The sequence below is a fragment of the Wielerella bovis genome (assembly GCF_022354465.1).
Taxonomy (GTDB): Bacteria; Pseudomonadota; Gammaproteobacteria; order Burkholderiales; family Neisseriaceae; genus Wielerella; species Wielerella bovis.
On the sequence record NZ_CP092361.1, the window covers coordinates 2075316 to 2190658 of the forward strand.

105 protein-coding genes, 6 tRNA genes, 3 rRNA genes and 3 pseudogenes (2 of these 117 cut by a window edge) are annotated in these 115343 nt (G+C 43.6%); 60 read left to right on the plus strand and 57 right to left on the minus strand.

Annotation, left to right across the window (positions count from 1 at the left end; genetic code table 11):
- Positions 1 to 1017, minus strand: the 5' portion of a protein-coding gene (locus tag MIS45_RS10115; protein WP_249450448.1) for a BCCT family transporter. Its footprint begins 999 nt before the window's first position; 1017 of the gene's 2016 nt are visible here — the first part of the coding sequence; its start codon is at positions 1015 to 1017; its stop codon lies off the left edge, out of view.
- A gap of 289 nt (positions 1018 to 1306) precedes the next feature.
- Between MIS45_RS10115 and rsfS the strand changes: the two genes are divergently transcribed.
- The 4 genes from rsfS to MIS45_RS10135 all read left to right on the plus strand — a co-directional run bounded on the left by rsfS (position 1307) and on the right by MIS45_RS10135 (position 4298).
- Positions 1307 to 1702 (plus strand): ribosome silencing factor, encoded by a 396-nt coding sequence (gene rsfS, locus MIS45_RS10120; RefSeq protein WP_249443851.1) that lies wholly within the window; start codon positions 1307 to 1309, stop codon positions 1700 to 1702.
- 85 nt (positions 1703 to 1787) lie between these two features.
- Positions 1788 to 2366 (plus strand): hypothetical protein, encoded by a 579-nt coding sequence (locus MIS45_RS10125; protein WP_249450449.1) that lies wholly within the window; start codon positions 1788 to 1790, stop codon positions 2364 to 2366.
- 266 nt (positions 2367 to 2632) lie between these two features.
- Entirely contained in the window at positions 2633 to 3472 is an 840-nt protein-coding gene (locus MIS45_RS10130; RefSeq protein ID WP_249450450.1) for a segregation and condensation protein A, read from the plus strand.
- Positions 3456 to 4298, plus strand: a complete 843-nt coding sequence (locus MIS45_RS10135; RefSeq protein ID WP_249450451.1) for a DUF1853 family protein — start codon at positions 3456 to 3458, stop codon at positions 4296 to 4298. Before MIS45_RS10130 ends, MIS45_RS10135 begins: the two co-directional genes overlap by 17 nt.
- 58 nt (positions 4299 to 4356) lie before the next feature.
- Here MIS45_RS10135 and dapD read toward each other — a convergent pair whose 3' ends face one another.
- Entirely contained in the window at positions 4357 to 5178 is an 822-nt protein-coding gene (gene dapD / locus MIS45_RS10140; RefSeq protein ID WP_249450452.1) for a 2,3,4,5-tetrahydropyridine-2,6-dicarboxylate N-succinyltransferase, read from the minus strand.
- A gap of 116 nt (positions 5179 to 5294) precedes the next feature.
- Positions 5295 to 6641 carry a glutamate--cysteine ligase gene (gene gshA / locus MIS45_RS10145; RefSeq protein WP_249450453.1) on the minus strand — a complete coding sequence of 449 codons (1347 nt, stop codon included), beginning with the start codon at positions 6639 to 6641 and terminating at the stop codon, positions 5295 to 5297.
- A 180-nt stretch (positions 6642 to 6821) separates the two neighbouring features.
- On the opposite strand from gshA, the gene mltB reads away from it, so the two are divergent.
- Positions 6822 to 7940 carry a lytic murein transglycosylase B gene (gene mltB, locus MIS45_RS10150; RefSeq protein WP_249450454.1) on the plus strand — a complete coding sequence of 373 codons (1119 nt, stop codon included), beginning with the start codon at positions 6822 to 6824 and terminating at the stop codon, positions 7938 to 7940.
- A gap of 180 nt (positions 7941 to 8120) precedes the next feature.
- Here the strand turns inward: mltB and MIS45_RS10155 are convergent, their stop codons facing one another.
- The 3 genes from MIS45_RS10155 to asd all read right to left on the minus strand — a co-directional run bounded on the left by MIS45_RS10155 (position 8121) and on the right by asd (position 10452).
- Complete coding sequence (locus MIS45_RS10155; RefSeq protein WP_430472148.1) at positions 8121 to 8618, minus strand: YchJ family protein; 498 nt, start codon at positions 8616 to 8618, stop codon at positions 8121 to 8123.
- The gene (locus tag MIS45_RS10160) at positions 8594 to 9079 is read right to left on the minus strand and encodes a YbaK/prolyl-tRNA synthetase associated domain-containing protein (protein ID WP_249450455.1); all 486 of its coding nucleotides are present in this window, start codon (positions 9077 to 9079) and stop codon (positions 8594 to 8596) included. The genes MIS45_RS10155 and MIS45_RS10160 overlap by 25 nt, the downstream gene beginning before the upstream one ends.
- A gap of 260 nt (positions 9080 to 9339) precedes the next feature.
- Positions 9340 to 10452: an aspartate-semialdehyde dehydrogenase gene (gene asd / locus MIS45_RS10165; RefSeq protein WP_249450456.1), complete on the minus strand. Its 1113-nt coding sequence runs from the start codon at positions 10450 to 10452 to the stop codon at positions 9340 to 9342.
- A gap of 857 nt (positions 10453 to 11309) precedes the next feature.
- Here asd and MIS45_RS10170 point away from each other — a divergent pair.
- The 3 genes from MIS45_RS10170 (at position 11310) to MIS45_RS10180 (ending at position 13380) form a co-directional block, all read left to right on the plus strand.
- Positions 11310 to 11651, plus strand: coding sequence for a hypothetical protein (locus MIS45_RS10170; RefSeq protein ID WP_249442513.1), 342 nt, complete (start codon positions 11310 to 11312; stop codon positions 11649 to 11651).
- An 84-nt stretch (positions 11652 to 11735) separates the two neighbouring features.
- Positions 11736 to 12998, plus strand: a complete 1263-nt coding sequence (gene murA / locus MIS45_RS10175) for a UDP-N-acetylglucosamine 1-carboxyvinyltransferase (protein ID WP_249450457.1) — start codon at positions 11736 to 11738, stop codon at positions 12996 to 12998.
- Between the two features lie 190 nt (positions 12999 to 13188).
- Positions 13189 to 13380, plus strand: coding sequence for a hypothetical protein (locus MIS45_RS10180; RefSeq protein ID WP_249442515.1), 192 nt, complete (start codon positions 13189 to 13191; stop codon positions 13378 to 13380).
- A gap of 41 nt (positions 13381 to 13421) precedes the next feature.
- Here the strand turns inward: MIS45_RS10180 and leuS are convergent, their stop codons facing one another.
- Together leuS and MIS45_RS10190 are read right to left on the minus strand one after the other, a co-directional pair.
- A complete protein-coding gene (leuS, locus tag MIS45_RS10185; RefSeq protein ID WP_249450458.1) occupies positions 13422 to 16055 on the minus strand; it encodes a leucine--tRNA ligase in 2634 nt (877 codons plus the stop codon).
- Positions 16056 to 16344: 289 nt separating this feature from the next.
- On the minus strand, positions 16345 to 16803 hold the full coding sequence (locus MIS45_RS10190) for a c-type cytochrome (protein WP_249446840.1): 459 nt from the start codon (positions 16801 to 16803) through the stop codon (positions 16345 to 16347).
- Between the two features lie 79 nt (positions 16804 to 16882).
- Here MIS45_RS10190 and MIS45_RS10195 point away from each other — a divergent pair, with 79 nt between their 5' ends.
- The 3 genes from MIS45_RS10195 (at position 16883) to yiaA (ending at position 19035) form a co-directional block, all read left to right on the plus strand.
- Positions 16883 to 17731, plus strand: coding sequence for an SDR family oxidoreductase (locus MIS45_RS10195; protein ID WP_249450459.1), 849 nt, complete (start codon positions 16883 to 16885; stop codon positions 17729 to 17731).
- Between the two features lie 70 nt (positions 17732 to 17801).
- Positions 17802 to 18515 (plus strand): bifunctional 2-polyprenyl-6-hydroxyphenol methylase/3-demethylubiquinol 3-O-methyltransferase UbiG, encoded by a 714-nt coding sequence (ubiG, locus tag MIS45_RS10200; RefSeq protein ID WP_249450460.1) that lies wholly within the window; start codon positions 17802 to 17804, stop codon positions 18513 to 18515.
- A 31-nt stretch (positions 18516 to 18546) separates the two neighbouring features.
- Positions 18547 to 19035: an inner membrane protein YiaA gene (gene yiaA, locus MIS45_RS10205; RefSeq protein WP_249450461.1), complete on the plus strand. Its 489-nt coding sequence runs from the start codon at positions 18547 to 18549 to the stop codon at positions 19033 to 19035.
- Positions 19036 to 19101: 66 nt separating this feature from the next.
- Here yiaA and ccsB read toward each other — a convergent pair whose 3' ends face one another.
- The 3 genes from ccsB to MIS45_RS10220 form a co-directional block, all read right to left on the minus strand.
- Positions 19102 to 20358, minus strand: coding sequence for a c-type cytochrome biogenesis protein CcsB (ccsB, locus tag MIS45_RS10210; protein WP_249450462.1), 1257 nt, complete (start codon positions 20356 to 20358; stop codon positions 19102 to 19104).
- A gap of 137 nt (positions 20359 to 20495) precedes the next feature.
- Positions 20496 to 20969 (minus strand): hypothetical protein, encoded by a 474-nt coding sequence (locus MIS45_RS10215; protein WP_249450463.1) that lies wholly within the window; start codon positions 20967 to 20969, stop codon positions 20496 to 20498.
- Between the two features lie 27 nt (positions 20970 to 20996).
- Positions 20997 to 21854, minus strand: a complete 858-nt coding sequence (locus MIS45_RS10220; protein WP_249450464.1) for an ankyrin repeat domain-containing protein — start codon at positions 21852 to 21854, stop codon at positions 20997 to 20999.
- Positions 21855 to 22283: 429 nt separating this feature from the next.
- Between MIS45_RS10220 and MIS45_RS10225 the strand changes: the two genes are divergently transcribed.
- The 4 genes from MIS45_RS10225 to MIS45_RS10240 all read left to right on the plus strand — a co-directional run bounded on the left by MIS45_RS10225 (position 22284) and on the right by MIS45_RS10240 (position 26076).
- The gene (locus MIS45_RS10225) at positions 22284 to 23021 is read left to right on the plus strand and encodes a methionine ABC transporter ATP-binding protein (RefSeq protein WP_249442536.1); all 738 of its coding nucleotides are present in this window, start codon (positions 22284 to 22286) and stop codon (positions 23019 to 23021) included.
- Positions 23022 to 23094: 73 nt separating this feature from the next.
- The gene (locus tag MIS45_RS10230; protein WP_249442537.1) at positions 23095 to 23778 is read left to right on the plus strand and encodes a methionine ABC transporter permease; all 684 of its coding nucleotides are present in this window, start codon (positions 23095 to 23097) and stop codon (positions 23776 to 23778) included.
- Positions 23779 to 23874: 96 nt separating this feature from the next.
- Positions 23875 to 24840: a MetQ/NlpA family ABC transporter substrate-binding protein gene (locus MIS45_RS10235; protein WP_249450465.1), complete on the plus strand. Its 966-nt coding sequence runs from the start codon at positions 23875 to 23877 to the stop codon at positions 24838 to 24840.
- A gap of 363 nt (positions 24841 to 25203) precedes the next feature.
- Entirely contained in the window at positions 25204 to 26076 is an 873-nt protein-coding gene (locus MIS45_RS10240) for a pirin family protein (protein WP_249450466.1), read from the plus strand.
- A gap of 327 nt (positions 26077 to 26403) precedes the next feature.
- Here the strand turns inward: MIS45_RS10240 and lnt are convergent, their stop codons facing one another.
- Positions 26404 to 27960: an apolipoprotein N-acyltransferase gene (lnt, locus tag MIS45_RS10245; protein WP_249450467.1), complete on the minus strand. Its 1557-nt coding sequence runs from the start codon at positions 27958 to 27960 to the stop codon at positions 26404 to 26406.
- 189 nt (positions 27961 to 28149) lie between these two features.
- Between lnt and nadE the strand changes: the two genes are divergently transcribed.
- Entirely contained in the window at positions 28150 to 28944 is a 795-nt protein-coding gene (gene nadE, locus MIS45_RS10250) for an NAD(+) synthase (protein WP_249451382.1), read from the plus strand.
- Positions 28941 to 29753, plus strand: a complete 813-nt coding sequence (locus MIS45_RS10255) for a Cof-type HAD-IIB family hydrolase (RefSeq protein ID WP_249450468.1) — start codon at positions 28941 to 28943, stop codon at positions 29751 to 29753. The genes nadE and MIS45_RS10255 overlap by 4 nt, the downstream gene beginning before the upstream one ends.
- A gap of 73 nt (positions 29754 to 29826) precedes the next feature.
- Here the strand turns inward: MIS45_RS10255 and fusA are convergent, their stop codons facing one another.
- From fusA to MIS45_RS10280, 5 genes are all read right to left on the minus strand, one after another.
- Positions 29827 to 31932 carry an elongation factor G gene (fusA, locus tag MIS45_RS10260; protein ID WP_249450469.1) on the minus strand — a complete coding sequence of 702 codons (2106 nt, stop codon included), beginning with the start codon at positions 31930 to 31932 and terminating at the stop codon, positions 29827 to 29829.
- An 18-nt stretch (positions 31933 to 31950) separates the two neighbouring features.
- Positions 31951 to 32424, minus strand: coding sequence for a 30S ribosomal protein S7 (gene rpsG, locus MIS45_RS10265; protein WP_249443853.1), 474 nt, complete (start codon positions 32422 to 32424; stop codon positions 31951 to 31953).
- Between the two features lie 146 nt (positions 32425 to 32570).
- The gene (gene rpsL, locus MIS45_RS10270) at positions 32571 to 32942 is read right to left on the minus strand and encodes a 30S ribosomal protein S12 (protein WP_002218431.1); all 372 of its coding nucleotides are present in this window, start codon (positions 32940 to 32942) and stop codon (positions 32571 to 32573) included.
- Positions 32943 to 33295: 353 nt separating this feature from the next.
- Positions 33296 to 34285, minus strand: a complete 990-nt coding sequence (locus MIS45_RS10275) for a DUF4349 domain-containing protein (RefSeq protein WP_249450470.1) — start codon at positions 34283 to 34285, stop codon at positions 33296 to 33298.
- Positions 34286 to 34470: 185 nt separating this feature from the next.
- On the minus strand, positions 34471 to 36690 hold the full coding sequence (locus tag MIS45_RS10280; protein ID WP_249450471.1) for a 3'-5' exonuclease: 2220 nt from the start codon (positions 36688 to 36690) through the stop codon (positions 34471 to 34473).
- Positions 36691 to 37062: 372 nt separating this feature from the next.
- On the opposite strand from MIS45_RS10280, the gene MIS45_RS10285 reads away from it, so the two are divergent.
- Together MIS45_RS10285 and MIS45_RS10290 are read left to right on the plus strand one after the other, a co-directional pair.
- Entirely contained in the window at positions 37063 to 37269 is a 207-nt protein-coding gene (locus MIS45_RS10285) for a (2Fe-2S)-binding protein (protein ID WP_249446851.1), read from the plus strand.
- Positions 37270 to 37445: 176 nt separating this feature from the next.
- Positions 37446 to 38249: a DUF4198 domain-containing protein gene (locus MIS45_RS10290; protein ID WP_430472172.1), complete on the plus strand. Its 804-nt coding sequence runs from the start codon at positions 37446 to 37448 to the stop codon at positions 38247 to 38249.
- Between the two features lie 161 nt (positions 38250 to 38410).
- Here the strand turns inward: MIS45_RS10290 and uppS are convergent, their stop codons facing one another.
- Positions 38411 to 39157: an undecaprenyl pyrophosphate synthase gene (gene uppS, locus MIS45_RS10295; protein ID WP_249446853.1), complete on the minus strand. Its 747-nt coding sequence runs from the start codon at positions 39155 to 39157 to the stop codon at positions 38411 to 38413.
- A gap of 241 nt (positions 39158 to 39398) precedes the next feature.
- Here uppS and MIS45_RS10300 point away from each other — a divergent pair, with 241 nt between their 5' ends.
- Positions 39399 to 39614 (plus strand): membrane lipoprotein lipid attachment site-containing protein, encoded by a 216-nt coding sequence (locus tag MIS45_RS10300; protein WP_249442548.1) that lies wholly within the window; start codon positions 39399 to 39401, stop codon positions 39612 to 39614.
- Between the two features lie 51 nt (positions 39615 to 39665).
- On the opposite strand, the gene MIS45_RS10305 is transcribed toward MIS45_RS10300, so the two are convergent.
- The gene (locus tag MIS45_RS10305) at positions 39666 to 40304 is read right to left on the minus strand and encodes a DedA family protein (protein WP_249450473.1); all 639 of its coding nucleotides are present in this window, start codon (positions 40302 to 40304) and stop codon (positions 39666 to 39668) included.
- A 321-nt stretch (positions 40305 to 40625) separates the two neighbouring features.
- Here MIS45_RS10305 and MIS45_RS10310 point away from each other — a divergent pair, with 321 nt between their 5' ends.
- The 5 genes from MIS45_RS10310 (at position 40626) to MIS45_RS10330 (ending at position 48092) form a co-directional block, all read left to right on the plus strand.
- Positions 40626 to 41981: a M16 family metallopeptidase gene (locus MIS45_RS10310; protein ID WP_346766861.1), complete on the plus strand. Its 1356-nt coding sequence runs from the start codon at positions 40626 to 40628 to the stop codon at positions 41979 to 41981.
- 603 nt (positions 41982 to 42584) lie between these two features.
- Positions 42585 to 43370 (plus strand): transporter substrate-binding domain-containing protein, encoded by a 786-nt coding sequence (locus MIS45_RS10315; RefSeq protein WP_249446856.1) that lies wholly within the window; start codon positions 42585 to 42587, stop codon positions 43368 to 43370.
- Between the two features lie 1490 nt (positions 43371 to 44860).
- Positions 44861 to 45652 (plus strand): transporter substrate-binding domain-containing protein, encoded by a 792-nt coding sequence (locus tag MIS45_RS10320; protein ID WP_249450474.1) that lies wholly within the window; start codon positions 44861 to 44863, stop codon positions 45650 to 45652.
- 199 nt (positions 45653 to 45851) lie between these two features.
- Positions 45852 to 47384: a catalase gene (locus MIS45_RS10325; RefSeq protein WP_249450475.1), complete on the plus strand. Its 1533-nt coding sequence runs from the start codon at positions 45852 to 45854 to the stop codon at positions 47382 to 47384.
- A 108-nt stretch (positions 47385 to 47492) separates the two neighbouring features.
- Positions 47493 to 48092: a CDP-alcohol phosphatidyltransferase family protein gene (locus tag MIS45_RS10330; protein ID WP_249450476.1), complete on the plus strand. Its 600-nt coding sequence runs from the start codon at positions 47493 to 47495 to the stop codon at positions 48090 to 48092.
- Positions 48093 to 48372: 280 nt separating this feature from the next.
- Here the strand turns inward: MIS45_RS10330 and ubiE are convergent, their stop codons facing one another.
- From ubiE to MIS45_RS10365, 7 genes are all read right to left on the minus strand, one after another.
- Positions 48373 to 49122 (minus strand): bifunctional demethylmenaquinone methyltransferase/2-methoxy-6-polyprenyl-1,4-benzoquinol methylase UbiE, encoded by a 750-nt coding sequence (gene ubiE, locus MIS45_RS10335; protein WP_249442554.1) that lies wholly within the window; start codon positions 49120 to 49122, stop codon positions 48373 to 48375.
- Positions 49123 to 49201: 79 nt separating this feature from the next.
- Positions 49202 to 49654, minus strand: a complete 453-nt coding sequence (locus MIS45_RS10340) for a hypothetical protein (protein ID WP_249442555.1) — start codon at positions 49652 to 49654, stop codon at positions 49202 to 49204.
- 2 nt (positions 49655 to 49656) lie between these two features.
- Positions 49657 to 50319: a rhomboid family intramembrane serine protease gene (locus MIS45_RS10345; protein WP_249442556.1), complete on the minus strand. Its 663-nt coding sequence runs from the start codon at positions 50317 to 50319 to the stop codon at positions 49657 to 49659.
- 203 nt (positions 50320 to 50522) lie between these two features.
- The gene (locus MIS45_RS10350) at positions 50523 to 50747 is read right to left on the minus strand and encodes a hypothetical protein (protein WP_249445891.1); all 225 of its coding nucleotides are present in this window, start codon (positions 50745 to 50747) and stop codon (positions 50523 to 50525) included.
- 182 nt (positions 50748 to 50929) lie between these two features.
- Positions 50930 to 51352: a gamma-butyrobetaine hydroxylase family protein gene (locus MIS45_RS10355; protein ID WP_249451384.1), complete on the minus strand. Its 423-nt coding sequence runs from the start codon at positions 51350 to 51352 to the stop codon at positions 50930 to 50932.
- 149 nt (positions 51353 to 51501) lie between these two features.
- A complete protein-coding gene (locus MIS45_RS10360) occupies positions 51502 to 52137 on the minus strand; it encodes an HAD family hydrolase (RefSeq protein ID WP_249445892.1) in 636 nt (211 codons plus the stop codon).
- A 5-nt stretch (positions 52138 to 52142) separates the two neighbouring features.
- Positions 52143 to 53174, minus strand: a complete 1032-nt coding sequence (locus MIS45_RS10365; protein WP_430472149.1) for a S49 family peptidase — start codon at positions 53172 to 53174, stop codon at positions 52143 to 52145.
- Positions 53175 to 53284: 110 nt separating this feature from the next.
- Between MIS45_RS10365 and MIS45_RS10370 the strand changes: the two genes are divergently transcribed.
- Entirely contained in the window at positions 53285 to 53833 is a 549-nt protein-coding gene (locus MIS45_RS10370) for a hypothetical protein (protein WP_249445893.1), read from the plus strand.
- A 152-nt stretch (positions 53834 to 53985) separates the two neighbouring features.
- Positions 53986 to 54792 (plus strand): DNA ligase, encoded by an 807-nt coding sequence (locus MIS45_RS10375; protein ID WP_430472150.1) that lies wholly within the window; start codon positions 53986 to 53988, stop codon positions 54790 to 54792.
- 75 nt (positions 54793 to 54867) lie between these two features.
- Here MIS45_RS10375 and MIS45_RS10380 read toward each other — a convergent pair whose 3' ends face one another.
- Positions 54868 to 55794 (minus strand): LysR family transcriptional regulator, encoded by a 927-nt coding sequence (locus MIS45_RS10380; RefSeq protein ID WP_249450477.1) that lies wholly within the window; start codon positions 55792 to 55794, stop codon positions 54868 to 54870.
- 131 nt (positions 55795 to 55925) lie between these two features.
- Positions 55926 to 56057, minus strand: a complete 132-nt coding sequence (locus MIS45_RS11430; protein ID WP_283397422.1) for a hypothetical protein — start codon at positions 56055 to 56057, stop codon at positions 55926 to 55928.
- An 81-nt stretch (positions 56058 to 56138) separates the two neighbouring features.
- Here MIS45_RS11430 and murJ point away from each other — a divergent pair, with 81 nt between their 5' ends.
- Both murJ and MIS45_RS10390 read left to right on the plus strand, forming a co-directional pair.
- The gene (gene murJ / locus MIS45_RS10385) at positions 56139 to 57680 is read left to right on the plus strand and encodes a murein biosynthesis integral membrane protein MurJ (protein WP_249450478.1); all 1542 of its coding nucleotides are present in this window, start codon (positions 56139 to 56141) and stop codon (positions 57678 to 57680) included.
- 70 nt (positions 57681 to 57750) lie between these two features.
- A complete protein-coding gene (locus tag MIS45_RS10390; RefSeq protein WP_249450479.1) occupies positions 57751 to 58209 on the plus strand; it encodes a Smg family protein in 459 nt (152 codons plus the stop codon).
- A 2-nt stretch (positions 58210 to 58211) separates the two neighbouring features.
- Here the strand turns inward: MIS45_RS10390 and MIS45_RS10395 are convergent, their stop codons facing one another.
- Positions 58212 to 58376, minus strand: coding sequence for a hypothetical protein (locus tag MIS45_RS10395; RefSeq protein ID WP_249448623.1), 165 nt, complete (start codon positions 58374 to 58376; stop codon positions 58212 to 58214).
- A gap of 11 nt (positions 58377 to 58387) precedes the next feature.
- On the opposite strand from MIS45_RS10395, the gene MIS45_RS10400 reads away from it, so the two are divergent.
- The 5 genes from MIS45_RS10400 to MIS45_RS10420 all read left to right on the plus strand — a co-directional run bounded on the left by MIS45_RS10400 (position 58388) and on the right by MIS45_RS10420 (position 63953).
- Positions 58388 to 59380, plus strand: coding sequence for a PDDEXK nuclease domain-containing protein (locus MIS45_RS10400; RefSeq protein ID WP_249450480.1), 993 nt, complete (start codon positions 58388 to 58390; stop codon positions 59378 to 59380).
- A gap of 46 nt (positions 59381 to 59426) precedes the next feature.
- Entirely contained in the window at positions 59427 to 61766 is a 2340-nt protein-coding gene (gene topA / locus MIS45_RS10405) for a type I DNA topoisomerase (protein WP_249450481.1), read from the plus strand.
- Between the two features lie 295 nt (positions 61767 to 62061).
- Positions 62062 to 62652 carry a hypothetical protein gene (locus tag MIS45_RS10410; RefSeq protein WP_249450482.1) on the plus strand — a complete coding sequence of 197 codons (591 nt, stop codon included), beginning with the start codon at positions 62062 to 62064 and terminating at the stop codon, positions 62650 to 62652.
- Between the two features lie 55 nt (positions 62653 to 62707).
- Positions 62708 to 63628 (plus strand): DUF2272 domain-containing protein, encoded by a 921-nt coding sequence (locus MIS45_RS10415; protein ID WP_249450483.1) that lies wholly within the window; start codon positions 62708 to 62710, stop codon positions 63626 to 63628.
- 249 nt (positions 63629 to 63877) lie between these two features.
- A tRNA-Glu gene (locus tag MIS45_RS10420) sits at positions 63878 to 63953 on the plus strand.
- A gap of 52 nt (positions 63954 to 64005) precedes the next feature.
- Here the strand turns inward: MIS45_RS10420 and MIS45_RS10425 are convergent.
- Positions 64006 to 64980: a putative transporter gene (locus MIS45_RS10425; RefSeq protein WP_249448629.1), complete on the minus strand. Its 975-nt coding sequence runs from the start codon at positions 64978 to 64980 to the stop codon at positions 64006 to 64008.
- Between the two features lie 302 nt (positions 64981 to 65282).
- Between MIS45_RS10425 and MIS45_RS10430 the strand changes: the two genes are divergently transcribed.
- The 9 genes from MIS45_RS10430 to MIS45_RS10470 all read left to right on the plus strand — a co-directional run bounded on the left by MIS45_RS10430 (position 65283) and on the right by MIS45_RS10470 (position 72504).
- The gene (locus MIS45_RS10430; protein WP_249450484.1) at positions 65283 to 65696 is read left to right on the plus strand and encodes a hypothetical protein; all 414 of its coding nucleotides are present in this window, start codon (positions 65283 to 65285) and stop codon (positions 65694 to 65696) included.
- Between the two features lie 43 nt (positions 65697 to 65739).
- Positions 65740 to 66291, plus strand: a complete 552-nt coding sequence (locus MIS45_RS10435) for a hypothetical protein (RefSeq protein WP_249450485.1) — start codon at positions 65740 to 65742, stop codon at positions 66289 to 66291.
- Positions 66288 to 67763 (plus strand): anthranilate synthase component I, encoded by a 1476-nt coding sequence (gene trpE, locus MIS45_RS10440; RefSeq protein WP_249450486.1) that lies wholly within the window; start codon positions 66288 to 66290, stop codon positions 67761 to 67763. The genes MIS45_RS10435 and trpE overlap by 4 nt, the downstream gene beginning before the upstream one ends.
- 75 nt (positions 67764 to 67838) lie before the next feature.
- Positions 67839 to 68291 carry a hypothetical protein gene (locus MIS45_RS10445; protein WP_249450487.1) on the plus strand — a complete coding sequence of 151 codons (453 nt, stop codon included), beginning with the start codon at positions 67839 to 67841 and terminating at the stop codon, positions 68289 to 68291.
- On the plus strand, positions 68288 to 68578 hold the full coding sequence (locus tag MIS45_RS10450) for a nucleotidyltransferase family protein (RefSeq protein ID WP_249450488.1): 291 nt from the start codon (positions 68288 to 68290) through the stop codon (positions 68576 to 68578). The genes MIS45_RS10445 and MIS45_RS10450 overlap by 4 nt, the downstream gene beginning before the upstream one ends.
- A gap of 57 nt (positions 68579 to 68635) precedes the next feature.
- Positions 68636 to 68878 carry a hypothetical protein gene (locus MIS45_RS10455; protein ID WP_249450489.1) on the plus strand — a complete coding sequence of 81 codons (243 nt, stop codon included), beginning with the start codon at positions 68636 to 68638 and terminating at the stop codon, positions 68876 to 68878.
- Between the two features lie 263 nt (positions 68879 to 69141).
- The gene (yczE, locus tag MIS45_RS10460; RefSeq protein WP_249450490.1) at positions 69142 to 69789 is read left to right on the plus strand and encodes a membrane protein YczE; all 648 of its coding nucleotides are present in this window, start codon (positions 69142 to 69144) and stop codon (positions 69787 to 69789) included.
- Positions 69790 to 70049: 260 nt separating this feature from the next.
- Positions 70050 to 71282, plus strand: coding sequence for a DUF711 family protein (locus MIS45_RS10465; RefSeq protein ID WP_249450491.1), 1233 nt, complete (start codon positions 70050 to 70052; stop codon positions 71280 to 71282).
- A 271-nt stretch (positions 71283 to 71553) separates the two neighbouring features.
- The gene (locus MIS45_RS10470) at positions 71554 to 72504 is read left to right on the plus strand and encodes a hypothetical protein (protein WP_249450492.1); all 951 of its coding nucleotides are present in this window, start codon (positions 71554 to 71556) and stop codon (positions 72502 to 72504) included.
- Positions 72505 to 72572: 68 nt separating this feature from the next.
- On the opposite strand, the gene MIS45_RS10475 is transcribed toward MIS45_RS10470, so the two are convergent.
- From MIS45_RS10475 to tig, 3 genes are all read right to left on the minus strand, one after another.
- Complete coding sequence (locus MIS45_RS10475) at positions 72573 to 73037, minus strand: chorismate--pyruvate lyase family protein (protein WP_249450493.1); 465 nt, start codon at positions 73035 to 73037, stop codon at positions 72573 to 72575.
- A 35-nt stretch (positions 73038 to 73072) separates the two neighbouring features.
- Positions 73073 to 73693 carry an ATP-dependent Clp endopeptidase proteolytic subunit ClpP gene (gene clpP / locus MIS45_RS10480; protein WP_249442578.1) on the minus strand — a complete coding sequence of 207 codons (621 nt, stop codon included), beginning with the start codon at positions 73691 to 73693 and terminating at the stop codon, positions 73073 to 73075.
- Between the two features lie 239 nt (positions 73694 to 73932).
- A complete protein-coding gene (gene tig, locus MIS45_RS10485; protein ID WP_249445911.1) occupies positions 73933 to 75237 on the minus strand; it encodes a trigger factor in 1305 nt (434 codons plus the stop codon).
- A gap of 147 nt (positions 75238 to 75384) precedes the next feature.
- Here tig and MIS45_RS10490 point away from each other — a divergent pair, with 147 nt between their 5' ends.
- Positions 75385 to 76230, plus strand: a complete 846-nt coding sequence (locus MIS45_RS10490; RefSeq protein WP_249450494.1) for a 23S rRNA (adenine(2030)-N(6))-methyltransferase RlmJ — start codon at positions 75385 to 75387, stop codon at positions 76228 to 76230.
- Between the two features lie 196 nt (positions 76231 to 76426).
- On the opposite strand, the gene MIS45_RS10495 is transcribed toward MIS45_RS10490, so the two are convergent.
- Positions 76427 to 77563, minus strand: a complete 1137-nt coding sequence (locus tag MIS45_RS10495; RefSeq protein ID WP_249450495.1) for a M14 family metallopeptidase — start codon at positions 77561 to 77563, stop codon at positions 76427 to 76429.
- 214 nt (positions 77564 to 77777) lie between these two features.
- On the opposite strand from MIS45_RS10495, the gene MIS45_RS10500 reads away from it, so the two are divergent.
- From MIS45_RS10500 to secB, 6 genes are all read left to right on the plus strand, one after another.
- Positions 77778 to 78833, plus strand: coding sequence for an HlyD family secretion protein (locus MIS45_RS10500; RefSeq protein ID WP_249450496.1), 1056 nt, complete (start codon positions 77778 to 77780; stop codon positions 78831 to 78833).
- Between the two features lie 212 nt (positions 78834 to 79045).
- Positions 79046 to 80107, plus strand: coding sequence for an alcohol dehydrogenase AdhP (gene adhP / locus MIS45_RS10505; RefSeq protein WP_249450497.1), 1062 nt, complete (start codon positions 79046 to 79048; stop codon positions 80105 to 80107).
- A 376-nt stretch (positions 80108 to 80483) separates the two neighbouring features.
- Entirely contained in the window at positions 80484 to 80954 is a 471-nt protein-coding gene (gene rlmH, locus MIS45_RS10510; protein ID WP_249442584.1) for a 23S rRNA (pseudouridine(1915)-N(3))-methyltransferase RlmH, read from the plus strand.
- A 302-nt stretch (positions 80955 to 81256) separates the two neighbouring features.
- Positions 81257 to 81949, plus strand: a complete 693-nt coding sequence (locus MIS45_RS10515; protein ID WP_249450498.1) for an OmpA family protein — start codon at positions 81257 to 81259, stop codon at positions 81947 to 81949.
- A 112-nt stretch (positions 81950 to 82061) separates the two neighbouring features.
- Positions 82062 to 82319 carry a glutaredoxin 3 gene (grxC, locus tag MIS45_RS10520; protein ID WP_249442586.1) on the plus strand — a complete coding sequence of 86 codons (258 nt, stop codon included), beginning with the start codon at positions 82062 to 82064 and terminating at the stop codon, positions 82317 to 82319.
- A gap of 30 nt (positions 82320 to 82349) precedes the next feature.
- Positions 82350 to 82793 (plus strand): protein-export chaperone SecB, encoded by a 444-nt coding sequence (gene secB, locus MIS45_RS10525; protein ID WP_249442587.1) that lies wholly within the window; start codon positions 82350 to 82352, stop codon positions 82791 to 82793.
- A gap of 46 nt (positions 82794 to 82839) precedes the next feature.
- On the opposite strand, the gene aroA is transcribed toward secB, so the two are convergent.
- Entirely contained in the window at positions 82840 to 84135 is a 1296-nt protein-coding gene (aroA, locus tag MIS45_RS10530) for a 3-phosphoshikimate 1-carboxyvinyltransferase (RefSeq protein ID WP_249450499.1), read from the minus strand.
- Positions 84136 to 84502: 367 nt separating this feature from the next.
- Between aroA and orn the strand changes: the two genes are divergently transcribed.
- Positions 84503 to 85051 carry an oligoribonuclease gene (orn, locus tag MIS45_RS10535; protein WP_249445920.1) on the plus strand — a complete coding sequence of 183 codons (549 nt, stop codon included), beginning with the start codon at positions 84503 to 84505 and terminating at the stop codon, positions 85049 to 85051.
- 108 nt (positions 85052 to 85159) lie between these two features.
- On the opposite strand, the gene MIS45_RS10540 is transcribed toward orn, so the two are convergent.
- The 3 genes from MIS45_RS10540 to MIS45_RS10550 form a co-directional block, all read right to left on the minus strand.
- Positions 85160 to 85966 (minus strand): integrase core domain-containing protein, encoded by an 807-nt coding sequence (locus tag MIS45_RS10540; protein WP_249445581.1) that lies wholly within the window; start codon positions 85964 to 85966, stop codon positions 85160 to 85162.
- A gap of 114 nt (positions 85967 to 86080) precedes the next feature.
- Positions 86081 to 86329: a nucleotidyltransferase family protein gene (locus MIS45_RS10545; RefSeq protein ID WP_249442592.1), complete on the minus strand. Its 249-nt coding sequence runs from the start codon at positions 86327 to 86329 to the stop codon at positions 86081 to 86083.
- A 229-nt stretch (positions 86330 to 86558) separates the two neighbouring features.
- Positions 86559 to 86649 (minus strand) — tRNA-Ser (locus tag MIS45_RS10550).
- Between the two features lie 194 nt (positions 86650 to 86843).
- Here MIS45_RS10550 and clpB point away from each other — a divergent pair.
- Positions 86844 to 89420 (plus strand): ATP-dependent chaperone ClpB, encoded by a 2577-nt coding sequence (clpB, locus tag MIS45_RS10555; protein WP_249450500.1) that lies wholly within the window; start codon positions 86844 to 86846, stop codon positions 89418 to 89420.
- A gap of 171 nt (positions 89421 to 89591) precedes the next feature.
- Here the strand turns inward: clpB and frr are convergent, their stop codons facing one another.
- Positions 89592 to 90149 (minus strand): ribosome recycling factor, encoded by a 558-nt coding sequence (gene frr / locus MIS45_RS10560; RefSeq protein WP_249445922.1) that lies wholly within the window; start codon positions 90147 to 90149, stop codon positions 89592 to 89594.
- A 186-nt stretch (positions 90150 to 90335) separates the two neighbouring features.
- Positions 90336 to 91619: a valine--pyruvate transaminase gene (locus MIS45_RS10565; RefSeq protein ID WP_249450501.1), complete on the minus strand. Its 1284-nt coding sequence runs from the start codon at positions 91617 to 91619 to the stop codon at positions 90336 to 90338.
- 177 nt (positions 91620 to 91796) lie between these two features.
- Here MIS45_RS10565 and MIS45_RS10570 point away from each other — a divergent pair.
- Positions 91797 to 91956 (plus strand): annotated as a pseudogene (locus tag MIS45_RS10570) (IS630 family transposase); the annotation flags it as partial.
- An 83-nt stretch (positions 91957 to 92039) separates the two neighbouring features.
- Here MIS45_RS10570 and MIS45_RS10575 read toward each other — a convergent pair.
- The 3 genes from MIS45_RS10575 to MIS45_RS10585 all read right to left on the minus strand — a co-directional run bounded on the left by MIS45_RS10575 (position 92040) and on the right by MIS45_RS10585 (position 93616).
- Positions 92040 to 92115, minus strand: a tRNA-Ala gene (locus MIS45_RS10575).
- Between the two features lie 5 nt (positions 92116 to 92120).
- Positions 92121 to 92197 (minus strand) — tRNA-Met (locus tag MIS45_RS10580).
- 42 nt (positions 92198 to 92239) lie between these two features.
- Positions 92240 to 93616 (minus strand): FAD-binding oxidoreductase, encoded by a 1377-nt coding sequence (locus tag MIS45_RS10585; protein WP_249450502.1) that lies wholly within the window; start codon positions 93614 to 93616, stop codon positions 92240 to 92242.
- 811 nt (positions 93617 to 94427) lie between these two features.
- On the opposite strand from MIS45_RS10585, the pseudogene MIS45_RS11450 reads away from it, so the two are divergent.
- From MIS45_RS11450 to dnaQ, 3 genes and pseudogenes are all read left to right on the plus strand, one after another.
- Positions 94428 to 94835 (plus strand): annotated as a pseudogene (locus tag MIS45_RS11450) (C40 family peptidase); the annotation flags it as partial.
- A gap of 72 nt (positions 94836 to 94907) precedes the next feature.
- Positions 94908 to 95120: a hypothetical protein gene (locus tag MIS45_RS10595; RefSeq protein ID WP_249442597.1), complete on the plus strand. Its 213-nt coding sequence runs from the start codon at positions 94908 to 94910 to the stop codon at positions 95118 to 95120.
- Between the two features lie 58 nt (positions 95121 to 95178).
- Positions 95179 to 95904 carry a DNA polymerase III subunit epsilon gene (gene dnaQ, locus MIS45_RS10600; protein ID WP_249442598.1) on the plus strand — a complete coding sequence of 242 codons (726 nt, stop codon included), beginning with the start codon at positions 95179 to 95181 and terminating at the stop codon, positions 95902 to 95904.
- 45 nt (positions 95905 to 95949) lie between these two features.
- On the opposite strand, the gene nadD is transcribed toward dnaQ, so the two are convergent.
- Positions 95950 to 96552: a nicotinate-nucleotide adenylyltransferase gene (gene nadD, locus MIS45_RS10605; protein WP_249450504.1), complete on the minus strand. Its 603-nt coding sequence runs from the start codon at positions 96550 to 96552 to the stop codon at positions 95950 to 95952.
- On the minus strand, positions 96549 to 97130 hold the full coding sequence (locus tag MIS45_RS10610) for a beta-class carbonic anhydrase (protein ID WP_249448653.1): 582 nt from the start codon (positions 97128 to 97130) through the stop codon (positions 96549 to 96551). The genes nadD and MIS45_RS10610 overlap by 4 nt, the downstream gene beginning before the upstream one ends.
- A 438-nt stretch (positions 97131 to 97568) precedes the next feature.
- On the opposite strand from MIS45_RS10610, the gene MIS45_RS10615 reads away from it, so the two are divergent.
- The 4 genes and pseudogenes from MIS45_RS10615 (at position 97569) to MIS45_RS10630 (ending at position 104108) form a co-directional block, all read left to right on the plus strand.
- On the plus strand, positions 97569 to 98489 hold the full coding sequence (locus MIS45_RS10615) for a metal ABC transporter solute-binding protein, Zn/Mn family (protein WP_249450505.1): 921 nt from the start codon (positions 97569 to 97571) through the stop codon (positions 98487 to 98489).
- Between the two features lie 351 nt (positions 98490 to 98840).
- Positions 98841 to 101870, plus strand: coding sequence for an ABC transporter ATP-binding protein/permease (locus MIS45_RS10620; RefSeq protein WP_249450506.1), 3030 nt, complete (start codon positions 98841 to 98843; stop codon positions 101868 to 101870).
- Positions 101871 to 102036: 166 nt separating this feature from the next.
- Complete coding sequence (locus tag MIS45_RS10625; RefSeq protein ID WP_249450507.1) at positions 102037 to 103167, plus strand: ABC transporter permease; 1131 nt, start codon at positions 102037 to 102039, stop codon at positions 103165 to 103167.
- Positions 103168 to 103503: 336 nt separating this feature from the next.
- A pseudogene (locus tag MIS45_RS10630) lies at positions 103504 to 104108 on the plus strand (IS1595 family transposase).
- Positions 104109 to 104191: 83 nt separating this feature from the next.
- Here MIS45_RS10630 and MIS45_RS10635 read toward each other — a convergent pair.
- From MIS45_RS10635 to ptsP, 12 genes are all read right to left on the minus strand, one after another.
- On the minus strand, positions 104192 to 104647 hold the full coding sequence (locus MIS45_RS10635) for a ComEA family DNA-binding protein (protein ID WP_249450508.1): 456 nt from the start codon (positions 104645 to 104647) through the stop codon (positions 104192 to 104194).
- A gap of 416 nt (positions 104648 to 105063) precedes the next feature.
- Positions 105064 to 105456 carry a 30S ribosomal protein S9 gene (rpsI, locus tag MIS45_RS10640; RefSeq protein WP_249442606.1) on the minus strand — a complete coding sequence of 131 codons (393 nt, stop codon included), beginning with the start codon at positions 105454 to 105456 and terminating at the stop codon, positions 105064 to 105066.
- A 17-nt stretch (positions 105457 to 105473) separates the two neighbouring features.
- Entirely contained in the window at positions 105474 to 105902 is a 429-nt protein-coding gene (gene rplM / locus MIS45_RS10645) for a 50S ribosomal protein L13 (protein ID WP_249442607.1), read from the minus strand.
- A gap of 202 nt (positions 105903 to 106104) precedes the next feature.
- Complete coding sequence (locus MIS45_RS10650; protein WP_249450509.1) at positions 106105 to 107445, minus strand: NCS2 family permease; 1341 nt, start codon at positions 107443 to 107445, stop codon at positions 106105 to 106107.
- A gap of 152 nt (positions 107446 to 107597) precedes the next feature.
- A complete protein-coding gene (locus MIS45_RS10655) occupies positions 107598 to 108752 on the minus strand; it encodes a 5-(carboxyamino)imidazole ribonucleotide synthase (protein ID WP_249451386.1) in 1155 nt (384 codons plus the stop codon).
- Between the two features lie 163 nt (positions 108753 to 108915).
- Positions 108916 to 109027: ribosomal RNA gene (gene rrf, locus MIS45_RS10660) — 5S ribosomal RNA — on the minus strand.
- Between the two features lie 133 nt (positions 109028 to 109160).
- A 23S ribosomal RNA gene (locus tag MIS45_RS10665) occupies positions 109161 to 112046 on the minus strand.
- Positions 112047 to 112381: 335 nt separating this feature from the next.
- Positions 112382 to 112457, minus strand: a tRNA-Ala gene (locus tag MIS45_RS10670).
- A gap of 19 nt (positions 112458 to 112476) precedes the next feature.
- Positions 112477 to 112553 (minus strand) — tRNA-Ile (locus tag MIS45_RS10675).
- 94 nt (positions 112554 to 112647) lie between these two features.
- Positions 112648 to 114184: ribosomal RNA gene (locus tag MIS45_RS10680) — 16S ribosomal RNA — on the minus strand.
- Together the 16S, 23S and 5S rRNA genes with 2 tRNA genes alongside form the textbook arrangement of a ribosomal RNA operon.
- A gap of 292 nt (positions 114185 to 114476) precedes the next feature.
- Positions 114477 to 115007, minus strand: coding sequence for a hypothetical protein (locus MIS45_RS10685; protein WP_249450510.1), 531 nt, complete (start codon positions 115005 to 115007; stop codon positions 114477 to 114479).
- A 220-nt stretch (positions 115008 to 115227) separates the two neighbouring features.
- Positions 115228 to 115343: the final stretch of a phosphoenolpyruvate--protein phosphotransferase gene (gene ptsP, locus MIS45_RS10690; RefSeq protein ID WP_249442610.1), read on the minus strand. Its footprint extends 1624 nt past the window's final position; the window shows 116 of its 1740 coding nt (coding positions 1625–1740); its start codon lies off the right edge, out of view — the gene reads right to left on this strand; its stop codon occupies positions 115228 to 115230.

A 115343-nucleotide genomic window follows, 5' to 3' on the forward strand; every position in this document is an offset into this window, starting at 1 on the left:
AGAAATACGAGCAATAAATAAACCAACAAATGGCGACCATGAACACCACCATGCCCAATACAAAACCGTCCAACCTGTAAACCATGAGGTATTTTCTGGCTCATAGGCATATGTTTTAAAACTTAATGACACTAAATTCCCAAAATAAGTACCCAAATTATCGCTAAATGCATTCAATAAATGCAACGTAGGTCCAGAAAATAAAACAAACAACATCAATGAAATAGCTAAAACCAGATTGGTTTCACTTAATATTTTTACACCTTTACCTACACCTGAAATGGCTGACAATACAGCCAAACTCATCACAATAATAATGACTACAAACTGTAAACCAAAACTGTTTTCCGTTATCCACCCAATTTGCTGCAAACCTGAACCCATTTGTGCTGCACCAAACCCCAATGTGGTAATAATACCAAACAGGGTTGAAATTAACGCCATAATATCAATGGCATCTCCTATTTTTCCGTTAATTTTTTCTTTTAATAATGGATAAAAACATGAGCGCAATGCCAATGGTAATTTGTAACGAAAACCAAAATATGCCAATGCCAGCGCAATAATGCCGTAAATAGCCCATGCATGAATACCCCAGTGAAATACGGTATGCAAGATGGCTTTTTGCGCATTATCTTTGGCAATCGGTGTAGCAAAATGTGCGAGCGGTTCAGCAACTCCAAAAAACATCAAACCCACACCCATACCTGCGGCAAATAACATGGCTAACCATGAAATAAAACCAAATTCAGGTTCTTCTTCATTGCTCCCCAATTTGATGCCACCAAATGCGCTGAGTGAAAGCAAGATTAAAAATAACAAAAAAGTAGAAAAAGTAATGATATAAAACCAACTAGCATATTGAAAAATTGCATTTTTTACCCCATTCAAAACGGCTTGCGTATCTTGCGGTAAAAACAATACAGCGATTAATAACGTACTGACTAATCCTAATGTAGTGCTAATAACGGTAAAATTAAATGATGATTTTTGCTGGATAAATGTCCGAATATTCATAAATTACCTTTTGTTTTTGATTCAAAAAAAGAGTTAAAAATTCAAAAATCATTTTCAGGCTGCCTGAAAACAAAATTAGAAAATTCAATCCATATTAACCGTATTTTTACAATTATATCATAAAATCAATATGTTACAAAATTCATTTATTTTCAATTAGTTAGACTATTTTCATTCTAATATATTGTTTTATAAGCTACATCTTATGACCAAAATACACCAACATAATCCGTGTAAACGCGGTATAATCGCGCCCAATTTTTCTAAACAGTCAAACCGAGTAACACAAATGAATGAACAAGAATTCCAACAATATTTACAAAAAATGGTAGATACCGCCGTTAATGCGCTAGAAGATGTGAAAGCCAAAGACATTGTAGTGTTGGATACCAGCACCAAAACATCGCTGTTTCAACGCATGATTATTGCCAGCGGCGACAGCACGCGCCAAGTGAAAGCATTAGCTAACAATGTGGCGGTGGATTTGAAAGAAGCAGGTTTCACCATTTTGAGTAGCGAAGGTCAAGATAGTGGCGAATGGGCATTGGTGGATGCCGATGATTTGGTGGTGCATGTGATGCTACCAGCAGTACGCGATTTTTACGATATTGAAGCCTTGTGGGGCGGTGAAAAACCTTCCTTTCACGCAGGGGCAAACAAACCTTGGCATGCCGCAGATAATTGATTTTAAACCATAAACACCTGTTGATTATTTTTCAGGCTGCCTTTGTTATAATCAACATTATTCATACAATCAACAAGGAAACATTATGTCATACAAAATAACCGCATTATTGATTGCCGCCACATTAGGTATCAGCGCGTGCAATAACGGTACACCTGAACAAACAAGCGTTGTTCCTGCAACCGATTCTGCGACAGCTTCTACGCCCACCGTTGCCAGCACGCCTGTTGTAGCTGAAATCAAAAGCAGCGATGGCGCAGTTAGTTTCACACCCAATGGCGATTTTGCCGACAAATTAAGCGATGCCGCTTTTGGTGCAGACAAAAACACCACTTTGTTGCAATACGATGAAAGCCGCAATTTGACCCTTTCAGTCGTGGCATCGGGCAAAGTTAAAGGCACGGCGGAAGACTTTTTCGGCAGCCTGAAAAAAAACATTGAAGCGGATAAAACAGTCAGCAACGCACAAATTGACAAAGCAGCAAACAATCAAATCGCGTATCGCTTTACCCACCCAGAAGCAGACGGCAAACCCGCTGCCAACGAAAGCTGCATCACAGCGGTTTCGGCTGATGGCGTTATCCACACAGCTTGCGCAACCAGCACCGATTTGTCTGCTGATGAATTGAAAGATGTGGTAGCCAATAGTTTGAAATTTAACTAAATTTGCATCAAAATAGGCAGCCTGAAAATAAAAATAGTTTTTTCAGGCTGCCTTTATTTTATATTTGTTTAATATGCAGCCTGAAACCTTTGCAAAACATTTAGAACACCTACCACGCCGTCATTCCCGCGTAGGCGGGAATCCAACTTTAATTTTAAGAAACAAAAGTTTGTGAAGCTCAACGATGGATTCCCGCCTACGCGGGAATGACGACATAGTGAAAGTTGCCGGAGTTTCGCAAAGGTTGCAGCCTGAAAATGAAAAATATGAATGAAAACAAAACCATCGCCTATATTTTCGGGCAAGCCGTAACCGATATTCCGCCAGATTTGTTTATCCCACCCGATGCGCTTCAAGTGGTGTTATCCAGTTTTGAAGGTCCATTGGATTTGCTTTTGTATTTGATTCGTAAGCAAAATATTGATGTACTGGATATTCCGATGGTCAAAATTACCGAGCAATATTTAAGCTACATCGCGCAAATGGAAGCACAACAATTTGATTTGGCAGCAGAATATTTGCTGATGGCGGCGGTATTGATTGAAATTAAATCGCGCTTATTGTTACCGCAGCCTGAAAATGTGGTGTTGGAAGAAGAACTTGACCCGCGTGCGGAATTGGTGCGCCGTTTGTTGGCGTATGAACAAATGAAATTGGCGGCGCAGGGTTTGGACGCTTTGCCGCGTGCAGGGCGTGATTTTGCGTGGGTGTATTTGCCGCTGGAAATGGCGGTGGAAGAGCGTTTGCCCGAAGTGCAAGTGGCTGATTTAACACAGGCTTGGTTGGCGATTTTGTCGCGCGTGAAACATCATCAACATCACGAAGTGGTGCAAGAAGCGGTGTCGGTGCGCGAGCGTATGTCGGCGATTTTACGCCAGTTGAATACGCAGGGAACGTGCGTATTTTCGGCATTGTTTGAGCCAGAAAAAGGCGCCGCGGCGGTGGTGGTGAATTTTATTGCCTTGCTGGAATTGGTGAAAGAAGGTTTGGTGCGCGTGGTGCAGGAAGCGGCGTATGCGGAGATTGAAGTGCGCTTGGCGGACGGTGCATTGGGTGTAGAAATCGTGGAAAAAACACAGGAAAACGAAGATGAATTACGCGCTTGATGCGATTTGGTGGCGGCTGGAAAATCCGCATATTCGGGCGTTGGCAAGTTTGCTGACTGCGCCGCCTTTGTGGACAACAGGTTGCGAATTGCCTGTGCGCGAATTATTAGGCGAACAAGGTTTCAGGCTGCTGTTGGCGTGGAACGATGATAATCTTTTCAGGCTGCCTGAAAACGCGCATTCACGTTTGGGACATTATGCGGAAGATTTGTTGGCGTTTTGGTTTACCCACGCGCCACATAGTCGTTTGATTGCGCATGATGTCAAAATTGGTTCGCGTGAGAAAAATTTGGGTGCATTGGATTTTGTGGTCGTGCTTTCAGGCTGCGTTTATCATATTGAATTGTGTTGCAAATATTATGGTGCAGCCGATGGGCAGCCTGAAAATATGTTGGGATTAAATCGTGAAGATAAATTACTGCATAAATATCATAAATTAAATCAACAAATTGCGCTTTCAGGCTGCCTTGAAGGGCGAGCAGCATTGGCGGATTTGGGTGTAGATGCGGATACGATTCAGCGTGTTAGCGTGGTGCGTGGTGTGGGTTTTGCGCGTACGGGCGTGTTGCCCGAAAACGCGATTTATCCGCCAAATGCATGGCAAGGCGTGTGGATTGATGATGCGACACAATGGCAGCAATTTGACGAAGATGCACGATTTTATCCGCTCAATCGCATGGAATATCTTGCGCCTGCACGTGTGGCGTTGGAACAAACCATCAATCGGGAAATGGTGGCGCAATCTGGTGATGGTATTTACGCGCACGTTGCGCTGCGCCCTGATGGTTTTTTGCATGAAATTCAAAGAATTATGGTGAAAAAATAATGTAAGGCAGCCTGAAAACTATTTCAGGCTGCCTGTTATATTTATCTAAAACAAAAAATTACACGCCACGCAACAATTCATTCACGCTGGTTTTACTGCGGGTTTTTTCGTCCACTTTTTTCACAATAACGGCGCAATACAAACTATGCGAACCATCTTTGCTTGGTAAGTTACCTGATACCACAACCGAACCTGCTGGCACGCGACCATAATGGATTTCGCCTGTTTCGCGGTCATAAATGCGCGTAGACTGACCGATGTACACGCCCATAGAAATCACACTGCCTTCTTCCACAATCACGCCTTCCACGATTTCCGAACGCGCACCGATAAAGCAATTATCTTCAATAATCGTTGGTGCCGCTTGCAACGGTTCCAACACGCCGCCGATACCCACGCCACCGCTCAAATGCACGTTTTTACCAATTTGTGCGCAAGAACCCACCGTTACCCAAGTGTCCACCATCGTGCCTTCATCTACATACGCACCAATGTTCACATAAGATGGCATCAACACAGCATTTTTCGCCACAAAACTGCCTTGACGCGCCACCGCACCTGGGACAACACGGAAACCAGCAGCCTGAAAATCCGCTTGCGACCAGTTGGCAAATTTGGTCGGCACTTTGTCAAAATAACGGTTCACACCATCATCACTCATCACATTTTCCTGAATGCGGAACGACAGCAACACCGCTTTTTTCGCCCATTCATTTACTTTCCAATTACCCACGCTTTGACGTTCTGCCACGCGCAAAACACCGCTATCCAATTGACGCAAAGTTTCCTGTACCGCTTCTTTCACTTCGGGCGTAACATTAGCAGGCGTGATTTCCGCACGATTTTCAAACGCGGTTTCAATAATTTGTTGCAAAGACATCGTTTTATCCTTTGAGATGTGGTTAAAAAAAGAAAATCGGATTGTAGCGCAAAAATAGTTTTCAGGCTGCCTATTATTATCATTTAGGCAGCCTGAAAACTATTTTATGGCATATTTTATGCGTTTTGTGTCAATTCCAACGAAGCTGCCAACAAGGATAAACGCGCCATCACGCCATACACATATAAACGATTGGAAGCACAATCGGGTTGTTCCGCATTTGGACGTGCCATACCCAATTCGTCCCATTGCTCAAACACACGTTTGCAGGCTTCTTGCGTTTCCGTATCATTCGCGCTACCAGCATTCGGAATACTGCCTTCCAATGGCACAAACACCATGCCCCCTGCATTCAAATTCTCATCATTGCTACGCCCTTCGTGGACACGGAAAAAACCGCCAATCACAAACCTGTCCATCATATACACCACAGGTTCGCATACCGCATTGTCCAAAGTCTCGTAAGTATAAATCCCTTCCTGAACAATCACTTCCGATACTTCCAAACCTTCTTTGACTTTCGCCATTTTATTGCGATTTTTGCGATTCAAGCCGCGCACTTCGTCCGCCGATTTCACGCTCATCACGCCCATGCCATAGGTGCCAGCATCGGCTTTCACAATCACAAAAGGCTTGTCGGTAATGCCTTTTTCATCGTATTTGGCTTGGATTTTTGCCAACACGCGTTCTACTGCATCTGCCAAAGCATCTTCGCCTTCGCGTTCTTGAAAATCTAGTCCGCCCACATATTCAAAATAGGGATTAATTTGCCATTCATCTATTTGTAATAATTCAGCAAATTGTTTGGCGACTGTGTTGTAGGCTTCAAAATGCTTGGTTTTGCGGCGCGTTGTCCAGCCACCGTGTAGCGGTGGCAAAATGGTTTGCGATACGCCTTGCAGAATTTCGGGCACACCACCTGATAAATCATTGTTTAATAAAATAAAACAAGGCGAAAAGCCATCAGCCAAATGAATGCGCTCACGAGTACGCAATAAAGGTTCAATCAGTAATTTATCGCCGTGTGCCGTCTCAAATTCGGTTGCTTCGGTCAATTCGGGATTGAACGAGCCAATGCGTACCACAAAACCCGCGTTACGCAAAATATCTGCCAACGCAAAAACATTCTGTAAATAGAATGTGTTACGCGTATGATTTTCGGGAATCAATAAAACAGATTTGGCGGTTTCACAAGCGCGTTCTACTGCGTCTTGGGTGGCGATGGTGGCGAGTGGAATAAAATTGGGGTTCAGATTATTGAATCCCCCTGGGAAGAGATTCATGTCTATGCTTGCCATTTTGTAGCCAGCATTGCGAATGTCTACCGAGCCATAAAAGGGTGGTGTGTGTTCCTGCCATTGTTGGCGAAACCATGCTTCAATGCGGCTGTGATTTTGCAGGATTTTTTGTTCAAAATCTTGTAAATAATGTGCATAATCTTTTGAAATAATAGGTAATTTCATATCATTTTCCTTGTGTGATAGGCAGCCTGAAACATGGCTGCGTATTTAAGTGTGCTGTAATTATACACGCATGTATGTTTTTCAGGCTGCCTTAAATATCCTTAAAAATATCAGGTAAATATCAGGCAGCCTGAACGATATTTTGTTAAAATAATATCATTCTTAACATACTGAACCATTATGAAAACAGCTATTTACTCTCTTTCCGTCGCGTTGGTTTTGTCAGCATGCAGCAGCGAATTGCAACCAGTTGTGCAAACTACACCAGCACAAGACCCAATTATGGACATTTTGAATCATCGTCCACAAGCTGTGCCAGCACCTATAGCGCAGCCTGAAACACCATTTTTCAATCAATACGTTGCACCTGTTTCGCAAACAGGTTTTCTAGCCAATCCGAATGTGCAAGCATTTATTCAGTATCAAAATCGCGTCAATGGTTTGGATATCAATTATTTAAACGATTTTTTCTCACGCGTGAATTATCGTGGCAATTTGATTAACATCATGAATCGTCCTGCCACTTCTACGCCATGGTATAAATTCCGTACAGGTAATTCTGGGGCGGCAAAAGTCAGCGCAGGGCGCAGTTTCTATGCGCAAAATCGTGCTGCAATTGATGCTGCGGCAGCACAATATGGTGTACCAGCAGAAATCATCACGGCAATTATTGGCATTGAAACCAATTACGGCAAAAATATGGGTAGCGTGCGAACAGGCGATGCTTTGGCAACTTTTGCGTTTGACTATCCACGACGTGGCGCGTTTTTCCAAAAAGAATTGGGCGAATTTTTGAAAATGGCACAAGAAGAACGTCGCGACCCATTTAGTTTTACAGGCAGTTTTGCAGGTGCGATGGGCATGCCACAATTTATGCCATCTAGTTTCCGCAAGTGGGCAGTGGATTTTGACCGCGACGGTCGCCGCAATATTTGGAATAATGTGCCAGATGTGGCGGCATCGGTGGCAAATTATATGCGACAACATGGCTGGCAGCCCAATGGCAGAATGATTGTACCTGTGCGTGTACCGAATACGGCACAAATTCAGGCTTTGGTAGATGAAAAAACGGCGTTAAATTATACGGTTGGACAGTTGCGTCAAATGGGCGTACAGCCTTTACAGCCTGTGGCGGATAATGAGCGTGCGTTGTTGTATCGTTTAGAAATTTCACCCAATCAATATGAATATTTTATTGGTTTGAACAATTTCTATGCGGTGTGGCAATATAATCACAGTCGTATGTATGTTACAGCAGTACGCGATATTGCCAATGGTATCAGCGGTGGTAATTTATAGTGAATCCACTATATATGGTGGATTCAATTTAAATCAGGACAAGGCGACAGTGACCGCCGTGTACACATAGTACATAAGGGAGCTGGCAACGCTGTACTGGTTTAAATTGAATTCACCATAAAACATAAAAAGCAACCTGAAAATGTTTTCAGGCTGCCTTTTTTCAAATATTTCAAACCATTATTTAAAAAATTGTCCACAACATGCTTTAAATTTCTTGCCCGAACCGCAAAAACATGGCGATTTCATAGTGGGCAATGGCACAGTCGGGTCAATAAAATACCACGCACCCGAAATCTGTACAAATGCCGATAATTCACGATGTTCATGGGCTACACCATTTTCGGCAAATCGTGCTGTAAATTCCACTTGTGCGTGTTGTGGTGCGATTTTGGCAATATGGCGATGCACCGTTAAACCCAACCATTGCGCAGTATGTGACCATTCGTGAATACTTTGTTTATCCAAAAGATTTTGTTGCGCAGGGACAGTGGTCTCAATTAGATAATCTATTTTATGCAAAACATAAGCCGCATAACGTGAACGCATCAACTGTTCCGCCGTTTCAGGCTGCGTGATATGGCGATGAAATGGCGCACAACAATCAGCATAATTGTGGGAAGATTGGCAAGGACACGGCATCATTTTTTCTTTCAGGTAGCCTGAAATGCAATCCATTCAGGCGCAGCAATTCGGACATAATCTTGTGTATTCAAAATAATAGAACGTTCTAATGTACCCGCATTGAAAGCAATTTCATCAAACCGTTCTTGTAATTCAGGGTCGGCAATCAAGCGTAATTTTTCGTGAAAACTAAATGGCGGTATGGCACCAAAAACGCAATCAGTTAATTCTGCTACTTCTTTTGGGCTGGCGAGCGAGGCTTTTGTACCACCCAATGCTTGTGCCAAGCGTGTCAAATCCGCTTGCTTATCGGCAGGTAGAACGGCTAATACGGTGTGCTTGACACCTCCACCGCGTACCACACAAACTAATGCTTTTGCACCCTGCCCCACTTCGGTACCACGAATTTTAGCAACCTCTTCTGATTTGCCTGCACTTGGATGTTCTATTATCCGAAAACATGCTTGATTTTGTGTCAATAAGGCACATAATGTATCAAAAGTATGTTGCGACATATTGTTTCCTGACAATCGTTTAAAATAAAAACAGTACAGCCTTACCAGCTTCCTATGTACTCAGATGTACACAGCGGTTGCTATCATTTTATAGTGGATTCAATTTAAATCAGGACAAGGCGATAGCGACCGCCGTGTACACATAGTACATAAGGGAGCTGGCAACGCTGTACTGGTTTAAATTGAATTCACTATATTTTAAACAACCCTATTATTTCAGGCAGCCTGAAAAATACATTTTCAGGCTGCCTGAATATTTCTTACAAATTACCTAAAATAATGCGTAATACACGACGTAATGGCTCTGCTGCGCCCCACAGCAATTGGTCGCCTACGGTAAATGCGCTGATGTATTCACCACCCATTCCCAATTTGCGAATGCGTCCCACAGGTGTGGTCAGCGTGCCTGTTACGGCGGCTGGAGTTAAATCGCGCATAGAGGCTTCTTTGGTATTGGGTACAACTTTGGTCCAATCGTTTGCGCTGGCAATGATTTCTTCAATTTCTTTTAATGGCAAATTTTGTTTCAATTTTAAAGTGATGGCTTGGCTGTGGCAACGCATTGCGCCCACGCGCACGCACAAACCGTCAATCACAATCGGTGAAGTGGTGCCCAAAATTTTGTTGGTTTCCACGCCGCCTTTCCATTCTTCTTTGGATTGACCGTTGCCCAAATCAGCATCAATCCATGGAATCAGGCTGCCTGCAAGCGGTACGCCGAAATTTTCTTTTGGATAATTATCCGAACGCAAGAAATCGGAAACTTTTCGGTCAATGTCCAAAATGGCACTAGCAGGGTCTGCCAATTCGCTGGCAACTTGGCTGTGAATGGCACCCATGCCGCTAATCAATTCACGCATGTTTTTTGCGCCTGCGCCCGATGCGGCTTGGTAAGTCATGCTGCTTGCCCATTCCACCAAGCCATTTTGGAACAAGCCACCCAATGCCATTAACATCAAAGAAACTGTGCAGTTGCCACCCACATAGTTTTTCACGCCGTTTGCCAAACCTGCATCAATCACATTGCGGTTTACTGGGTCAAGCACGATGATGGCATCGTCTTTCATGCGCAGTGTGGAAGCAGCATCAATCCAGTAGCCATTCCAACCGCTTGCGCGTAAGGGTTCAAAAACGACTTTGGTGTAATCGCCACCTTGGCAGGTTACGATGATGTCCATTTTTGCCAATTCCTGAACATTGTTGGCATCCAATAATGTTTTATTGGCTTGTCCAAAATCAGGCGCATTACCGCCCACATTGGAGGTTGTGAAAAAATATGCATCAGGAATATGAGCGAAATCATTTTCTTCACGCATACGCTGCATCAGTACCGAGCCGACCATGCCACGCCAGCCAATAAAACCTACTTTCATGTTTATGCTCCAAAAAAGAATGAATGGGGAAAGGTTGCGTATAGTCGTTTAAAATCCACGTTGGTTACCTTGTCTTATTTTTATTTTAAACGACTATGACATAACTATCTGTATTCAAAATCTGAATCATGTTTATTGCGTTGGTTTTGCACGTCAATCGTTTTGATACTGGCGCGATACAAATGACAATAAAATTATCAATCTTATGAACACAGGTTCTCATTTTTTCAGGCTACCTTTAAATTGTATTTTGATGCAAAGGCAGCCTGAAAACGATTGTTGAGTAATCAAACGATGTTTTAACTGTTTGTAAGGAAATTGTAAAGTAATTTTATCGTATATTATTTGCAATGATGTAGAATCAAGACACAAAAATTCAGGTTGAAACTTTTATCGTTATTACATTTCTTCGGTCATCTACACTCAAAATCTTTCCTATTTCTTGATATAGTCGTTTGAAATTAACACAACAGCGTTACCAGCTCCCTTATGACTATGTGTACACGGCGATCACTATTACCTTATCTTATTTCTATTTTAAGCGACTATATTTTAACCGACCATCGTAATATGCTGTTTTTGTTTCTATAACCTTGAACTGTATGCCAATTTAGGGTTTCCCAAGGTTTCAGGCAGCCTTACAGCACACGACAAAAATCTTTCAGGCAGCCTGAAACCTGTCCTAATCTTTCGCTGATTGGACAGATTTGGTAAGTCTGCTGCCTTTTAATACACAACAAAAACACCATGCAACCTACAATAGATTGTTTTCCGCTATAATTGTGCCATTTTTTTGTGTTTGATTTTTTGTTACCCAGCGTTTCAGGCAGCCTGAAACAAATTTTCAAAAATACAAAATGATAAAGAAAAAATATCGCATAAAACGCACTCATAATGATATAGGAATGCGCTCATCATCAAAATTAAGCGGTGCATCGCTCATTTGCCTGTTTGCGCCAGTTTGGGTGCCGATAGTGTGGCTAGATGGATTGCCATTGTCTAATTTTAAGGGTGAAACTGAATTATTTCTTGGATTGTCGGTAGGTTTACCATTTTTGCCCTTTATTATTTTTGTTTGTAGCGATAATTCAAAAGACTTAAAAACTTATTTGATTTGTTTGTTGCTGGCAAGCCCATTCTTGGTTGTTGCAGCATTTATTCTATGGTGGATTGCAGCAGCAAGCAGATATGGTCCATGATTAAATAATTGACTTTTCAGGCAGCCTGAAAAATCAACTTAAACAATTATTTTATTGATTTTATTAACAGAAAGATTTTCTCAAATGGATAAATTAAAAATCACCGCCAACGGTAAATTAAACGGCGAAATCATCGTATCGGGCGCGAAAAATGCGGCTCTGCCCTTGATGTGTGCGGGTTTGCTTTCAAATGGTACATTGCGTTTGAAAAATGTCCCCATGTTGGCAGACGTGAAAACCACGCAAAAATTGCTGCAAGGCATGGGAGCGCGCGTTTTGACCGACAATATTTCTGAATTTGAAATCAATGGTGGTACGGTAAACAACACTTGTGCGCCTTATGATTTGGTACGCACGATGCGCGCGTCTATTTTGGTTTTGGGTCCGACTTTGGCGCGATTTGGTCAGGCAGAAGTGAGTTTACCAGGGGGGTGCGCGATTGGTGCGCGTCCCGTAGACCAGCATTTGAAAGGCTTGGAAGCCATGGGCGCGGAAATCGTGATTGAACACGGTTATGTGAAAGCCAAAGCCCCCAACGGCAAATTAAAAGGCGCGCGCGTGGTCATGGACGTGGTAACGGTGGGCGGTACGGAAAACTTGCTGATGGCAGCGACTTTGGCGCAAGGCACGACCGTGTTGGAAAACTGCGCGGTTGAACCCGAAGTGGTGGATTTGGCGGAATGCTTGGTGAAAATGGGCGCGAAAATTCAAGGCATTGGTACGCAAACCATGACCATTGAAGGCGTGGACGAATTGCACGGCTGCGAACACAGCGTCGTCCCCGACCGCATTGAAGCGGGCACATTCTTGTGCGCTGTGGCGATGACGGGCGGCAAAGTGGTGTTGCGTAACGCTGCGCCCAAAACCATGGAAGTGGTGTTGGACAAATTGGTGGAAGCAGGTGCCATCATTGAAGCGGGCGATGACTGGATTAGCATTGATATGCAGCAACGCCCCAAAGCCGTGAACATTCGCACAGCCGAACACCCCGCGTTCCCGACCGATATGCAGGCGCAATTTATGGCAATGAACGCAATCGCAGAAGGCACAAGCAAAGTTACCGAAACCATTTTTGAAAACCGCTTTATGCACGTTCCCGAATTAAACCGTATGGGCGCAAACATTTCTGCCGAAGGCAACACGGCTTTGGTGCAAGGCGTGGCAAAATTGTCGGGCGCAACGGTGATGGCGACCGATTTACGCGCGTCCGCCAGCTTGGTTATGGCAGGTTTGATTGCCGATGGCGAAACCATTGTTGAACAAATCTACCACCTTGACCGTGGCTACGAGCATATTGAGAAAAAACTCGGCGGCGTGGGCGCGAAAATTGAGCGCATTCATGGATGAATACAGTACACGACAATTTGTAGATTGGGCATTCATGCTCGACCTACAATTTTTCGCTTTGCAACGGTTTCTGACTGTATTTTAAGCAAATATAAGGCGACAGCCATGTACCATATGTACACGGCGGTCGCTATCGCCTTATCCTGATTTAGTGAATCCACTATATTTAAAACGACTATAGTAAAGACAAATGATGAAAAATACTTGGAAATACTTGCTACTGATTTTTTGGTTAAATGCTTGCGCGACGACCGCACCATCTAATCCGCATACACCCCAACGCTCCCCTTCACAAAAAGTCATTCGTGCTGCAAATTGGATTGTGTATGTGCCATTGTGTTTTATGTATGGCATTTGTCCTGATATTTCAGAAGATGAATAGGCAGCCTGAAACTATTTTCAGGCTGCCTATTTTTCATTAAATTAAACTACGATATTCACCAAACGTTTCGGCACCACAATCACTTTTTTCGGTGCATTGCCTGCCAAGAATTTGATTGCACCCGCAGTTGCCAAAGCGGCTGCTTCAACCGTGGCATTATCCGCATCAGCTGGTACGGTAATTTTGTCGCGCAATTTACCGTTCACTTGCACCATCAACTCAATTTCCGTTTTCACCAATGCAGATTCATCGGCGACTAACCAGCTTTCTTGCCACAATTTGCCGCCAGATACCAATTCACCCCACAATGTTTCACAAATATGCGGCACAATCGGTGCAAGCAAAATCAACACGGCTTCAATCACTTCACGCGCTACTGCTTGACCTTCCACGCTGCTGGTATCGGTTTTATCGTATTGATTGAGCAATTCCATTACCGCTGCAATCGCCGTGTTAAACTGCTGACGACGATCGTAATCATCGGTAACTTTGGCAATCGTGCTGTGCAATTTAAAACGCAACTCTTTCAGGCTGCCTGAAAGCGCATCATGGCTGCCTGCAAATTTGCTGACATTTGTACCACCTTGTTGTACAAATTCGTACACTGTGCGCCACAAACGATTCAAGAAACGGTACGCTCCTGCCACACCTGCTTCCGACCATTCCAAAGATTGCTCGGGTGGCGATGCAAACATCATAAACAAACGTGCTGTATCCGCACCATAAGCATCAATAATTTGCTGTGGATCCACGCCATTGTTTTTAGATTTGGACATTTTTTCCACACCACCGATTGTCACAGGTTGCCCATCTTCTTTTAAAATCGCGGCAACAGGACGACCTTTTTCATCGGTTTGTACATCTACATCGCTAGGATTAAACCATTGTTTTTTACCGTCTTCTTTTTCACGATAATAAGTGGCCTGCAACACCATGCCTTGCGTTAATAATTGTTTGAATGGCTCGCGCACGCCAATCATACCTTCATCATTCATCAATTTGGTGAAAAAACGTGCGTACAACAAATGCAAAACAGCATGTTCAATACCACCAATGTATTGATCCACTTGTTGCCAATATGCTTGTGCAGACGGTTCAATCATGCCACCTTCAAATTTAGGCGACATGTAACGGAATTGATACCAGCTAGATTCATTGAACGTATCCATGGTATCAGTTTCTCGCTTAGCAGATTTACCACAATTTGGACAAGTGGTTTCATAGAACTCGGGCATTTTGGTTAAAGGCGAACCCGAGCCATCTGGTACGACATTTTCAGGCAGCACAACAGGCAAATCTTGTTCAGGAACAGGCACATCGCCACAATCATCACAATGAATAATTGGAATCGGGCAACCCCAATAGCGTTGGCGCGAAATACCCCAATCACGCAAACGATATTGCGTTTTCAGTTCTCCAGCCTTAGCAGCCTGCAAAGCTGCGCCAATTTGTTCAAAGGCAGCCTGAAAATTTAAACCATTGAATTGATTGGAATTAACCAGTACGCCATTTTCTTTATCTGCATACCATTCTTGCCATACTTTTGCGTCAAACGTATTATCACCCACGCTAATCACTTGTTTAATCGGCAAATTGTATTTATTGGCAAATTCAAAATCGCGTTCATCGTGCGCAGGCACAGCCATGACCGCACCATCGCCATAACCCCACAACACATAATTGGCAATCCACACTTCCAATTTATCGCCATTCAAAGGATTAACAACATAACGTCCTGTTGGTAAACCTTTTTTCTCCATAGTCGCCATATCCGCTTCGGCAACCGAACCTGCTTTACATTCAGCAATAAAGGCTTGCAATTCAGGATTATTTTCTGCCGCCGCCGTTGCCAAAGGATGTTCTGCCGCCACCGCAACATAAGTCGCACCCATTAACGTATCAGGGCGTGTGGTGTATACCTGCAAATAATCTGCATATTCGCCCGACAAACCTGCTTTGCTATCGTCTGCCACCGCAAAACGCACGGTCATACCGCGTGATTTGCCAATCCAGTTGCGTTGCATGGTTTTAACTTGTTCAGGCCAATCCAAGTCATTCAAATCGTTCAACAAATCTTCCGCATAATCGGTAATGCGGTAGTAATACATCGGAATTTCGCGTTTTTCTACTAACGCACCCGAACGCCAACCACGACCGTCAATCACTTGCTCATTTGCCAACACGGTTTGGTCAACAGGGTCCCAGTTTACTGTGCCTAATTTTCTGTAAACAATGCCTTTTTTGAACAATTTAGTAAACAGCAACTGTTCCCAACGATAATATTCAGGGCGACAAGTTGCCAATTCACGTTCCCAATCCAATGCAAAACCCAGCGATTTAAGCTGTTGTTTCATATAATCAATATTAGAATATGTCCACGCAGCAGGAGCAACTTGACGGTCAATAGCAGCGTTTTCGGCAGGCATACCAAAAGCATCCCAACCCATAGGTTGCAACACATTGTAGCCTTGTAATTGTTTGAAACGTGAGCGTACATCGCCAATCGTATAATTACGGACGTGTCCCATGTGCAATTTGCCACTTGGGTAAGGGAACATAGACAAACAGTAGAATTTAGGTTTGCTTGTATCCTCTTTGACGTTAAACGCATGATTTTCTGCCCATTTTTGTTGAGCAGCAGGTTCAATTTGGGAAGGTTGATATTGTTCTTGCATGATTTGGTTTCGCTTTAATTAAATGTTTGCAAAATGATGTGCAATTATAACAGTTTCTATGTTTTTCGTTATCTTGAACTTTGTTTCAGGCTGAAACCTTTGCAAAACTCAAAATTATAGGTCGAATTCTTGAATCCGATATTTCTCACATTTAACAAATATTTGTTTTAATTTGAAAATCATCAGATACAAGAATCCAACCTATACATTTTCAGGCTGCCATATTTTTAATCAGCATATCGCGAAGAAATATGTTACAAATAGAAATTCTATGCAGGTTTAATCCAAATTATTTCGGCGCACGATAAGCATCATGACAAGATTTGCAACTTGCCCCTGCTTCGCCATACGCGGCTTTAATTTGTGCCAAATCACCACTTTGTGCTGCCGCGTTCAATTTATCCACCGCTGCCAAAAATTTATCTTGTTCAGCTTTAAATTCATCGGGTTTTTCCCAAATTGCAGGTAAAGCATCACCGTTGCCTTTCGGGTCATTTTGGAAATAATCAAACGGCGCACGCGCTTCGTCTTGGAAACTGCTTGCCAATGTTTTGAATTTTTCTACTTCGTATGCGTCTTCGCCCTTAACGACTTTGCCCATGCTGGAAAATGTTGGCATAAACGATTTGAACGCAGTTGTGCGGTTTTGCGAAATATCGCCTTTACCACCAACCTGCCCATTTGCGCCACTTTGTCCGCCACATGCGACTAAAAATAAAGCTGTGAATAAAATTGCTGTGTACTTCATGGTTTTACATTCCTTTAATGAGTGTTATGATTTCAGAAATTGAACATCATACCTGATTATTCACAGAAAGGAACACATCATGGCTATTTTAATTACGGGCGCATCAGCAGGTTTTGGTGCAGCAATGTGTCGTGCATTTGTGCAAGCAGGTTATCCTGTGATTGGTGCGGCACGGCGTTTGGACAAATTAACTGCGCTGCAAGAAGAATTAGGTTTCTTTTTTCAACCTTTGGAAATGGATGTGGCTGATAAACAATCCGTTGATTTGGCATTGAAACATTTAGAAACGCTGCCTGAAAAATTTCAACAGATTGATTGTTTGATTAACAACGCAGGTTTGGCATTGGGTTTAGAACCCGCGCATGAAGCCAATATGGAAGATTGGGAAACCATGATTCATACCAATATTTTGGGTTTGACTTATTTAACGCGCCAAGTGTTACCGCAAATGGTGGAACGCGGCGATGGTTATGTGATGAATTTAGGTTCTATTGCAGGCACTTATCCCTACCCAGGGGGCAATGTATACGGCGCAACCAAAGCCTTCGTGCGCCAATTTAGCTTGAATTTACGCGCTGATTTGCAAGGCAAAGGCGTGCGTGTCAGCAATATTGAACCAGGTTTATGCGGTGGCACAGAGTTTTCCAATGTGCGCTTCAAAGGCGATGATGAACGTGCGGCAAAATTGTATGAAAACGTGGATTCCATTCAAGCGGAAGACATTGCACGCACGGCGTTGTGGCTGTATCAATGTCCGAAACACATGAATATCAATGCGATTGAAATTATGCCGGTGGCGCAAGCATTTGGTGCATTGCCTGTTACGCGTAAAACGCAGCCTGAAAATGTAGCGCAAACAACCCAAACGGCTGCACCAACCGAAGGGCAACAAGGTTTTTTCAGCAAATTGGCTTCTTTATTTAAATAAAATGGTTTTCAGGCTGCCTAAAATATAAAAGAAGGCAGCCTGAAAAAAACAAAATGTAACAGGAAATACCATGTCTCAAATCAACATAGATGCCGCAGAAATTGAAAAATTCAGCCAACTCGCCGCCAAATGGTGGGACAAAACGGGCGAATTTAAACCGCTGCACGACATCAATCCGCTGCGTTTGGATTATATTGACCAGCACGCGCACTTATCAGGTAAAACCGTGTTGGACGTTGGCTGCGGTGGCGGCATATTAAGCGAAAGCATGGCATTGCGTGGCGCAGAAAACGTGTTAGGCATTGATATGGCAGAACTTTCTTTACAAACTGCCACCACCCACGCCACCGAACAAGCGGTTAATAATGTCCATTATCGTTGCATCAGCGTGGAAGATTTGGCGCTGGAAATGCCGCACGCGTTTGATGTGGTAACGTGCATGGAAATGTTGGAACACGTTCCCGACCCTGCATCGGTTATTCGCGCCTGCGCCAAATTGGTCAAACCCGATGGTTGGGTATTTTTTTCCACGCTCAACCGCAACGCCAAATCGTATATTCACGCCATTGTAGGCGCGGAATACATTTTGAATCTTGTTCCCAAAGGCACGCACGATTGGCAAAAATTCATCGCGCCAGCCGAGTTGGCACGCATGGCACGTTTGGCGCAATTAAATGTTTCAGGCTGCATGGGCATGTCATATAACTTATTGAGCAAAAAATATTTTTTGTGTGATGATGTAAGCGTGAATTATATGATGGCGTGTCGTAGTATGGCAGCCTGAAAAAATAGTTTGAAGAACAGGAGCATATAAAATGAGACCACAAGATTTTTGGCAAGAATTGGAAGAAATGAAACCCACTTCCGCATTTACTAGCGCGGCTTGGTGTGTGTTGGCGATTGGTGCGATTGGTGCGATTGCATTTTTGGTCGGCATTATTCGGGTGGACACATTGGCATTGAGTGAAAAAGGGTTTTACGTTGCCGTGCTGTCGTTGGGTTTATACGCAGCGATTAGTTTGCAAAAAACCCTGCGCGACCGCGCAGAAGGCTTGCCCATTTCCGATATGTATTACAGCATCAGTTGGGGCGCATTGGCTCTGGCGATATTTTTGCTGGTTATCGGTTTGTACAATTCCGAATTACAACTAAACGAAAAAGGGTTTTACGGCTTGGCATTTACGCAAAGTTTGTTCGCCGTTATTACCATTCAGAAAAATTCGCGCGATATTCAGCGCATCAATGATTTGTTGGCGCAACGACATGGTGCGCGACGAAATATGAATACGGTGGAAGAAGATTAATTTTGGGGTAGATAAAAGGCAGCCTGAAAATAAGGATTAACCCCTTTTTCAGGCTGCCTGAAACTATTACAAACTACCGTATGAATGTAAACCCGTCAAAAACATATTCACACCCACAAACGCGAATGCCGTAATGAACAAACCAATAATCGCCCACCACGCCAAAATCTTACCGCGCCAGCCAGCCACCAAACGCATGTGCAACCAAATCGCATAGTTCAGCCACACAATAAACGCCCAAGTTTCTTTCGGGTCCCAGCTCCAATAGCGACCCCAAGCGTCTGCCGCCCACAATGCACCCAAAATCGTGGCAATCGTGAAAAACAGGAAACCCACAGCAATCGCTTTGTACATCGCTTCTTCAATTTGCGCTGGGTCGGGCAGCCATTTGATGCCACGCAACGCCAATAATTCCGCCACACCAAACGCAGCCGCCATACAAAACGCGCCATAGCCAATAAAGTTCGCAGGCACATGGATTTTCATCCACCACGATTGCAGCGCAGGAATAAGCGGCTGAATTTCGTGTGCGCCACGCTCCAAGCTGTACCACAAGGTAAACGCGACCAAGCCCACCATCAGCATGTACACAAACACGCCCAATTTGTGCATGGCAAATTTTCGCTCATAATACAAATACATCAAGCCCGTAATCACCATAAACAAAATAAACACTTCATACAAATTGGACACGGGAATATGCCCCGCGTCTGGGCGCAACAAATAGCTTTCGTGCCAACGCACCAGCAAACCCGTAAAACCCGCAAACGCTGCCGCCCACGCCAAACCCGATGCCATGCCCAGCAAAGTATTCGGTTTAGTGGACACGGTTTCAGGCTGCTTGCGTGCTTGTTGCCACGCCACCAAAGTCCCCAAAGCGTACAAAATAAAGGCGAAAATCGTCAAAGCCGATTGCCACATAATCGCCGATTGGCTGCTCAACAAATAGCGCAACAGGAATTTGCCTTGTGGCGGCTCGCCAGCGTGGGCGATGTTGCCCGCGTACAAACCGACCGCCATGTACGCCACCGCCACGCTGCCCAAAATAAACCAACGCATTGGCTTGAAAAACCAGCCCAAGCCAATCGCAATCGCCGCGCTGACCCACAAAATCACGGTTTCGTAAATGTCCATGTGGTGCGGCATTTTGATTTGCACCATCACGGCAATCGTCAAAATCGCCACCGCAAACAGCCAATCTACCAGCGATAAATTTTTGTACCATGATTTTTCTTGCAATAATTCATGTTGAGGCAAAATATTGTTTTTATTGATACTATTTTCAGGCAGCGTATTATCTGCCGTGCTTGTGCGTTCCGCCATGTTATGTACCTATTGTTTGTATTATGTTTCAGGCAGCCTGAAAGGTGCGCTATTTTAAACTGAAATGGTATGTAAAGATGATTAAATTGATGTTTTGTTGAGATTGAATTTATTTTCAGGCAGCCTGAAAACGTTTTTTAACGCCATTGCCATACTGCCCAATCGTAAAAAGTACCTGCCGCAAATCCGAATAATAAACAAATTTGCCAAATACACTCCCATTTTGGCTGCGAAAAGCGGCGCAACTTCAATACAACGAACACTTCGCCCACTACTGCGAAAACAAAGCCAACCAATAATTGCAATATGGGCATAACACAGCGTTCTTCACCAAATGCATCAGTAAAACAATTACTTTCCAACCACATTGCGAGTGTATATCCCAGCAACCATAGTATGAAAAAAATGCTTATCATTGCCCAAACGCAAAACAGTCTACGCGCCCATTTTCTTGGCAACACGCTATGCAGCACTAGGCTCAATACCATCAATATCCCCAGAGTCCATTGTGCTTGTGTCTTGAAACCGTTACCCCATACCGCGCCGCAATAGAATAAAACTAGAGCCAAGCCAATAGCAGCAGATGTTTTGAATGTGGATTGGATTGACATGATAAACTTGTCCTAAAAAATAGCTTTTCAGGCAGCCTTTAATTGAGCATAAAGCGGTTGCAGCCAGATGGTAATGCAATGTTGGGTATTGCCGTCCCATTCGGTGTCGAAACCTTGTTGTTGCAGCAGCGATACGATTTGGCTAGCCAAGTCTGATATGCCGCTGTCGTCATCGCCGAGCATACCGTAGTTTAAGTCGAGTATGCCGAATTCGCGGGCGCGGCCTTTGCTCGGTTCGGTATAAAAACAGTAGCCGCTAAAACGGGCTTTATCAGGCAGCGTGTCCCAGCGGTCAAAGCATTCGGCAATGCCTTCGCCAACGGTATAGCCTGCATTGGGCAGGGTAACGATGCCTGCTTTTTCGAATGCAGCGAAGGCTTTTTTCACGGCGGCGGTGGCTTTGCGCCATACGGCGGTGTCAGCGCGTTGGTCGGGATATTTGGGCGGTGGTGGTGGCGCGGGCAGCGGATGTCCGCTTAATTGGCTCAATAAACGTTGCACCTCTTTTTGTTCATCAAGGGTGTCGATGCAATCAACAAGATGGTCGCAACCTTCGCGTGTGGCGAGCGTGTTCAAATCAGCACCGTTGTCTATCAGGTATTGCACAATCTCTACCGACGGACAGAATTCGCCTGCCAACCAAAGTGGGGAACGACCGTCTTTGCTCAAAGCATTGATGGGCGAACCTGCTTCCACCAGCAGTCGCACCAATTCAAAATTCACATTGCCACAGTTGTCGGCCACAATGGCTTGATGCAACGGCGTAAAACCGACGGTATTGGTTTCATGCACGGCGTTGGGATTGGCGGCGATAAAAGCTTGCACGGCTGCCAAATCGCTGGCGCGTGCGGCTTCGCTGATGGAACGGTAGTGTTTTTCGCTCATGGCAAACCTCATTTTAATGGTGTGAATTAGGGAGAAGGCAGCCTGAAACCTTTGCAAAACCCATTTACACCCGACTAAATCCGCCGCATTATAACAAAGGCAGCCTGAAAAAAATCAATCGCCTACAAAAATAAAAATTATCTTTCCTTGACAAATTTTATCATTATCCAGTACATTGTCAGCTAATTTACCAACCGATTTAACACAGCTTGCGGGTCAGAAACCAATTACGTTTCAAACAGCTAAGGGTGCGCGGCAGTTTTCAGGCTGCCAAACAAAATAGCTTATTCCTAATCCAGCCCGTTGTGTCATGGCACATCGGGCTGGATTGCATTTATATCATTGCTTTACAACACAATTTAATAATAAAATTTTTTCAGGCTGCCCACAAAAATAATGCAGATGCAGCCTGAAAGAATGGGAAATAAGATGATTACCCTAGACAATGTTTCTAAAAAATACCAAACGCGCGATAAAAAATGGTTTACTGCCATTGAACCAACCACATTAACGATTGAACAAGGCGAAATTTTTGGTTTAATGGGTTATTCAGGCGCGGGCAAATCCACTTTATTGCGCCTAATTAATCTGTTGGAACGTCCCGATTCAGGCAAAGTGATGATTGACGGACAAGATTTGACCTTTATGACCGAAGCGCAACTGCGTCAAGCACGACAAAATATCGGCATGATTTTTCAACAATTTAATTTGTTAAGCAACCGAACTGTTGCAGAAAATGTGGCTTTTCCATTGGAAATTGCAGGCTGGGACAAAGACAAAATTGCACCGCGTGTGGCGGAATGTTTGCAAATTGTGGGACTGACCGAGCGTTCGGAACACTATCCAGCACAATTATCGGGCGGACAAAAACAACGTGTCGGCATTGCACGCGCCCTTGCGCCTAATCCAAGCGTGATTTTGGCGGACGAGCCGACTTCTGCGCTTGACCCGATTACGACGCGCGATGTATTGCAATGTCTGCGTAAAATCAATCAGCAATTTAAGGTTACGATTGTGATTGTTACGCACGAAATGTCGGTGATTCGCAAATTGTGCAATCGTACCGCATTGTTGCATCAGGGAAAATTGCTGGAAGTGGCGGACGTGAAAGATGGTGTAATTTTGGCGCAATCAGAAATTGGACAAGATTTGTTGCGTGATGATTAAATTGTTTTCAGGCTGCCTATTCATTTGAAAAACATTTCAGGCAGCCTGAAAATACAGAAATAGAAAGAAAAATATGTTTGATTTTGAAAAGTGGAGCTGGGAACACATTACCAATTTATTGCCCGAAATTTATAAAGCATTGGGTGAAACTTTGATTATGTTAGCGGTTGCCACGCCTGTGAGTGTATTTTTTGGCTCATTGATTGGTATATTATTGTTCATTAGTGATAATGCGCAAATTTCTGCTAACCCTGTATTAAATAAAATTTTGAATGTGCTGGTTAGCTGGGTGCGTTCTTTCCCATTTGTAATTTTGATGATTGTATTGATGCCGCTGACACGCATTATTGCGGGAACATCATTCGGTCCATTTGCAGCAAGTGTGGCATTAAGTGTAGCGGCAAGTTTTTATTTTGCGCGTTTGGTGGAACAAAATTTAAAAGAAGTGCCGCGTGGTGTGGTAGAAGCCGCCCAAGCAATGGGTGCATCGCCTAAAACCATTATTTTCAAAGTATTATTAAGCGAAGCACGTTCAGGTCTGGTATTGAGTGTTACCATTTTAATGATTGCCATTTTGGGCGAAAGCGCGGCGGCTGGCTTGATTGGTGGTGGCGGTATTGGTGATTTGGGTATTCGTTATGGACACCAACGTTATATGCCCGATGTGATGGCTTTGGTAGTGGTTATTTTGACGGTATTGGTGGTTATTATTCAAATGACAGGCAATTTCTTGTCGGCGAAATTGAATAAACGTTAAGACTAAGGCTGCCTGAAAACCCAAACAGGCATATTTTTCAGGCTGTCTTCTTTTTTATGTCGTATTTTATCTTTGATATAACAGGAGTGTTTAATCATGAATGCAACTTTGAAACTTTCTTTAGCTGGTGTAATTGCATTGGCATTGTCTGCTTGTGGCGGTCAGCAAGAAACTGCTAAACCTGCAACAGATGCCACATCTGCTTCTGGCGCATCAGGTGCTGCCCCTGTGGTAGAAAAAACCGAAATTCGTTTTGGTACAACAGCTGGCGACTTTGGCGATATGGTGAAAGACCAAATCAAACCCATCTTGGAAAAACAAGGTTACAAAGTTACTTTAACCGAGTACACCGACTACGTTACACCAAATAAAGCGTTGGCAGAAAATGCTATTGATATTAACATTTTCCAACATAAACCCTATTTGGACACATTCAAAGCGGAACACAATTTGGATTTGGTAGAAGTATTCCAAGTACCTACTGCACCTTTGGGCTTGTATCCAGGCAAATTGACCGCGCTTGACCAAGTGAAAGACGGTAGTTCTGTTTCTGTGCCAAACGACCCTTCTAATTTGGCGCGTGCATTGGTAATGTTGGGCGAATTAAAATGGGTAAAATTGAAAGATGGCATTGACCCATTAAAAGCCAGCGTTGCTGACATCGCAGAAAACACCAAAAATATCAAATTGGTAGAGATGGAAGCAGCTAACTTGCCACGCAGCCGTCAAGACGTGGACTTTGCCATTGTGAACGGTAACTACGCGATGTCTAGCGGCATGAAATTAACTGAAACTTTGTTCCTTGAACCAAGTTTTGCCTACATCAACTGGTCGGCTGTTCGCACCGCAGATAAAGGTGCAAAATGGGTGCAAGATATTGAAGCAGCATATAATTCTGACGAATTCAAATCGTATGCCAAACAAAAATTTGCAGGCTATAAATACCCTGCTGCTTGGGGCGAGAATGCAGCCGCAAATGCAGTTGCAGAAGCATCAGCAGCATCTGCAGCGTCAGAAACATCAGCTGCATCTGAAGCACCTGCTGCATCTAAAGCAAAATAATACATAAACAAAAGGCAGCCTGAAATACTGTCTTGAATAAAATCCTTTCTATTTAAATAGAAAGGATTTTTTGTTTAGCCATTTAAGAATCCGTATTTATAGTGAATTCACTATATTGTTTCCTATTCAGAAAATCATGTTTCCTAAATCACGCTTGTCGCTGCATAATTAAGACACATACAATCACATTGTACACTTAATAGTCGTTTGAAATAAAAATATAGTGGATTCAATTTAAATCAGGACAAGGCGACAGCGACCGCCGTGTACACCCAGTACATAAGGGAGCTGGCAACGCTGTACTGGTTTAAATTGAATTCACTATATTTTAAACGACTATATAATCAATAGGAAAAAAACAAAATGCGTACTCTAAAACAAATTTATACCGCTCCGCCAAAACATTGGGTTGGCAATGGTTTTCATGTTTCGCCGTTGTTTTCACACATGGGAGAGCCGAAACAAACCAATCCATTTTTGATGTTGGATTATGCTGCACCGATGGAATTTGCGCCCAATACCGCTCATCCGCGTGGTGTGAGCGAACATCCGCATCGTGGTTTTGAAACGGTTACGATTGCTTATCAAGGCGAAGTGGCGCACCGCGATGGTAGTGGCGCAACAGGTGTGATTAAGCGTGGCGATGTGCAATGGATGACGGCTGGTAGTGGCACGGTACACGAAGAATTTCACAGCCAAGCATTTAGTGAACGTGGTGGCTGGTTTGAAATGGCGCAGATTTGGGTGAATTTGCCCAAAGCGCACAAAAGTGCGCCGCCGCGCTATCAACATCTGCAAAATGATGCAATTCCTGTGGTGAAACTGGACGGGGGCAGTATTCGCATTATTGGTGGAGAATACAATGGCGTGCGTGGCTCAGGCGAAATATTTTCGGAATTGAATATTTGGGATATTTCGGTGGATGTGGACGCAGAAATGGTTTTCAGGCTGCCTGAAACGCATAATGTGAGCATTGTGGTGCGCCGCAGCAATGTGTTATTCAATGGTAAACACACAGCACGCGCCACCGATTTGGCAATTTTTGAACGCGAAAATGGCGAGATTTCGGTACGCAATCAAGGTGATGAAACGGCAGAATTGTTGGTTTTATCTGGAGTGCCGATTGATGAGCCAATTGCGGCTTATGGTCCATTTGTGATGAATACGCCCGAAGAAATCCGTGAAAGTATTGAAGCGTATCGGCGTGGGGAATATGGTTCTTTAAATTCATTGTAATAATTGTTCAAAGGCAGCCTGAAAACTTTGCAAAACCCAAAACTATAGGTCAGATTCTTGAATCTGACATTTCTCAATTCTTGTTTTTTATTTAAATACAAGCGCCTAATCCAAGAATTTTCAGGCAGCCACATCACTATAATTAAACACAGACAAGGCAATTAGCAACTACCGTGTACAAATTAAGTACACGGTAGAGCTGGCAACGCTGTACTGGTTTAGTGAATCCGCTATATTTATAGTCGCTTAAAATTAAAAATACTACTGCGTTGCCCACAACCTTATGTACGAGATGTACACGGCGGGCGTGGTCGCCTTGTCCTATTTTTATTTTAAGCAACTATATTGACGCAGCCTGAAAACATATTTCAACACCACCGCTAACATCATCAACAATCCAATAAAGGGCAAACTTCCGCCAAATTTCATATATGGCGTTTCGCCCGTCATACCCATGATTTCGCCTTCCAAAACCGTCTCCACATTGGGCTGTGCTTGCGCCACAATTTTGCCTTGTGGTGACACAATTGCCGTTGCGCCCGTGTTGGTGGAACGCAGCATAAATCGTCCCAATTCCAAAGCGCGTGCTTGCGATTGCTGCAATTGTTGCCACATCGCATTGGAATTGCCATACCACGCCATATTGCTCGCATTTGCCAGCAGCGTGGATTGTTTGGCGGACGCAATCAATTCATCGCCAAAACCATCTTCATAACAAATATTAAACGCAACTTGTTGATTCGCCATCGTAAAGGGTTTTTGCCCAATACCACCACGCTGGAAATCTGCCAATGGCATATTCATCAATTGATACAATGGGTTAGTTAGAATAGGTAAAGGTTTGTATTCGCCAAATGGTACCAAATGATTTTTGGCATACATAGGCATTTTTTCAGGTTGCATTTCATCGTATTCGTTCAACAAAATCATTGCGTTTAAATAATTTGTACCATCCGATGTGAAAGCAGGCACACCCACCGCCAATGCGCTACCGTTTTGCTTTGCTACTCGCGCAAACGCGTTCAACACTTCAGGGGGCGTGTGTTGCAAAAATTGAGGCAACGCGGTTTCAGGCAGCACCACAATTTGTGCTTTGCTGCGTGATACTTGCTCAAAATAGCGACGATAGGTTTCAGACAGCATATTTTCATCAAATTTTAACTGTTGCGCGATATTGCCCTGTGCCAAAGCTACGGTAGCAGTTTGACCAGTGCTTTGGGTAAACGATACGCCGCGTAATAGGCAGCCTGAAACCAAAATAGTCATAATTATTATGGCAGCCGCGATTCTGTGTTTCATCACGCTATGATTAACTATCAACACTAAACACGCGCCGATGCTGGCGGTTAAAAAAGTCAGCAAATGAATGCCACCAATCGGTGCAAATCCTGCCAATGGACTATGGTCAGCGATTTGTGAATAGCCCAGTGCACCCCAACCAAATCCTATCAACACACGCTCGCGAGCAAATTCGGCGAGTGTCCAGCAAATTGGCAAGGCGATACCGATATTTGCCCAACGCGGTAGCTGCGCGAATAATTTGCCATGCACCCAAAACGCGGCGGCTGGAAACAACGCGAGAAACATAGGCAACAAAAATGTCAGCGGTATGGCAAAAATATTGGGCAAACCTGATACATCGTGTAAGGCGGTGTGAATCCACCAAAATTGTGCGGCATAGCCAATGATGCCGAACCAATATGCAGAGACAATGCGGCGATGCGGTTTTAATTCCGTCAAACGAATCAGCGCGGAAAACAACAGCGGCATCAGCCAAAATTGATAATAGGGCGCGAATGTCAGCGGTGTGGCGGAGGCAATCGCGGTCAGCACGATGAAGTAAATGGTAGGAATTTGCCAGATGCGGTCAAGTTTGGAAAACATGGGTTTCAGGCTGCCTTATGGTTTTTGTGGGAGAAATAGGCAGCCTGAAAAAATATTAAAATGTTTTTTCAGGCTGCTTTTTTAAATAGAGTGGATTATACCGTGATGCGTTTTCGGGCTGTATTAAAAAATCCTTTCACGCAGCCTGAAACCGCGTTATATTCCAACTTTTTACACGAGATTTTACCTATGCAAACCCAAGCGATTATTCAACACATCGTAACATGGCTGCACGATTATGCCACACAAGCGCGTGTCAAAGGCTTTGTGGTCGGCGTATCAGGTGGGATTGATTCAGCTGTGGTGTCCACTTTGTGTGCAAAAACAGGGCTGGACGTTTTGTTGCTGAATATGCCAATTCGCCAAAAAGCCGACCAATTTGACCGCGCCGCCGCACACATCGCCGCCTTGTCCGCACAATTTCCCAATGTTCGCGGCGAAACGGTGGATTTAACGCCCACTTTTGAACAATTTGAACGCACTGTCTTATCAGGCAGCCTGAAACACGCCAATCAAGATTTAGCGATGGCAAATACGCGCTCGCGTTTGCGTATGACCACTTTGTATTATTACGGACAAATCAATGGCTTACTGGTCGCAGGCACAGGCAATAAGGTGGAAGATTTTGGCGTAGGTTTTTTCACCAAATATGGTGATGGTGGCGTGGATATTAGTCCGATTGCCGATTTGCTCAAAACACAGGTATATGAAATCGCAAAAGAATTAGCTATTTTACCCAGTATTCAGGCTGCCGCGCCCACCGATGGTTTGTGGGATAGCGAACGCACCGATGAACAACAGATGGGCGCAACGTATCCCGAATTGGAATGGGCAATGGCGCAACACAGCGCAGGCGCATCACGCGAACAATTTAGCGGACGTGAGCAGGAAGTATTTGATATATTTGTCAAACTCAATCGTGCCACGCAACACAAAATCCAACCTATCCCGATTTGTACCATTCCCAAGGAGTTATTTTTATGACCCAACCCAAGCCCAAAATCGTGTTTTTTGACATTGATGAAACGTTGTACATCAATCATGGCGAGCAGCGTGTGCCAGAATCCGCCAAAATCGCGCTGCGTGCGCTAAAACAACAAGGCATTATGACCGCGATTGCAACAGGGCGTACGATTGCTGTGCTGCCTGAAAAAATCTTGGCGGTCATTGAAGAATGCGGCATTGATATGATTGTGTCCATCAATGGGCAATATGTTGCTTATCGTTGCGAAAAGCTGGCTGCTTTTCCTGTGGATAAACAAAAAGTTGCCGAATTAACAGGCAGCCTGAAAGCGCACCAGATTGCGCACGCATTTGTTGCACGCGAAGGTTTATTTACCGTGTTGGAAGATGAGCATTCTGCTGCTGCGTTGGCTGCGTTGCAACTGCCTTACGCGCACGACCCTGCAGCGCACGAGCGTTACGATATTTATCAAATGCTGGTGTTTTATACCGAAGCGCAAAATGATGCGGTGCGCCCCTTGTTGCCGCAAGACGACCAAATCATTCGTTGGCATCCGCATGCGATTGATTTGTTGCAAGCATCGGGTTCAAAAGCGCGTGGCATTGAGGCAGCTTTAGGCAAATTGGGTTTGCAGATGAGCGATGCGATGGCATTTGGCGATGGACCCAATGATATGCAAATGTTGCAAACAGTGGGATTCGGCGTGGCGATGGGCAATGCCGTACCTGAATTAAAAGCGGTGGCGGATTATGTTTGCCCTGCGATTGATGATGATGGCATTTATCGCGGCTTGGTGGATTTGGGCGTGATTGATGCAGGTACAGTATAAAAAATAATATAGGCAGCCTGAAATGTTTATGAAAACATTTTAGGCTGCCTATTATCTATTTAGCAAACGGAAATTAACCTTTACGAGCAGCAGTTACTTCTGCAGCTACATTAGCAGGCGCTTCCGCGTATTTCGCAAACTCCATAGAGTAGGTAGCACGACCTTGTGTCGCAGAACGCAAGTCAGTTGAGTAACCAAACATTTCTGCCAAAGGCACTTCGGCGCGAACTTTCTTGCCGCCAATACCGTCATCGTCCATACCCAATACGATGCCGCGACGACGGTTCAAATCGCCCATTACATCGCCCATGTAGTCTTCTGGGGTTTCCACTTCAACCGCCATGATTGGCTCCAACAAAGCAGGCGATGCTTGACGCATACCTTCTTTAAACGCTTGTGAAGCAGCCAATTCAAACGCCAATTGTGAAGAGTCCACATCATGGTAAGAACCGAATACCAAACGGATACGCACGTCTACTACTGGGTAGCCTGCTACCACACCGTTAGACAATGTGTCGCGGATACCTTTGTCCACAGACGGGATAAATTCGCGTGGAATCACACCACCTTTAATCTCGTCAATGAACTCGTAGCCTGCGCCACCTGGTTCCATAGGTTCCATTTCAATCACAACGTGACCGTATTGACCTTTACCACCAGATTGTTTCGCGTGTTTGTGTTCGGCTTTAACGGCTTTGCGAATGGTTTCGCGGTATGCCACTTGTGGCGCGCCCACGTTGGCCTCTACGCCAAATTCGCGTTTCATGCGGTCAACGATGATTTCCAAGTGCAACTCGCCCATACCTGAAATAATGGTTTGACCTGATTCTTCATCGGTACGAACGCGGAAAGATGGGTCTTCTTTTGCCAAACGGTTCAAAGCGATACCCATTTTTTCTTGGTCGGCTTTGGTTTTTGGCTCAACGGCAACGTGGATTACTGGCTCTGGGAATTCCATGCGTTCCAAGATGATGGGTGCGTCTTCCGCACACAAAGTTTCACCAGTTGTTACGTCTTTCAAACCGATTGCGGCAGCGATGTCGCCCGCGCGTACTTCTTCAATTTCAGTACGGTCAGCAGCCGTCATTTGTACCAAACGACCAATGCGCTCGCGCGTGCCTTTAACCGAGTTAATCACGGTGTCGCCTGATTTCACCACGCCAGAGTAAACGCGGATAAAGGTCAAGTTACCCACGTATTTGTCGTTCAACATTTTGAATGCCAAAGCGGAGAATTTCGCATCATCGCTGGCTTCACGGCTATCCGCTTCATCAGTTGCAGGGTTTACACCTTGTACAGGTGGAATATCGGTAGGTGCAGGCAAGAATTGCACCACGCCGTCCAACATGCGTTGTACACCTTTGTTTTTGAACGCAGAACCGCAGAACATAGGCTGAATTTCGCCAGCCAAAGTGCGCGTACGCAAAGCAGAGATGATTTCATCTTCGCTCAACTCTTCGCCACCCAAGTATTTGTCCATCAATTCTTCGTTGGCTTCGGCTGCGGCTTCAATCATGTTTTGACGCCATTCTTCGGCAGTCGCCACCAAATCAGCAGGAATGTCGCCATATTCAAAAGTTACACCTTTGTCGGCTTCGTTCCAAATAATGGCTTTCATGTTCAACAAATCTACTACGCCTTCAAAAGCGTCTTCTGCGCCCACAGGAATCACAATCGGTACAGGATTAGCACGCAAGCGCGTACGCATTTGTTCTACCACGCGGAAGAAGTTCGCACCTTGACGGTCCATTTTGTTTACAAATGCCAAACGTGGCACTTTGTATTTGTTGGCTTGACGCCATACAGTTTCAGACTGCGGTTGAACGCCGCCCACCGCACAGTAAACCATTACCGCACCGTCCAAAACGCGCATAGAGCGTTCTACTTCTACGGTAAAGTCAACGTGTCCGGGGGTATCAATGATGTTAAAGCGGTGTTCTTTAAACTGTTTCGCCATACCAGACCAGTAAGAAGTCACGGCAGCAGACGTAATCGTGATGCCGCGCTCTTGTTCTTGTTCCATGTAGTCGGTAGTGGCTGCACCGTCATGTACTTCGCCCAATTTGTGTGTCAAACCTGTGTAGAACAAAATGCGTTCTGTGGTGGTGGTTTTACCCGCGTCAATGTGGGCAGAAATACCGATATTGCGGTACAAGCTAATAGGAGTTTTACGTGCCATTTTAATGTCCTCTCAAAATTAGAAACGGAAATGAGAGAAGGCTTTGTTGGCTTCTGCCATGCGATGCACTTCTTCGCGTTTTTTCATTGCACCACCACGACCTTCGGCAGCATCAATCAATTCACCAGCCAAACGCAAATCCATAGATTTTTCGCCACGTTTACGGGCTGCATCACGCACCCAACGCATTGCCAACGCCAAACGGCGGTCAGCACGAACTTCAACAGGAACTTGGTAGTTTGCACCACCTACGCGGCGACTTTTCACTTCCACGATGGGTTTAGCGTTAGCAATGGCTTCATTGAATACTTCAATGGCTTCTTTGCCTTGAACTTTTTTAGCGATTTGTTCCAATGCGCCGTACACAATGCGTTCGGCAACGGCTTTTTTACCGTCAATCATCAAAACGTTCATAAATTTAGTCAATTCAACGCTGCCGAATTTTGGGTCAGGCAATACGTTGCGTTTAGGGACTTCTCTGCGACGTGGCATAATTATTCCAATTCTATTCAGTTGGGGCATTCCCATGATGATTTATGAAGAAACCATCACTTACTCGGCTGTGAAGTTTTTTCAGGCAGCCGACGTGCCAGTTTTAATAAAAAATAATAATGAATTAAATAAACTTAAATAACCGTTTATTTAGGACGTTTTGCACCGTATTTAGAACGCGCTTGTTTACGGTCTTTCACGCCTGCGGTGTCCAAAGAACCGCGTACGGTGTGGTAACGTACACCTGGCAAGTCTTTTACACGACCACCGCGAATCAATACCACGCTGTGTTCTTGCAAGTTATGACCTTCACCGCCGATGTATGAAATCACTTCAAAACCGTTGGTCAAACGCACTTTACATACTTTACGCAAAGCGGAGTTTGGTTTTTTAGGGGTTGTAGTGTACACGCGGGTGCAAACGCCACGTTTTTGTGGGCAAGCTTCCAGCGCAGGTACTTTGTTCACATAAACGGGTTTTTGACGACCCTTGCGAACTAATTGATTAATAGTAGGCATATTTTTTTATTCCTGTTGATTAAAAATAGCTTGCTAACGGAATTGTCAGCAAGCCGTATATTATGACTAATAAAATGTTTTTTTGTCAATAAGTTTGTGATATTCAAGCGTTTCAGGCTGCCTGAAAAAATTCAGGATACATAAGTCCGCTTTTTCACACCAAATGTTATGATTGATAGCTATTTAACATACTGCGCACTCTACGCTATTGAAAAGGAAAATTAAATGAAACAACAATAAATTAGAGCAGATTTTAATTTTTGTAGAGCGCATACCACTTACTCAAAATATTTAAATATTTTGGAAAAACGACGAATGGTACACGCCACATTCTACTTCAATCCATGTAAAAATTACTGTTTCTCATTCTTGTTATTCTTACCAAAATCTCTGCCCCACCACAGCCACAACACCACCAATCCCAACCATACAAACCAAGTTCGCAAACCAAACAACAATATATCCAATAATAAATGTCCGCTAGACATCAAAGCCTGTTTCACTGCTGCGCCAAATGATGGGCGATGCTGCGCTGCGAGGGCTTTACTGTCCACAATCAGTGATTTAACTACATTTTCAGGCTGGCTGAAACGCAAAGAAATGGTCGCATAATCCACCTTATCTTGCCATTCTGCTTGCTGGATTTTGGCTTCGTCTTGGCGTTCACGCGCCGCAAATTGATTGTTTATTATTTGTGCGCGGTCGGTATGCGGATTGTTTTTACTTTGTTGATTAAGCTGTTGTAAAGCTTGGCTTTTATCGTGTTCACGTTGTGCCGTCAAAATTTCGCGTTGCACACTTGAAGCAACATCTTGGGCATTGTAATTGTGTTGCTCCAACAAAGTGATGTGCGCTTGCAAACCATGTAAAAACACCTGCGCTTTTTCGCGTGGAATGCGAACCATCAATTCCGACCAACTGGTATAACGCTCAATTTGCAACACCATACCATCATTTTGCTTAAACGTCTCTTTGGCAACAATCTCGCTACGCGTTTGATTGGAAACAACAAAACCACCCTGTTGTGTCGCAAGTTGCTCAATCGCCACTATCGTTTTGCGAACATCATCAGTGCGAAAAGTCAAATCTGCCGTAACCACAAATGGACGATGAGCAGACTGTGCATGGCTAACAACCGTTTGAATAGAAGATTGATTGGGCGCAGACGATTCCACTGCTATTGGCGCAGAAGCTGCCATATCCATAGTCATCGTTGGCGCAGCAACTGTGGGCGCACTTTCTGCTGCCATACTTTGTTGCACGGCATTTTCATGAGTAGATTGTCCGCCACACGCTGCCAAAAAAGCTGTCAATATCCATATAGACAATGCGACTGGTTTCATGATGATTTCCCGTTGTGATTGATTTTTAAACAATGGTCATCATTCTATCAAAAATAAATGTTTTCAGGCTGCATGATTAAAATAGGCAGCCTGAAAAACATTTTAATAAGCAAGTATGGTGGGCAACTCGTTGCCCACGCAACATAATCACAACGCCCTTAACCCCTTTTCAGGCTGCCTATCCACTACAATTTCTCCAATTTCGCCACCGCGCTATCCAATTCCTTGATTCCCTGTTTACCAAAATTGATGGTTAAACGCGCACTCTTTCCTTTATCCACCGCATTAATAATCACACCCACGCCAAATTTCGCATGGCGCACATTGTCGCCCAGATGATACCCATCATACTCACGTTCTTTTTGCGTGCTGATAATCGTGCTTTCAGGCTGCCTATGCGTTTTCAGGCTGCCTGAAAACGAGTTGCCATACTGTGTTTTCGGTGCAGATAAATGATGCAACAAGGTTTCAGGAATTTCTTCCACAAAACGCGACACGGTAGAAAATTCCGTATGCCCATACAGCATTCGCTGTTGCGCCATGCTGATGTACAAACGTTTGCGCGCACGCGTAATCGCCACATACATTAAACGTCGCTCTTCCTGCAAACCACCGCGTTCATTCAAACTCAACTCGCTGGGGAAACGCCCCTCTTCCATGCCACTCAAAAAAACCGCATCAAATTCCAAACCTTTCGCCGCATGAACCGTCATCAACTGCACCGCTTCTTGTCCATTTTGCGCCTGATTTTCGCCACTTTCCAGCGATGCGTTACTCAAAAACGCCAGAATCGGAAACGCATCACGCTCATGTTCATTTTCAGGCTGCATTTCAAACAAACTCTCTTCAGGTTTAAAAAAATGCGCCGCGTTGATTAATTCGTCCAAGTTTTCCGTACGTTCTTGTTCGGAAACTTGTTTTTGCGATTGATAATGTTGATACAAACCGCTGTCGTCCAAAATATTTTGCAAGATTTCAGGCAATGCCAACTCGCCAACTTGTTCACGCAAACCATCAATCAATTTCACAAACGCACCCACTTTTGCCGTTTTCGCGCCCATCGCACAGGCAGCCTGAAATAAACTCACACCATTTTGTTCTGCCGCCGCCTGAATATTTTCCACCGTGCGCGTACCAATGCCACGCGGCGGAAAATTGATTACGCGCAACAAAGCATTATCGTCATCGGGATTCACCGCCAAACGCAAATACGCCAATGCATGTTTGACTTCCTGCCGTTCATAAAAACGCAAACCACCATAAATTTTATACGGAATGGCAGCCTGAAACAGTTGCTGCTCAATCACACGCGATTGCGCGTTGCTGCGATATAAAACCGCAATTTGGTCAAGCCGCCAACCATCGCGTTGCAGATTTCGCGCCTCGTCCACAATAAATTGCGCTTCTTCAAAATCATTGAATGCCGACAAAAAGCGAATTTTGTCGCCCTGCTCTGCTTCGGTATGCAGATTTTTGCCCAAACGCTCTTCATTGTTCTCAATTACCGCATTCGCCGCCGCCAAAATATTACCCACCGAACGATAATTTTGTTCCAATTTAATCGGCTGCTCAATGCGAAACTCACGCATCAAATCCGCCATATTGCCCACATTCGCGCCACGAAAACGATAAATAGACTGGTCATCATCGCCCACCGCAAAAATCGCTGCGTGTTCACCTGCCAGCAATTTCAGCCACGCATATTGCAACTTATTTGTATCTTGAAATTCGTCCACCAAAATATGATTGAAACGCTGTTGATAATGCATCCGCAACACATCGTTGGCATTCAAGATTTCATAACTACGCAACATCAATTCAGCAAAATCCACCACGCCTTCACGCTGACAGATTTTTTCGTATTCGGCATAACACATAATCAAACGTTGCGTATGCGGGTCGGGCGCATTCAGGCTGCCTGAACGCAAACCGTTTTCTTTTTGTGCATTGATAAATCCCATCAAAACACGCGGTGCCAGCGTTTCTTCGGCAATATTCATTTGTTTGAGCATACGTTTAATCAGCGACAACTGGTCTTGCGTATCCAAAATCTGGAACGTTTGCGGCAAACCTGCATCACGATAATGCAAACGCAAAAAACGATGACACAAACCATGAAACGTCCCCAACCACATGGCGCGTAAATTAATCGGCAACATCGCACCCAAGCGCGTTTGCATTTCTTTTGCCGCCTTGTTGGTAAACGTAACCGCCATGATGCTGTGCACATTTGCCATGCCGTTTTGCAGCAACCATGCAATGCGCGTGGTCAAAACGCGCGTTTTGCCCGAACCTGCACCTGCCAACACCAGCGTGGATTGCGGCGGATAGGTTACGGCGGCAAGTTGTTCATTGTTCAAATTATTTAATAACGATGCGTGGGAATTTTGGTCAGATAAAAACATTTTTGTAATTTCATAGGGTTAAAGTTTTCAGGCTGCATTTTATATGCAAAATCAATAGGCAGCCTGAAAAATAATAAGGTGTTGATTGTTTTCAGGCTGCCTTACGGTACGCGACACAAATCTTTAATATGACCTGAAATCTGTCCCCTCAACCGCTGTCGAGGGGAGGGGACAGATTCGTGGTTATTTCAAAAAATTATCGTGTACTGCAAGGCAGCCTGAAAGCCCAAACGAATTGTAGGCGATTTTGCATGTTTGCAACAATCATAACAAAAATTAACAACAGCTATTGCTAATCCAAATGAAGTCCATTATCATTAGCAAAGAAATTAATAGCCATTCTCATTATATTTTTTATTTAGGACACACACCATGTACGTTTGCATTTGTAACGCTATTTCTGACCACAAAATCAAAGAAGCTGTTGCTTTGGGCGCATCTACTTTAACCGATTTAAAAGATAGTTTGGGCGTGGCAACTTGTTGCGGTTGCTGCGCTGATTTAGCCAGCTCGTTTTTGGGTGATAATCCAGCAGCCAATAAAGCCGCTATTACATCTTCCATTGTCGTAGAACATTGACTTTGATATAATTGCTCTAACAGTTTTTCATTGACGTACTTTTCCTTTATCAAGATTTGGGCAGCCTTATTTTCAGGCTGCCTTTTTTTATTTTTAAGGCTGCCTGAAAAATACTTTACAAATTACTTGTTACAATATAACATTGAATTTGTTTACTCTATCAATATAAAGGGAAGATTATGAAAAAATTGTTGCTGACTGCCATTTTGTGTGCAACTGCATTCTCTGCTCATTCACACCGTGTTTGGGTTTCCACCGACCACACACATGGTGGCGAAATTTTGAAAGCGGAATTGGGTTATGGCGAATTTCCTGAATTTGAACCAATCGCCAAAGAACGCTTGGATATTTTCAAACCTTTGCAACTCATTACCGAAAAAGGTAAGCAAAATTTGATACGCAAAGGCATGTATAACTATCAATATCAAAGTGCAAAACCTGTGGCAGATGGCAGTTATTTGGTTGTTGCAGAATATCAACCCACTTTCTGGTCAAAAAATGCGGCAGGCTGGAAACGTGAAAACATGACGCAAATGACAGATGCGACTTATTGCGAACAAACACGCATGTATGGCAAAAACATTGTGAATGTGGGACACGACAGCGCGGATACAGCAATTATTACCCGCCCCGTTGGGCATATGTTAGAAATCGTGCCATTGGATAATCCTGCCAATATTCACGTTGGCGACCGATTCAAAGTGAAAGTATTGCTAAACGGTGAGCCTTTGCCTAACGTTACTTTAACCGCAACTTTTGACGGTTTTGACACCAGCGACCGCAGCAGAACACACAAAGTGGAAGCACAAGCATTCTCAGACACCACCGCAGATGATGGTACAGTATCCATTATTCCTTTGCGTCAAGGTTTCTGGAAAGCCAATGTAGAACATAAAATGGATTTCCCAGACCAAAAAGTGTGTCAAAAAATTGCCAATTATTCCACTTTGACTTTCCAAATTGGTCATAGTCATCACTAAAAAATTTAAGTCCTACAAAAAGGGAAATGGGGAGCAGGGATTAATCATTTAAATGTGTCTCATTTTATTCAAATAATTATGCACAAAATATAATTAGCCCCGAATAAAAGGCAGCCTGAAAAAGTTTTCAGGCTGCCTTTAATAAATTCTCTTGTTTGCATTCACACGCGCTGTTGCTCGGTTGGTAATTGTTCCGATGTCCGCCCAAAACGGCGTTCACGTTGTTGAAATGATGCAAATGCCTTGTGCATTTCTGCTGCATCAAAATCAGGCCATAGTACATCAGTAAAATAAAATTCTGCGTATGCCATTTGCCACAACATAAAATTGCTAATGCGTGTTTCGCCACCCGTGCGGATAAACAAATCAGGTTCGGGTGCATCGGCAAGCATCAATTTTTGGCTAATGTCGGCTTCATTGATTTTAGTTTTTCCTTCGGCAATCAAAGCATTGGCAGCCTGAACAATATCCCATCTGCCACCGTAATCTGCCGCAATCGTCAGCGTAATGCCCGTATTATTAGCGGTTAATTGCTCCGCATCTACAATGCTTTGCTGAATTTCGGGCGAAAAACGGCTACGGTCGCCAATCACGCGCAAACGCACACCATTTTTGTTCATTTCAATCACTTTTTTCTGCAATGCTACCAAAAATAAGCCCATCAAAAACGATACTTCTTCGGCTGGACGACGCCAATTTTCGGTGGAAAAAGCGAATACGGTTAAATACGATACACCTGCTTCGCTGCACACGCGCACCATGTCTTCCAATACGTCCAAACCGCGTTTGTGTCCCACCATGCGTGGCATCAGCCGTTTTTTTGCCCAGCGTCCGTTGCCGTCCATAATCACAGCAACATGACGTGGCACTTGGGTATATTCGGGGATATTTGCTGCGAAATGGCTCATAATGCACTCTTTAAAAATAGGCAGAAATAGAAAATGTGATTATAGCAAATCGCGTCTTGCATCATGCAATTATATGAAAAAACGTTTTTCAGGCTGCCTCATTCATCTAGGCAGCCTGAAAACAATTTATTTGGTATATATAGTCGCTTAAAATAAAAATAGGACAAGGCAACAACGCCGTAGTATTTTTAATTTTAAGCGACTATAATTTTGTCCAACCACTCAACACAAGGAACGCACGATGAAACCGATTTTATTGGGTATTTTCGCCACACTCGCCCTATCCGCTTGCACATGGGAAACTTATCAAACCGAAGATGGGCATACTCGCCTACGCCAACGCTATCCAACTGGTACGGGTATTTATTACACCGAAGGCGCGGCTTCGCAAAACACGCATTATCACAGTGCGCGCCCTGTACAGCACGCCATTTTACCAATGACAGAAGAAAAATAAGGTTTCAGGCTGCCTTTTATTCCAAAAGGCAGCCTGAAAATTATCCAAAACTTATTTTTTCCATTTTGCGCGCGCAATTTCAATGACCATTGGCAACACCGAAATCACAATAATCGCAATCACCACCAAGCCAAAATTCTTTTTAACCAATTCGTGATTGCCAAACGCATAACCCAAATAAGTCAGCGACACCACCCACACGATGCCACCAATCACGTTGTAACGCAAAAATTTGCCATAATTCATGTGTCCCATGCCCGCGACAAAGGGGGCAAATGTTCGCACAATCGGCACAAATCGCGCCAAAATAATGGTTTTGCCGCCGTATTTTTCATAAAACGCATGGGTTTTGTCTAAATATTCTTGTTTGAAGATTTTGCTGTTGGGATTGGTAAACAATTTGTCGCCAAAAAATTTGCCAATCATAAAATTGACCGCATCGCCCAAAATCGCCGCCACCAATAATACACCCACCAATATATGTACATTCAGGCTGCCTTGTGATGACGCGGCAACTGCGCCAGCGGCAAACAGCAACGAATCGCCCGGTAAAAACGGTGTAACCACCAAACCTGTTTCGCAAAACACGATGATGAACACAATGGCAAGTATCCAAATGCCATATTGCGCGGCAAGGGAAACTAAATGTTTGTCTATATGCAGGATAAAGTCTAAAATTTGGCTCAACATATTTTTCAGGCTGCCTTGAATGGAAAAGCGCGATTGTATGCGAAAATGAGGCTTTCAAACAGCATTTTCATCATATTAAATATTATTTCAGGCAGCCTTTCAGTACACGACAATTTTTAATTTTACCAACAATCTATCCCCTCCCCCGTCTGGCGGGGGAGGGCTAGGGTGGGGGAAAAATCAGTGGAAACAAATTTATTTTTCTGAAAATCAAAGAACCTCCCCCACCCTACCCTCCCCCGCCAGACGGGGGAGGGGACAGGTTTCAGGCAGCCCAAAGATTTTTGTCGTGTACTGTAAGGCAGCCTGAAAATCATTATTTTGACCAAACTAAACCCTATTTTGTTTATTTTCCCGAAAGTTTATCCCATGTTTCAAAAAACCCTTGCTTTATTATTGCTTGCCACCGCATTGAGCAGCCACGCGGAAACCGTGAAACGCACTTTGTCCAATGGTATGCAAATCATCGTACAAGAAGACCATCGCGCCCCAGTTGTATTGACACAATTATGGTACAAAGTCGGCAGCGCAGATGAATTTGCAGGCAAAACGGGTTTGAGCCACGCGTTGGAACACATGATGTTCAAAGGCACACAATCCGTGCCAGCGGGCGAATACAGCAGCCGCATTTCCGCATTGGGCGGCGAAGAAAATGCCTACACATCTACCGAAGAAACGGTGTATCACGTTACTATCGCTGCGCAACATTTGCCCAAAGTATTGGAATTGGAAGCCGACCGCATGGCAAATTTGAATTTCAGCGATGCGGATTTTGATAATGAAATGAAAGTGATACGCGAAGAACGCCGTATGCGGATTGATGACAGCCCCGAAGGTTTGTTGCACGAAACCTTGTTGCAAACTGCGTGGCAAAAATCGCCCAATAAAACCAGCGTAATTGGCGAAATGAAAGATTTGCATCGCTTAAAAGCCAATGATTTGCGCCGTTGGTATCGTCAATGGTATGCGCCGAATAATGCCACATTGATAGTGATTGGCGATGTGCAGCCTGAAACCGTGTTTACGCAAGCCGAACAGTATTTTGGCAGCCTGAAAAAACGTCCTTTGCCTGCGCGACAAAATATCAGCGAAGTGATGACACGCACCCAGCCTGTCAGCAAAATTGCGCGTGGTACGACCAAACAGCCAATGATGATGCTGGCTTATCGCGTGCCGCATTTGCAAAAATTGGACGAAACGTTGCCTTACGCGTTGGATATGCTGACCAATGTGTTGGACGGACACAGCGCAGCGCGATTCAGCAAAAATTTGGTGCGTGGACAGGAAATCGCGCAAAATGTGGGTACTTATTACGCGTTGTTGGCACGACAACCGCAAATGTGGACGATTTCTGCCACGCCTGCGGACGGTGTGTCGCTGGCAAAATTGAAAGCAGCGATTGAAGCGGAAATCGCGGAAGTGGCACAAAATGGCATAACGGAAGAAGAATTACAACGCGCTCGCACGATTGAGCAAAGCAATGCCATTTACAGCAAAGATGAACTGGACAAGCGCGCTAATTTAATTGGCACGCTGGAAAATGTTGGTTTTGCGCACAGCGATGAAGATGAAATCCGCCGCCGCATCAACCAAGTCAGCGCGGCAGATATTCAAGCGGCTGCCAAATTGCTGACACAAGAACGTGCAGTTTATGTGGAATTGTTGCCGAATGAATAAATAAAGGCAGCCTGAAAATAGCGTAATTTATAGTTATTTCAAATTAACTACAGATAAGACGACAACGCCGTACTATTTGTATAGTGAATTCAATTTAAACCAGTACAGCATTGCCAGCTCCCTTATGTACTGACTATACACGGCGGTCGCTGTCGCCTTGTCCTGATTTAGTGAATCCACTATATTTGAAATGACTATAAATTACGCTATTTTATTTTTTACAAATATTCTCAATTTAATGCAAATAAGGTATAATAGCACAGCATTAATACATTATATATTAATACATTATATATTAATACATTATATATTAATACATTATATATTAATACATTATATATTAATACATTAATTTTGCTTGTCGCAAGCAAACTTTCGTTGAGTTATATCCTGAAAATTTAATGAGAAAATGATTAAAACCTTAAAACCAATATAACTTCTTACTTATTATCAAGATTGAGGAATAAGTTTTGATTAAATTTCAGCATGATACTTTCAGAATATGGCTTTTAATCCACCGCAGATTGAAAATGCTTTGTACCAGAAGTACAAACTTATGTTCAATTCTGTAAATATTTCATCATAAATATAGGAGAAACCATTATGAAAAAAGTTCTACTCTCCCTCATGGTATTAGGTGTCGCAGCCTGTTCAGACAATACTAAACAAGCTGAATCTCCTACCACCACACAAACAACCGCAGAAAGCACAAATAAACCCTCTTATCGTGTCGTATCCGAAGTAAGCTACGCACCATTCATTATGCGCGATGAAAACAAAAAAATCAGTGGCTTTGAATACGATTTACTCAATGCCATTGCTGCCAAACAAGGTTTTACGCTGACTTTTGAACCGCATACATGGGAAGGTATTTTTGATACATTAGATAGCAATCGTGCTGATATTATTAGCGCTGGTCTGAGTATCACCGAAGAGCGTAAACAAAAATGGAGCTTTTCTGATGCTTATTTCCAAACTTCTATTGCTGCATTGGTTCCAGAAAATTCCCCCATCAAAAGTTTTGCTGATTTAAAAGCGCGTAAAGTTGGCTTTCAAAAAGGGGCGTTATCAGAACAATTTGCAAAACAATTTGGCGCAGACCTCTCCAATTCACAACCATCTAATACTTCTTGGTTGCGATGGAAAAGCATTGTATCCAATGGAAATGAAGCTATTATAGATGATGTAGGCCCATTGAAATATTATGAAAAACAGTATCCTAACGAAAAAGTTCGTATCATTACTGATGATAGTTTGCCGAAATTTGATTATGGTTTTGCAGTGCGTAAAACCGATGCCGAATTATTAAATAAATTGAATGCAGGTTTAGCACAAATCAAACAAGACGGAACATATGACCGCTTGTATCAACAATATTTTGCGCAGTAATCTTAGAACCTGTATTCACAATCTTAATAGCTTGCTTTTATCGCCACTTCATGCGCCCACTGCGTTGGCTTTCATGCCAATATGTTCAATATTGGCATGAAAAGTTGCCTTGTATTCACAAGTGTGTCAATAAAATCAAGCCACCAATCTTATGAATACAGGTTCTTAATTTGAGAATAATGACAATTCGAACGCAATGCTGAGCTGATTTTGCAGATGAATTTACCAAATTTAAGGCAAAATGTGAGCTAATATTATTCATTGGCGCGTATTTCAACGCATATTTTGGCGAATTTAGCGCAAAATCTAATCGTGAACGAATTGTCATCAACTCCTAACAACGCCGTATTATCTTTCTTTTGAACGCCCCCACAAACTCAAACAAATCACTCTCAAGTATCGTTATTCTCTCACTTTCTATCATTATCCTAATTTATTGTAACTTCTACAGATTAATGGCAATACATAATGAAGCCGTTACAAAATCCTTTCAGGCCGCCTGAAGTCATAGTCCGAAACCTTTGTAAAAATTTGGACTTCTGAATCCGACATCTTTCATACCAGCAACCATTTGTTTGAATTTGAAACGTTGGATACAAGTATCCAATCTACGATTTTGAGTTTTGTAAGTACTTCACTCAGCATATTTAATTCTTTTAAATCAAAATTTAAAATAGATTTTACATAGGTTTTTAGTTACCAAAATAGAGTAATTTGTCAATTTTTATATCTTATTTTTTTAAAAAATATTCCCAACTTTATTTATAAAAGGTATAATAATACCGCATTAATACATTATATATGCATTAATAAATCAAAGTTTATTTTACAGCAATAAACTTTACTTAACGCGAACTCGGGATAAGAAAAATTAAAAATTCTATGAAAATAAATGACTTGCGTAGAGTGGGTGCTTGCATCCACCATGTTCAGGCAGCCTGAAATCAAATTCTCAATAATGCTACGGTAAACTCGTGGGTGCAAGCACCCACCCTACGGAAGATTTTTTATTAAAACAAATGCTTAATTTATTTCTTATCCCGAACTCGCGTTACTTAAGTTATATCCTGAAATTCTAGAGGCATTACAACCATTCAAGATATAACTTCTTTATCCATCACTTAATTTTGGATATGCTTTGTACTAGGCGTACAAACTTAGAACCTGTATTCATAAGATTGGTGGCTTGATTTTATTGACATTCTTGCGAATACAAGGCGGTTTCCCACGTCAATATTGAACATATTGGCATGAAAAGCCAACGCAGTAGGCGCATAAAGTGGCGATAAAAGCAAGCTATTAAGATTGTGAATACGAGTTCTTATATTCAATTCTGCAAATATTTCACTATAAGCACTTATGTTCTGAAATTGGATGGCTTGATTCTATTGCCATACCTACGAATACAAGGCAGCAGACTTAATAAAGTGATGACAAAAACAAACTATTAAAATTATGAATACAGTTCTAAATATAGGAGAAACTTAATTATGAAAAAAATTCTATTATCTCTCATGGTATTAGGTGTTACAGCATGTTCAGATAATACTAAACAAGCTGAATCTTCTAACCAAACACCACCAGCCACTACTGAAAATGCAAGCAAGCCTACTTATCGTGTTGTATCCGAAGTAAGCAATTATGCGCCATTTATCATGCGCGATGAAAACAAAAAAATCAGTGGTTTTGAATACGATTTACTCAACGCTATTGCTGCTAAACAAGGTTTCACGCTGACTTTTGAACCGCATACATGGGAAGGTATTTTTGATACATTGGATAGCAATCGTGCTGATATTATTAGTGCAGGTTTGAGTATTACCGAAGAACGCCAACAAAAATGGGGCTTTTCTGATACTTATTTTCAGACTTCTATCGCTGCATTGGTTCCTGAAGATTCACCTATCAAAAGTTTTGCCGATTTAAAAGCACGTAAAGTCGGTTTCCAAAAAGGCTCTTTATCAGAAAAATTTGCGAGACAATTTGGTGTAGACACATCTAATTCTCAATCAGCTAAAACTTCTTGGTTACTTTGGAAAAGCGTTGTATCCAATGAAAATGAAGCCATTATCGATGACGCTGGACCATTGAAATATTATGAAAAACAATATCCTAATGAAAAAGTCCGTATCATCACTGATGACAGCTTGCCTAAATTTGATTATGGTTTTGCGGTGCGTAAAAATGATACCGAATTATTAAATAAATTGAACGCAGGTTTGGCACAAATTAAACTAGATGGAACGTATGACCGTTTATACAAACAATATTTTGCTAAATAATCAATTTTGTATAATATTTACAGCTTGAAACTTCTACAAAATCTATTCAGGCAGCCTGAAACTTTCAGGCTGCCTTTTATTTGTTATCTAGTTATAAAAATATCAAATCATAAAGTTAGTTTTAATAGTTTTATTTTTTGTGTATGATGCGAATTATTGAATATCTCAATCAATTTTAACCAAGCGATAAGGAAACATTATGTCTCAAAATAAATGTCCTGTAACCCACCTCACCATGAACAACGGCGCACCTGTTGTTGATAACCAAAATTCTATGACCGCAGGCGCGCGCGGTCCATTGTTGGCACAAGATTTGTGGTTGAACGAAAAATTGGCAAACTTCGTGCGCGAAGTGATTCCAGAACGCCGTATGCATGCCAAAGGTTCGGGCGCATTCGGTAAATTCACTGTAACCAATGACATCACGCAATACACCAAAGCCGCTATTTTCAGCGAAGTGGGCAAAGAAACCGAATTGTTCGCTCGTTTCACTACCGTAGCAGGCGAGCGTGGCGCAGCTGATGCAGAACGCGATATTCGCGGTTTCGCCGTAAAATTCTATACCGAACAAGGCAACTGGGATATGGTGGGCAACAATACCCCTGTTTTCTTCTTGCGCGACCCACGCAAATTCCCTGATTTAAATAAAGCGGTAAAACGCGACCCACGCACCAATATGCGTAGTGCAACCAATAACTGGGATTTTTGGACTTTGTTGCCAGAAGCCTTCCACCAAGTAACCATCGTGATGTCTGAACGCGGTATTCCAGCGACTTACCGCCATATGCATGGTTATGGTTCACACACTTACAGCTTGATTAACGCCAATAATGAGCGTTTTTGGGTGAAATTCCATTTCCGCACCCAACAAGGCATTAAAAACTTGACCAACGAAGAAGCCGCCGCCATTATCGCAAATGACCGCGAAAGCCATCAACGCGATTTGTATGAAAGCATTGAAAAAGGCGATTTCCCGAAATGGACTTTGTACATTCAAGTGATGCCTGAAGCAGAAGCCGAAAAAGTAGATTTCCATCCATTTGATTTGACTAAAGTTTGGTCTAAAAAACAATATCCACTAATTGAAGTGGGCGTAATGGAATTGAACCGCAATCCTGACAACTTCTTTGCCGATGTAGAACAATCTGCGTTTGCACCAAGCAATTTGGTTCCGGGTATCAGCGTATCCCCAGACCGTATGTTGCAAGCACGTTTGTTTAACTATGCAGACGCGCAACGCTACCGCTTGGGCGTAAACCACCATCAAATTCCTGTGAATGCGCCACGTTGCCCCGTTCACAGCAATGCGCGTGATGGTCAAGGTCGTGTTGATGGCAACTACGGCAGCACCATTCACTACGAACCAAACAGTTTCAGCCAATGGCAAGAACAAGCGCAATTTGCCGAGCCACCATTGAAAATCAATGGCGACGCAGCGCACTGGGATTATCGTCAAGATGACAACGATTATTTCAGCCAACCACGCGCCTTGTTCAACTTGATGACCGACAAAGAAAAACAATCTTTGCTCAACAACACCGCCGCAGGCATGGGCGATGCTTTGGATTTCATCAAATACCGCCACATTCGCAACTGCTATGCTTGCGACCCAGCTTATGGTGAAGGCGTTGCCAAAGCATTGGGTATGACTGTTGCTGATGCAATGGCAGCGTATGAAACTGACCCCGCACGCGGTCAAGCTGGTTTGTTAAAACCTGTTGAATATAAATAATTAAAATAAATATAGGCAGCCTGAAAATGTTTTCAGGCTGCCTTTTTGATTGAATTTTACTTATAAAATCCGTTAAGATGTGTTTTCTTAATTGAATCAGACAACATCATGAATTTATACAGCTTAAAACCCCGTTTCCAAAATCTCCTGCGCCCGATGGTACGCCGCTTGGCAGCGCGTGGCATCACCGCCAATCAAGTAACGCTGTTTGCGTGCGGCATCTCACTATTATTGGGCGGCGTGTTGGCGTTATTGGCGCAATATTCCGTGCTATTTTGGTTGCTGCCCATTTGGTTATTTGTACGCATGGCATTGAACGCGATAGACGGCATATTGGCGCGAGAATTTGGGCAACAATCCGCGCTGGGCGGCTATCTCAACGAAATCACCGACATCGCAGCCGATGCAGCATTGTATTTGCCATTTGCATTTGTCGTGCCGTTGAGTGGTTTGCAAATCGGTTTGTTTATTTGGTTGGCAGCAATGACCGAAACCATCGGTGCATTGGGGCAAGTGCATGGACAAAATGGTCGGCGATACGATGGTTTTGGCAAAAGCGACCGCGCATTTTTTATCGGCGCATTGGCGGTTTGGTATGCCGTTTTTGGCAGTCTGAATATTTGGTGGGATATTGCCATGTGGTTGGCTTGCGTGGCATTACTATGGACGTGTTGGCTGCGGATTCAGAAAGGTTTGAAGGCAGCCTGAAAACTCATAGATCAGATACTCGCATCCAATTTTTAGATTAAAACAATAGTTTGATAAATATGAGAAATATTAGAACCTGTATTCATAATCTTAATAGCCTGCTTTTATCGCCACTTCATGCGCCTACTGCGTTGGCTTTTCATGCCAATATGTTCAATATTGGCATGAAAAGTCGCCTTGTATCCGAAAAAATTGGCAATAAAATCAAACCATCAATCTTATGAATACAGGTTCTAACAAAAGTTTCAGGCTGCCTTTTTTATTGATTAATACAACACAATCAATATTTTACCCCCTTATGCAATGCCACCACACCAGCCGTCAAATTATGATAATCCACTTGGTCAAAACCCACATCCAACATCATCTGTTTCAAGGTTTCTTGGTCGGGGTGCATGCGAATACTCTCCGCCAAATATTGATAACTGTCCGCATCTTTGGCAATCAATTTACCCATCAATGGCAATAATTTGAACGAATAAGCATCATAAATTGGCGCAAGTGGTTCATATACTTTGGAAAATTCCAGCACCAACAAAATACCCGCAGGTTTCAACACACGATACATTTCGCTCAACGCCACATCTTTATGTGTCATATTGCGTAAACCGAATGACACCGAAACCAAATCAAAATAATTATCTGGAAACGGCAATTTTTCTGCATCACACACAGCAACAGGCAAAATCAAACCTTCGTTGAGCAAGCGGTCGCGTCCCACCGTCAGCATAGACGAATTGATGTCAGTCAGCCACACTTCGCCATCTTTACCCACACGTTTTGCCCAACCACGCGATAAATCACCCGTGCCACCCGCAATATCCAACACCTTACCGCCTTTTGGCACACGCGCCGTGTTAATCGTAAAATGTTTCCACACACGATGCAAACCACCCGACATCACATCATTCATAATGTCATAATTTTTTGCCACCGAATGAAATACTTGCGCGACTTTTTCCGCTTTTTCGTTTTCGTTTACCGTTTGGAAACCAAAATGGGTTTTTTGGTCAGAATGATTTTGGTTCATGATGAAACCTTTCTTGCTGATTAACACGATTTTTGTTTTTTCAGGCAGCCTATTCATATCAAGGCAGCCTGAAAACAGATTATTTAGCCTTATCAACTGCTTGTTTAGGCGCATGTTTATCCATACATGCCTGAATTGTTTTATCAGATATCGCCAATAATTTTTCGTCCACTTTTTCAGGATGCTCAAAACTGTTTTTCACAGCCGCATCAAATTCTGCCGCCGTGCCATATTCCGCCACGCCCGCATCATACGCGCATTGACAAATAGATTGCGCCATTGCCATATTTTTCTGGTCGGTCGGGCGATTTTGTAACGCTGATGCCACGCAGCTTTGCAGATAATAATCCTTCACATTGCCCGTTACTTTCGGTGCAGAAGCCGCCAGCGAAGTAATAGATGTCGCAGAAGCAGCAGAGGCAGCCTGAACAGGCGCAGATGCTGGTGCAGAAGCAACAGAATTGGCTGATTGATTGCACGCTGCCAATAAAATCAACGCAGCAGCAATGTGGATAGACAATAATGGTTTCATGATTAACGCGCTTTCTTATTAAACAAAATTTCATATGCCAAATACAACAATGGCAGCGACATAATGCCAATGAATACAATGTTTCGCATAAAATACATCGGCGTGAGTACGGCGACAAAAATCATGCCCAACACCGCGCCGCCCAAATGCGAAGCGTGTCCTGTATTATCGTTTGGACGTGGATGAACCATAGACCATGCGGAATAGGCAAAGTATAAAGTAGCGAAAATCCAAGAAGTTACAGGGATAAAATACAGATAAATGGTTTGTTGCGGCATCAGCGCAATGGCGGCAAACAAAATTCCTGATACGCCACCCGATGCGCCAATCGCAGCATAACTGGGGCGATTTTTGTACAGCCACAGCGAAAACACATTGCCCGCCAGCACCGAGCCAAAATACAGCAGCAAAAAGCCCAACACGCCATACACATAGCTAATCACTTGCGAGAAAAAATACAGCGTAAACATATTGAAAAACAAGTGCCACCAATCGGCGTGCAAAAATGCGGACGTTATCAGGCGGCGATATTGTTTGTGATAGCGCACGCCAATCACATTGAATTGGTAGCGTTGGAAAGTCGCGCTGTTGTTAAAACCGATGTAGCTGGTGATGCACGTCAGCACAATCAATAAAACGGGAATTAATTGGTTGAGATTATTCATGTTTATCCATATTAAGGTTAAGGTATAGTCGTTTAAAATAGAAATAAGACAAGGCGACAGCGACCGCCGTGTACAGCTAGTACATAAGGGAGCCGGCAACGCGGTATTATTTTTATTTTAACCGACTATATGATTTTCAGGCTGCCTATTTAATATGCAGCCTGAAAAAATTATTCAAAATGCACGCCAATTTTCATGGCAATTTATTTTTGTAAATCATCGCGTTGGCGCACAAATTCTGTGCTATCGTTTGGTGGCAACCAAAACGCTGGCAACGTGGCGTTTTGATGAAAGTCGTGGTGTTTCCGATTGCCATCACATGAGATGCGGATGCGTTGTTGTTGCAAATACAGCGTGATTTTGGTGCTAACATGGGTTTTCTGGCGTATTTTGCGATACTCAAAAAACAAATGTATGTATTGAATCACGATTATCACACCTGCCATGTGAAAAAATAAAGAAAGTTTCGTTTTGTAATACACATATACAAACATGGACAGCAGCAACATCAGGCTGCCTGAAATCTGTTCTCTCCCCGTTTAGGACTAGGGAGAGAACAGATTGATGGGAATAAAAAATTATCATGTACTAAAAGGCAGCCTGAAAAAAATCAATGCTTACACCCACAACTTCCACCGCCACACGCACCGTGTTTTTTCAGCGCAATTTCTGCCACATCAGCATCGCGTGATGCACCTGCGATTGTCAATTTTGCCAAATATTGCTGCCACATTTCAGGCTGCCTATCGCATAAATCACGCAAATACGCCCAATCATATAAACCGCTGTCGTGTCCATCGGAAAATGTGATTTTCAGCGCGTAATTGCCCGCTGCTTGCAAATCATCAATCACAACATCGCGTTTGCCCACTTGCAACGTTTCTTGTCCCACGCCGTGTCCGCGCACTTCTGCGCTGGGCGAATACACGCGTAAAAATTCAGCAGTCAATGTGTGTGCGCCATCGGCATACACCAAAGTCAAACTATCGCGTTGGCGTGAAAGGCGGATTTCTTGGGGGATTGGATTAGACATCATGATTCAATTTCATCAAAAAAACGAATTGTATAATAAATTAAAATAAGAAATCTGCTTCGTTGCCCACGCCCTTATGTACTAGATGTACACGGCGGGCGTGGTCGCCTTGCATCTTTCTTATTTTACTTCACTATAACGGCAAATGTTTATTTCAGGCAGCCTGAAAATGTATTCAAGGAGACAAACTCGCCTTTGTGCAGCAAAAATCCCTGTGTCGCACGTTGCAACATGGGCAAATCCACACGCGAATCGCTGTACGCCACGCTGTTTGTCCAACAATCCGCGCCAAATTCCGCTTCAATCCGCGCCACTTTTTCTGCGCCAATGCAATTTTCGCCTGCCACTTTGCCATTCAGGCAGCCTGAAACCACTTGCAAACGCGTACCCAATACGCAAGCAAAACCGTGTTGCGTCGCCCAAGTATGCAAATACAATTCGGGCGATGCGCTGACCAATACGCAAATATCGCCGCGTTCACGGTGTTGCGCCAATTTTGCCATACCTGCGGGCAGCAATAATTCAGGCAGTCTGAAACGGGCAAAATCATCGGCTTTATTTTGCGCGATTTCGCTGGGCATATTGGCTAAAAATGCGGTAAACACTTTTTCTTTGGCGACCAAATTGGACACGCAGCCTGAAAGATAGCCCAACAAATACGGCGAGATTTGCAGCAATTTGCGCCAATAAACCGCATCGTTTTGCGCGACATAACGCACAAAAGGCAACACGGTATCGGTGCGTGTGAGCGTGCCATCAAAATCAAAAAAAGCATAATGGGGCATATTGTTTACCAAAAACGGTGTAACACATCATGAATTTTTTGTTCTACTTGCGCACCAAAATGACGGCTCAACAATTTTTTCAAGTCATCATCTTCGGGCGTGTAATTGACCAATTCAGGGGCTTTAACCACATCTCGCGCAATGCTGTACACATTGCCATAATCGTCAATCAACCCTGCTTTTTTCGCTTCCACGCCTGTGAAAATGCGTCCGCTGTATAAATCGGGATACGCTGCTTCTTGCAATTTTTTGCCGCGTCCTTCGCGTACTGCTTTGATAAATTCTTCGTGGATTTGGCTCAACATTTGTTGCCAGATAGCTTGTTGTTCGGGCGTTTCTTCGGTGAATGGGTCGCCCATACCTTTATTGTTGCCCGCAATGCGTACGCGGCGTTTCACACCCAATTTATCCATCAAACCTGTCGCATCAAAACTGCTGCCAATCACGCCAATACTGCCAATTAAACTGGACGGGTCAGCATAAATTTTATCTGCCGCTGCCGCAATATAATAACAACCCGATGCACACATATCTTCCGCTACCACATAAACAGGGATATTTTTGTGTTTCTCTTTCATGCGGCGGATTTCAGCAAAAGCAATATTGGAAACCACAGGCGAACCACCGGGGCTATTGGCGCGTATCACAATCGCTTTGGCATTACGGTTTTTATACGCAGCTTCCATGCCTCTACGCAAAATATCCACTTGGTCATTTTTACCACCAATCTCGCCTTCCAAATTTATCACAGCAGTATGATTGCCTTTTATAGCAGCAAATGCAGCTTTACTGCTTTCCTTATCGCCACCTCGCCCACCAAAAAATATCGCAATAAACAACACAGCAGCAACGCCACGCCAGATATTGCGCCATAAACGTGCACGGCGTTGTTCCTGATACGCTTCCATTAGCACATCGCGCAAAGTACGTTGCGCCCAGCGTTCGTCGTTTTTGGTCATGGAAGAATTGCCCGAACCATTGTTTTCAGGAGATTGTGCGCCGTCTTCGGCATCGGGGCGGCGAATGCGATAAGCCATAATGAATTCCTTAATTTTTTTAAAAACCGTATTGTAATCAGCTTTCAGGCTGCCTGTCGCATATTTTTATTATAAAATGCAGCACTTCTTGCATCAGGCAGCCTGAAAACATGAAAATGACTTGGACAGAACGGTTTAAATTATTGCCCGTGTGGATAATTGTGGCGGATTTATTATTTGGCGTGGCATTGAATATTCAAAGCGCACTTGTGCCATACAAAACAGCAGTTGGCAGCGATGGCTTGCCCATTTCGCCTGAAATTGCGTTTAACTGGATACAGGTTTTGGTTAATGGCACAATGGTCATCATTGTGTTATCTGCGATTTTTATGTTGTTAAAAATGAAGCAATTAAGCGACCATGGCGAACGACTGGCGCCCACTTTAACGCGTGCGATTGCGGTGTTGGCTGTATTAGCGTTTGCCATGCCTGCTTTATTATTGTGGTTTGGAGCAGCGTATCAATTTTTTGCACATGGTAGATTGACGGTTACATTCACGCAGCCGCGTTATTTGTTGGTGGCGGCGTGTCAACCGTATTTAGTATGGGTAGCGGCGATGTTATGGCGTGGACAACATCGTTTGTATCACGGAACAAAACGCAGCAAAAATGAACGCTTGTATCACAAATGGTTTGCGAAAAATACGCAAAAAAAATAAACTGCCATCGCCATTTCATGATGATTATTGTGAATAGGCAGCCTGAAAAATTGGGCTGCTTATTGAGTATTCTTATGTGAAACAAAAGATTAGGTCTATAAGTATCCAACCCTCCCTTATAACCATTACCCCTAACTCTTGAAACAAAAAATATGATGAAATTCCTATTTTGCGCCCTACTCTTTATCACAGCATATCCCATTCACGCCGCGAAACCTGATTTGATTTTAGCCAAAGAATATCGTCAGCAAAATATCACAGGTTGGTTAATGAGCGAAAAAGTGGACGGTGTGCGTGCTTATTGGGACGGTAAGCAACTCATTAGTCGGCAAGGCAATGTGTTTACGCCACCAGCGGGTTTTACGCGCAATTTTCCACCATTTGCGGTAGATGGGGAATTGTATGCAGGACGTGGCACTTTTGAGCGTGTATCGGCGGCGGTGCGTTCATCATCGGGCGATTGGCGTGGTATTCATTTGCATATTTTTGATGTGCCACACGCGAAAGGCAGCCTGAAACAACGTTTGGCAGTGGCACAAAAATACCTTGCAGCACATCCAAATGTGAATATGGTGGTGTTACCTCAAATTGAAGTGCGTGATATACAACATGCACGGCAATTTTTGCGTCAAATTGAACAAGGCGGTGGCGAAGGTGTCATGTTGCGTAATCCGAGTACGGCATATGTGGGTGGGCGCAGCGATAATTTGTTGAAATTGAAATCAGCGCATGATGCGGAATGCGTGGTTACGAAACATCATCAAGGCAAGGGAAAATATGCGGATATGATCGGTGCAATATCGTGCAAAAATGAATTGGGCGAGTTTCGGATTGGCTCGGGTTTTACCGATGCTGACCGCCGTAATCCACCCAAAATTGGTAGTGTGATTACTTATAAATACCGTGGATTCACGTCCAAAGGGTTGCCGCGATTTGCAACTTATTGGCGTAAACGTTGAAGGGGAAAAATTTTTAAAAATAAGGCAGCCTGAAACCTTTGTTTAATAACAAACAAGTTTCAGGCTGCCTTTTGTTTATTCTAGTAATACACTCAATGCTGGCAAATTAGCAAAACTTTCTTGGCGCACAATATCGCAAAAATCATTTAAATAACCACAATGCGCATCTTCTTCACGCATCGCAGCATACAATTTACTGGTTAGCGCATTATCGGTAATTTTGCGTTGCACCACATAATTTTTCTCCACGTATGGCATCACTGCCCAATACGGTAACGCCGCAACGCCACGTTTGCTGGCAACCAGTTGCACAATCGCAATCGTCAATTCACTGTGTCGTCGCGTTGGGTTAATGCCGCGTGGCAGCAAAACTTTACGCAATAAATCCAGCATTTCATCGGGAACAGGATAAGTAATCAATGTTTCGTGAGCAAAATCCTCAGGCTGCCAAATTTCTTTTGCCGCTAAATCATGTTCTGGCGCACAAATCCCCACCATTTCATAAGCAAACAATGGTTGATACATCACACCAGCTTGTGGCACAGCTTCCGAAACAATCGCCAAATCCGCACGATGCGTGAGCAATAAGCCAACAGGGTCGGTATGAAAACCCGACACAATATCCAATTCCACTTGTGGCCATTGGGGACGAAATACGCCCATAGCAGGCATCAACCAATCAAAACAAGTATGACATTCCACCGCCACACGCAAATGCCCTGCCTCGCCTTGCACAATTTGTATCAACTCACGTTCAGCGGCAGCAACGCGTGGCAATAATTCACGCCCCAATTTCAACAAACGCTCGCCAGCAGGGGTAAAACGAATTGGCATGGATTTGCGTTCAAACAAAGGCGTTTCAAAGTGATTTTCCAGCACGCGAATTTGATGCGACAAGGCAGATTGCGTGAGAAATACGCGTTGCGCCGCCAGCGATACGCTGCCCATTTCTTCCAATGCTAATAGCGTGCGCAAATGGCGCAGTTCAATAATGCTTTCCATGTGAATGACCTTGTCAAGATGAACAAATGTTCAATATTAAAATAATTCATGCACAAAAGGAAGTTTTTTAATCAATCAAAAGGCAGCCTGAAAAGTTTTCAGGCTGCCTTTATAAATTCTCTTGTTTACATTCACACGCGCTGTTGCTCGGTTGGTAATTGTTCCGATGTCCGCCCAAAACGGCGTTTGCATGGTTGGAAGGTGGTAAAGACTTTGCGCACGTTTACCGCACCAAAATCAGGCCTCCGCACATTCAGTAACATAAAATTCCATGTAAGATAGGAATTGTGCAAAGATTTCAGATTAGTATAAACTAGCGATTTCACATTTTGCCCCTTTTTTCAATGAATCTGCTTACCGTATTAGCCAAACTCAGCAGCATGACCATGCTTTCACGCATCATGGGATTTGTCCGCGATGCCATTGTTGCGCGTATTTTTGGTGCAGGCGCAGCGATGGACGCGTTTGTGGTTGCGTTCAGGCTGCCTAATTTATTGCGCCGCATTTTTGCCGAAGGCGCGTTTTCACAAGCCTTCGTTCCCATGCTTGCCGATTACAAACACAATCGCGCCGATGAAGAAACGCGTGAATTTGTGCAAAACGTGGCGGGCATGCTCACATTTGTGTTGTGCATCATCACCGCGATTGGCGTATTCGCCGCACCAGCCGTGATTTGGCTCACTGCGAGCGGATTCGCCAAAGATGGCACACGTTTTGAGATTGCCGTATCGCTGTTACCGATTATTTTCCCGTATATCTTATTGATTTCACTCTCATCATTTGTTGGCAGCATTTTAAATACCTACAACAAATTTTCCATTCCCGCCTTCACGCCCGTTTTACTCAACCTATCGTTTATTGTATTCGCCCTATTTCTCGTCCCCTATTTTGACCCACCGATTATGGCGATGGCATGGGCGGTTTTAGTGGGCGGATTATTACAACTCGGTTTTCAACTGCCGTGGCTATATAAACTGGGTTTTTTCAGGCTGCCTAAACTCAATTTTCGTGATGTTGCCGTCAATCGCGTGATGAAACAAATGGTTCCGTCCATTATAGGCTCATCGGTAGCGCAAATTTCGCTGGTCATCAACACCACATTTGCATCGTATTTAACCGTTGGCAGTGTCTCTTGGCTGTATTATTCCGACCGCCTGATGGAATTGCCATCAGGTGTGATTGGCGCAGCTTTGGGCACGATTTTGCTCCCTAGTCTATCCAAACATGCCGCAGCGGATAATCAAGCCGAATTTTCCGCCTTGTTGGACTGGGGCTTACGCCTGTGCATGGTACTGATTTTGCCCGCAGCGGTTGGATTAGCGGTGCTGGGTTATCCGCTGGTCGCCACTTTGTTTATGTACCGCGAAGTATCCGTCCATGATGCCCACATGATTCAATACGCGCTGATTGCCGCCGCCGTTGGCTTGCCAGCCATGATGATGGTCAAAATTTTCGCACCAGGGTTTTACGCACGCAAAAATGTGAAAACGCCTGCCAAAATTGCCATTATTTCGCTGGTTTGCACGCAAATATTCAACTTGATTTTGGTGTGGAAACTGCAACACGTTGGGCTGGCATTGGCGGTTGCGCTTGGTTCATGCGTGAACGCAGGTTTGCTGTTTACCATGTTGCGCTTGCACGAAATTTATCAACCACGCACAGGTTGGCACAGATTTTTGCGCCAAATTGGCATCGCGTTATTGATGATGGCTGGCACATTGTGGACGATTCAAGCTGTCTTTCCAATTGATTGGGCAGCATTGCATGGCGGTTTGCGCGCGCTGATTTTGGCAGGATTGATTGTGCTGGCAGTTTTGGTTTATTTCGCCACTTTGGGCGTATTGGGTATGCGTCCGCGAGATTTTCGCCGTAGTGAAAGACATTGATGCTTGTTTTTTCAGGCTGCCTAAATTGATAAACAATGTTAGAATATAATTTTTATCCCAACATATTATTATGATTGACGTTGTCGCCTTTTTAATTGAAAACTTTCCCGATATACACGAATGCCCCAAAGGACAGGATTTGGGCTATATGTTGGAAAACGCAGGATTTGATGATGAAGACATCGGCGAGGCGATTATGTGTGTTGAATTGCTCAATGAATCTCCCATGTTGGAAAGCCAAAATCTAAACAGCAGCCAAGCCTTGCGTGTTTATCATGATGAAGAAGCCGATGCACTTTCTGCCGAAATTCGCGGTTTGTTGCATTTTTTGCACGAAAGTGGCGCACTCAATGCCAGCCAGCGTGAATTTGTGATTCATGCGCTGATGCACCTGCCTTATGACGAAATGACGCTGGATAAAGCCAAAGTGTTGGCATTGCTGGTTTTATGGGCGCATCGTTCCGAATTACCTGTGTTAATCGGCGATGAATTGATGGCGGTTTTGCACGGTAAAGGTGTGATGCAATAATTTCAGGCAGCCTGAAAAACAGTTGGATAAGTGTGTCCAACTGTTTTTTCATGAGAAATACTTGCCAAATTGGACACAATATAATAAGAATATAAAAAAGGAAAAAAACTATATTGTGTTTTCAGGCTGCCTGAAAATCCACCACACAAAATGATTTGAATAAACACCACAAAAAAATATGAACCATTTAATCCAAGAAATCAAACACATCATTCATCAAGCCAAAAATCAAGCCGTACGCGCGGTAGATGTGCAAAGGGTGTTGATGTATTGGCATATTGGCGAACGCATTTTTGTGGCTGAACAGGGCGAGCAACATCGTGCCGATTACGGTACTTATTTGATTAAAAATTTGGCAAAACAGCTTGAACCTGAATTTGGTAGCGGTTTTTCGGAGCGGCAATTGGAATTGTGTCGCCAATTTTATCGCTTGTTTCCAATTCCGAATGCAGTGCGTTCGGAATTGAATTGGACGCAATACAAATTGTTAATGCGTTTGTCGGACGAAGACGAACGCACATTCTATATTGCTGAAACCATTAAAAATCATTGGAGTTCGCGCCAATTGGAACGGCAAATTCACAGCCAGTTGTATCAACGTTTATTGTTGAGCAATGACAAAGCCAGCGTGTTGGCAGTTGCCCAAAATGAAATTGTGCCGCATGAACCCAAACAAATCATCAAAGACCCGATGATTTTGGAATTTTTGGATTTGAAACCGCAGCAACATTATTATGAAAAAGATTTGGAAAATGCCATTCTCAATCACATTCAAGAATTTTTGTTGGAGCTGGGCAATGGTTTCGCATTCATGCAAAGACAAAAGCGTTTGCACATAGACGGCGATGATTTTTTTGTGGATTTGTTGTTTTACAACCGCATTTTGCAATGTTTTGTGGTGGTGGAATTGAAAATGCACAAGCTCACACATCAAGACATTGGGCAGTTGCAAATGTATGTGAACTATTTTGACCGCATGGAAAAATTGCCCCATGAAAATCCGACCATTGGCATTTTGCTGTGTGCCGATAAAAATGAAACCGTTGTGAAATTAACGCTGCCTGAAAATCAACAACAAATTTTTGCCAGTCAATATCAATTTTGTTTTCCGTCTGCGGAACAATTACGCGATGAATTACAAAAAGAATTACAGCATTTTCAGGCAGCCTGAAAACAATATAACCCATTTAATTTAACGAAAAAAGAACAAAAAAACCATGTCCAAAAACCTATTAATCGTAGAATCCCCCAATAAAATCAAATCCGTCAAAAAATACTTGGGCGGCGATTTTGAAGTGCTGGCGTCATTCGGACACGTCCGTGACCTGATTCCCAAAGATGGCGCGGTCAATCCCGATGACAATTTTGCCATGAAATACCAAATCATCAGCAAAAACAGCAAACACGTTGATGCCATCGTTGCCGCCGCCAAAGAAGCCGACACCATTTATCTGGCAACCGACCCCGACCGCGAGGGCGAAGCGATTTCGTGGCACATCTACGAAATCCTGAAATCCAAACGCGGCATGAAAAACGTGGGCGATAAAATCCAACGTGTTGTTTTCCATGAAGTTACGCCCAAAGGCGTTCAGGCTGCCTTACAAAATCCGCGCGGCTTGGACGTGAATTTGATTGACGCGCAACAAGCTCGCCGTGCTTTGGATTATTTGGTGGGCTTCAATTTGTCGCCACTTTTGTGGAAGAAAATCCGCTACGGCTTGTCGGCTGGTCGTGTGCAAAGTCCTGCGCTGCGCCTGATTTGCGAACGCGAAAACGAAATCAAAGCCTTTGAAACGCAAGAATATTGGACGGTTCACATGGACAGCCACAAAGGGCGCACCCAGTTTTCCGCCAAACTGATTCAATGGCAGGGCAATAAATTGGAACAATTTTCGCTGCCCAATGAATCATCGCAGGCTGCCGTCTTGTCCGCGCTGCAAGGTAAAACGGCACAAGTGGCTGATGTGGTTAAGAAAAAAGCCACGCGGAAACCTGCCGCTCCCTACACCACGTCTACCATGCAACAGGACGCGGTTCGCAAACTCGGTTTCACGACCGACCGCACCATGCGCACCGCCCAGCAGCTTTTTGAAGGCATAGACGTGGGGCAAGGCGCGGTCGGCTTGATTACCTATATGCGTACCGATAGCGTAACCCTGTCGCAAGACGCGCTGACCGAAATCCGCCATTATATTGACAATAAAATTGGTGCGGATTTTCTGCCATCTTCTCCGAAAATCTACAAAACCAAGTCCAAAAACGCGCAAGAAGCCCACGAAGCGGTACGCCCGACTTCCGTGTACCGCTCGCCCGACAGCGTGAAGCCGTTTTTGTCGCCAGACCAATTCAAGTTGTACCAAATGATTTGGCAGCGCACAGTCGCCTGTCAAATGGTGGACGCGAAATTTGACGCGACTACGGTGGACATTAACGTGGGCGAAGGCGTGTTCCGTGCAACTGGGCAAGTGTTGGTTTTTGCAGGCTTTTTGAGCGTGTATCAGGAAGGTTTGGACGAAGACGACAACAACGATGACGAACCCAGCAGCAAAAAGCTGCCTGAAATGGCGGTGGGCGACACATTGCCCGTAGACAAATTGTATGGCGAACAACATTTTACCCAGCCGCCACCGCGCTTCAACGAAGCGACTTTGGTGAAGGCTTTGGAAGAATTTGGCATTGGTCGCCCGTCCACTTATGCCAGTATTATCAAGACTTTGAAAGACCGCGAATATGTAACGGTGGAACAACGCCGTTTCCAGCCGACCGACACGGGCGACATCGTCAATAAGTTCTTGACTGAACATTTTGAGCAATATGTGGACTACGATTTCACCGCCAAATTGGAAGACCAGCTTGACGAAATCGCCAACGGCAAACGCCCATGGATTCCCGTAATGGAGAAATTCTGGAAAGGTTTCCACAAGCAAGTGCTTGAAAAAGAAGGCATTGAACGCGCCAAATTCACCACCGAAGAATTGGACGAAACCTGCCCACAATGCGGCAAACACAAATTGCAAATCAAATTCGGACGCGCGGGGCGTTTCGTGGCGTGCGCGGGCTACCCCGAATGCGGCTACACGCGCAATGTGAACGAAACCGCCGAGCAAGCTGCCGAGCGCGTTGCCCAAGAAGCGGCGCAACAAGCTGAATTGGAAGGCAAATCTTGTCCGAAATGTGGCGGTCAGTTGGTGTACAAAACGGCGCGTTCAGGCAGCAAATTCATCGGTTGCGCGAATTATCCGAAATGCAAACACGTTGAGCCCTTGGAAAAACCGAAAACGACAGGCGTACCCTGCCCACAATGCGGCAAAGGGCATTTGGTGGAACGCAAATCGCGTTTTGGCACCACCTTTTACAGTTGCGACAGCTACCCCGATTGCAAATATGCGGTCAATCATTTGCCGTTGAACGAGCCGTGTCCGCAATGTAATTGGCAAATCACGATGCGGAAAGTAACCAAGCGTTGGGGCGTGGAGCGTGTGTGTCCGCAGAAAGAATGTGGCTGGAAAGAGCAGTTGGAAGCTCCTGCTGGTAAAGCGGATAAATCGGAAGAGTGAAATTTCAGGCAGCCTTTCAGTACGCGACAAAAATAGTTGGGCTACCTGAAACCTGTACCCTCTCCTACTTGCGGGAGGGGGCAGATTGGTGGTAATCCCAAAAATTGTTGTGTACCGAAAGAATATCTGAAAGGTTTTTGTTGTGTACCAGTATTACTAAAAATTAGTTTAGTAGTATAGTCGTTTCAAATACAAATAGTACAGCGTTACCAACGCCCTTATGTACTAGATGTACACGGCGGGGGTTGTCGCCTTGTCCGTGTTAATTTGAAACGACTATCAAAAGGTTTTTAATATGACTTTAAAAGACTTTAAAGAAAAAATTTTATATAAAGAAATGAAAGTATTAGTTGTATTGATACTTTATGTATTTATTACAATATTAATTTACTATTGCACTAATAATTATACGGATTTTGAAAAAATATTAGCCAATGATTTTTTAGATAAAGCATCTATATTTAGTTCTCATATGTTTTTAAGTATTGGAATTACAGGTATTATACTTGCTTTTATAAAACTTGTTTTTAATAAAAATGAAAGATATTATTTAGTAAGTACGACTTTTTTAGATAGGGTAGCATCAATTTGTATTGGTTCATTAGGCGTAATTATTCCTGTTTTTATATTTTTATTTGTAAATTATTCTAAATTAGAGAATGGAGAATTTGCAAGAAATATATCATATTTTCAATTAGGTATATTATTGTTAATTTATTTTTCTTGGGTATTTGGTGCAGATATTATCTGTAAGTATTTTTCAGAAGAAATTAAAGAAGCTAGAAAAAACAATAAGGATATAGGCAAATATTCATCAAGTATTTTTGCTTTGATGTATTCGGTATTTTTTCTACTACCAGCTTTTTTAGTGCCGTTACTTAAATAAGTATAGGTTGGATTGTTATATTTTGACAGTCAGTTATAGTTAACTAGAGTGTGCCATGTGCGCCCTACGCAGTTTCAGGCTGCCTGAAAACATTTCTCCAATTAAATCAACACACAATCCCAACACCATGTTACCCAATCCATTCAAATTTTACGCGCTGATTTTGATTGCGCTGCTTTCACTCAACGCTTGCCAAATTTCGCCGCATACCGCCTATATTCAGCAACAAGAAAATATCCCCGTTCCCGAAAATCTTTCGCTGAATCAAAAAATTGCATGGGTTGCCAAATGGGAACATGAATTGTGGCATCGCCCCTTTATCAATCAACAGGGGCATATTGTGAAACGCGGTGTCAGCGAAGCGACCCATGCCAAATTGGGCAATGGTCAAACCGCTTGGCAACGGGTTGCGCTGTATTGGGCAACACCAAATATGGACACGCTGGACAATTTATCATCTTGTTTTCAATCAAAAAAACAGCATATTCATCATTGTCGCAGTTTGTTGTTGGACAAGCCTTGGTCAGCCGCCTTTATTTCGCATGTGATGACGCAGGCGGGAGCAAAGGATTTTGTGCTTGCCCCAGCCCATATTACCTATATTCGCGCAGCCGCACAGCAACAAGGACATTATCAACTCTTGCCGCACACGCAAACCCGACCCGAAGTGGGCGATTTGTTGTGTTACAGCCGCAGCGAAGATGTGAAAAATCATGCAGCATTGAAAGATTTTTTGCAGCAGCAACAAGGCTTTTTGCCCACGCACTGCGATGTGGTGGTGGACGTACACGAGCGCGAAGTGCATTTGATTGGCGGCAATGTTGCCGATACGGTGATGTTGCGAAAAATGCCTTTGGACGACAATCAATTCATCGTGTTTCCCGATAACGCGCAAGGTATTTGTGAAGTGGAAAATGAAACGGCTTGCAATGCCAATCGGCAATATTGGGTGGCGTTGTTGAAATTAAAACAATAGCGTTCCTATGAAACAGAAAGAGGTTGAGGTTTTTAATCTAGCACATTTGTGATATGGATACAGATATTTCCGCAAAACAAAAATGTCGAATGCCAGTATCCAATTTCCCTATATTTTCAGGCTGCCTCAATATTTTTGTTCTATCCATAATTGGATTGTACACAATAATTTCTGTTGCCTTGCCCATATTAATTTTAAACAACTATAACCTTGACTTTCCGAGACAGCACCGTATAATTATCTATTTACGCGCCCATCGTCTAGAGGCCTAGGACACTGCCCTTTCACGGCGGCAACCGGGGTTCGAATCCCCGTGGGCGTGCCAGTTTTCAATAAAAAAATCCTACTTGAATCACAAGTAGGATTTTTTTATTTAGCTAACACTTTTTGATTTGCTGCTCAAATCCTTTTAAGCGTTTGTAAATAGACAGCAATTCCACAATCGTTGTCCACGATTTAACCAAAAATTGAAACGCATCTTGTACTTTACCAAATGCACGAACCACTTGTTGTAAGGTTCCCAATGTCAGCAAACCCATAATCAAACTGGGTCCCAATGCGATGTATGGCACTACCACCGCAAATTGCAAATATGACCAGCGCACCAAATCAAAATACAAATAATGCAAATAGAGAATATAGTTATTTTTGCGAATATCATCAAATAATTGGCGTAAAGTTTCAGGCTGCGCTCGGTTGGCATCGTCTTCGCCCAACACCAGTTCTTTACGATAGGCAGCTTCTACACGCTGATTATTAAATTCCAGCCCTGGTAATTTGATGCCAACCACACTCAACACCACCGTCCCAAATATTGAAAAAATCAGCGCGACATATACCAAAGAATGATTAACATGCCCAATCCATGGCAGTTGAGTAACATTTTTACTCAATTCCCACAGCACGGGCAAAAACGCCACCAAAGTCAGCACAGCACGAATAAAACTTTCACCTAAAGACTCCATAATTCTGGCAAAACGCATGGTATCTTCTTGGATGCGTTGCGATGCACCTTCAATATGACGAACTTTATCCCAATAGCTCAAATAATATTCGGTCATGGCAGTGCGCCAGCGGAAAATATAATGCTTGGTAAAAAATTCCAGTAGTACCGAAACGGCAATGGCGATGCCTGCAATGCGGGCGAAATTCATCACTTTTTGCAGAAATTCGGGAAAAGTTACTGAATTTGGAGCCTTCAAAATTTGTTGAATACCATCGTAAAAGTCGCCAAACCAATTATTGATTTGCACATCTAATTCCACTTTGTACCAAATAGCAATTAAAATAACCAGAGTACCCAAAACTGACCAACTCGACCATTTGGGATTGAGAAAAAAACTACGAAACATGAAATAAACTTTCGTCAATAATCATCAAAGGGCGATTTTAACGCGAGTTTGAGATAAGTTGTAGGGTAAGCAATTTGTTCTTCACACAAAGTATCGTCGTTTAAAATAGAAATAATACGGCATTGCCAACTCTCTATATACTCGCCTTGTCTTAATTCCCGTTTTAACTACCGTCCAAATGCAATTCTCAACATTTCCATTGCAATCTGGTTCCTCCGTTTTATGATTTAATGCCCGTAGGCGTGTAGAATATCGGTTTTACACGCCATTTTTGTTTTTCAGGCTGCCTGAAAGAACCATACATGAAAATAAAGCCAAAAAGTCCGATTAAAAAAACGCTTTCAAACAGAGCCATAGTAAGCAGTATATTGATTGCCATTATTCCAGCGTTTTGCACAATGGCAGTGATGTATTTTCCTGCTGTGCTGATGATTGAACTAGGAAATTGCAGAGATGAATGCGAATTTCCTAACATAACGGCGGCGGCATCTGCGATAACACTATTGGGCGGTCTATCGCTAATATTCCTTATTGCTCAAATAGTTGGCTCTATTATTCATTATCGCTATTTACCTAGCGATACACAAATTCAAAAAAGCAAAGATTTAAGTGATGATGAACAAAATCGCTACTTAAATTGGAAACATTATTTATTTTGGTGGTATTGTTTCGCACCTGTTGTAACGATTGCCTCCGTTTTTTTATTTGCATTATGATAAAAATAATTTTCAGGCTGCCTGAAAAGTATGAGTATATTTTATGTTAGAAGATTTAAAAAATGAAATCAAAGAAATTACAACAGCCATAAAAGAAGTCGTGGCAGACTTTGCGCCCCACGCTGTTTTCATTGTACAAGCGATTTTGGCTTTGGCACTTTGGTATGCTTTCCCCAAAATCAGTAGTTTGACGGAAAAAATTTTGGCAGAAAATTACACATCAAACAGTCAAATCAATCCCAATTTCCGAATTGCGGTACAGGATAATTCATCAGGAAAAATCATTTATCTAACTGATTATAATAAACAGATTTTATATATCCCCAAAAATCAAGAAGAGCAGATTCCATTTAGTGGCGACATCAAAAAACTGGATAACAATGTTATACAAGTTGGCATAAAACAAGATGGGATTTACAGTATAAGTCGTTATAAAATAGGGAAAAATATTCAGCCCCTTTATTTTGTGCAACATGATTTTGGGTTTACCTTACTTATGGGGACTATCATTATCATCCCTATCAAGTTATTATTTTTATTCATTAAATTCATCAAATTGATTTTCAGGCAGCCTGAAAGAAAGACAACATCATGATTTCCAAAAAAGAATATTTAGAACTCGCCCACGCTGGCTACAACCGCATTCCGCTTGTTCAAGAATTGTTGGCGGATTTGGATACGCCCCTTTCGCTGTACTTAAAGCTGGCAAATCAACCGTTTAGTTATTTGCTGGAATCTGTGGTGGGTGGCGAGCGTTTTGGTCGCTATTCATTTATCGGTTTACCGTGCGACACTTATTTGAAAGTGTCGGGCAATCGTACCGAAGTTTATCAAAATCATCAACTTACCCAAACGCATGACGGCAATCCGCTCCCCTTTATTGAGCAATTTCACGCGCAATTTAAAACGCCTGAAATCCCCAAATTGCCGCGTTTTACGGGCGGTTTGGTCGGCTATTTTGGCTATGAAACGATTTATTATTTTGAACACATCAAACATCGTCTCAAAAATCTGCCCAAAAATAACCCTTTGAATACGCCTGATATTTTGCTGATGTTGTCGCAAGAATTGGCGGTCATTGACAATTTGTCGGGCAAAATTTACCTGATTGTTTATGCCGACCCAACTCATCCGCAAGGCTATGAATTGGCACAGGAAAAATTGGCGGTATTGCGCGAAAAATTGCGCCAAAGCGTTGAAATTCCATTGAGTTTGGGCAGCGAAACCACGCAGCCTGAACACAGCACGGGCGAAACCGCGTTCAAATCCTACGTTCGCAAAGTGCGCGATTACATTTTGGACGGCGATTGCATGCAGGTTGTTCCCGCGCAAGGAATTAAATTGCCGTTTAAAGACAATCCCTTGCATTTGTATCGTGCTTTGCGGACGCTGAATCCTTCGCCCTATTTGTTTTATTATGATTTTGGCGATTTTCACATTGTCGGTTCATCGCCTGAAATTTTGGTGCGCCGTGAACGCGAAAAAGTGGTGGTGCGCCCGATTGCTGGCACACGTCTGCGCGGTGCCACGCCCGAGCAAGACGCTGAAAACGCTCAAGATTTGCTCAACGACCCGAAAGAAATTGCCGAACACACCATGTTGATTGATTTGGGGCGCAACGATGTGGGGCGCATTAGCGAGATTGGTTCTGTGGTGGTTACCGACAAAATGGTGATTGAAAAATATTCGCACGTCATGCACATCGTGTCCAATGTGGAAGGCAGCCTGAAAAATGGCGTGAGCAATATGGACATTTTGGCGGCGACTTTCCCTGCTGGCACGCTGTCGGGTGCGCCCAAAGTTCGCGCTTTGGAAATCATTGAAGAGCTGGAAACGGAAAAACGCAATATTTTCGGTGGTGCTGTGGGCGTTTGGGGCTTTAATCAAGACATGGATTTGGCGATTGCGATTCGCACAGCGATTGTACAAGATAATGTTTTGTATGTGAAAAGCGGTGCTGGCATTGTCGCTGACAGCGTGGAAGAAAGCGAGTGGCAGGAAACGCAAAACAAAGCCCGAGCCGTTTTACGCGCAGCGCAGATGGTGCAGGAAGGATTGGACAGTTAAGGCGGTAGGTTGGGTTGCAAAACCCAACCTTTTTGGGATTTTCAGGCTGCCTGAAAATAAAATTAGGAAAAGCAAATGAATTTATTTAATAAAAAATTTCCAAAATATCAAACATATATTAAAAGTGGGAAATTTATTGTATGGCTGACATTTGCAAATATTTTGCATTATTTATTTGGAAGCTATATGGCATTAGTAAATGAAGGACTGGTTTTACTCAATATATCAATATTAATTTATCATATTGTTTTATTTTGGTTTTTATTACATAAAAAATTATGGGCTTGGTATGCGTTGATACCGTTTTACATTTTATCCAGTTTTCAGTTTGAACTTGCTAATGGCGTATATTTTTTCATGAAGACGGCACTAATTGTGTCATTTGGTTTTGTAGCAAGTGGCGCAAAAATTGTCATTAATTTTGCATCATTGATTATTTTATTTTTTATTTTAAAAAACATACATCAAATTAAAAGGGAAAATTTGTTAGAACAATCTTTCAGGCAGCCTGAAAAGGAAAAATCATGAAACCATCTGAATTATTGCAATTACATCGCCAAGAAATCCACCAAATCAGCCAACAATTTGCGCTGAAAAATATGCGTGTATTCGGTTCGGTATCCAAAGGTTTAGATAATGAAAACAGTGATTTGGATATTTTGGTAGAACCCACCGAACACACCACTTTATTGGATTTATGCGGTTTACAAATGGAATTGGAAGAATTGCTTGGCATCAAAGTGGACGTACTCACACCGCGCAGTTTGCCTGAATATTTTCGTGCCGAAGTTTTACGCGATGCCAAGCCATTGTAATATATTCAAAATTTATCTAAAAAAATAATTTTCAGGCAGCCTGAAAAGGATTAAACCATGCGAATTATCCTATTTTTACTGTTGTCTATTTTGTGGTTTTGGTGGGTGTATGGGCTGACTTTGGCGTTGGCGAGCGCGTTCAAAACAGGCATTGCAACCACACCAATGGCAAAATATTCGCGCCAAAATCAACCGATGAAATTTGTGCTGACGGTGTTGGTGCAAGCGATTTTTTGGGTGGGTTTGGTGTTTTGGTGGCTGAATGGTTTGTGGAATTTTGTGATAAAAGTCTTTGATTAAATAAAATATAGTCGCTTAAAATTAAAAATACTACTGCGTTGCCCACGCCCTTATGTACTAGATGTACACGGCGGGCGTGGTCGCCTTGTCCTATTTTTATTTTAAGCGACTATAATACTTTCAGGCTGCCTGAAAATATGGTTGTTTAAAACTAGACAAAGCAATAATGAACACGGTGTACAAAAAATAGAGGCGAATGACAGTGTTGCAATATTGTATTAGACGACTATATCAAATACTTTAATCAACAGAAGGAGATAAAATTGAGTAAAAAAGTTCTTCCATATACACCATGGAAAGCACGCGGATTGTGGTCGTTTGAACCAAAATCACTACTGGTGTTGCTATTGGGTTTAAGTTTATTGGGCATGGGGGAAGCCATGCTGGTTTTGGGTAATTTAGGAGCTGCACCTTGGGTGGTGTTTGCACAGGGTTTGGCGTTACAAACGGGCATGAATGTGGGCGTTACCACGTTTATTATCAGCGTGGGCGTTATGTTGCTGTGGATTCCTCTGAGTTTGCGCGTGGGTTTTGGCACGATTGCAAACATGGTTGTGATTGCTTTGGTGTTGGGCTTAATCATTCGTTTTGTGCCGCCACCTGCTGCGGATGCTTGGTTATTGCGCGGTGCGCTGTGTGTGGGTGGTGTGTGTATGGTGGGAATAGCCGCCACTTTGTATATGACGTGCCACATGGGTGCTGGCCCAAGAGACGGATTGATGATTGGTATATGTCATAAAACAGGTTGGCGTGTGGGCGTGGTGCGTAGTTTGCTGGAAAGTACGGTTTGCTTGATAGGTTGGGCATTGGGCGGCACTTTGGGCGTGGGAACGTTATTGTTTGCATTTGGCGTGGGCTGGGTGGTGCAATGGAGTTTATTCGTGTTGGAACGATGTTTTGCACAATCATAGTGAGTGTATAGCATTTGTTGTATTGGATTATCAGCAAAACTCAATAGGCAGCCTGAAATATTTACTCGTATCACATAAATTGAAATGCAATATTTTTATTTTAAAATATAGTCAGTTATAATCGGTTTAAATAAAAATTAAGACAAGGCGACAGCAACCGCCATGTACATCTGTACATATATATAAAGGCACTGGTAACGCGGTATTATTTTTGTTTTAACCAACTATATTCATAGTAAACACATCAAAAGGTTACACAAATGATTAATTCCTCCTTAAAAAACAAAAATCTATGTAAAGTACGCGCCATTACGGCATTTGCCGTTTTACCTAATGATGAAACACAATGGCAAAATGTGTTAGCAGATGCCAAATTGCAATGCGACCACATAGCAGAAACATTAATGAAACAAGGATATATCGTACAGACTATACGAATTGTGAGTAATCCATTCGGCGAATATTTGGATTGTCAAAATGCCACTACTGCAGCACAAGGTCTGGCAAAAATTCGCCATATACTTAACCAACTTAATCAAAATGGCTTGCGTATTCGTTTTGCAATTGGTGAAGCTAAAACGGCACATGAAATTGCATTATTACCTGATTTAATTGCAGAATATGGCGATTTGTGTAATGCCTGTGTCAATATTCCAGTTGATGAATATGGCTTTTTAGATAATGATTTGATTGAATTATCTGTTAGAACAGTAGAAAAAATTGCTCAAATAACTCCGCGTGGCGAAGGCAATTTTAATTTTACGGTTAATTTTAATTGTCAACCGTTTATTCCTTATTTTCCAGCCAGCTATCATCATGGCGAACAGGGAAATTGTCTGGTATTAGGCTTGGAAACGCCAGATTTATTGGCAGCAGCATTGCGTGAATGTCATTTACCTAAAAACCATGCTGCTAAAATGCGAACCGCTTTCGTAGCAATGCGCGATGCTTTACAGTTTCATATCCAACAAGTTCAGGATATTGTTCAAACTGTTAAACTTGGAGATAAATGGACATACATCGGTATGGATACTTCAGCAGCGCCTTCTAAAAATTGTACATCAATGACCACATTGTATGAATTATTGGGTGTACCTTATTTTGGTGCAAGTGGTACAGTAGAAATATCAGCATTGCTAACACGCGTGTTTAAATCACTGAAAAACGTACCTATACTTGGCTTTTCAGGATTAATGCTGGCAGTTACTGAAGATGAAGGTTTGGCAGCTGCCACTCGTGCTGAACAATTTGATATTCGCGCCTTGCTTACCTACAGTAGCGTGTGTGGAATTGATTTGGATACTGTACCAATTGAAGGCGATACTCCATCAGATAAAATTGTCGCTATCATGCGTGATACAGGAACCATGGCATTTCGCTTAAATAAACCTTTAACTGTGCGATTATTCCCCGTTCACAATCTCAAAGCTGGCGAAATAACCGCATTTGAAAGTACGGATTTATGTAATTGCGCTGTTTTATTTGTACCCTAGAGGATTAAGGCTTGTACAGCTAAAATACTCGCTAATGCTGCTCATTAGCGAGTATTGTTAATGCCAAATTGAGCTTGTGAGCGCAAAAAACAGCCATATATAGTGAATTCAATTTAAATCAAGACAAGGCGACAGAGACCGCCGTGTACACATAGTACATAAGGGAGCTGGCAACGCTGTACTGGTTTAAATTGAATTCACTATAAAAACTTGCTTTCAGGCTGCCTCTAGTTTTAAATTATGCATATTTATCCAAAATAAGAAAATAATTATGAAAAAAATAATCACATGTTTCTTGGCATTACCCGCATTGTCGATGGCAAATGATGAACAACAAAATACATGGATAGACCGTGCGCATGGAAAAGTCAGCACAACCTTGGATAAAACAGCTCATCGTTTGGACGATTGGTTTGGCGAACCTGACCCCAATCGCCCAGCCAGCGCAAATTTACGCATATTATTGGACACGCATTGGAATGCGGACGATGGCGCGACATTTAAACCGCGTGTTCGGGGGCGTGTGCGTTTGCCCGTGTTAGAGCGCAAATTAAGCGTGGTCTTTGGCGATGATTCGCTGGACGAAGAATTGGGCAACAGTAATCATCTGGATAATGGTCAAACCCTGCGCGAGCCTGATGAAAAACGTTTTGCCAGCAAACGCAGTCGTGATGATAATTCGTCATTAGCATTGCGTTGGTCAGATGTTAGCCAAACGTTAGGCGTGGACGGCGATGCGGATATTGGTATTCGCTCAGGCAGCGATTTGTATGCGCGTGTGAAATTGGGGAAAACATGGCAACATTCGGCAAATTGGCGCAGTCGGGTGGAACAAATGTATCGTTATGGCGTGAAAAGTGAACATTATGCACGTTCGTCATACGAACTGAAATATGCACCAAATAATCAATGGTTTGTCGCCAATGAATTATGGGCAGATTATCGGCACGATGATGATGTAGAAAATTGGGGTTGGGGAGATAGTGTGTATCGCCAGCATCATTTTCAAGGCAATAAACGCTTGAATTATGGTGTATTTGTGGGCGGCGATATTGATAATAGGCAGCCTGAAATCAATACTTACGGTCCATTTGTTGGCTGGCGGCAACCTGTTTGGCGCGATTGGTTATTTGTGCAAACTGAATTGAATTATTACAACAATCGCAAAGAAAATCGCTCCCATCGTGCAGGTGGATTATTGCGCGTGGAAGCATTATTTTAATTTATAAATCATTGATTATATTGAATTATATTTAAGATAAAAGGCAGCCTGAAAACGTGAAATTGTTTTCAGGCTGCCCTAATATTTGCAATAGCTGGCAAAAAATATTCTGCCAAATACAATTTATCGCCGTCCCAATCAAACGATGAACGCCGCGCCAAAAGATAATGTTTGGGTGTGGCAAATTGCATTTCGCTGCGCGAGAGTTTCAGGCTGCCTGAAAACAAAATCGTACCCAGCGGCGTGTTGCCACAATGCAAAATCTCACGCCATTGCGATTGCATCGTGCAGACACTTTGTGCATGAACCACAGCCATATCGTCCAATAACAAAGTTACGCGCCGAGAAAATACGGTTTCAGGCAGCCTGAAATCAACAAAATCATGTTGGTTCGTTTCCCCCAGCGTATCTAATTGCACGGAAAATGTGCCCAACTGCGACAAAGTTTGCGTGAGCGATGGCGCGATGGCAATCGGGCGCAACCATTCTGCGTGGGCAGGATAATCTGTATGCCAATGTAACATTCTTTGCATGATGTAATATTTTTCAGGCAGCCTGAAAAACGTTTTTATACAATATCTACGCGAGAAGTAATCACTTTATCAATCAAACCATATTCCATCGCTTCTTGCGCGGACATGAAATTATCGCGGTCGGTATCGCGTTCCACTTGCTCTAACGATTTGCCCGTATGTTCCGCCAACATTTGGTTTAATTTGCCTTTTAATTTCAACAACTCACGCGCATGGATTTCAATATCCGATGCTTGACCGCCCAAACCACCGCTAATCAATGGTTGATGAATCATCACACGACTATTGGGCAGCGCGAAGCGTTTGCCTTTTGTGCCAGCCGACAACAAAAACGCGCCCATGCTCGCTGCTTGACCCAAACACAAGGTTTGCACATCGGGCTTGATGAATTTCATCGTATCGTAAATACTCATGCCCGCCGTTACGCTGCCCCCTGGCGAATTGATGTAGAAATAAATGTCTTTGTCAGGATTTTCGCTTTCCAAAAACAGCAGTTGCGCCACCACCAAATTGGCAGTATGGTCGTTGACAGGACCAACCAAAAAGATAATGCGCTCTTTGAGCAAGCGTGAATAAATGTCAAAAGCGCGTTCACCGCGACCGCTTTGTTCAATCACGGTGGGGATTAAAGTATTGTTTTGAATTTCGGGGAACATAATTTTTCTTTCATATTATTTAGGATATTCACTTTCAGGCAGCCTGAAACCTGTACAAAATCCCTATTTTATCTTTGGCGTGGCGCTTACATAATATGTCTGCACATTCTGTAATGCTATCGTTTTGAACCACGCGCAAATCTAGGGTTTTACCAAAGTTTCAGCCTAAAAATACATAATCTAGCAAAAAAGCACCAAGCAATCAAATCAATCGCTTTGGTGCTTTTTTGTGAAACAAATTAAGCGTCTGTGCCCATAATTTCGTCAAAGCTCAATGTTTTTTCTGTTACTTTGGCTTTACCGAAAACAAACTCAACCACATTAGCTTCAACTGCCAAATTAGTTGGACCAGCCAAACGGCTAGGGTCTGCAAAGTACCAATCAATCACTTCTTGTGAATCTTCATAGCTATCTGCAAATTCGCTCACAATCGCTTTCACTTGTTCATCGGTTGCTTTCAAATTGTTTTCTTCAACCAAAATAGGCAACAACAAGCCCAAAGCAACACGCTCTTGCGCACGCTCGGTGAACATATCCGCTGGCAAATCAAAGTTTTTCACATCCAAACCTTGTTGCTCGAATTGTTGTTTCATTTCTTCTGCCAAACGTTGCGCTTCATCTTGCACAAATGCTTTTGGCAAATCAAATGTATGCGCTTGACGCAACGCCGCCATCACAGCATCGGCATTTTGAGCATCCACACGACGTTTCACTTCACGGCTTACATTTTTCTTCACTTCTGCACGCATTTTGGCAACATCGCCATCTTCAATACCCAAAGCTTTTGCAAAATTTGCGTCTACTTCTGGCAATTCAGCTTCTGCCACATTATGTACCGTAATGGTAAATACAGCCGTTTTACCTGCCACATCTTTGCCATGGTAATCTTCGGGGAAATTCACTTCCACATCTTTGCTTTCGCCTTCTTTCAAGCCCAAGCAACCTTTTTCAAATTCAGGCAGCATTTGACCTTGACCCAAAACGAAAGGATAGTTTTTAGAAGAACCACCTTCAAATGGCACACCGTCAATTTTACCTTCAAAATCAATAATCACACGGTCGCCATCTTGTGCTTCACGCTCCACGCGGTTGAAACGAGTACGTTGTTTACGCAAAATTTCAATCGTGTTATCCACTTCTTTGTCGCCCACTTCCGAGATAACTTTTTCAATTTCCAAAGCAGACAAATCGCCAATTTTGATATCAGGATAAGTTTCGTAGATGAATGCTACTTTGAACGCATCTTGGCTTTCTTCTTCAAGTGGCTCAATGCGAATGACCGCAGCGATACGCAAATTTTGTTCTTGCGCTACTTTGTTGAATTCAGCTTGCGCCAAATCATTCAAGACATTGTTTTGAATGTTCGCGCCATACATTTGCGCAACCATTTTCAACGGTGCTTTACCAGGACGGAAACCATCAACTTTCACACGTTTTTGCGTTTTTTTCAATTCTTTGTCGGTTGCTTCGTTAATCGCCAACCAAGACACGGATACGACTACTTTGCGTTCCAAATTTTCCAATGTTTCAACAGTTACGCTCATGGCGGTCTCTTTCGTTAAAATAGTTAATCGGTTTAAAGGGATAGATTAAAGCGCACGATTTTAGCACAGTTCTGCTTTTCAGGCAGCCTGAAAATAGTGCAAAAAATGCTAAAATATTCTTTTTTTAATGCAGCCTGAAAGCCAAGTATGTTAAGTTACCGCCACGCCTTCCACGCAGGCAACCACGCCGATATGTTGAAACATTTTATCTTGTATTTGGTGTTAGATTATTTTAATCAAAAAGACAAACCCTATTGGTATATTGATACACATAGCGGTGCAGGCGTGTACGATTTGCGTGATGATGCCGCACAAAAAATTGGCGAATACGCGGACGGCATTGCACGTTTTCAGGCTGCCCCAGCCTTGCCAAAATTGGTGGCGGATTTTGTGGCACACGTTGGCGCAAGTTTACCCGAAACGCATTTATATTGCGGCTCGCCATGGTTAGCACAAAGTTTATTGCGCGATTCGGACAAAATGCGTTTATTTGAATTACACCCAACTGATTTCAGGCTGCTTTTGGATAATATGCGTGCAGCAAATTTGGGACGGCGCTGCATTGTCAAACAAGAAAATGGTTTTGCAGGATTAATTGCCTTGTTGCCACCAGCCACGCGCCGCGCTGTTGTGTTGATTGACCCGCCGTATGAGCAAAAACAAGATTATGCCAGCGTGGTGCAAACGCTGAAAGATGCCTTGAAACGTTTTGAGCAGGGCTGTTATCTGCTGTGGTATCCGTGTTTGAGCCGAGAAGAAAGTCGCACGCTGCCTGAAAAATTGGTCAAACTGATGCACACTAATTATTTGCACGCGCAATTACACGTCCACACGCCACGCGCAGACGGATTTGGTATGCACGGCAGCGGTATGTTTGTGCTCAATCCGCCCTATTTGTTGGCAAAACAATTACAGGAAACGCTGCCTGAAATCACGCGCGTATTGGCGCAAGATGATGGGGCAAAATTTGTGTTGGATTATCAAATCAAATAAAACCTGTATTCGTAAGATTGATAGCTTGATTTTATTGACAATTCGTGCAAATACAAGGCGGATTTTCATACCAATATCGGGATTATTGGCGTGAAAAGCCAACGCAGTAGGTGCATGAAGTGGCGATATTATGAATACGGGTTCATAAGCCAAAAGGCAGCCTGAAAAGTTTTCAGGCTGCCTTAAATATTGAACATTACGCTTCCCGATGCAATTCTTTGCACACTACCAACATCGCATTCAACACACTTTCGCCCAAACGCAAGGAACGTTGTCCATTCCAGCCAAAATCATCATCGGGCAAATTATCGTTATCCTTAAACGGCATTTCCAAAGTGTATGCCAAACAATGGAACGTGTTGCCAACATAATTGGTCGCCAGTGTTAAATTTGCCGTGCCAGTCGCATCTTTGGGATAACCATGAACATCTTGAAAATCGGGCGAGGCAGCCTGAAACGCATCTTTAAACAAGGTTTCCAATTCCGCAATACGCGGCGAATAATTGGGTACACCTTCCGTGCCTGCCACAAATACATACGGTAAGCCTTCATCGCCATGCACGTCCAAAAACATATCCACACCAATTTCGTGCATTTTTTCGCGCACATAATACACTTCTGGGCTACGTTCAATCGTGGGCGCGAGCCATTCGCGGTTCAAATTTGCCCCTGCTGCATTGGTACGCAGATTGCCCAAAAATGCGCCATCTGGATTCATATTCGGCACGACATAAAACGTTGCCTTGTCCAACAAAGTACGCGCGGTTGGGTCTTGATGGTCAAGCAAGCGCGACAAAAAGCCTTCCATAAACCATTCTGCCATTGTTTCACCAGGGTGTTGCCGCGCGATGACCCAAATTTTCAAATCGCTGTCCACTTGGTTGCCAATGGTCAGCAAATTGATGTCGCGCCCTTGCACGGTGCTACCCAAATCATCAATTTGACACAAGCCGCTGCCTTGCGCTTCGCCGAGCAAATTCAGATGTTGTTCATGCGAATATGGTTCAAAATAAGCGTAGTAAATGCTGTTGGCAAGCGGCGTATGCGTGATGATGAGTTCGCCGTTTTCGTATACGGTTGGTACGCGAAACCAATTTTGACGGTCGTATGATGCAACCGCCTGATAACCGTCCCAGCCGTCTGGATAGGCGGCTTCGTGTGCATCTTCAAAATGCATCACGCAGTTGGTATACGCCGCACCTTGTAGGCGAAAATAAAACCATTGTTTGAAATCAGATGCGTTATCGGGGCGCAATGCTAAACGAATGTGTTCTGGATTGGATAAATCGCGCACAATCACTGCGCCTGCGTCAAATTGGGTGGAGATTTTCATATTCGCGTCCTGCTGGAAGAAATAGGTTTCATTATAGCGTTTTCAGGCTGCCTAAACCATAAAGGCAGCCTGAAAACACATCAAAGATTGGTTTTACGTTTATTTTCCGATAAGATAATGAATGCTACTGAATAAGCAATCGCTACTGATTTTTCAGGCTGCCTATTTTGTTTTGCGAAAAATAAAATCATCATTTTACGCCACGAGATTGATAATGAAAAAACTGATTCTCCCTGCCCTGATAATTGCTTTGATTGTCGGCGGTTTTTATGTCTATCAACAAAAAAATAAATCGGCACTACCCGATAATATTGCCCAATCCAACGGACGTTTGGAATTGGAACGTTACGATGTGGCGAGTTTGTACGCTGGGCGCATTCAAGCGATGCACGTGGACGAAGGCAGCGAAGTGAAAGCAGGCGATGTGTTGGCGGAATTGTCATCGGAAACAGTTGTCAGCCGCGTGGAAGAAGCACAAGCGGGCGAAATGGCGGCGAAAGAAGCGGTACAACGCGCCCAAGCGGGTGTGAAACAAGCGCAAGAAGCGGTGGCACGTGCCGATGCTCAAATCGCGGCGCAGTTGCAACAACAAAAATTGGCGCAAATGGAATTGAATAACACCAGCCAGTTGCAAAGCGATTCGCTGGTGTCGCCAGCGGAAACGCAACGCAGACGTTCGCAACGTGATGGTGCGGTGTCGGCGGTAAAAGCGGCGCAAGCGGCAAAAGCGGAAGCAATGGCGGCGGTACGTCAAGCACAGGCGCAAGTGGCGGAAGCGCAAGCAGGGGTATTGGCGCGCCAAGCGCAAGTAAAAGCAGCACAAGCGGCGAATAATGACATGGCGATTGTCAGCCTGAAAGATGGGCGCGTGGAATACAAAATCGCGGAAGTGGGCAATGTGATTGGCGCGGGCAGCAAAGTGGTGAGTTTGCTTGACCCAAGCGATGTGAGCATGAGTATTTTTTTGCCCAACGCGCAAATAGGCAGCCTGAAAGTGGGCGATGAAGCGCGAATTGTGTTGGACGGGATTGATGCGGTGTTTCCGGCGAAAATCAGTTTTATTGCGACAGAAGCGCAGTTCACACCGAAAAATGTGGAAACAGCAAATGAACGTGCCAAATTGATGTTTAAAGTGAAATTGAAAGTGCCGAGTGAAACAGCGTTGAAATACAATGGATTGCTAAAAGGTGGCATGACGGGCAATGGTTTTGTGCGCACCAAACAAGGCAATTGGACGGCGGATTTGGCAGTGCGCTTGCCCAAAGAGTGATTTTTAGAGTTTCAGGCTGCCTTAACTTTAATTTAGTAATATTTAACAAGGATGCCTGTTATTTTATAACATATATAAATTATTGATTTTAATAAATTTATTTCAATAGTATTTGACACAAAGCTATCAAAGAGCGCATACTATGACAACGGTTTTTTATTTAGTGTAAAAATATTACACATTTTTCTAACTCTAAATCAGGAGAACGCATCATGAAAATGAAAGCTGCTGTTGTAAACCCAAAAATTGACGGTTTTGTAGAAGTTGTAGAAAAAGAAATTCGCCCATTGCAATTTAACGAAGCATTGGTTGAAGTGGAATATTGCGGTGTTTGCCATACTGATTTGCATGTGGCAGCTGGCGATTATGGTCAAAAAGAAGGTCGTGTATTAGGGCATGAAGGCATTGGCATTGTGAAACAAGTAGCTGATGGCGTGAAAGCCTTGAAAGTGGGCGACCGCGTCAGCATTGCGTGGATGTATGCCGCTTGTGGTGCGTGTGAATATTGCAACACAGGTCGTGAAACTTTGTGCCGCACCGTATTGAACGCGGGTTACACCGCCGATGGTGGTATGGCAACACATTGCATTGTCAATGCGGATTATGCGGTTAAAGTTCCTGATGGTTTAGACCCTGCACAAGCATCTAGCATCACTTGCGCTGGCGTTACCACTTATAAAGCTATTAAAGTATCAGGCGTACGACCAGGTCAATGGCTGGCAATGTATGGTGCAGGTGGCTTGGGTAATTTAGGTGTGCAGTACGCAAAAAAAGTGTTTGGTGCACACGTGGTTGCGATTGATGTAAATGATGAAAAATTAGAATTTGCCAAAGAATGTGGTGCAGATTTGGTGATTAATGTAACCAAAGAAGATGCAGCAAAAGTGATGCAAGAAAAAATTGGTGGTGCGCATACAGCAGTAGTAACGGCAGTTTCTAAAGCCGCATTTAATTCAGCAATAGATTGTGTCCGTGCAGGTGGTCGTGTAGTAGCAGTTGGCTTACCACCTGAAAATATGGATTTGTCTATTCCGCGCATTGTGTTGGATGGCATTGAAGTGGTTGGTTCGCTGGTTGGCACGCGCAAAGATTTAGAAGAAGCGTTCCAATTTGGCGCAGAAGGTTTAGTTGTACCCAAAGTACAACTGCGCTCTTTGGAAGAGACACCAGAAATCTTTGAAGAAATGCGTCAAGGCAAAATCACAGGTCGCATGGTTATTGATATGAAAAAAGGTCATAGCGGTTGCTGTGGCGCATGTAGTGGCCAGCACTAATTTAACCCAATAAAATAAGCAGCCTGAAAAATATTTTTCAGGCTGCTTTTTGTTTATTTAATCTAAGAACCTGTATTCATAAGATTGATTGCTTGATTTTATAGTCGCTTAAAATTAAAAATACTACTGCGTTGCCCACGCCCTTATGTACTAGATGTACACGGCAGGCGTGGTCGCCTTGTCCTATTTTTATTTTAAGCGACTATATTGCCAATTTTTGCGGATACAAGGCGACTTTTCATGCCAATATTGAACATATTGGCATGAAAAGTTAACACAGTAAGCGCATAAAGTGGCGATAAAAGCAAGTTATTAAGATTGTGAATGTAGGCTCTAAATCAGGCAGCCTGAAAATCATAAACACGAGAAAAATAAAATGAATATTACCGTATTAGCCGTTGGTACAAAAATGCCACGTTGGGTAGATGAAGCTGTACACGAATACGCCAAACGATTTGGGCGCGATATAAACTATGCCCTAAAAGAAATCAAGCCCGAAAAACGCGGCGCAGGCATCAACGCAGCGCAAGGCATGGCAGCAGAAGAAAAACGCATCGTAGAAGCCATTCCCGATGGCGCGTTTTTGGTTATATTGGACGAACGTGGCAAAGCCCCTACTTCCATGGAGTTGGCAGAATATATGCGAGTATGGCAACAAAATGGCGAACATGTTTGTTTTGTGATTGGCGGTGCAGACGGCATGACAGATACCTTAAAACAAAAAGCACGCCTAATGATGCGCTTATCCAGCCTTACTCTGCCACACGGCATGGTACGCGTATTACTGACCGAACAACTTTATCGCGCGGTATCCATTTTGCACAATCACCCCTATCATCGCGAATAAACAAAAGGCAGCCTGAAACTCCGATTTATCTAAAATTTGTTGTTTTTGTACAACTGCAAAGTGTTAAATCATACTAAACATAAAGAAAATATATGACAAAGAACATGAACTTGGGTATTGTCGCAGCATGGCTATAAAGCCACTAAACCGCGTTTCTATTGACAGTAACGCAGCAAATTCTTTATAGTAACTATTGGTACAATTTAGGTTTGCGCCGAATGACCATAAAGCGGCAGCCTGAATCTTAAACACGTGGCAGATGATAATCCGCCATACAATCATTTTCTTGATGAGGGAATAAAATGACTAAACAACTTAAAGCAAGCGCATTGATTATCGCCCTGTTGGCTTCTACTGGCGCAATGGCTCACGAAATTCACGGTTACACTATCAGCGGACAATCTGGTAAAGTTGTTCGTAACAGCTACGGTGAATGCTGGGAAAACGCATTCTTGAACAAAGAAGGCAGCAACGTAGTGGAATGTGGTGGTCGTGAAGAATTTGAAACTGTTAATGAACCATATACAGTTTCAGAGGACAATACTGTAACGCTGAAATCTGAATTCTTGTTCGGCTTTGACAAAGACAACTTACGTCCAGAAGCTATCCAAACTCTGAACGAATTGGCTGCTCGTTTGTCTAACACACAAGTGCAAGCTGTTCGCGTTGAAGGTCATACAGACTTTATGGGTTCAGATGCTTACAACCAAGCTCTGTCTCAACGCCGTGCCAATACAGTAGCTAACTACTTGGTAAGCCAAGGCGTTCCTGCTGAGAAAATCACACCTGTTGGCTTGGGTGAAAGTCAAGCTCGTATGACTGCTGCTTGTCAAGCAGAAGTAGCTAAATTGGGTAGCAAAGTATCACGTGCGAAAAAACGTGCTGCTCTGATTGCATGTATTGAACCAGACCGTCGCGTAGATGTTCAAATTAATTCTTTGGTAACTCGTACTCGCCAAGTAACACGTCCTGTTACTCGTCCTGTTACTCAATAATTTAAAACTTTCCAACCATTTTAGATTGGTATAAGCATAATGAACCAGATTCTAACCATTTTTGTTGGAATCTGGTTTTTTTAAGTTTAAGGCAGCCTGAAAGTAGAAAATCATGCCACATATTAAAATGTACACAGGTCCATTTTGCCCCTATTGCATGATGGCAAAACAGTTTTTAAAACAACTGGGTGTCAGCGAAATTGAAGAAATTCGAGTTGATAAAAGTCCCGAAATATTTGCCGAAATGCAGCAAATAACAGGACAACGCAGCGTGCCGCAAATTTTTATTGGCGAGACGCATGTGGGTGGTTTTACCGATTTGTATGCGCTGCATCAAAAAGGCGATTTACTGCCTTTGCTGGAAAAATAAATTAACTATCTGATTATAGAAAGAAATATTATGAGTAATGAACAAGCTGCACAACCTACGTTTAGCGTAGAAAAATTGTATGTCAAAGATTTGTCTTTGGAAGTGCCACACGCGCCTGCTATTTTCTTGGAGCAAGAAACGCCAGAAGTGGATATGCGTATCACAACCGAAAACGCCAAAGTAGAAGAGAATTTCTACGAATGTTCGGTTACGGTTACGGTTACCGCAAAATTGAACGATGGTCGCGTGGTGTTTTTGAACGAAGTTACCCAAGCGGGCATTTTCCATGTTTCCAATGTATCGGAAGAAGATGTGAAATTGTTGTTGGGCGTAGCGTGTCCAAACATTTTGTTCCCATACGCACGCGAAGCCGTATCCACAACGGTTACACGCGCAGGCTTCCCACCTGTGTTGCTCGCGCCAATTAATTTTGATGCGATGTATCATCAAGCACAAGAACAGCAAGCGCAATAATCTTAAATTGAAGGCAGCCTGAAAACTTTTCAGGCTGCCTGAATTTTTACGCGCTCAAACCATTGAACACATCAAAATAAGTCGGGAAGGTTTTGTGCGTGCATTTCGGGTCGTTGATTTGCACCGCCACACCCAGCAAACTCACCAGCGAAAAACACATCGCCATGCGGTGGTCGTCATAGGTGTCAATCGCTGCGCCGTTGGTCAATTTTTCGGGTGGCGTGATGTGGATTGCGTCCTGCTCTTCCACCACTTCCGCACCCACTTTCCGCAATTCGGTCGCCATCGCAGCAATGCGGTCGGTTTCCTTCACGCGCCACGATTCAATATTGCGAATGCTGCATTTCGCGCCCGTCGCCAATGCCACCACCGCCAAAGTCATGGCTGCGTCTGGAATGTGATTCGCGTCCAAATCAAAGGGCTGGATTTTTTGTTCGGGCACACGCGAAACTTCAATAAAATCATCGCCCCAAACCACGTTTGCGCCAATTTTCGCCAATTCGTGCGCGAACGCGACATCGCCCTGAATCGCGTTTTTGCCCAAACCTGTTACGCGAACGGGGTTGCCTGAAAGCAAACCTGCCGCCAAAAAATAGCTCGCGCTGGATGCATCGCCTTCCACGTTCACGATTTCGGGCGCGTGGTATTTCGCGTTTTCAGGCAGCCTGAAAAATTGGTAATCTTGATTTTCCACGTTTACGCCAAATTGTTTCAATAAATTCAAGGTAATATCAATATATGGCTTGGAAATCAAATCGTCGTCCACGCGGATTGTCCACGCTTCGCCTGTGAGTGGCAATGCCATTAACAATGCGGTCAAAAATTGGCTGGACACATTGCCTTTAATCGGGATTTCGCGAATTTGTTTGTCTGAAAAATCATGGATTTGCAAAGGGGGATAACCTTCGTTGCCCAAATAATCCACATTCGCGCCCGCAATTCGCAGCGCGTCCACCAAATCGCCAATCGGACGCTCGTGCATACGCGGCACGCCGTGCAAATAGTAGTCGCCGCCCAAAATCGCCAATGCGCCCGTCAAGGGGCGAAATGCGGTGCCTGCGTTGCCCAAAAACAAATCGGCTTGTTTATTGGGGAATTTGCCCGACTGCCCGACCAATTTCAGGCTGCCTGAATCGGTTTTTTGCATGGGAACACCCAATTTTTCAAGGGCTTCCAGCATGCGGTCGGTGTCGTCTGATTTGAGCAGCGAGCGGATTTCGCATTCATTGTCCGACAATGCCGCCAACAATAAGGTGCGGTTGCTGATGCTTTTGGAACCTGGTAAAGCGACTGTGTTGTGCGCTTTCAGGCTGCGTGGCGCGAGTGTGATTGCTTTTGTCATAATCTTTCCTTTTATAAAAATTTTGACGATATTATAGCGTTTAAATGGCAAAAAATATGGTTATTTAAAATATAATTTCAATGATGCGGTTTTCAGGTTGCATTTGATATAAAATGTTATCAAGCAGCCTGAAAACGGTGTTTTTCTGGTTTTTGCATAGATAAACGGAAAAAATGTGTTACTGCTATTATAGTCGTTTCAAATAAAAATAATACCGCGTTGCCAGCTCCCTTATGTACACGGCGGTTGCTGCCGCCTTGTCTTATTTCTATTTGAAACGACTATATAAACCGCAGTTTGTTATAATTTGGCTTTATCTGTGAATGTGGCGGTTTCAGGCTGCCTATGGTTATAGGAAAATGTAAGAATGAAAGACCAAAATAATTTGTGCTGGTTGGATATGGAAATGACGGGTTTGAATGCGGAAACGGATAAAATCATTGAAGTGGCGATGATTATTACCGATAAGGATTTAAATGTATTGGCACAATCAGAAGTGTATGCGATTCATCAAAGCGATGAAGTTTTGAATGCAATGGACGCATGGTGTACGGCAACACACGCACGCACGGGCTTGACGGAACGTGTGAAACAATCTACTTACACGGAAGCGGAAGTGGAGCAACGTTTGTTGGATTTTATGCAAGAATGGCTGCCTGAAAAAACCACGCCGATGTGTGGCAACACGATTCATCAAGACCGCCGTTTTATGGTGAAGCATATGCCGCGTTTGGAAGCGTATTTCCATTATCGCAATTTGGATGTATCCACGCTCAAAGAATTGGCGCGCCGTTGGCATCCTGCGGTGTATAAGGGCGTGGTGAAAAAAGGTTCGCACAAGGCTTTGGACGATATTTTGGAGAGTATTGAGGAATTGCGTTACTATCGTGCAACATTTTTGCGTTTGCCTGAATGAAAAAATAACAAGATGCGTGGATGTATAGTGGATTCAATTTAAATCAGGACAAGGCGACAGCGACTGCCGTGTACACCTAGTACATAGTGTAGAAATAAACCGAGTTGTTTACACAACAGGTTGAGAAAAATAAGCTTGTAACACTTCAAATGGCGTATCGCCATTTAAGGAACTGTGCGGCTTTACAGTATTATAAAAATTCACAAAACGACATAATTCCTTTTGCCGATGCAATGGATCAGTAAACTCTGTTTTCTCATACCACATCTGCATAATCGTTCGTATTACGCGTTCCGCTTTGCCATTGGTTTGTGGACGTGCTGGGCGAGTGAATTTTTGATTGATATTGTTTTCAAAACACGCCACACCAAACGCATGATTTGCCGCACCTTTGTATTCACTACCATTATCTGAATAAATGCAGTCAATTTGGTATGGGCAAGGCTCTATGACTTGTTCAGTTAGAAATTTAGCCGCACTTGTAGCAGTTTTATCAGGCAAAATGGCAGCATACAACTCACGAGAAAAATCATCAATAGCAACAAACAGATACTCACGTTTATCCGTTGCTTTTTGTCCTTTAAGTAAAGGTAAGCGTTTGGTATCTACATGTACCATTTCGCCAGGATAAGATTTATTGTATCGTTGTGCTTGCTTTTTGAGTTTCTCTTGAATTTCTCGTTCTACTTTGGCTAATCGTTTCATACCGTATTTTGCTTGTTTGAAACGATTGTTGGTGCTGTTTTGCGGTTTAAGTAGGCGAAGACGAGCGGCTTTCAGTACACGATAAATGGTTTGGCGACTAACCATAAAACGGCGAGCCAGTGAAGTAACGCTTTCTTTGTTTTGCGTATAAGCTAGCCAAATGGCTTGACGATGGTGTGGGGTAAGGCGAGTGTTCTTATGGATATTCATGGCAGTATTGTCTTTCAATACTGTAAACAACGCTAGTAATTTCTACACCTTATGTACTAGGTGTACACGGCGGTCGCTGTCGCCTTGTCCTGATTTAAATTGAATCCACTATATTCATAAGGGTTGCGCCTCCGCTAAAACTTTCTGGCGAAATGTTTCAGGCAAATCTTTGGGTGTACGCACATCAACCGAAATACCTAAACTTTGCTCCAATTCATCTTGCAAACCACCTAAATCAAACAAAGTGGTTTTCGGCAAGGGGTCAACCAGTAAATCCAAATCGCTGTACTCGGTATCTGTGCCATGCAAAACCGAGCCAAAAATACGAGGATTACGGATGCGATATTGCTGAAACCTTTGCAAAACCCTATTTTTTGAACTTTTTTGAAAAATAAATTTCTTAAAATTCAAAAAATTAAAATTTTTAAATATCAAATTTTAGGAGTTTTGCAAAGGTTTCATACTAAATGGATTAACCAAATAAGTCCAAAGCGCATTAATTTAATGCCAAAGTAAAATGGCATACTAATTGGCATACCAATAAATCTAAAAAATAAAACCCACTGAAAAATCAGTAGGTTTTGATAAATCTTGGCGGAGGCTGTGAGATTCGAACTCACGGAGGGCTATCAACCCTCGACGGTTTTCAAGACCGTTGCATTAAACCGCTCTGCCAAACCTCCGCTGCGGTAAAGTCAAAATAATATAGCTTATTCTCTATTTTGGCAAGTGTTTTATATAAAAAAATCCCACAAAATCACAACAAACTGATTTCAAAAAAATAAAATTTTCAGGCAGCCTGAAAGATAAACCTTGTTTTTCTCCATATTATCCCTATATCGTGGGCATAGAAAATTCATTCAAGGATACGCACATTATGAGATATGACAAATTTACTAGTAAATTTCAGGCTGCCTTGCAAGCCGCTCAAAGTCTCGCCATAGCAGCAGACAATGGTTATTTGGAAGCAGCGCATGTTTTGAAAGTGCTGCTAGAGGACAATCAAAATGGCATGGCAGCACTACTTGCGCAAGCAGGTGGCGATGTTCAACAAATCAAACAAAGCATTCAGGCTGTGTTAAATACTTTGCCAAAGGTTTCAGGACAAGGCGGCGAAATGTATCCCAGCCGAGAATTGCAAAATGCTTTGAATTTGATGGATAAAGCGGCTGTTAAACGTGGAGATGCTTATATTGCTAGCGAATTATTTTTGTTGGGCATAATGCAAGCCAATGGTGCAACAGGCAAAATTTTGCAAGATGCAGGAGTAACAGAAAACAAATTAACACAAGCCATTGAACAACTGAACAAAGGACAAACTGTGGACAATCCCAACGCCGAAGACCAACGTGAAGCATTAAAAAAATACACTTTGGATTTAACCGAACGCGCACGCGAAGGCAAACTTGACCCTGTGATTGGTCGCGATGACGAAATCCGTCGCGCCATTCAGGTTTTGCAACGTCGCACAAAAAACAATCCTGTTTTGATTGGCGAACCTGGGGTCGGCAAAACGGCGATTGTGGAAGGCTTGGCGCAACGGATTGTGAATGGCGAAGTGCCTGAATCTTTGCGCAATAAGCGTTTGTTGGTGTTGGATTTGGCGGCTTTGATTGCGGGCGCGAAATACCGTGGCGAATTTGAAGAACGCTTGAAAGCCGTATTAAATGATTTGGCACAAGATGATGGCAACAGTTTGATTTTTATTGATGAAATTCACACATTGGTCGGCGCAGGCAAAACCGATGGCGCAATGGACGCAGGCAATATGCTCAAACCCGCGTTGGCGCGTGGCGAATTGCATTGCATTGGCGCGACCACGCTGGACGAGTATCGCCAATACATTGAAAAAGATGCGGCTTTGGAACGCCGTTTCCAAAAAGTCTTGGTGAATGAACCCAGTGTAGAAGACACGATTGCGATTTTGCGTGGTTTGCAAGAACGCTATGAAATCCATCACAGCGTAGACATCACCGACCCTGCGATTGTGGCGGCGGCGGAATTGTCCAATCGCTACATCACCGACCGTTTCCTGCCTGACAAAGCCATTGATTTGATTGACGAGGCAGCCAGTCGCATCAAAATGGAAATGGATTCCAAACCAGAGGCGATGGACAAACTTGACCGCCGCATCATTCAATTACAAATGGAAAAAATGCACGTTGCCAAAGAAACCGATGAGGCAAGCAAAAAGCGTTTGGCACTCATTGACGAAGAAATTGGCAGCCTGCAAAAAGAGTATGCCGATTTGGAAGAAATCTGGAAAGCCGAAAAAGCCGCATCGGTCGGTTCAAGCGATGTGAAAAAACAAATTGAAGAAACGCGCCTGAAAATTGAGCAAGCCAAACGTGCTGGCGATTATGCCAAAGCATCTGAATTGGAATACGGCGTGTTACCCAAATTGTTGCAGCAATTACAAACCGCCGAGCTTTCAGGCAGCCTGAAAACCGCTAACAAATTGTTTCGCACCGAAGTGGGCGCGGAAGAAATCGCGGAAATTGTGTCGCGCATGACGGGTATTCCCGTTGCCAAAATGATGGAGGGCGAGCGCGAGAAGTTATTGAAAATGGAAGATGTTCTGCATAAACGCGTGGTGGGGCAAGACGAAGCCGTCCGCGCGGTGGCAGACGCGATTCGCCGCAGCCGTTCGGGTTTGGCTGACCCAAATAAGCCGTATGGCAGTTTCCTGTTTTTGGGGCCAACGGGCGTGGGCAAAACGGAATTGTGCAAAACGTTGGCAAGTTTTCTGTTTGACAGCGAAGAGCATTTAATCCGCATTGATATGTCGGAATACATGGAAAAACACAGCATTGCGCGTTTAATTGGTGCGCCCCCCGGTTATGTGGGCTACGAAGAAGGTGGCTATTTGACCGAACAAGTGCGCCGCAAACCGTATAGCGTGATTTTGCTGGACGAAGTGGAAAAAGCCCACCCCGATGTGTTCAATATTTTGCTGCAAGTGTTGGACGATGGTCGTTTGACCGATGGGCAAGGTCGCACGGTGGATTTTAAAAACACGGTGATTGTGATGACGAGCAATATTGGCAGTCAGCATATTCAAGATTTAGGCGATACGGCAGACTATGACGCGGTAAAAGCAGCGGTCATGGGTGATGTGAAAGCGTATTTCCGTCCTGAATTGATTAACCGCATTGATGAAGTGGTGGTATTCCATGGTTTGAGTCAAGCGAATATTCGCAATATTGCTGCGATTCAATTAGGCAGCCTGAAAAAACGCTTGACAGCACAGAACTTGCGTTTAGAAATTTCAAACGCAGCATTAGATTTGATTGCGGCAGAAGGTTTTGACCCTGTGTATGGGGCACGTCCACTCAAACGCGCCATTCAGGCGGAAATTGAAAATCCGCTTGCCAAAGCTTTGTTAAGTGGTCAATATGCACCCGAAAGTGTGATTCGCATTGATGTTCATGATGACTATTTGATATTTGCATAATCAAATATATAAGGCAGCCTGAAACATAATTTTATGTTTCAGGCTGCCCTTATCATCATAATATTATAGTGGATTCAATTTAAATCAGGACAAGGCGACAGCGACCGCCGTGTACACATAGTACATAAGGGAGCTGGCAACGCTGTACTGGTTTAAATTGAATTCACTATATTAAATTGCCATTAAATCTTCTTCTTTGCTTGCCAACATTTTATCAACATCAGCAATATATTTATCGGTCAATTTTTGTACCGCTTCTTCGCCACGACGTGCTTCATCTTCCGATACTTCCTTGTCTTTCAACAATTTTTTGATGTGATCATTGGCATCGCGGCGCACGTTGCGAATGGAAACACGACCATCTTCAGCTTCGCTACGCACCACTTTAATCAAATCTTTGCGGCGTTCTTCTGTCAGCATTGGCATGGGTACGCGGATTAAATCGCCAACCGATGCAGGATTCAAGCCCAAATTAGAATCACGAATCGCTTTTTCAATTTTGCTTGCCATATTGCTTTCAAACGGTTTCACGCCGATGGTTCGCGCGTCCAACAAAGTTACGCTTGCCACTTGGCTCACAGGCACTTCGCTACCCCAATATTCCACAGAAACTTGGTCAAGCAAACCCGTGTGGGCGCGACCAGTACGCACTTTGGCAAGATTATCGCTCAATACTTCAATGGAGCGTTTCATTTTGGTTTCAGCTGATTTTTGAATGTCATTAATCATTTTTTCTGTCTCAAAAATATTTTCAGGCTGCCTGAAAACTGGGTGGATTAAAAAGGGTAAATGGTAACGTGATTGCGAGATAAGGACAAGTATTTCCTTGATTTTATTTGTATCATATCAACAAAAGGCAGCCTGAAAAATATGTCGTATCTTTTCATGCTGCCTTTATTTAAAAAATTTTAAAGATTATTTTGCTGCATCATACACTTCGCGCACAATCGCACCAATGTCGGCAATCCCTTTTTCCAGCGTTTCATCGGGTTGTGCAATGCTCATGCGGATGCATTCATGCGCATGACGATAATTTTGCGTATCCAGTCCCACAAAAAAATGTTCGCTTGGAATAATCAATGTGCCGCGTTCTTTCAGGCGTTCATACAATTCTTGCGATGTAATCGGCAAATCTTGGAACCAAACCCACAGGAAAATCGCGCCTTCTGGCTTGTGGATTTTCATTGGATACGCGCCCAATTCTTTTTTCAGCAGCGAAACCGCCAATGTTGCTTGTTTTTTGTAAAACGGTTGGATATGTTTATCAGATAACGTTTTCAGGCTGCCATCTTGCAATAATGGTGTAACCAGTGCGCCACCAAAACGTGTGGGCGCAAGATTGACAATCGCATTCAGGCTGCTAATCGCTTGTACCACTTCGGGTGCGGCAACAATAATGCCTGTGCGCACCCCTGGTAAACCGACTTTGGACAAGCTGAAACACAAAATAATATTCTCATGCCATGTCAGCGTGGCATCACTATGGATGATATTAGGAAATGGCATACCATAGGCATTATCAATAATTAAAGGAATGTGATATTTTTGTGCTAATGCATCTAAATGCGCCATTTCGTCATCGGTCAGCACATTGCCCGTTGGATTGGTTGGACGTGAGCAACAAATCGCGCCAATTTTGCCATTTTTCAATTCAGGCAAATTCTCCAGCGCATCAAAATCCACGCGATATTTGAAGAAACCGTGTTCGCCTTCATGCGACACATCTTCCATTTTGGGTGGTACGGAAATAAAGTGTTTGCCTTCAACATGTGCATCGCCATAGCCAATGTATTCGGGTGCAAGCGGCAACAAAATGGATTTGTCGCCATCGGCAAATTTGCCGCCGAACAAATTGAATAAATAGAAAAATGCGTTTTGTGAGCCGTTGGTCAGCGCAATATTGTCGGTTGTCAAACCCCAGTTGTATTCACGATTGAAAAAATCCACCAATGCTTGTAATAATTTTGCATCGCCTTGTGGTGTGGAATAATTACCGACACTTTCCACGCCTGCGCCATTGGCAACAATTTGTTCCAAAACGGTTTGGTAAACCGCGTCTATTTCAGGAATCCGCGCTGGATTACCACCACCCAGCATATTAATAGGGCGGTCGCTATTAAGCGCATTACCCAAATCGTCCATTAATTGCAAAATACCCGTTTTCTGGGTGAACTTGTTACCAAAATTAGAAAATTTCATTGTGTTTCCCTTGTTTTTATGAATTTTTAAGTGGAAAAGATTTTATAGCAAGAAAAGGATTTTGTGGGGAGAAATATTTTAAAAATGTGAATTTAGGTTAATTTCTATAAAGGCAGCCTGAAAAATATCAGAACCATTTTATTTTCATAGGTGTAGAAATAAACCGCGTTATTTACACAATGGAGGCATAAAATTTTGCCACTTGCACCTTATTCACCAGAGCTTAATCCCATAGAACAAACATGGGCAAACATTAAGAGATATGCGAACCATCTTACCCAGCGGAAGGCATTTGCATTTTACTGATACATTAGTGTCCTATTCTTATTTTAACTGACTATATTTACACCATTATTTACCCCCCATGAAAGGGAAAAAGAAAAAGGACTTACCTAAAAATAGTTAAGTCCTTGTTTAATTTGGTGGAGGTAAGCGGGATCGAACCGCTGACCTCTTGCATGCCATGCAAGCGCTCTACCAACTGAGCTATACCCCCAAAACTGGTGGCGAATCAGGGATTCGAACCCCGGACACAAGGATTATGATTCCTCTGCTCTAACCGACTGAGCTAATTCGCCGTGTTTGAAAGACCGAAACTATACTGATATTCCGTCATAGTGTCAATCACTTGGCAGCAATTTATTTGGGTTAAACAAACCGTGTGGGTCAAGTTGTGCTTTGATGGCACGCATCAAGGCGATTTCATCGGGCGTGCGCACGGTGTGCAGCCAATGTTTTTTCAGGCTGCCTATGCCGTGTTCGGCGGCAATGGTGCCATTTTGTGCGATAACATGATGATAAACAATGGTATTAATCGCATCTTCGTATTGATAAACATCGTTGTTTTTCACAGGCAAAAAGGTGTTGTAATGCAAACTGCCATCGCCCAAATGTCCAAATATCACCAATTGCATTTCGGGATATTTTTGCATCAATTCTGCGCTGCAATTTGCTACAAAATCAGCAACATGCACAATCGGTACGGCAATATCGTGTTTGATATTCGCACCCAAAGCGCGTTGGCTAGCGGAAATATTTTCGCGCAATGTCCATAAATCTTGTCGTTCTTGCTCGGATTGGGCTAATACGCTGTTTTCATAATGATTTTGATACAGAAATTCTGCCAATAAATCGCCCAAATCATCGCGTTTCAGGCTGTCTGTCAATTCCAATAAAATATGCCATGCGGATTGTGTCGGTGGGGTGATGCGGCTGTGTTGTGCGGAAATTTGGAGCGCAAATTCGCTGATAAGTTCAAAGCTGCACAAGCGTTCAGCAAAATGATTTTTGACCAGCGACAATAATTGGACGGCAGCCTGAATGCTTGCTACGCCAATCCATGCGGTGGCGATGGTTTGCGGTGGCGCAAATAATTTGAGCGTCGCGCCTGTGATGATGCCAAGCGTACCTTCACTACCAATAAACAAATGTTTCAATTCATACGCGGTGGTATTTTTGTGCAAAGGTGGCAAGTGAGAAACGATTTCGCCATTCGGTAACACGATTTCTAAACCCATGACCAAATCGCGCATGGTGCCATAACGCAAAACATTTAAGCCGCCTGCGTTGGTGGCAATATTGCCGCCAATTTGACATGAACCTTGACTGGCAAGGCTTAATGGAAAAAAACGATTGACTTCGGCAGCAGCGGTTTGAATATTTTGTAAAATGCAGCCTGAATCTACGGTAATGGTATTGTCGGCAAGATTGATGTTTCTGATTTGATTGAGTTTGCTGACATTCAACACAATCCCACTTTGGGCAACGCTACCGCCAACTGTGCCTGTATTACCGCCTTGTGGTGTGATGGGAATGCGATTGGTGGCGCAAAATCGGACGATTTTTTGTACATTTTCTACGCTTTTGGGTTGTACCACCAAACAATTTTGGCTGACATAGCGTTTGCGTTGGTCAAGCAAAAATGGGGCTTGGTCGGCTGGGATTTCGCTGGGGGAAAGGAAAGTAAGCAGTTGTGTATGCAGGGTTGATGTTGGCATGATTTGAGGCAGCCTGAAAATAAATAAGGCGAAAATTATAACAAAAGGCAGCCTGAAACCTAAATTTCCTTGCATTTTCTGACAGTTTTTAACGTGTCATTGCGCGAAATCGGTTAGAATGCACTTATTGATGATTTAACCTAAATAGATTATGAACCGATATTGTTATCGTCTCGCTGTTTTGTTTTTATTGGCTGTTGGAACAGTCAGCCATGCTGCGCCTAAATCTAACGAAACCAAAGCACGTCCTGCACAACAAAAACAGGCTGCAAACACTAAATCTACGGCTACCAAACCAAACAATACCAAACGTGAAACGGCTCGTAATGACAAAACGAACCAAAGTAATAAGGCTAAACAAGCAACACCAACTCGTACGACTAATAAGCGTGAAGAAGCAACAAAAAATACGGCTGCTTCCAAGCAAACGACTCAGCAATCCAATCGTTCTACTGCTAAATCTAGCAGTAGCAATGCACGCACAGCATCTAAAACAACAGTAAATACCAAACCTGCGACATCGTCTAAAGTGGCAACTGCACCTAAAACAACAGCATCGTCCAAAACAACGACGACATCCAAAACAACAAATACAACCAAATCAGCGACCACACCTAAAAACGCAACCACGTCTAAAACGACGCCGCCGTCTAGAACTGCGACTGCACCCAAGACAACGGCTACGCCCAAACCAACTGCTACACCTAAAACAACAACTGCACCCAAACCAGCAGCAACCCCAAAACCGACTACGCAACCCGCACCGCAACCACGTCCACAGCCAGCGCAAAAAAGTCCACCTGTGAGTAACAGTCGTGGTGATGCAGATGAATTGATTAGCAGCGCAATGGGATTTTTGGGCGTGGCATACCGATTTGGTGGGACATCGCCCACAGGCTTTGATTGCAGTGGTTTTATGCAATATGTGTTCCGCAAAGCATTTGCTGTGAATTTGCCGCGTACTTCTGCTGAACAAGCGACTGTGGGCGTGCATGTATCACGCAGCGATTTGCAACCAGGGGACATGGTATTTTTCCGTACACGCGGTTCACGCATTTCGCATGTGGGCATGTATGTCGGCAATGACCGTTTTATTCATGCGCCACGCTCGGGTAAAAGCATTGAAATCACCAGTTTGTCCAACAAATACTGGAATAGCAGATATGCAACTGCACGTCGTGTGAAACGCAATAATGCACAAAATTTTATTCGGAATTGATTTTCAGGCTGCCTTTATATAAATATAATAGTGCAAAAGGCAGCCTGAAAACAACATCAAAAAGGAAACAAGATGGCACAACCCCAAATGCCCAAATGGTATAGCGACAATGGCGACCCTGTATCCTGTACCGAAAAAATCAAAGTGATGCAGCAAAACATGGACGAGTTGTATCAAACCGCACAAGATGCGTTTGAAGATGCTTTGTTGATGGGTTGCAGCGAAACGCAATTACGCGAATATTTTCAAAAACTTATTCAAAATTTAGAAAATCCGTATCAATAAATAGGCAGCCTGAAAACGTTTCAGGCTGCCTTTCGCCACCAAATAAACAGGATAAAACATGAGTGTTCTTCGTCAAATTATTTTGGATACTGAAACCACAGGTTTCAACCACAGCGACCCTGATAATCCCGACCGCATGATTGAATTTGCGGGCTTGGAAATGAAAAATCGCCAATTTACCGACAATAATCTGCATTTGTATATTCATCCAGAGCGTGATATTCCCGAAGAAGCGATTCAGGTGCATGGGATTACTTTGGACAAATTGGCAGGTAAACCTGTATTCGCCGAAGTGGCGCAGCAAATTTTTGATTATTTGCAAGGCGCGGAATTGATTATCCACAATGCGAAATTTGACGTGGGATTTTTGAATGCGGAATTTGCCAGAGTGGGTTTGCCAACGGTGGAGAGCATTTGCCCGAATGTGATTGATACGTTGCAAATGGCGCGTGATGCTTACCCAGGGCAGAAAAATAGTTTGGATGCCTTGTGTTTGCGTTTGGACGTGGACAGAAGTAAGCGGGTATTGCATGGCGCATTGATTGACTGCGAATTATTGGGCGGTGTGTATCTGAAAATGACGCAAACGCAGTTTAGTTTGACTGACCAGTTTGATTCTATTTCGGCGAGTGCGGCGGCGGAAAACAGAGTACCACGTCCTGAATATTTGCGTGTTTTGCGTGCCAGCGATGAGGAAGTGGCGGCGCATGAAGCGTATTTGGATAAACTGGGCGAGACGTGTCTTTATCGTCAAAACATAGTGGACAAGGTAACAGCAGAATAATTAAAAGGCAGCCTGAAAAATAGTTTCAGGCTGCCTTCTATATATTTACCGATACAATTTTTCACGCGTAATATAATCTGCTACTGTTTCAGGCAGCCATTCATCAGCTTTTTTGCCTTTTGCCAATTCGGCACGAATTTGCGTGGAACTGACATCATACAAAGGTGCAGACAAGATTTTCAGGCTGCCTTTTTGCAAAGCATCGCCCAACCAATCGCGCAATTCATGCGGTGCGCTCATCAGATTTTGCCCTGCACGCGCGGCAACGGCAATATGCGTGTGGCGCACAAAAGTTTGCCAATTTTTCCATGTATGCAGTTGCAACAGGCTGTCCATGCCCAATAACCACCACAATTCATCTTTCGGGTAATGTTGCTTGAAAATTTGCACCGTATCCACCGAATAAGTTGCCCCTTCGCGTACCATATCCAAATCGCTGGCGGCAAAATGTGGCTTGTCAGCAATCGCTGCTTCCACCATCGCCAAACGATGCTTTGCTGCCACACGCTCGCCTTGTTTGTGATACGGGTCGCCAGCAGGTAAAAATACCACTGTATCCAACGCCAATTCTTCGGCAAACGCATGGGCAATGTGCAAATGTCCTTTGTGAATCGGGTCAAAACTGCCACCAAATAAACCGAGTTTCATGCTGCAGATTCCTGTGCTTCATTGACATCTTCTTCCACCAACGACAATCCACCTGTGTGCGGGTCAATGACCAATCCGTGTACTGCAATGTGTTTGGGCATCAGCGGATGATTGCGAATGGTATTAACGGTGTGGCGCACGCTGGTTTCCACGTCATCAAAACCTGTTAGCCATGCGTTTAAATCAATGCCAGCATTACGCAGCGTGTCAATGCGTTCATCGGGAATACCTTGTTCACGCGCTTTTTCCAAAAATTCAGGCGCATTTAAACCACGCATACCGCAGTCAAAATGTGCCACCACCATAATTTCTTCTACGCCCAATTCAAATACCGCAACCAACAAAGAACGCATGACCGCACCCCATGGATGCATCACCAACGCACCTGCGCTTTTAATCATTTTCACATCGCCATTACGCAAGCCCAACGCGGCAGGCAATAATTCCACCATGCGCGTATCCATGCACGACAAAATCGCCAATTTGCGTTCGGGGTATTTACCTGCTTCAAAGGCTTCATAGGCTTTTGATGCGACAAATTCACGGTTATGCGCCAAAATTTCATTCAATTCAGACATGCTTTTTCCTTGTAGGATAATGATGAGTGTGATGTCGCATTATACGGTTTTCAGGCTGCCTTGGGTTAATTGGATAAAAAGGCAGCCTGAATGGGTTTTGCAAAAATTTCAGATTACAGTGAATTTTTGAATCCGACACATCTTGTACCACATGGAAAATATTGGATATATATAGTCGCTTAAAATAAAAATAGGACAAGGCGACCACGCCCGCCGTGTACACCGAGTACATAAGGGTGCTGACAACGCTGTACTGGTTTAGCAAATTCACTATAACTATCTGACTTACATGTAAAAAATATATTTAATACATCATTTTTTCAGGCTGCCTGAATATTTTTTATCGTGTATCATAAGGCAGCCTAAAAAACTGTGTTATACCGTAACGCAAAATCATGTACAATGCCTTTCTTTTAGCACCAACACAGGAGATGTATCATGTTCAACAAAATGATTAAACCGACCACTTGCGCCGTTGCATTATTGTTTTCAGGCTGCATTTGGGCGGACACTTTACCCGTAGTCAGCAGTTTCAGTATTTTGGGCGATGTAACCAAACAAATCGGTGGTAATCGCGTGAGCGTAACCAATTTGGTGGGCGCAGATGCAGATGCACACGCTTATCAATTAACCAGCGCAGATGTGAAAAAAATTGCAGGCGCAAAACTTGTGTTGCTCAACGGTTTGGGTTTGGAACAAGCCGATGTTTTGCGTGCGGTAAGACAAAGTCGCGTGCCCTATGCCGAAGCCACAGCAGGCATCACACCGCTGAAAAATGAAGAAGGCGGGCATCATCACCATCATCATGGCGAAGACGGACATCATCACGACCATGGCGAATTTGACCCACACGTTTGGCACGACCCTGTTTTGATGCAAAAATATGCCGCCAATGTAACCGCCGCCTTAATTAAAGCCGACCCTGCTGGTGCTAGCTATTATCAAGCACGTTTCAAAACCTATTCTGCCGAATTGGTGAAATTGGACGCTTACGCCCGTCAGCAATTCAATGCCATTCCACGCGATAAACGCAAAGTTTTGACAGGACATCACGCGTTTAATTATTTGGCAAAACGCTACGGCGTTACTTTCCTTGCGCCACAAGGTGTCAGCACCGAAGCGCAACCTTCTGCGAAAACCGTGGCAGCGATTATCCGCCAAATCAAACAACAAGGCGTGAAAGCCGTGTTCGCGGAAAACATTAAAGACGGTCGCATGGTACAGCGCATCGCCCAAGAAACAGGCGTGAAAATGGGTGGTACTTTGTATTCTGATGCGTTGAGCAAAGGCGCACCTGCTAAAACTTATACCGATTTATTCCGCTACAATGTACGTGTGATGAGCAGCGCGATGAAATAATTGGTAGAAAATTAAATTCAATCAAAAGGCAGCCTGAAAATAAGTTCTCAGGCTGCCTTTAAATATTAAAAAACAGATTTTTCATTTATTTATTGTTTTCAGGCTGCATTTTTTGATATAAATACTTTCAGGCTGCCTTTCATTACCCTACAAAATAAAAAACATCGTCATTCCCGCGTAGGCGGGAATCCAACGTTGAGTTACACAAACTTTTGTTTCTTAAAGTTAAAAATGGATTCCCGCCTACGCGGGAATGACGGCAGCTTTTTCTGTTTCAGGCAGCTTATTTCAGTTTTGTAGGGTAGTGAAAGGCTGCCTGAAAAAACCATTTCCCCTACTTTATTCATACTTATGAACGCCATTTCCATCCAAAATCTTTCCCACCGTTTCGGCAATGTACTCGCATTGGACAACGTATCGCTGGACATTCCAAGCGGCGCAACCGTTGGCTTAATCGGGCCCGACGGCGTAGGCAAATCCACCCTATTGTCGCTGATTGCAGGCGTGCGCGTGATACAAACAGGCAATGTGAATGTTTTGGTCGGCAATATGGCAGATGCAGCCACACGACAAGCCCTGTCGCATCGCATTGCCTATATGCCGCAAGGTTTGGGACGGAATTTGTATCCCACCTTATCCGTGTACGAAAACATTGAATTTCACGCACGATTATTTGGACTCAACGCAGCAGAATGCCAACAACGCATTCAACGATTATTGGACGCGACAGGACTCGCGCCCTTTCCCGACCGCGCCGCAAGCAAACTATCAGGTGGCATGAAACAAAAATTGAGTTTGTGTTGCGCCTTGGTACACAATCCCGAAATCTTGATTTTGGACGAACCAACCACAGGCGTTGACCCCTTGTCGCGCCGTCAATTTTGGCAATTGGTCAGCGATTTGCAGCAAGAACAAAGCGGCATGACCGTGATTGTCGCCACCGCATACATTGACGAAGCGGAACAATTTGAACATTTATTGGCGATGGACGCAGGCAAATTATTGGTTAATCAACCCACGCGCCAAGTCATGCAACAATTGGGCGCAAGCACATTAGAAGAAGCCTATATCCAATTATTGCCCAAAGAAAAACAAGGTTCAGGCAGCCTGAAAATCACGCCATTTGAACCTTTGCCCAATATGCCGCCCGTAATGGAAGCACATGGTTTAACCAAAAAATTTGGCGATTTTACCGCCGTCAATCACGTCAGTTTCACCATTCAAAAAGGCGAAATTTTTGGTTTTTTGGGCGCGAACGGTTGCGGCAAATCCACCACCATGAAAATGCTGACAGGCTTGATTCCTACCACCGAAGGCACCGCTAAATTGCTCGGTCAGCCTATTGATGCCGACAATGCAGAAATTCGTATGCGCGTGGGTTATATGTCGCAAGCCTTTTCTTTATACGAAGAATTGACCGTCAAACACAATCTGGTTTTGCACGCCAAGTTATACCAAATGGACGGCGAAAGTGGTCGCGCCGCCGTCCAAAAAGCCTTGCGTGATTTTGATTTGGACAATGTTGCCGATGTTGCGCCTGCATCTTTGCCGCTGGGGATTCGCCAGCGTTTGCAATTAGCAGCCGCGTGTTTGCATTCGCCCGAAGTGTTGATTTTGGACGAACCGACTTCGGGCGTGGACCCTGCCGCGCGTGATATGTTTTGGCGCACTTTGCTCAAATTATCGCGCGAAGACCGCATGACGATTTTCGTGTCCACGCATTTTATGAACGAAGTGGAACGCTGCGACCGCATTTCCATGATGAATCGTGGCCGCGTTTTGGCGATTGGTACACCAGCGGAACTCATCGCACAAACGGGTCAGCCGAATATGGAAGAAACCTTTATTCATTATTTGTTGCAAGATGCGCGTGATGAAACGGCAGAACGGGCGGCGAAACGAACGTATCAAGCCGATAATCCACATCATGAATCTTTCAGGCAGCCTGAAAACATAGGCAGCCTGAAATATGAAAATGGAGAACCGATTTGTTTGGGCGATGATGTGCAAGAGGGTAAATTACAGGGGCGCGTGGTGGCGTTAATCGCGCAAAATCAATACTCAGACCATATGAACGCGCAAGATTGGGCGCATTTGCAAACAGGCGCGGTGGTGGATTTTGAGCAAGCAGGTTTTGTGCATTATGCCGACCAACCATCTGCTAATCATTTGTTGTTTATTTCGCGTGTGATTTCGCCCGTTTCAGGCAGCCTGAAAACCGAAACCACATTTGAAAAACATGACCGCAGCCAAAATTGGCGGTATTTATTGGCTACGGTGTGGACATTTGCGTTGCGTGAAACCAAAGAATTGGTGCGCGGTAAAATCCGTTTGTTTTTTGCGCTGTTTGGTCCGTTGATTATGTTGGCATCTATTGGCTGGGCGATTTCGTTTGATGTCAATAATCTGCATTTTGCGGTATGGGACAAAGACCAAAGTGCGATTAGTCGGCAGTTGGCACAACAATTTCGTGGTTCAGCGTATTTTATAGAGCTGCCTGAAATTCATTCTGCTGCCGAAGCGGATAGATTGTTGCAAAGTAATCGGGCGATGTTGATTGTGGATATTCCTGCGGGATTTGGGCGCGATGTGCAACAAGGTAGGCAGCCTGAAATCGGCATCATGATTGACGGCACCACGCCATTTAATGCCAGCAATGTCAATGCTTATTCTGCGGCATTGGTGCAGCGATTTAATCTGGAATTTCTGCAAGAACAAGGTTTCAGGCTGCCTGAAAGTGCGGCGATTGTGCCACGTTATATGTATAACCAAGATTTCAAAAGCGTTAATGCAATGGTACCTAGCATGTTAATGATGATGCTGATGATGATTCCTGCGATTATGACGGCGTTGAGTGTGGTGCGTGAGCGCGAAATGGGGTCTATTGCCAATTTGTACGCATCGCCTGCGCGTGTGTGGCAATATTTGTTGGGTAAACAGTTGCCGTATATTGTGATGGGCGCGACCAATGCCTTGTGTTTGACCGTGATGGTGGTGTTTTGGTTTGGTGTGCCGTTGAAAGGTTCGTTTTGGGCATTGATGTTGGGCGCAACTTTATTGGTGTGCGCGTCCACGGCTTTGGGTTTGCTGGTGTCATCATTTGTGAAATCGCAAACGGCGGCGTTTTTCATCAGTTCACTGGGGACGATGATTCCGACCGTGAATTTTTCGGGCTTGATGTATCCCGTTTCCACCATGACGGGTGGCGCAAAAGCGATGGGCTTGGGTTTTCCTGCATCGTGGTTTCAGCGCATCAGCATTGGCAGTTTTACCAAAGGATTGGGCGTGCCGAATTTGTTGATGGAATGCGCGATTTTGGCGATGTTTGGCATCGTTTATTTGATGCTGGCGTGTATTTCATTGAGAAAACAAGAAAAATAATGTTTCAGGCTGCCTTACTGTACACAATAAAAAAGATTTCCGTAGGTCGGGCATTTATGCCCGACATGATGAATCACGGCGTATGGTGTTGGGCATGAATGTCCGACCTACAACTGCTTTTTGTATTGTTATTTATATTCAGGCAGCCTGAAAAAGGAATAAACAAATGAACCGAACCTTCAAAAACATCTGGGCATTGATGCGTAAAGAATTTCGCAGCGTATTTGGCGACAAAGTTTTGTCAGTATTGATTGTGCTGGTGTTCACGGGCATGGTGATTCAGGCTGCCAATGGTATCAGTACCGATGTCAAAAATGCCACCGTTGGCGTGATTGATTTAGACCATTCCACTTTATCGCATCGCATTGTGGACAGTTTGCTGGAACCGCAGTTCAAAAAACCTGTTTACATTCAACGCGAACAAGCGGACGAATTGATGGACAAAGGTCAGTTGATTTTTGTACTGGAATTTCCGCCCAATTTTGAAAAAGACATTGTGGCAGGGCGCGCACCCGAAGCACAATTATTGGTTGATGCCACCACCATGACCCAAGCGGGCATTGGGCAAGTGTATATTTCGCAGATTTTTCAGCGCGAAATTTTGGCGTTCACGGGACAAACGCAAATATTCCAGCAAATCATGCCCAGCCAATACGCGCTGAATGTGTTGTATAACCCAAATGGCGAAAGTCCATGGTTTCAAGGCGTGGCTCAAGTGAACAATATGATTTCCATGCTCGCGCTGGTGTTGGTGGGCGCGGCGGTGATTCGTGAGCGCGAACGTGGCACGATTGAGCATTTGTTGGTGATGCCTGTTACCGCCAGCGAAATTGTGTTAGCGAAAATTTTGGCAAATGGCTTGGTGGTATGCGTTGCGGCGACTTTGTCTATGCAATTTGTGGTGAGTGGCGTGATTGGTTTGCCGATTGCGGGCAGCATTGGGCTGTATTTTTTGGGAACGGCGGTGTTTATGTTTTCCGTTGCCAGCCTTGCCGTGATGTTGGCAACCCTTGCACCAACCATGCCACAATACAGTTTGCTGATGATGCCAATTTATATTGTGGCATTATTGTTTTCAGGCAGCTCATCGCCACGCCACAATATGCCGCAAACCGCGCAATGGGTAAGCGAATATTGGCCGACCACGCAATTTGCCACTTTCGCACAAAATGTAATTTTTCGCGGTGCGGGTCTGGAAATTGTTTATCCGCAATTATTGGCAATGGCGATTGTGGGTGGCGTGTTTTTGGGTTTTGCGCTGTTTCGGTTTCGCAAAATGTTGGAAAAACAGGGTTGATTATTTTTCAGGCTGAAACTTTTGCAAAATCTGTTCAGGCAGTCTGAAACCTTTGCAAATACCAAACTTATTCAGACTGCTTAAAAATTCGTAGGATGTATTCTGATATCCAACAATTTTTCAAATAAAAACAAATCATTATTATAGTGGATTCAATTTAAACCAGGACAAAGCGACAGCTCCCTTATGTACCAATGGCACATAAGGGAGCTGGCAATACTGTATCATTTTTATGGAGCTGTACTAGATAATTAGGTAAATTCAATTTAGGTTAGAATAATCCCCATGAAAGAATAATCCCCATGAAAAAACATGAAAAAAGTCGTTTAAGCTAGTATAAACAAACTCATTGAGCTATTTGTTGCCAGTATAACTGCTCGCACAGTAGTTCAATTGGTTAGAGTGAACAAAAATACAGCAGCCAGCCTATTATTTCTATCATTTACGCTTACTTATCTATCAAAAACAGCCTTCATTTGGAAATGCTAGAAGGTAAAATTGCAGTTGATAAAAGTTATTTTGGTGGTCTAATAAGGGGAAACGTGAACGTGGTACATCTAGAAAAGTCACTATATTTGGTCTTTTGAAGCGTAATGGTCAAGTTTACACGGTTGCTATTACCAATACACAGACAGCCACTTTATTACCGATTATGAGTGAAAAAGTAAAGCCTGACAGTATTGTTTACACGGATTGTTACCGCAGTTATGGCGTATTTGGATGTAAGTGCATTTAATCATTTTCGCATTAATCACGGTACGCATTTTACGGAAAAACACAATCATATAAATAGAATTGAAAACTTTTGTAGTCAAGCGAAACTTCATTTACACAAGTTTAACGGCATACCCAAAGTGCATTTTGAGCTGTATTTAAAGGAATACGAATGACGTTTCTCTTGTTCTATTTTCAAACAATTAGTAAAGCAACATTTGTTCTAGTTATCTAGTACAGCCCCAAAATGATTTTTTCCACCACACTTGTAAGCTACACCCTAATTTGTTTGGGTTACAAAAGTTGCATTCTAATTTTGAACACCTGATGCATTTTGTGTTACAGCTGCACCTGTTTCACCAGAAATCGTTACTCTGTTACGCAATTTTTCAACAGTTTTCTGACCAATTCCCTTCACTTCGGTCAGTTCATCTACTGATTTAAATCCACCATGTTGTTTACGATAAGCAATAATACTCTGAACTTTCGCTTCTCCAACACCCGTTCCTTTTAATGCTGCAACCAATTCTTCCGCAGTAGCCGTATTGATATTTACCACCACAGCTGGCGCAGCTTGATTATCAGCAGATTTTTTCTTACTCCTTGACTTTTTAGCAGGCTCTTCTTTTGCATTTTCTGCTGAAACCGAACTTTCAGACATTAAACCAACCGCATTTGTTGAGTTATTAGTTTGCTGCTCACCACAAGCAGATAATCCTAATAATGCAGATACACATAATAAAAAGGTTAATTTTTTGAATTTCATCACATGAACTCCCATACAAATGTGTTTTTAACAATGATTACTGGTAATTCGTTTCGCAGTTATATAATGAATTATTTTTTAAAATTAGGACAGCATTTTAGTTAGTCTATCCTAGTTCCAATTTAATCCACTGTATCACTTTCACACTAACAATGCTACATCATCAGCGATATCCAGAATATCATAATTCTTCTTATTTTTCATTGAAATTTACCATTTTAGATAAGTATAGTGAATTCAATTTAAACCAGTACAGCGTTGCCAGCTCCCTTATGTACTAGGTGTACACGGCAGTCGCCGTCACTTTGTCCTGATTTAAATTGAATCCACTATAGTTTCAGACATTCAGGCAGCCTGAAAATAAAAAAGCACTTTCCAAAATGGAAGTGCTTTTTTGTAATCCATAAAACGTAAAATTAACGTTTTGAGAATTGTTTTGCACGACGTGCTTTGCGCAAACCTGGTTTTTTACGTTCAACTTCACGCGCATCACGAGTTACAAAGCCTGCAATAGACAATGCTGGTTTCAATGCTGCGTCGTAATCAATCAAAGCACGAGTAATGCCATGACGTACTGCACCAGATTGACCTGTTTCGCCACCACCTGTTACGTTTACTTTGATGTCAAATGCTTCTAGGTTTTCAGTCAAAACCAAAGGTTGGCGTACCACCATGCGACTGGTTTCGCGTGAGAAAAACTCATCAACTGGGCGACCGTTTACAATGATTTGACCTGTGCCTTTTTGCAAGAACACACGAGCTACTGAGCTTTTACGGCGACCTGTGCCGTAGTAGTATTTACCGTTCATTTATCTGTGTCCTTCAATTAAATATCTAAAACTTTAGGTTGTTGCGCAGCGTGTTGGTGTTCTGCACCAGCATACACTTTCAGTTTTTTAATCATTGCGTAACCCAAAGGACCTTTTGGCAACATGCCTTTAACGGCTTTTTCCAAAGCACGACCTGGGAATTGCTCTTGCATTTCGCGGAATGTGCGTTGATAAATACCACCAGCATAACCAGAGTGGCGATAGTAAATTTTGCCTTCGTTTTTATTGCCTGTTACGCACAATTTGTCAGCATTGATAACAATAATGTAATCACCCGTATCAACATGAGGTGTGTATTCAGGTTTGTGTTTACCGCGCAAACGGCTTGCAACTTCTGCTGCTACGCGACCCAATACTTTGTCAGTCGCATCAATCACAAACCATTCGCGTTGCACTTCGTGCGGTTTCGCTGAAAAGGTTTTCATGGGATTAAGTCCAATAAATATAATAATAGAAACCGCTAATTTTATGGATTTTTTACTTTTATGTCAATCGCTACGTGCATTTGTTTTGAAGGCTGCCTGAAAATATTTTCAGGCAGCCTTGAGGAGATTATTGTAATTTTTTTGTTTGCTAATTTTATTTTGTCTATTTTTTGTTGATGAAAAATAAAGACAGCCTGAAAGATTAGGTACCTAAGAACCAAAATTTGGCTAACCATGCGATGGCAACAAACCATACCATTACAGGAACTTCTTGGGTGCGTTTACACAATAATTTAATGGTGGCATAGGCGATAAAGCCCATGGCAATGCCATCTGCAATGGAATAGGTAAACGGCATAAACGCAATCGTGATGAATGCTGGTGCGGCTTCGGTAATGTCTTTCCAATCAATTTCTACGGCGGAGCGCATCATTTGTACGCCGATATACAACAAAGCTGGTGCGGTGGCAAAAGCGGGGACAGCTTTGGCAAGTGGCGAAAACCACAAACAAGCGAGCATCAATACGCCTACGGTAATCGCGGTTAAACCTGTACGTCCGCCAGCAGCTACGCCTGATGCGCTTTCAATATACGGTGTGGTGGACGATGTACCCAAACCTGCACCTGCAACAATGGCGATGCTGTCAGCAAATAAGGCGCGTTTCAAACGGGGTAAATGTCCGTTTTTATCCAGCATACCAGCACGGTGCGCAACGCCAACCAATGTGCCTGTACTGTCAAATAAATCCACCAAGAAAAATACGAAAATAACCGCAATCAGGCTGCCTGAAAACAATTGGTTGAAGTCCATTTGCATAAATGTGGGCTGCAAGCTGGGGATGCTTTCTACTACGCCTGTGATTTGGGTTAAACCCAATGCCCACGCTAGCATTGTTACAACAAAAATACTGATGATAATTGCACCACGAATTCGGTAGTAATCTAACGCGATGGTTAAGAATAAACCCAATAATGCCAGTAACACAGGGAAATTTGGAGATTTTACGCCATCTTCAATAATAAAAAATTCACCCATTTTCAATAAAGTGGCTTCGTTGCCAACCACCAAACCTGAACCTTTGAGTGCAATCAATGCTAAAAACAAGCCGATACCTGCTGAAATTGCCATTTTCAAGCCCATAGGTAAGGCATTAACCAGCATTTCACGAATTTTTAAGAAACTGAAAAGAATGAAGATAATACCTGATACGAATACAGCGGCGAGTGCAACTTGCCAAGGCACGCCCATACCTTTGACGACACTGAATGTGAAGTAGGCGTTCAAGCCCATACCAGGGGCGAGTGCAATCGGATAATTTGCCAATGCGCCCATAACGAAGCAACCGATAGCAGATGAAATACAAGTTGCGACAAAAACTGCGCCAAAATCCATGCCTGCAATGGATAAAATAGATGGATTGACAATAAGAATGTAGCACATGGTCAGGAATGTAGTGAAACCTGCGAGGATTTCAGTACGGACAGTTGTGCCGTTTTCGGAGAGTTTGAACCAGCGTTCAAGCAAAGAATTTTGTGTTGCCATGATATTTTCACACAAGGGGTTGGAAAGTGCGAAATTATAGTATTTTTAGTAGATTTTGTGTGATAAGGCTGCCTGAAAAATATTTTTAGATATAGTGAATTATATTTTCAGGCTGCCTAATCAAAAAATAAGGCAGCCTGAAAAAGTAGCAATTATGCTTGTAGACTTTGATGCAAGCGTTGTGCTGTTTGATAGGCTTCATCTGCTGTGTCGGCTAACACGGTAAAATGTCCCATTTTACGCGCAGGTCGTGCCGATAATTTGCCGTATAAATGCAAATGTGCTTGCGTGTGTTGTTGTAATGGCAACCAATTAGGCTCACTGCCGTCTTCGCCCCACACATCGCCCCACACATCGCCCAAAATATTTGCCATGCAACATGGCATAAGCAATGTAGTATTCGCAGGTGGCAAGCCGCACATGATACGCACTTGTTGCTGAAATTGGCTGATGGCACACGCATCAATAGTATGATGACCACTATTGTGTGGACGTGGCGCAATTTCATTTACCAACAATTCTTGCTCATCACCAACCACAAACATTTCTACCGCCAACACACCCACATAGTCCAACTCATTTGCCAAACGAATTGCCATTTGTTTGGCTTGTTGCTGAATTTTTTCAGGCAGCCTTGCTGGTACGATGGAATAGGACAAAATACCATTTTCATGCTGATTTTCAGCTGGGTCAAAAGTGGTAATGTGTTGATTATCCAAACGGCACACCACAACGGAAATTTCCGCACGCAAATCCACCAATTTTTCTAATACACAGGGCACTTCTTTTTGTTGAATAAATGCTTGGCGCAATTCATCTAATGTTTTCACACGAATCTGTCCTTTACCATCGTAGCCCAAAGTTGCTGTTTTGAGTACCGCTGGCAAATATTGCGCTGATTGTTCAGTAATATCATCAGATTTGACGATTTCCTGATAAGGTGCAGTTTGCAAGCCTGCTTTGCGTATCCACGCTTTCTCTAAAATACGATTTTGCGCAATGGCAACACTTTCACCACTTGGCGAAACACGCGTATGTTGAGCTAAATCTATCATAGATTGCGCATTAACATTCTCAAATTCAGTTGTTATGGCTGCGCATTTTGCTAATTCTTTTAATGCAGCGACATCATCAAATGCTGCACATAAATGCTGGTCTGCAAACCGAGCAGCTGGCGCATTTTTATCGGGGTCAAGTACAATCACGCGATAGCCCATTGTTTTAGCAGCAATGGCAAACATACTACCCAGTTGTCCGCCGCCTAATATACCAAGAGTAGAGGGAGGTAAAATTGGATTCATTGAAATTTCATATTGTTTTTTAAATGACATGGGAGATTATAGAGGTTTTTTATGATTTGAAATAGGCATGCTATGAAGATAAATTATTTTTCATTAGCTCCAAATCATTCTCGCCCAAAGCAAATCTCCCTAGCATATATCGTAATATACTAGGGAGCTAGAATAATAAGTTTGGCGATGACCTACTTTCGCATAGGGACTATACTATCATCGGCGCTAGTTCGTTTCACTGTCCTGTTCGAGATGGGAAGGAGTGGTGCCAAACCGCTATGGTCGCCAAACATAAACTGTCAAACTGGAAAGCCTTTATCTTTGGTATTTGTTTTTGGTGATGACTGAGTCATCAGTAAGCTTTATTTTCATTTTTGTTTACTTTGATTTCAGTTTTTCTATTTTCAAAGTCCTTCAAATGATAGAGTCAAGCCTTACGGGCAATTAGTATCGGTTAGCTGCACGCATTACTGCGCTTCCACACCCGACCTATCAACGTTGTGGTCTACAACGACCCTTCAATGCGGTTAAATCGCAGGGGAAGTCTCATCTTTGGGCGAGTTTCGCGCTTAGATGCTTTCAGCGCTTATCTCTTCCGAACTTAGCTACCCGGCTATGCTTCTGGCGAAACAACCGGTACACCAGAGGTTCGTCCACTCCGGTCCTCTCGTACTAGGAGCAGCCCCCGTCAAACTTCCAACGCCCACTGCAGATAGGGACCAAACTGTCTCACGACGTTTTAAACCCAGCTCACGTACCACTTTAAATGGCGAACAGCCATACCCTTGGGACCGACTACAGCCCCAGGATGTGATGAGCCGACATCGAGGTGCCAAACTCCGCCGTCGATATGGACTCTTGGGCGGAATCAGCCTGTTATCCCCGGAGTACCTTTTATCCGTTGAGCGATGGCCCTTCCATTCAGAACCACCGGATCACTATGTCCTGCTTTCGCACCTGCTCGACTTGTCGGTCTCGCAGTTAAGCTACCTTTTGCCATTGCACTATCAGTCCGATTTCCGACCGGACCTAGGTAACCTTCGAACTCCTCCGTTACTCTTTGGGAGGAGACCGCCCCAGTCAAACTGCCTACCATGCACGGTCCCCGACCCGGATTACGGGTCTGGGTTAGAACCTCAAAGCCACCAGGGTGGTATTTCAAGGACGGCTCCACAGAAACTGGCGTCTCTGCTTCTAAGCCTCCCACCTATCCTACACAAGTGACTTCAAAGTCCAATGCAAAGCTACAGTAAAGGTTCACGGGGTCTTTCCGTCTAGCAGCGGGGAGATTGCATCTTCACAACCATTTCAACTTCGCTGAGTCTCGGGAGGAGACAGTGTGGCCATCGTTACGCCATTCGTGCGGGTCGGAACTTACCCGACAAGGAATTTCGCTACCTTAGGACCGTTATAGTTACGGCCGCCGTTTACTGGGGCTTCGATCCGATGCTTGCACATCTTCAATTAACCTTCCAGCACCGGGCAGGCGTCACACCCTATACGTCCACTTTCGTGTTAGCAGAGTGCTGTGTTTTTAATAAACAGTCGCAGCCACCGATTCTCTGCGACCCTGATTGGCTTACGGAGCAAGTCCTTAACCTTACAGGGCATACCTTCTCCCGAAGTTACGGTATCAATTTGCCGAGTTCCTTCTCCCGAGTTCTCTCAAGCGCCTTAGAATTCTCATCCTGCCCACCTGTGTCGGTTTGCGGTACGGTTCTGATTCAACTGAAGCTTAGTGGCTTTTCCTGGAAGCGTGGTATTTGCTACTTCGTAACCGTAGTTACTCGTCATCACGTCTCGGTGTTAAGAAAGAGCGGATTTGCCTACTCTTTCCACCTACTGGCTTAAACAAACTATTCCAACAGTTTGCTAGCATAACCTTCTCCGTCCCCACATCGCATTGAATCAAAGTACGGGAATATTAACCCGTTTCCCATCGACTACGCATTTCTGCCTCGCCTTAGGGGCCGACTCACCCTACGCCGATGAACGTTGCGTAGGAAACCTTGGGCTTTCGGCGAGCGGGCTTTTCACCCGCTTTATCGCTACTCATGTCAACATTCGCACTTCTGATACCTCCAGCAGCCTTTACAAGCCGCCTTCACAGGCTTACAGAACGCTCCCCTACCATGCTTTAAAAGCATCCGCAGCTTCGGTTACAGATTTGAGCCCCGTTACATCTTCCGCGCAGGAAGACTCGACCAGTGAGCTATTACGCTTTCTTTAAATGATGGCTGCTTCTAAGCCAACATCCTGGCTGTCTGTGCCTTCCCACTTCGTTTACCACTTAATCTGTCATTTGGGACCTTAGCTGGCGGTCTGGGTTGTTTCCCTCTTGACACCGGACGTTAGCACCCGATGTCTGTCTCCCATGATTGCACTTTCTGGTATTCTGAGTTTGCAATGGGTTGGTAAGTCGCAATGACCCCCTAGCCATAACAGTGCTTTACCCCCAGAAGTGATACATGAGGCACTACCTAAATAGTTTTCGGGGAGAACCAGCTATCTCCGAGTTTGTTTAGCCTTTCACCCCTATCCACAGCTCATCCCCGCATTTTGCAACATGCGTGGGTTCGGACCTCCAATGCGTTTTACCGCACCTTCATCCTGGCCATGGATAGATCACTCGGTTTCGGGTCTACACCCAGCAACTATGCGCCCTATTAAGACTCGGTTTCCCTACGCCTCCCCTACTCGGTTAAGCTCGCTACTGAATGTAAGTCGTTGACCCATTATACAAAAGGTACGCAGTCACACCATAAAGGTGCTCCCACTGTTTGTATGCATCAGGTTTCAGGTTCTATTTCACTCCCCTCCCGGGGTTCTTTTCGCCTTTCCCTCACGGTACTGGTTCACTATCGGTCGATGATGAGTATTTAGCCTTGGAGGATGGTCCCCCCATATTCAGACAGGATTTCACGTGTCCCGCCCTACTTGTCGTGCGCTTAGTACCATTAATGTGTTTTCGGATACGGGGCTATCACCCACTATGGCGGACTTTTCCAAGTCCTTCTCCTAACGCATCAATTATCACGCACAGGCTGCTCCGTGTTCGCTCGCCACTACTTACGGAATCTCGGTTGATTTCTTTTCCTCGGGGTACTTAGATGGTTCAGTTCTCCCGGTTCGCTTCACCAGTCCTATGTATTCAGACTGGGATACTGTACAAGTACAGTGGGTTTCCCCATTCGGACATCGCGGTATCATTGCTTTTTTGCCAGCTTCTCCGCGCTTTTCGCAGGCTTACACGTCCTTCATCGCCTATCATCGCCAAGGCATCCACCTGATGCACTTATTCACTTGACTCTATCATTTGAAGAACCTCTGACTTTGCAAAAACTGGCGTTGACTACCAATCTTTACTTAAATTCTCAAACAATAAAGCTTACTGCTTTGTTGTGAGTAGTTTGTGCCTTTTGTGTTTCACAAACTACTTGATACAATCATCACCCAAATTCGCACAATCTTTCATTTCTATATTTAAAGATTGCTTTGTCTTTGTTTGTTGATTTCGGCTTTCCAATTTGTTAAAGATCGATGCAATCATTTCCCGACTTTGTCAGGAAATTGCAAATTAAAACAAGCAAACTATTCATTCTACACAAACTCGCTTTAATTTGCAATTTCATTTTATTTAATCTTGGTGGAGGCAAACGGGATCGAACCGATGACCCCCTGCTTGCAAAGCAGGTGCTCTACCAACTGAGCTATGCCCCCAGTATTCCTGTGCTGCAACTGGTGGGTCTGGTAGGACTTGAACCTACGACCCCACGCTTATCAAGCGTGTGCTCTAACCACCTGAGCTACAAACCCATGTACTTTTGACTCTTAAACTTCTGTTTAATCATCCTTGCATCTTCTGATTACCGATAAGTGTGAGTACCTAATAATCTCTTCTTTTCTCTAGAAAGGAGGTGATCCAGCCGCAGGTTCCCCTACGGCTACCTTGTTACGACTTCACCCCAGTCACGAAGCATACCGTGTTAAGCGGGCTCCTTGCGGTTACCCTACCCAATTCTGGTATCCCCCGCTCCCATGGTGTGACGGGCGGTGTGTACAAGACCCGGGAACGTATTCACCGCAGTATGCTGACCTGCGATTACTAGCGATTCCGACTTCATGCACTCGAGTTGCAGAGTGCAATCCGGACTACGATCGGTTTTCTGGGATTGGCTCCACCTCGCGGCTTGGCTACCCTCTGTACCGACCATTGTATGACGTGTGAAGCCCTGGTCATAAGGGCCATGAGGACTTGACGTCATCCCCACCTTCCTCCGGTTTGTCACCGGCAGTCTCATTAGAGTGCCCAACTAAATGATGGCAACTAATGACAAGGGTTGCGCTCGTTGCGGGACTTAACCCAACATCTCACGACACGAGCTGACGACAGCCATGCAGCACCTGTGTTACGGCTCCCGAAGGCACAAGCATATCTCTACGCTCTTCCGTACATGTCAAGACCAGGTAAGGTTCTTCGCGTTGCATCGAATTAATCCACATCATCCACCGCTTGTGCGGGTCCCCGTCAATTCCTTTGAGTTTTAATCTTGCGACCGTACTCCCCAGGCGGTCAATTTCACGCGTTAGCTACGCTACTAATGCATCAAGTGCACCAACAGCTAATTGACATCGTTTAGGGCGTGGACTACCAGGGTATCTAATCCTGTTTGCTACCCACGCTTTCGAGCATGAACGTCAGTATTATCCCAGGAGGCTGCCTTCGCCATCGGTATTCCTCCACATCTCTACGCATTTCACTGCTACACGTGGAATTCTACCCCCCTCTGACATACTCTAGCTTGCCAGTTTCAAACGCCGTTCCCAAGTTGAGCTCGGGGATTTCACATCTGACTTAACAAACCGTCTGCGCTCGCTTTACGCCCAGTAATTCCGATTAACGCTCGCACCCTACGTATTACCGCGGCTGCTGGCACGTAGTTAGCCGGTGCTTATTCTTCAGGTACCGTCATCAGCAACTGATATTAGCAATCGCCTTTTCTTCCCTGACAAAAGTCCTTTACAACCCGAAGGCCTTCTTCAGACACGCGGCATGGCTGGATCAGGGTTGCCCCCATTGTCCAAAATTCCCCACTGCTGCCTCCCGTAGGAGTCTGGGCCGTGTCTCAGTCCCAGTGTGGCGGATCATCCTCTCAGACCCGCTACTGATCGTCGCCTTGGTAGGCCTTTACCCCACCAACTAGCTAATCAGACATTGGCCGCTCAAATAGCGCAAGGTCCGAAGATCCCCTGCTTTCTCTCTCAAGACGTATGCGGTATTAGCTAATCTTTCGACTAGTTATCCCCCACTACTCGGTACGTTCCAATGCATTACTCACCCGTTCGCCACTCGCCACCAAGTACAAGTACTCGTGCTGCCGTCCGACTTGCATGTGTAAAGCATGCCGCCAGCGTTCAATCTGAGCCAGGATCAAACTCTTATGTTCAATCTCTAACTTATTTAACTTCTGGTCTGCTTCAAAGAAATTAACAAAAACTTAATAGGAAAATTCCAAATCAAATCTTGTATCTCTCAAAACAGTGTGAGACCATCAGGCACTCACACTTATCGGTAATCTTGCTTTTAAAGAACTACAATTTCTAAATCTCGTCTGCCGCAGCAGCGAAAGATTTAATTATGCCAAATCTCTACTTTTAGGTCAAGCCTTGCCATGGATAAATTTGATAACAAATTATAAAGTCATGATTTGTAATGAAATTTTATTTCACAAAATATTTTCAGGCAGCCTGAAAATATTTTAACTGATGATGATTTGGCTCTGCGATCCATTCTACTCGAGCACCAAGCCAACCACTTTGCACTTTTGCTTTGGCTTTTTCATAAACATAAATCTCCCCTGATTGATGGCATTTTTGGCGAAATGGTACTTGATACAGAGGAAAGTGCCGCTCAATCATTTGGGGATATGCTGCTAACTGACTATGATTGAGCCAGTTTACATCAAACTGCATTTTGTAAACTATGATTACGTCTGTTCTAGTTTGAACTTCCATCCGTTGTGTGTAAATCGTACCATACAGATTTTTTACAGGCAGCATTTTTAGCGACAATATCGACAACAGTAACAAACACCCTGCTGACATCATCAGAGTAATAATGAACATACCAAAAGGTTCATCTTGATTATCCCGCCAACCCCAAAACCATGCCAAAGCTCCCAAACTCAATGCAATGATGAAAATTTCAAAATAATGAAGAAAATAAAAAACATTATCGGCTTTGAAAGCTATCAGATAATAAAATGACAAGACTAACCCAAATATTGTTAAAAATCTGGCATTTTTTTCGGATATTTCTTCTTAAAATAATCAGCTTTATATTCCACGTTGTCATGATATACCCTTGATTTTTTGATGCGACAAGTTGCACCTCACCATGGAAACAATACCCTCCCTACCAAAAAAACACCCCAAGCATGGGTGTGACGGCGCAAAGCCATACTTTGAGTACATTATATTTGCTTATCTTTCAGGCTGCCTCATTTAATTTTTTCAGTAGAACATCTACCTTATCAGGGTCTTCATTGCGTACTAGTTTAACTACATCGCTTTCTAATTTATCTGCATGTGCGTGTAATATAGCAT

What these genes read in the sequence shown, in the direction of transcription:
- MIS45_RS10360 (WP_249445892.1), bottom strand. Translation starts at nt 52,137, where the DNA reads ATGCCCCATTATGCTTTTTTTGATTTTGATGGCACGCTCACACGCACC.
- aroA (WP_249450499.1), bottom strand. Translation starts at nt 84,135, where the DNA reads ATGACAAAAGCAATCACACTCGCGCCACGCAGCCTGAAAGCGCACAAC.
- fusA (WP_249450469.1), bottom strand. Translation starts at nt 31,932, where the DNA reads ATGGCACGTAAAACTCCTATTAGCTTGTACCGCAATATCGGTATTTCT.
- frr (WP_249445922.1), bottom strand. Translation starts at nt 90,149, where the DNA reads ATGATTAATGACATTCAAAAATCAGCTGAAACCAAAATGAAACGCTCC.
- adhP (WP_249450497.1), top strand. Translation starts at nt 79,046, where the DNA reads ATGAAAATGAAAGCTGCTGTTGTAAACCCAAAAATTGACGGTTTTGTA.
- MIS45_RS10345 (WP_249442556.1), bottom strand. Translation starts at nt 50,319, where the DNA reads ATGAATAATCTCAACCAATTAATTCCCGTTTTATTGATTGTGCTGACG.
- asd (WP_249450456.1), bottom strand. Translation starts at nt 10,452, where the DNA reads ATGAAAGTAGGTTTTATTGGCTGGCGTGGCATGGTCGGCTCGGTACTG.
- MIS45_RS10410 (WP_249450482.1), top strand. Translation starts at nt 62,062, where the DNA reads ATGACTTTAAAAGACTTTAAAGAAAAAATTTTATATAAAGAAATGAAA.
- MIS45_RS10465 (WP_249450491.1), top strand. Translation starts at nt 70,050, where the DNA reads ATGATTAATTCCTCCTTAAAAAACAAAAATCTATGTAAAGTACGCGCC.
- secB (WP_249442587.1), top strand. Translation starts at nt 82,350, where the DNA reads ATGAGTAATGAACAAGCTGCACAACCTACGTTTAGCGTAGAAAAATTG.
- grxC (WP_249442586.1), top strand. Translation starts at nt 82,062, where the DNA reads ATGCCACATATTAAAATGTACACAGGTCCATTTTGCCCCTATTGCATG.
- trpE (WP_249450486.1), top strand. Translation starts at nt 66,288, where the DNA reads ATGATTTCCAAAAAAGAATATTTAGAACTCGCCCACGCTGGCTACAAC.
- ccsB (WP_249450462.1), bottom strand. Translation starts at nt 20,358, where the DNA reads ATGGCGGAACGCACAAGCACGGCAGATAATACGCTGCCTGAAAATAGT.
- MIS45_RS10325 (WP_249450475.1), top strand. Translation starts at nt 45,852, where the DNA reads ATGTCTCAAAATAAATGTCCTGTAACCCACCTCACCATGAACAACGGC.
- MIS45_RS10255 (WP_249450468.1), top strand. Translation starts at nt 28,941, where the DNA reads ATGACCCAACCCAAGCCCAAAATCGTGTTTTTTGACATTGATGAAACG.
- MIS45_RS10455 (WP_249450489.1), top strand. Translation starts at nt 68,636, where the DNA reads ATGCGAATTATCCTATTTTTACTGTTGTCTATTTTGTGGTTTTGGTGG.
- MIS45_RS10435 (WP_249450485.1), top strand. Translation starts at nt 65,740, where the DNA reads ATGTTAGAAGATTTAAAAAATGAAATCAAAGAAATTACAACAGCCATA.
- rpsI (WP_249442606.1), bottom strand. Translation starts at nt 105,456, where the DNA reads ATGAACGGTAAATACTACTACGGCACAGGTCGCCGTAAAAGCTCAGTA.
- ubiE (WP_249442554.1), bottom strand. Translation starts at nt 49,122, where the DNA reads ATGAACCAAAATCATTCTGACCAAAAAACCCATTTTGGTTTCCAAACG.
- MIS45_RS10490 (WP_249450494.1), top strand. Translation starts at nt 75,385, where the DNA reads ATGTTAAGTTACCGCCACGCCTTCCACGCAGGCAACCACGCCGATATG.
- MIS45_RS10595 (WP_249442597.1), top strand. Translation starts at nt 94,908, where the DNA reads ATGGCACAACCCCAAATGCCCAAATGGTATAGCGACAATGGCGACCCT.
- MIS45_RS10225 (WP_249442536.1), top strand. Translation starts at nt 22,284, where the DNA reads ATGATTACCCTAGACAATGTTTCTAAAAAATACCAAACGCGCGATAAA.
- MIS45_RS10220 (WP_249450464.1), bottom strand. Translation starts at nt 21,854, where the DNA reads ATGAGCGAAAAACACTACCGTTCCATCAGCGAAGCCGCACGCGCCAGC.
- leuS (WP_249450458.1), bottom strand. Translation starts at nt 16,055, where the DNA reads ATGCAAGAACAATATCAACCTTCCCAAATTGAACCTGCTGCTCAACAA.
- MIS45_RS10160 (WP_249450455.1), bottom strand. Translation starts at nt 9,079, where the DNA reads ATGTCGCAACATACTTTTGATACATTATGTGCCTTATTGACACAAAAT.
- clpP (WP_249442578.1), bottom strand. Translation starts at nt 73,693, where the DNA reads ATGTTCCCCGAAATTCAAAACAATACTTTAATCCCCACCGTGATTGAA.
- MIS45_RS10495 (WP_249450495.1), bottom strand. Translation starts at nt 77,563, where the DNA reads ATGAAAATCTCCACCCAATTTGACGCAGGCGCAGTGATTGTGCGCGAT.
- MIS45_RS10500 (WP_249450496.1), top strand. Translation starts at nt 77,778, where the DNA reads ATGAAAAAACTGATTCTCCCTGCCCTGATAATTGCTTTGATTGTCGGC.
- MIS45_RS10425 (WP_249448629.1), bottom strand. Translation starts at nt 64,980, where the DNA reads ATGTTTCGTAGTTTTTTTCTCAATCCCAAATGGTCGAGTTGGTCAGTT.
- rplM (WP_249442607.1), bottom strand. Translation starts at nt 105,902, where the DNA reads ATGAAAACCTTTTCAGCGAAACCGCACGAAGTGCAACGCGAATGGTTT.
- MIS45_RS10515 (WP_249450498.1), top strand. Translation starts at nt 81,257, where the DNA reads ATGACTAAACAACTTAAAGCAAGCGCATTGATTATCGCCCTGTTGGCT.
- MIS45_RS10445 (WP_249450487.1), top strand. Translation starts at nt 67,839, where the DNA reads ATGAATTTATTTAATAAAAAATTTCCAAAATATCAAACATATATTAAA.
- MIS45_RS10340 (WP_249442555.1), bottom strand. Translation starts at nt 49,654, where the DNA reads ATGAAACCATTATTGTCTATCCACATTGCTGCTGCGTTGATTTTATTG.
- MIS45_RS10470 (WP_249450492.1), top strand. Translation starts at nt 71,554, where the DNA reads ATGAAAAAAATAATCACATGTTTCTTGGCATTACCCGCATTGTCGATG.
- MIS45_RS10585 (WP_249450502.1), bottom strand. Translation starts at nt 93,616, where the DNA reads ATGCCAACATCAACCCTGCATACACAACTGCTTACTTTCCTTTCCCCC.
- MIS45_RS10135 (WP_249450451.1), top strand. Translation starts at nt 3,456, where the DNA reads ATGAATTACGCGCTTGATGCGATTTGGTGGCGGCTGGAAAATCCGCAT.
- MIS45_RS10125 (WP_249450449.1), top strand. Translation starts at nt 1,788, where the DNA reads ATGTCATACAAAATAACCGCATTATTGATTGCCGCCACATTAGGTATC.
- MIS45_RS10365 (WP_430472149.1), bottom strand. Translation starts at nt 53,174, where the DNA reads ATGGCTTATCGCATTCGCCGCCCCGATGCCGAAGACGGCGCACAATCT.
- MIS45_RS10355 (WP_249451384.1), bottom strand. Translation starts at nt 51,352, where the DNA reads ATGTCTAATCCAATCCCCCAAGAAATCCGCCTTTCACGCCAACGCGAT.
- MIS45_RS10610 (WP_249448653.1), bottom strand. Translation starts at nt 97,130, where the DNA reads ATGTCTGAATTGAATGAAATTTTGGCGCATAACCGTGAATTTGTCGCA.
- MIS45_RS10415 (WP_249450483.1), top strand. Translation starts at nt 62,708, where the DNA reads ATGTGCGCCCTACGCAGTTTCAGGCTGCCTGAAAACATTTCTCCAATT.
- MIS45_RS10155 (WP_430472148.1), bottom strand. Translation starts at nt 8,618, where the DNA reads ATGGATTGCATTTCAGGCTACCTGAAAGAAAAAATGATGCCGTGTCCT.
- rpsL (WP_002218431.1), bottom strand. Translation starts at nt 32,942, where the DNA reads ATGCCTACTATTAATCAATTAGTTCGCAAGGGTCGTCAAAAACCCGTT.
- yiaA (WP_249450461.1), top strand. Translation starts at nt 18,547, where the DNA reads ATGAGACCACAAGATTTTTGGCAAGAATTGGAAGAAATGAAACCCACT.
- MIS45_RS10180 (WP_249442515.1), top strand. Translation starts at nt 13,189, where the DNA reads ATGATGAAAAATACTTGGAAATACTTGCTACTGATTTTTTGGTTAAAT.
- MIS45_RS10370 (WP_249445893.1), top strand. Translation starts at nt 53,285, where the DNA reads ATGAAAATGACTTGGACAGAACGGTTTAAATTATTGCCCGTGTGGATA.
- MIS45_RS10190 (WP_249446840.1), bottom strand. Translation starts at nt 16,803, where the DNA reads ATGAAGTACACAGCAATTTTATTCACAGCTTTATTTTTAGTCGCATGT.
- MIS45_RS10305 (WP_249450473.1), bottom strand. Translation starts at nt 40,304, where the DNA reads ATGTTGAGCCAAATTTTAGACTTTATCCTGCATATAGACAAACATTTA.
- MIS45_RS10130 (WP_249450450.1), top strand. Translation starts at nt 2,633, where the DNA reads ATGAATGAAAACAAAACCATCGCCTATATTTTCGGGCAAGCCGTAACC.
- MIS45_RS10430 (WP_249450484.1), top strand. Translation starts at nt 65,283, where the DNA reads ATGAAAATAAAGCCAAAAAGTCCGATTAAAAAAACGCTTTCAAACAGA.
- ubiG (WP_249450460.1), top strand. Translation starts at nt 17,802, where the DNA reads ATGTCTCAAATCAACATAGATGCCGCAGAAATTGAAAAATTCAGCCAA.
- MIS45_RS10240 (WP_249450466.1), top strand. Translation starts at nt 25,204, where the DNA reads ATGCGTACTCTAAAACAAATTTATACCGCTCCGCCAAAACATTGGGTT.
- MIS45_RS10375 (WP_430472150.1), top strand. Translation starts at nt 53,986, where the DNA reads ATGATGAAATTCCTATTTTGCGCCCTACTCTTTATCACAGCATATCCC.
- MIS45_RS10315 (WP_249446856.1), top strand. Translation starts at nt 42,585, where the DNA reads ATGAAAAAAGTTCTACTCTCCCTCATGGTATTAGGTGTCGCAGCCTGT.
- topA (WP_249450481.1), top strand. Translation starts at nt 59,427, where the DNA reads ATGTCCAAAAACCTATTAATCGTAGAATCCCCCAATAAAATCAAATCC.
- dapD (WP_249450452.1), bottom strand. Translation starts at nt 5,178, where the DNA reads ATGTCTTTGCAACAAATTATTGAAACCGCGTTTGAAAATCGTGCGGAA.
- orn (WP_249445920.1), top strand. Translation starts at nt 84,503, where the DNA reads ATGAAAGACCAAAATAATTTGTGCTGGTTGGATATGGAAATGACGGGT.
- murA (WP_249450457.1), top strand. Translation starts at nt 11,736, where the DNA reads ATGGATAAATTAAAAATCACCGCCAACGGTAAATTAAACGGCGAAATC.
- MIS45_RS10565 (WP_249450501.1), bottom strand. Translation starts at nt 91,619, where the DNA reads ATGAAATTTTCTAATTTTGGTAACAAGTTCACCCAGAAAACGGGTATT.
- lnt (WP_249450467.1), bottom strand. Translation starts at nt 27,960, where the DNA reads ATGTTTTCCAAACTTGACCGCATCTGGCAAATTCCTACCATTTACTTC.
- MIS45_RS10625 (WP_249450507.1), top strand. Translation starts at nt 102,037, where the DNA reads ATGAACCGAACCTTCAAAAACATCTGGGCATTGATGCGTAAAGAATTT.
- rsfS (WP_249443851.1), top strand. Translation starts at nt 1,307, where the DNA reads ATGAATGAACAAGAATTCCAACAATATTTACAAAAAATGGTAGATACC.
- MIS45_RS10390 (WP_249450479.1), top strand. Translation starts at nt 57,751, where the DNA reads ATGATTGACGTTGTCGCCTTTTTAATTGAAAACTTTCCCGATATACAC.
- MIS45_RS10230 (WP_249442537.1), top strand. Translation starts at nt 23,095, where the DNA reads ATGTTTGATTTTGAAAAGTGGAGCTGGGAACACATTACCAATTTATTG.
- rpsG (WP_249443853.1), bottom strand. Translation starts at nt 32,424, where the DNA reads ATGCCACGTCGCAGAGAAGTCCCTAAACGCAACGTATTGCCTGACCCA.
- MIS45_RS10285 (WP_249446851.1), top strand. Translation starts at nt 37,063, where the DNA reads ATGTACGTTTGCATTTGTAACGCTATTTCTGACCACAAAATCAAAGAA.
- MIS45_RS10280 (WP_249450471.1), bottom strand. Translation starts at nt 36,690, where the DNA reads ATGTTTTTATCTGACCAAAATTCCCACGCATCGTTATTAAATAATTTG.
- tig (WP_249445911.1), bottom strand. Translation starts at nt 75,237, where the DNA reads ATGAGCGTAACTGTTGAAACATTGGAAAATTTGGAACGCAAAGTAGTC.
- MIS45_RS10170 (WP_249442513.1), top strand. Translation starts at nt 11,310, where the DNA reads ATGATAAAGAAAAAATATCGCATAAAACGCACTCATAATGATATAGGA.
- MIS45_RS10235 (WP_249450465.1), top strand. Translation starts at nt 23,875, where the DNA reads ATGAATGCAACTTTGAAACTTTCTTTAGCTGGTGTAATTGCATTGGCA.
- MIS45_RS10615 (WP_249450505.1), top strand. Translation starts at nt 97,569, where the DNA reads ATGTTCAACAAAATGATTAAACCGACCACTTGCGCCGTTGCATTATTG.
- MIS45_RS10380 (WP_249450477.1), bottom strand. Translation starts at nt 55,794, where the DNA reads ATGGAAAGCATTATTGAACTGCGCCATTTGCGCACGCTATTAGCATTG.
- nadD (WP_249450504.1), bottom strand. Translation starts at nt 96,552, where the DNA reads ATGAAACTCGGTTTATTTGGTGGCAGTTTTGACCCGATTCACAAAGGA.
- MIS45_RS10475 (WP_249450493.1), bottom strand. Translation starts at nt 73,037, where the DNA reads ATGCAAAGAATGTTACATTGGCATACAGATTATCCTGCCCACGCAGAA.
- murJ (WP_249450478.1), top strand. Translation starts at nt 56,139, where the DNA reads ATGAATCTGCTTACCGTATTAGCCAAACTCAGCAGCATGACCATGCTT.
- MIS45_RS10300 (WP_249442548.1), top strand. Translation starts at nt 39,399, where the DNA reads ATGAAACCGATTTTATTGGGTATTTTCGCCACACTCGCCCTATCCGCT.
- MIS45_RS10275 (WP_249450470.1), bottom strand. Translation starts at nt 34,285, where the DNA reads ATGAAACCAGTCGCATTGTCTATATGGATATTGACAGCTTTTTTGGCA.
- MIS45_RS10540 (WP_249445581.1), bottom strand. Translation starts at nt 85,966, where the DNA reads ATGAATATCCATAAGAACACTCGCCTTACCCCACACCATCGTCAAGCC.
- MIS45_RS10400 (WP_249450480.1), top strand. Translation starts at nt 58,388, where the DNA reads ATGAACCATTTAATCCAAGAAATCAAACACATCATTCATCAAGCCAAA.
- MIS45_RS10330 (WP_249450476.1), top strand. Translation starts at nt 47,493, where the DNA reads ATGAATTTATACAGCTTAAAACCCCGTTTCCAAAATCTCCTGCGCCCG.
- uppS (WP_249446853.1), bottom strand. Translation starts at nt 39,157, where the DNA reads ATGAGCCATTTCGCAGCAAATATCCCCGAATATACCCAAGTGCCACGT.
- MIS45_RS10320 (WP_249450474.1), top strand. Translation starts at nt 44,861, where the DNA reads ATGAAAAAAATTCTATTATCTCTCATGGTATTAGGTGTTACAGCATGT.
- clpB (WP_249450500.1), top strand. Translation starts at nt 86,844, where the DNA reads ATGAGATATGACAAATTTACTAGTAAATTTCAGGCTGCCTTGCAAGCC.
- mltB (WP_249450454.1), top strand. Translation starts at nt 6,822, where the DNA reads ATGAAAACAGCTATTTACTCTCTTTCCGTCGCGTTGGTTTTGTCAGCA.
- MIS45_RS10635 (WP_249450508.1), bottom strand. Translation starts at nt 104,647, where the DNA reads ATGAAATTCAAAAAATTAACCTTTTTATTATGTGTATCTGCATTATTA.
- MIS45_RS10620 (WP_249450506.1), top strand. Translation starts at nt 98,841, where the DNA reads ATGAACGCCATTTCCATCCAAAATCTTTCCCACCGTTTCGGCAATGTA.
- MIS45_RS11430 (WP_283397422.1), bottom strand. Translation starts at nt 56,057, where the DNA reads ATGTTACTGAATGTGCGGAGGCCTGATTTTGGTGCGGTAAACGTGCGC.
- MIS45_RS10650 (WP_249450509.1), bottom strand. Translation starts at nt 107,445, where the DNA reads ATGGCAACACAAAATTCTTTGCTTGAACGCTGGTTCAAACTCTCCGAA.
- MIS45_RS10450 (WP_249450488.1), top strand. Translation starts at nt 68,288, where the DNA reads ATGAAACCATCTGAATTATTGCAATTACATCGCCAAGAAATCCACCAA.
- nadE (WP_249451382.1), top strand. Translation starts at nt 28,150, where the DNA reads ATGCAAACCCAAGCGATTATTCAACACATCGTAACATGGCTGCACGAT.
- gshA (WP_249450453.1), bottom strand. Translation starts at nt 6,641, where the DNA reads ATGAAATTACCTATTATTTCAAAAGATTATGCACATTATTTACAAGAT.
- dnaQ (WP_249442598.1), top strand. Translation starts at nt 95,179, where the DNA reads ATGAGTGTTCTTCGTCAAATTATTTTGGATACTGAAACCACAGGTTTC.
- MIS45_RS10195 (WP_249450459.1), top strand. Translation starts at nt 16,883, where the DNA reads ATGGCTATTTTAATTACGGGCGCATCAGCAGGTTTTGGTGCAGCAATG.
- rlmH (WP_249442584.1), top strand. Translation starts at nt 80,484, where the DNA reads ATGAATATTACCGTATTAGCCGTTGGTACAAAAATGCCACGTTGGGTA.
- MIS45_RS10215 (WP_249450463.1), bottom strand. Translation starts at nt 20,969, where the DNA reads ATGTCAATCCAATCCACATTCAAAACATCTGCTGCTATTGGCTTGGCT.